General features: G+C 69.7%; 121 protein-coding genes, 6 tRNA genes and 1 pseudogene (2 of these 128 only partly in view). 56 read left to right on the top strand and 72 right to left on the bottom strand.

Features of this window, described 5'->3' with window-relative positions; genetic code table 11:
* The 3 genes from ACT4MF_RS03245 to moaA all read left to right on the top strand — a co-directional run.
* Positions 1 to 342, top strand: the 3' end of a protein-coding gene (locus ACT4MF_RS03245) for an MBL fold metallo-hydrolase (protein ID WP_444681716.1). It extends 438 nt beyond the left edge of the window; the window shows 342 of its 780 coding nt (coding positions 439–780); the start codon falls outside the window, past its left edge; the stop codon is at positions 340 to 342.
* A gap of 46 nt (positions 343 to 388) precedes the next feature.
* Positions 389 to 1,138: a thiaminase II gene (gene tenA, locus ACT4MF_RS03240; protein WP_444681715.1), complete on the top strand. Its 750-nt coding sequence runs from the start codon at positions 389 to 391 to the stop codon at positions 1,136 to 1,138.
* A gap of 68 nt (positions 1,139 to 1,206) precedes the next feature.
* Positions 1,207 to 2,211 carry a GTP 3',8-cyclase MoaA gene (gene moaA, locus ACT4MF_RS03235; protein ID WP_444681714.1) on the top strand — a complete coding sequence of 335 codons (1,005 nt, stop codon included), beginning with the start codon at positions 1,207 to 1,209 and terminating at the stop codon, positions 2,209 to 2,211.
* Between the two features lie 66 nt (positions 2,212 to 2,277).
* Here the strand turns inward: moaA and ACT4MF_RS03230 are convergent.
* Positions 2,278 to 2,352 (bottom strand) — tRNA-Arg (locus tag ACT4MF_RS03230).
* A 111-nt stretch (positions 2,353 to 2,463) separates the two neighbouring features.
* Between ACT4MF_RS03230 and ACT4MF_RS03225 the strand changes: the two genes are divergently transcribed.
* Together ACT4MF_RS03225 and ACT4MF_RS03220 are read left to right on the top strand one after the other, a co-directional pair.
* Complete coding sequence (locus ACT4MF_RS03225) at positions 2,464 to 3,078, top strand: AAA family ATPase (RefSeq protein WP_444681713.1); 615 nt, start codon at positions 2,464 to 2,466, stop codon at positions 3,076 to 3,078.
* Complete coding sequence (locus ACT4MF_RS03220; protein WP_099255480.1) at positions 3,075 to 3,527, top strand: RNA-binding domain-containing protein; 453 nt, start codon at positions 3,075 to 3,077, stop codon at positions 3,525 to 3,527. The genes ACT4MF_RS03225 and ACT4MF_RS03220 overlap by 4 nt, the downstream gene beginning before the upstream one ends.
* Positions 3,528 to 3,663: 136 nt before the next feature.
* Here ACT4MF_RS03220 and ACT4MF_RS03215 read toward each other — a convergent pair whose 3' ends face one another.
* The 4 genes from ACT4MF_RS03215 to ACT4MF_RS03200 all read right to left on the bottom strand — a co-directional run bounded on the left by ACT4MF_RS03215 (position 3,664) and on the right by ACT4MF_RS03200 (position 6,720).
* The gene (locus tag ACT4MF_RS03215; protein WP_444681712.1) at positions 3,664 to 4,242 is read right to left on the bottom strand and encodes a DUF7978 family protein; all 579 of its coding nucleotides are present in this window, start codon (positions 4,240 to 4,242) and stop codon (positions 3,664 to 3,666) included.
* A 109-nt stretch (positions 4,243 to 4,351) separates the two neighbouring features.
* Positions 4,352 to 4,945 carry a GNAT family N-acetyltransferase gene (locus tag ACT4MF_RS03210; protein ID WP_444681711.1) on the bottom strand — a complete coding sequence of 198 codons (594 nt, stop codon included), beginning with the start codon at positions 4,943 to 4,945 and terminating at the stop codon, positions 4,352 to 4,354.
* A gap of 94 nt (positions 4,946 to 5,039) precedes the next feature.
* Positions 5,040 to 5,960 (bottom strand): DMT family transporter, encoded by a 921-nt coding sequence (locus ACT4MF_RS03205; protein WP_099255477.1) that lies wholly within the window; start codon positions 5,958 to 5,960, stop codon positions 5,040 to 5,042.
* An 88-nt stretch (positions 5,961 to 6,048) separates the two neighbouring features.
* Positions 6,049 to 6,720: an ArsR/SmtB family transcription factor gene (locus ACT4MF_RS03200; protein ID WP_099255476.1), complete on the bottom strand. Its 672-nt coding sequence runs from the start codon at positions 6,718 to 6,720 to the stop codon at positions 6,049 to 6,051.
* 194 nt (positions 6,721 to 6,914) lie between these two features.
* Between ACT4MF_RS03200 and gpmI the strand changes: the two genes are divergently transcribed.
* A complete protein-coding gene (gene gpmI, locus ACT4MF_RS03195) occupies positions 6,915 to 8,480 on the top strand; it encodes a 2,3-bisphosphoglycerate-independent phosphoglycerate mutase (RefSeq protein WP_444681710.1) in 1,566 nt (521 codons plus the stop codon).
* 70 nt (positions 8,481 to 8,550) lie between these two features.
* Positions 8,551 to 9,693 carry a thiolase family protein gene (locus ACT4MF_RS03190; RefSeq protein ID WP_099255474.1) on the top strand — a complete coding sequence of 381 codons (1,143 nt, stop codon included), beginning with the start codon at positions 8,551 to 8,553 and terminating at the stop codon, positions 9,691 to 9,693.
* 83 nt (positions 9,694 to 9,776) lie between these two features.
* Here ACT4MF_RS03190 and eif1A read toward each other — a convergent pair whose 3' ends face one another.
* On the bottom strand, positions 9,777 to 10,061 hold the full coding sequence (gene eif1A, locus ACT4MF_RS03185; RefSeq protein ID WP_004046489.1) for a translation initiation factor eIF-1A: 285 nt from the start codon (positions 10,059 to 10,061) through the stop codon (positions 9,777 to 9,779).
* A 181-nt stretch (positions 10,062 to 10,242) separates the two neighbouring features.
* Positions 10,243 to 10,815, bottom strand: a complete 573-nt coding sequence (locus ACT4MF_RS03180; RefSeq protein WP_099255473.1) for a P-loop nucleotide/nucleoside kinase family protein — start codon at positions 10,813 to 10,815, stop codon at positions 10,243 to 10,245.
* 190 nt (positions 10,816 to 11,005) lie between these two features.
* On the opposite strand from ACT4MF_RS03180, the gene ACT4MF_RS03175 reads away from it, so the two are divergent.
* The 3 genes from ACT4MF_RS03175 (at position 11,006) to ACT4MF_RS03165 (ending at position 13,341) form a co-directional block, all read left to right on the top strand.
* Complete coding sequence (locus ACT4MF_RS03175) at positions 11,006 to 11,140, top strand: hypothetical protein (protein ID WP_275539520.1); 135 nt, start codon at positions 11,006 to 11,008, stop codon at positions 11,138 to 11,140.
* A 117-nt stretch (positions 11,141 to 11,257) separates the two neighbouring features.
* Entirely contained in the window at positions 11,258 to 11,962 is a 705-nt protein-coding gene (locus ACT4MF_RS03170) for a carbonic anhydrase (protein ID WP_444681709.1), read from the top strand.
* 152 nt (positions 11,963 to 12,114) lie between these two features.
* A complete protein-coding gene (locus ACT4MF_RS03165) occupies positions 12,115 to 13,341 on the top strand; it encodes a BamB-related PQQ repeat family beta-propellar protein (protein WP_099255471.1) in 1,227 nt (408 codons plus the stop codon).
* Positions 13,342 to 13,503: 162 nt separating this feature from the next.
* Here the strand turns inward: ACT4MF_RS03165 and ndk are convergent, their stop codons facing one another.
* The 4 genes from ndk to rpl7ae are packed head-to-tail and all read right to left on the bottom strand — an operon-like array spanning position 13,504 to position 14,769.
* Positions 13,504 to 13,983: a nucleoside-diphosphate kinase gene (ndk, locus tag ACT4MF_RS03160; RefSeq protein ID WP_099255470.1), complete on the bottom strand. Its 480-nt coding sequence runs from the start codon at positions 13,981 to 13,983 to the stop codon at positions 13,504 to 13,506.
* The gene (locus ACT4MF_RS03155; protein WP_004046480.1) at positions 13,984 to 14,172 is read right to left on the bottom strand and encodes a 50S ribosomal protein L24e; all 189 of its coding nucleotides are present in this window, start codon (positions 14,170 to 14,172) and stop codon (positions 13,984 to 13,986) included.
* A 3-nt stretch (positions 14,173 to 14,175) separates the two neighbouring features.
* Positions 14,176 to 14,400, bottom strand: a complete 225-nt coding sequence (locus ACT4MF_RS03150; RefSeq protein WP_004046478.1) for a 30S ribosomal protein S28e — start codon at positions 14,398 to 14,400, stop codon at positions 14,176 to 14,178.
* Positions 14,401 to 14,406: 6 nt separating this feature from the next.
* Entirely contained in the window at positions 14,407 to 14,769 is a 363-nt protein-coding gene (gene rpl7ae / locus ACT4MF_RS03145; protein WP_095637209.1) for a 50S ribosomal protein L7Ae, read from the bottom strand.
* A gap of 290 nt (positions 14,770 to 15,059) precedes the next feature.
* Here rpl7ae and ACT4MF_RS03140 point away from each other — a divergent pair, with 290 nt between their 5' ends.
* Positions 15,060 to 16,496, top strand: a complete 1,437-nt coding sequence (locus ACT4MF_RS03140; protein ID WP_444681708.1) for a bifunctional metallophosphatase/5'-nucleotidase — start codon at positions 15,060 to 15,062, stop codon at positions 16,494 to 16,496.
* 24 nt (positions 16,497 to 16,520) lie between these two features.
* Here ACT4MF_RS03140 and ACT4MF_RS03135 read toward each other — a convergent pair whose 3' ends face one another.
* Positions 16,521 to 16,838 carry a DUF5785 family protein gene (locus ACT4MF_RS03135; protein WP_099255468.1) on the bottom strand — a complete coding sequence of 106 codons (318 nt, stop codon included), beginning with the start codon at positions 16,836 to 16,838 and terminating at the stop codon, positions 16,521 to 16,523.
* A 221-nt stretch (positions 16,839 to 17,059) separates the two neighbouring features.
* On the opposite strand from ACT4MF_RS03135, the gene ACT4MF_RS03130 reads away from it, so the two are divergent.
* A complete protein-coding gene (locus ACT4MF_RS03130; protein WP_099255467.1) occupies positions 17,060 to 18,229 on the top strand; it encodes a glutathione-independent formaldehyde dehydrogenase in 1,170 nt (389 codons plus the stop codon).
* 48 nt (positions 18,230 to 18,277) lie between these two features.
* Here the strand turns inward: ACT4MF_RS03130 and ACT4MF_RS03125 are convergent, their stop codons facing one another.
* The gene (locus tag ACT4MF_RS03125; RefSeq protein ID WP_180271786.1) at positions 18,278 to 18,445 is read right to left on the bottom strand and encodes a hypothetical protein; all 168 of its coding nucleotides are present in this window, start codon (positions 18,443 to 18,445) and stop codon (positions 18,278 to 18,280) included.
* A 139-nt stretch (positions 18,446 to 18,584) separates the two neighbouring features.
* Between ACT4MF_RS03125 and ACT4MF_RS03120 the strand changes: the two genes are divergently transcribed.
* The gene (locus ACT4MF_RS03120; RefSeq protein ID WP_180271785.1) at positions 18,585 to 18,737 is read left to right on the top strand and encodes a hypothetical protein; all 153 of its coding nucleotides are present in this window, start codon (positions 18,585 to 18,587) and stop codon (positions 18,735 to 18,737) included.
* A 6-nt stretch (positions 18,738 to 18,743) separates the two neighbouring features.
* Here ACT4MF_RS03120 and ACT4MF_RS03115 read toward each other — a convergent pair whose 3' ends face one another.
* Entirely contained in the window at positions 18,744 to 19,859 is a 1,116-nt protein-coding gene (locus ACT4MF_RS03115; RefSeq protein ID WP_444681707.1) for a CobW family GTP-binding protein, read from the bottom strand.
* Positions 19,860 to 19,956: 97 nt separating this feature from the next.
* Here ACT4MF_RS03115 and ACT4MF_RS03110 point away from each other — a divergent pair, with 97 nt between their 5' ends.
* Complete coding sequence (locus tag ACT4MF_RS03110) at positions 19,957 to 20,100, top strand: hypothetical protein (RefSeq protein ID WP_444681706.1); 144 nt, start codon at positions 19,957 to 19,959, stop codon at positions 20,098 to 20,100.
* A 13-nt stretch (positions 20,101 to 20,113) separates the two neighbouring features.
* On the opposite strand, the gene ACT4MF_RS03105 is transcribed toward ACT4MF_RS03110, so the two are convergent.
* The 4 genes from ACT4MF_RS03105 to mvk are packed head-to-tail and all read right to left on the bottom strand — an operon-like array spanning position 20,114 to position 23,345.
* A complete protein-coding gene (locus ACT4MF_RS03105) occupies positions 20,114 to 20,443 on the bottom strand; it encodes a DUF7976 family protein (RefSeq protein WP_099255464.1) in 330 nt (109 codons plus the stop codon).
* Positions 20,440 to 21,489 (bottom strand): Mrp/NBP35 family ATP-binding protein, encoded by a 1,050-nt coding sequence (locus tag ACT4MF_RS03100; protein ID WP_099255463.1) that lies wholly within the window; start codon positions 21,487 to 21,489, stop codon positions 20,440 to 20,442. The genes ACT4MF_RS03105 and ACT4MF_RS03100 overlap by 4 nt, the downstream gene beginning before the upstream one ends.
* A 45-nt stretch (positions 21,490 to 21,534) precedes the next feature.
* Positions 21,535 to 22,332, bottom strand: coding sequence for an isopentenyl phosphate kinase (locus ACT4MF_RS03095; RefSeq protein WP_444681705.1), 798 nt, complete (start codon positions 22,330 to 22,332; stop codon positions 21,535 to 21,537).
* Positions 22,329 to 23,345, bottom strand: a complete 1,017-nt coding sequence (gene mvk, locus ACT4MF_RS03090) for a mevalonate kinase (RefSeq protein WP_444681704.1) — start codon at positions 23,343 to 23,345, stop codon at positions 22,329 to 22,331. Before mvk ends, ACT4MF_RS03095 begins: the two co-directional genes overlap by 4 nt.
* Before the next feature lie 127 nt (positions 23,346 to 23,472).
* Between mvk and ACT4MF_RS03085 the strand changes: the two genes are divergently transcribed.
* Both ACT4MF_RS03085 and ACT4MF_RS03080 read left to right on the top strand, forming a co-directional pair.
* Entirely contained in the window at positions 23,473 to 24,039 is a 567-nt protein-coding gene (locus ACT4MF_RS03085; protein WP_444681703.1) for a mechanosensitive ion channel domain-containing protein, read from the top strand.
* Between the two features lie 118 nt (positions 24,040 to 24,157).
* Positions 24,158 to 24,505 (top strand): DUF4870 domain-containing protein, encoded by a 348-nt coding sequence (locus ACT4MF_RS03080; RefSeq protein WP_099255459.1) that lies wholly within the window; start codon positions 24,158 to 24,160, stop codon positions 24,503 to 24,505.
* A 146-nt stretch (positions 24,506 to 24,651) separates the two neighbouring features.
* Here the strand turns inward: ACT4MF_RS03080 and rpsB are convergent, their stop codons facing one another.
* The 13 genes from rpsB to ACT4MF_RS03015 all read right to left on the bottom strand — a co-directional run bounded on the left by rpsB (position 24,652) and on the right by ACT4MF_RS03015 (position 30,909).
* A complete protein-coding gene (gene rpsB, locus ACT4MF_RS03075) occupies positions 24,652 to 25,479 on the bottom strand; it encodes a 30S ribosomal protein S2 (protein WP_099255458.1) in 828 nt (275 codons plus the stop codon).
* 16 nt (positions 25,480 to 25,495) lie between these two features.
* Positions 25,496 to 26,698, bottom strand: coding sequence for a phosphopyruvate hydratase (gene eno, locus ACT4MF_RS03070; RefSeq protein WP_444681702.1), 1,203 nt, complete (start codon positions 26,696 to 26,698; stop codon positions 25,496 to 25,498).
* Positions 26,698 to 26,877: a DNA-directed RNA polymerase subunit K gene (locus tag ACT4MF_RS03065; protein WP_008008427.1), complete on the bottom strand. Its 180-nt coding sequence runs from the start codon at positions 26,875 to 26,877 to the stop codon at positions 26,698 to 26,700. Before ACT4MF_RS03065 ends, eno begins: the two co-directional genes overlap by 1 nt.
* A gap of 3 nt (positions 26,878 to 26,880) precedes the next feature.
* Entirely contained in the window at positions 26,881 to 27,075 is a 195-nt protein-coding gene (locus ACT4MF_RS03060) for a DNA-directed RNA polymerase subunit N (protein ID WP_006628058.1), read from the bottom strand.
* 12 nt (positions 27,076 to 27,087) lie between these two features.
* Entirely contained in the window at positions 27,088 to 27,486 is a 399-nt protein-coding gene (locus ACT4MF_RS03055; RefSeq protein WP_015910536.1) for a 30S ribosomal protein S9, read from the bottom strand.
* The gene (locus ACT4MF_RS03050; protein ID WP_444681701.1) at positions 27,480 to 27,929 is read right to left on the bottom strand and encodes a 50S ribosomal protein L13; all 450 of its coding nucleotides are present in this window, start codon (positions 27,927 to 27,929) and stop codon (positions 27,480 to 27,482) included. Before ACT4MF_RS03050 ends, ACT4MF_RS03055 begins: the two co-directional genes overlap by 7 nt.
* Complete coding sequence (locus ACT4MF_RS03045) at positions 27,926 to 28,279, bottom strand: 50S ribosomal protein L18e (protein WP_099255455.1); 354 nt, start codon at positions 28,277 to 28,279, stop codon at positions 27,926 to 27,928. The genes ACT4MF_RS03050 and ACT4MF_RS03045 overlap by 4 nt, the downstream gene beginning before the upstream one ends.
* 39 nt (positions 28,280 to 28,318) lie before the next feature.
* A tRNA-Leu gene (locus ACT4MF_RS03040) sits at positions 28,319 to 28,403 on the bottom strand.
* Between the two features lie 167 nt (positions 28,404 to 28,570).
* The gene (locus ACT4MF_RS03035) at positions 28,571 to 29,323 is read right to left on the bottom strand and encodes a DNA-directed RNA polymerase subunit D (protein ID WP_099255454.1); all 753 of its coding nucleotides are present in this window, start codon (positions 29,321 to 29,323) and stop codon (positions 28,571 to 28,573) included.
* 1 nt (position 29,324) lies between these two features.
* Positions 29,325 to 29,714 carry a 30S ribosomal protein S11 gene (locus ACT4MF_RS03030; RefSeq protein ID WP_004046448.1) on the bottom strand — a complete coding sequence of 130 codons (390 nt, stop codon included), beginning with the start codon at positions 29,712 to 29,714 and terminating at the stop codon, positions 29,325 to 29,327.
* A 6-nt stretch (positions 29,715 to 29,720) separates the two neighbouring features.
* Positions 29,721 to 30,248, bottom strand: a complete 528-nt coding sequence (locus tag ACT4MF_RS03025) for a 30S ribosomal protein S4 (RefSeq protein WP_099255453.1) — start codon at positions 30,246 to 30,248, stop codon at positions 29,721 to 29,723.
* Positions 30,245 to 30,766, bottom strand: a complete 522-nt coding sequence (locus ACT4MF_RS03020) for a 30S ribosomal protein S13 (RefSeq protein WP_099255452.1) — start codon at positions 30,764 to 30,766, stop codon at positions 30,245 to 30,247. Before ACT4MF_RS03020 ends, ACT4MF_RS03025 begins: the two co-directional genes overlap by 4 nt.
* A 57-nt stretch (positions 30,767 to 30,823) precedes the next feature.
* Positions 30,824 to 30,909: transfer RNA gene (locus tag ACT4MF_RS03015), tRNA-Ser, on the bottom strand.
* Positions 30,910 to 31,152: 243 nt separating this feature from the next.
* On the opposite strand from ACT4MF_RS03015, the gene ACT4MF_RS03010 reads away from it, so the two are divergent.
* The 5 genes from ACT4MF_RS03010 to ACT4MF_RS02990 all read left to right on the top strand — a co-directional run bounded on the left by ACT4MF_RS03010 (position 31,153) and on the right by ACT4MF_RS02990 (position 34,382).
* Entirely contained in the window at positions 31,153 to 32,193 is a 1,041-nt protein-coding gene (locus ACT4MF_RS03010) for a zinc-binding dehydrogenase (protein ID WP_444681700.1), read from the top strand.
* Positions 32,183 to 32,518, top strand: a complete 336-nt coding sequence (locus ACT4MF_RS03005) for a DUF7977 family protein (protein ID WP_099255450.1) — start codon at positions 32,183 to 32,185, stop codon at positions 32,516 to 32,518. Before ACT4MF_RS03010 ends, ACT4MF_RS03005 begins: the two co-directional genes overlap by 11 nt.
* A gap of 85 nt (positions 32,519 to 32,603) precedes the next feature.
* Positions 32,604 to 33,182 (top strand): (d)CMP kinase, encoded by a 579-nt coding sequence (gene cmk, locus ACT4MF_RS03000; RefSeq protein ID WP_099255449.1) that lies wholly within the window; start codon positions 32,604 to 32,606, stop codon positions 33,180 to 33,182.
* 22 nt (positions 33,183 to 33,204) lie between these two features.
* Positions 33,205 to 34,236 carry an RNA-guided pseudouridylation complex pseudouridine synthase subunit Cbf5 gene (locus tag ACT4MF_RS02995; RefSeq protein ID WP_444681699.1) on the top strand — a complete coding sequence of 344 codons (1,032 nt, stop codon included), beginning with the start codon at positions 33,205 to 33,207 and terminating at the stop codon, positions 34,234 to 34,236.
* 75 nt (positions 34,237 to 34,311) lie between these two features.
* Positions 34,312 to 34,382, top strand: a tRNA-Pro gene (locus ACT4MF_RS02990).
* Positions 34,383 to 34,575: 193 nt separating this feature from the next.
* On the opposite strand, the gene ACT4MF_RS02985 is transcribed toward ACT4MF_RS02990, so the two are convergent.
* Complete coding sequence (locus tag ACT4MF_RS02985) at positions 34,576 to 35,355, bottom strand: inositol monophosphatase family protein (protein WP_444681698.1); 780 nt, start codon at positions 35,353 to 35,355, stop codon at positions 34,576 to 34,578.
* Between the two features lie 471 nt (positions 35,356 to 35,826).
* On the opposite strand from ACT4MF_RS02985, the gene ACT4MF_RS02980 reads away from it, so the two are divergent.
* Together ACT4MF_RS02980 and ACT4MF_RS02975 are read left to right on the top strand one after the other, a co-directional pair.
* A complete protein-coding gene (locus tag ACT4MF_RS02980) occupies positions 35,827 to 36,924 on the top strand; it encodes a DoxX family protein (RefSeq protein WP_444681697.1) in 1,098 nt (365 codons plus the stop codon).
* Positions 36,925 to 37,023: 99 nt separating this feature from the next.
* Complete coding sequence (locus ACT4MF_RS02975; protein ID WP_444681696.1) at positions 37,024 to 38,538, top strand: replication factor C large subunit; 1,515 nt, start codon at positions 37,024 to 37,026, stop codon at positions 38,536 to 38,538.
* A gap of 43 nt (positions 38,539 to 38,581) precedes the next feature.
* Here ACT4MF_RS02975 and ACT4MF_RS02970 read toward each other — a convergent pair whose 3' ends face one another.
* A complete protein-coding gene (locus ACT4MF_RS02970) occupies positions 38,582 to 39,643 on the bottom strand; it encodes a sensor histidine kinase (protein WP_444681826.1) in 1,062 nt (353 codons plus the stop codon).
* A gap of 248 nt (positions 39,644 to 39,891) precedes the next feature.
* On the opposite strand from ACT4MF_RS02970, the gene ACT4MF_RS02965 reads away from it, so the two are divergent.
* A complete protein-coding gene (locus ACT4MF_RS02965) occupies positions 39,892 to 40,974 on the top strand; it encodes a zinc-dependent alcohol dehydrogenase family protein (RefSeq protein WP_099255443.1) in 1,083 nt (360 codons plus the stop codon).
* 4 nt (positions 40,975 to 40,978) lie between these two features.
* Here ACT4MF_RS02965 and ACT4MF_RS02960 read toward each other — a convergent pair whose 3' ends face one another.
* The 6 genes from ACT4MF_RS02960 to ACT4MF_RS02935 all read right to left on the bottom strand — a co-directional run bounded on the left by ACT4MF_RS02960 (position 40,979) and on the right by ACT4MF_RS02935 (position 45,800).
* Positions 40,979 to 41,905, bottom strand: coding sequence for an amino acid ABC transporter permease (locus tag ACT4MF_RS02960; protein ID WP_444681695.1), 927 nt, complete (start codon positions 41,903 to 41,905; stop codon positions 40,979 to 40,981).
* A complete protein-coding gene (locus tag ACT4MF_RS02955) occupies positions 41,905 to 42,651 on the bottom strand; it encodes an amino acid ABC transporter ATP-binding protein (RefSeq protein ID WP_099255441.1) in 747 nt (248 codons plus the stop codon). The genes ACT4MF_RS02960 and ACT4MF_RS02955 overlap by 1 nt, the downstream gene beginning before the upstream one ends.
* A complete protein-coding gene (locus tag ACT4MF_RS02950; protein ID WP_444681694.1) occupies positions 42,648 to 43,433 on the bottom strand; it encodes an amino acid ABC transporter permease in 786 nt (261 codons plus the stop codon). Before ACT4MF_RS02950 ends, ACT4MF_RS02955 begins: the two co-directional genes overlap by 4 nt.
* Before the next feature lies 1 nt (position 43,434).
* Complete coding sequence (locus tag ACT4MF_RS02945) at positions 43,435 to 44,232, bottom strand: basic amino acid ABC transporter substrate-binding protein (protein WP_444681693.1); 798 nt, start codon at positions 44,230 to 44,232, stop codon at positions 43,435 to 43,437.
* 113 nt (positions 44,233 to 44,345) lie between these two features.
* Positions 44,346 to 45,239, bottom strand: a complete 894-nt coding sequence (locus ACT4MF_RS02940; RefSeq protein ID WP_444681692.1) for a COX15/CtaA family protein — start codon at positions 45,237 to 45,239, stop codon at positions 44,346 to 44,348.
* A gap of 105 nt (positions 45,240 to 45,344) precedes the next feature.
* Positions 45,345 to 45,800, bottom strand: a complete 456-nt coding sequence (locus ACT4MF_RS02935) for a DUF5814 domain-containing protein (protein ID WP_444681691.1) — start codon at positions 45,798 to 45,800, stop codon at positions 45,345 to 45,347.
* 159 nt (positions 45,801 to 45,959) lie between these two features.
* Between ACT4MF_RS02935 and ACT4MF_RS02930 the strand changes: the two genes are divergently transcribed.
* Positions 45,960 to 46,032 (top strand) — tRNA-His (locus ACT4MF_RS02930).
* A 62-nt stretch (positions 46,033 to 46,094) separates the two neighbouring features.
* Here the strand turns inward: ACT4MF_RS02930 and ACT4MF_RS02925 are convergent.
* The gene (locus ACT4MF_RS02925) at positions 46,095 to 47,297 is read right to left on the bottom strand and encodes a threonine synthase (protein ID WP_444681690.1); all 1,203 of its coding nucleotides are present in this window, start codon (positions 47,295 to 47,297) and stop codon (positions 46,095 to 46,097) included.
* A gap of 120 nt (positions 47,298 to 47,417) precedes the next feature.
* On the opposite strand from ACT4MF_RS02925, the gene ACT4MF_RS02920 reads away from it, so the two are divergent.
* The 7 genes and pseudogenes from ACT4MF_RS02920 (at position 47,418) to ACT4MF_RS02890 (ending at position 51,909) form a co-directional block, all read left to right on the top strand.
* The gene (locus tag ACT4MF_RS02920) at positions 47,418 to 48,230 is read left to right on the top strand and encodes a CPBP family glutamic-type intramembrane protease (RefSeq protein ID WP_444681689.1); all 813 of its coding nucleotides are present in this window, start codon (positions 47,418 to 47,420) and stop codon (positions 48,228 to 48,230) included.
* A 159-nt stretch (positions 48,231 to 48,389) separates the two neighbouring features.
* A complete protein-coding gene (locus ACT4MF_RS02915; protein ID WP_275539518.1) occupies positions 48,390 to 48,512 on the top strand; it encodes a hypothetical protein in 123 nt (40 codons plus the stop codon).
* Positions 48,509 to 49,621 (top strand): DUF7972 family membrane protein, encoded by a 1,113-nt coding sequence (locus tag ACT4MF_RS02910; RefSeq protein WP_444681688.1) that lies wholly within the window; start codon positions 48,509 to 48,511, stop codon positions 49,619 to 49,621. The genes ACT4MF_RS02915 and ACT4MF_RS02910 overlap by 4 nt, the downstream gene beginning before the upstream one ends.
* Before the next feature lie 91 nt (positions 49,622 to 49,712).
* Entirely contained in the window at positions 49,713 to 50,348 is a 636-nt protein-coding gene (locus tag ACT4MF_RS02905; protein WP_444681687.1) for a PH domain-containing protein, read from the top strand.
* Between the two features lie 4 nt (positions 50,349 to 50,352).
* Positions 50,353 to 51,024: a PH domain-containing protein gene (locus ACT4MF_RS02900; protein ID WP_444681686.1), complete on the top strand. Its 672-nt coding sequence runs from the start codon at positions 50,353 to 50,355 to the stop codon at positions 51,022 to 51,024.
* Positions 51,025 to 51,214: 190 nt separating this feature from the next.
* A complete protein-coding gene (locus ACT4MF_RS02895) occupies positions 51,215 to 51,574 on the top strand; it encodes a hypothetical protein (RefSeq protein ID WP_099256462.1) in 360 nt (119 codons plus the stop codon).
* Positions 51,575 to 51,577: 3 nt separating this feature from the next.
* A pseudogene (locus ACT4MF_RS02890) lies at positions 51,578 to 51,909 on the top strand (hypothetical protein).
* Positions 51,910 to 52,152: 243 nt separating this feature from the next.
* Here the strand turns inward: ACT4MF_RS02890 and ACT4MF_RS02885 are convergent.
* Positions 52,153 to 53,838, bottom strand: a complete 1,686-nt coding sequence (locus tag ACT4MF_RS02885; RefSeq protein WP_444681685.1) for a Na+/H+ antiporter NhaC family protein — start codon at positions 53,836 to 53,838, stop codon at positions 52,153 to 52,155.
* A gap of 242 nt (positions 53,839 to 54,080) precedes the next feature.
* On the opposite strand from ACT4MF_RS02885, the gene asd reads away from it, so the two are divergent.
* The 3 genes from asd (at position 54,081) to ACT4MF_RS02870 (ending at position 56,103) form a co-directional block, all read left to right on the top strand.
* A complete protein-coding gene (gene asd / locus ACT4MF_RS02880) occupies positions 54,081 to 55,127 on the top strand; it encodes an aspartate-semialdehyde dehydrogenase (RefSeq protein WP_099256460.1) in 1,047 nt (348 codons plus the stop codon).
* 70 nt (positions 55,128 to 55,197) lie between these two features.
* Positions 55,198 to 55,404 carry a hypothetical protein gene (locus ACT4MF_RS02875; RefSeq protein WP_099256459.1) on the top strand — a complete coding sequence of 69 codons (207 nt, stop codon included), beginning with the start codon at positions 55,198 to 55,200 and terminating at the stop codon, positions 55,402 to 55,404.
* Positions 55,405 to 55,476: 72 nt separating this feature from the next.
* The gene (locus tag ACT4MF_RS02870; RefSeq protein ID WP_444681684.1) at positions 55,477 to 56,103 is read left to right on the top strand and encodes a class I SAM-dependent methyltransferase; all 627 of its coding nucleotides are present in this window, start codon (positions 55,477 to 55,479) and stop codon (positions 56,101 to 56,103) included.
* Between the two features lie 22 nt (positions 56,104 to 56,125).
* Here the strand turns inward: ACT4MF_RS02870 and ACT4MF_RS02865 are convergent, their stop codons facing one another.
* Positions 56,126 to 58,108, bottom strand: coding sequence for a 3-hydroxyacyl-CoA dehydrogenase/enoyl-CoA hydratase family protein (locus tag ACT4MF_RS02865; protein ID WP_099256457.1), 1,983 nt, complete (start codon positions 58,106 to 58,108; stop codon positions 56,126 to 56,128).
* A gap of 126 nt (positions 58,109 to 58,234) precedes the next feature.
* Here ACT4MF_RS02865 and ACT4MF_RS02860 point away from each other — a divergent pair, with 126 nt between their 5' ends.
* Positions 58,235 to 58,831, top strand: coding sequence for a DNA-3-methyladenine glycosylase family protein (locus tag ACT4MF_RS02860; protein WP_099256456.1), 597 nt, complete (start codon positions 58,235 to 58,237; stop codon positions 58,829 to 58,831).
* Between the two features lie 15 nt (positions 58,832 to 58,846).
* Here ACT4MF_RS02860 and ACT4MF_RS02855 read toward each other — a convergent pair whose 3' ends face one another.
* The 7 genes from ACT4MF_RS02855 to ACT4MF_RS02825 all read right to left on the bottom strand — a co-directional run bounded on the left by ACT4MF_RS02855 (position 58,847) and on the right by ACT4MF_RS02825 (position 63,544).
* Positions 58,847 to 59,203: a nuclear transport factor 2 family protein gene (locus ACT4MF_RS02855; RefSeq protein ID WP_444681683.1), complete on the bottom strand. Its 357-nt coding sequence runs from the start codon at positions 59,201 to 59,203 to the stop codon at positions 58,847 to 58,849.
* The gene (locus tag ACT4MF_RS02850) at positions 59,200 to 60,405 is read right to left on the bottom strand and encodes a potassium channel family protein (RefSeq protein ID WP_099256454.1); all 1,206 of its coding nucleotides are present in this window, start codon (positions 60,403 to 60,405) and stop codon (positions 59,200 to 59,202) included. The genes ACT4MF_RS02855 and ACT4MF_RS02850 overlap by 4 nt, the downstream gene beginning before the upstream one ends.
* Before the next feature lie 68 nt (positions 60,406 to 60,473).
* The gene (locus ACT4MF_RS02845) at positions 60,474 to 61,007 is read right to left on the bottom strand and encodes a double winged helix-containing putative transcriptional regulator (protein ID WP_444681682.1); all 534 of its coding nucleotides are present in this window, start codon (positions 61,005 to 61,007) and stop codon (positions 60,474 to 60,476) included.
* A gap of 12 nt (positions 61,008 to 61,019) precedes the next feature.
* Positions 61,020 to 61,958, bottom strand: coding sequence for a methenyltetrahydromethanopterin cyclohydrolase (gene mch, locus ACT4MF_RS02840; protein ID WP_099256452.1), 939 nt, complete (start codon positions 61,956 to 61,958; stop codon positions 61,020 to 61,022).
* A gap of 35 nt (positions 61,959 to 61,993) precedes the next feature.
* Positions 61,994 to 62,338 carry a hypothetical protein gene (locus ACT4MF_RS02835; protein WP_099256451.1) on the bottom strand — a complete coding sequence of 115 codons (345 nt, stop codon included), beginning with the start codon at positions 62,336 to 62,338 and terminating at the stop codon, positions 61,994 to 61,996.
* Positions 62,339 to 62,392: 54 nt separating this feature from the next.
* Entirely contained in the window at positions 62,393 to 62,914 is a 522-nt protein-coding gene (locus ACT4MF_RS02830) for a DUF7969 family protein (RefSeq protein ID WP_099256450.1), read from the bottom strand.
* A gap of 78 nt (positions 62,915 to 62,992) precedes the next feature.
* Positions 62,993 to 63,544: a hypothetical protein gene (locus ACT4MF_RS02825; RefSeq protein ID WP_099256449.1), complete on the bottom strand. Its 552-nt coding sequence runs from the start codon at positions 63,542 to 63,544 to the stop codon at positions 62,993 to 62,995.
* Positions 63,545 to 63,655: 111 nt separating this feature from the next.
* On the opposite strand from ACT4MF_RS02825, the gene ACT4MF_RS02820 reads away from it, so the two are divergent.
* On the top strand, positions 63,656 to 66,352 hold the full coding sequence (locus ACT4MF_RS02820; protein WP_444681681.1) for an AAA domain-containing protein: 2,697 nt from the start codon (positions 63,656 to 63,658) through the stop codon (positions 66,350 to 66,352).
* A 12-nt stretch (positions 66,353 to 66,364) separates the two neighbouring features.
* Here the strand turns inward: ACT4MF_RS02820 and ACT4MF_RS02815 are convergent, their stop codons facing one another.
* Positions 66,365 to 67,081 (bottom strand): DUF47 domain-containing protein, encoded by a 717-nt coding sequence (locus ACT4MF_RS02815; protein WP_444681680.1) that lies wholly within the window; start codon positions 67,079 to 67,081, stop codon positions 66,365 to 66,367.
* A gap of 105 nt (positions 67,082 to 67,186) precedes the next feature.
* Positions 67,187 to 68,230 (bottom strand): phosphoribosylaminoimidazolesuccinocarboxamide synthase, encoded by a 1,044-nt coding sequence (locus ACT4MF_RS02810; protein ID WP_444681679.1) that lies wholly within the window; start codon positions 68,228 to 68,230, stop codon positions 67,187 to 67,189.
* 195 nt (positions 68,231 to 68,425) lie between these two features.
* Between ACT4MF_RS02810 and ACT4MF_RS02805 the strand changes: the two genes are divergently transcribed.
* The gene (locus ACT4MF_RS02805; protein ID WP_099256446.1) at positions 68,426 to 69,016 is read left to right on the top strand and encodes a tRNA (cytidine(56)-2'-O)-methyltransferase; all 591 of its coding nucleotides are present in this window, start codon (positions 68,426 to 68,428) and stop codon (positions 69,014 to 69,016) included.
* Positions 69,017 to 69,023: 7 nt separating this feature from the next.
* Here the strand turns inward: ACT4MF_RS02805 and ACT4MF_RS02800 are convergent, their stop codons facing one another.
* The gene (locus ACT4MF_RS02800; RefSeq protein WP_444681678.1) at positions 69,024 to 70,538 is read right to left on the bottom strand and encodes an ATPase domain-containing protein; all 1,515 of its coding nucleotides are present in this window, start codon (positions 70,536 to 70,538) and stop codon (positions 69,024 to 69,026) included.
* Positions 70,539 to 70,627: 89 nt separating this feature from the next.
* Between ACT4MF_RS02800 and ACT4MF_RS02795 the strand changes: the two genes are divergently transcribed.
* Positions 70,628 to 72,112: a PAS domain-containing protein gene (locus tag ACT4MF_RS02795; protein ID WP_444681677.1), complete on the top strand. Its 1,485-nt coding sequence runs from the start codon at positions 70,628 to 70,630 to the stop codon at positions 72,110 to 72,112.
* A gap of 23 nt (positions 72,113 to 72,135) precedes the next feature.
* On the opposite strand, the gene ACT4MF_RS02790 is transcribed toward ACT4MF_RS02795, so the two are convergent.
* Positions 72,136 to 73,197, bottom strand: a complete 1,062-nt coding sequence (locus tag ACT4MF_RS02790; protein ID WP_444681676.1) for a hypothetical protein — start codon at positions 73,195 to 73,197, stop codon at positions 72,136 to 72,138.
* Between the two features lie 138 nt (positions 73,198 to 73,335).
* Here ACT4MF_RS02790 and ACT4MF_RS02785 point away from each other — a divergent pair, with 138 nt between their 5' ends.
* The 8 genes from ACT4MF_RS02785 (at position 73,336) to ACT4MF_RS02750 (ending at position 80,855) form a co-directional block, all read left to right on the top strand.
* Positions 73,336 to 73,860 (top strand): transcription factor, encoded by a 525-nt coding sequence (locus tag ACT4MF_RS02785; protein ID WP_095637752.1) that lies wholly within the window; start codon positions 73,336 to 73,338, stop codon positions 73,858 to 73,860.
* Positions 73,860 to 74,555 (top strand): DUF2110 family protein, encoded by a 696-nt coding sequence (locus tag ACT4MF_RS02780; RefSeq protein WP_444681675.1) that lies wholly within the window; start codon positions 73,860 to 73,862, stop codon positions 74,553 to 74,555. Before ACT4MF_RS02785 ends, ACT4MF_RS02780 begins: the two co-directional genes overlap by 1 nt.
* Positions 74,556 to 74,558: 3 nt before the next feature.
* Positions 74,559 to 75,326 (top strand): DUF5803 family protein, encoded by a 768-nt coding sequence (locus tag ACT4MF_RS02775; protein ID WP_444681674.1) that lies wholly within the window; start codon positions 74,559 to 74,561, stop codon positions 75,324 to 75,326.
* 68 nt (positions 75,327 to 75,394) lie between these two features.
* Positions 75,395 to 76,090 (top strand): competence/damage-inducible protein A, encoded by a 696-nt coding sequence (locus ACT4MF_RS02770; protein ID WP_099256441.1) that lies wholly within the window; start codon positions 75,395 to 75,397, stop codon positions 76,088 to 76,090.
* Between the two features lie 221 nt (positions 76,091 to 76,311).
* Positions 76,312 to 77,454 (top strand): ATP-NAD kinase family protein, encoded by a 1,143-nt coding sequence (locus tag ACT4MF_RS02765; protein ID WP_444681673.1) that lies wholly within the window; start codon positions 76,312 to 76,314, stop codon positions 77,452 to 77,454.
* A 208-nt stretch (positions 77,455 to 77,662) separates the two neighbouring features.
* Positions 77,663 to 79,885 (top strand): CDC48 family AAA ATPase, encoded by a 2,223-nt coding sequence (locus ACT4MF_RS02760; RefSeq protein WP_444681672.1) that lies wholly within the window; start codon positions 77,663 to 77,665, stop codon positions 79,883 to 79,885.
* 77 nt (positions 79,886 to 79,962) lie between these two features.
* On the top strand, positions 79,963 to 80,496 hold the full coding sequence (locus tag ACT4MF_RS02755; protein ID WP_099256438.1) for a DUF5815 family protein: 534 nt from the start codon (positions 79,963 to 79,965) through the stop codon (positions 80,494 to 80,496).
* Positions 80,497 to 80,639: 143 nt separating this feature from the next.
* Positions 80,640 to 80,855, top strand: a complete 216-nt coding sequence (locus ACT4MF_RS02750) for a hypothetical protein (RefSeq protein WP_444681671.1) — start codon at positions 80,640 to 80,642, stop codon at positions 80,853 to 80,855.
* Positions 80,856 to 80,879: 24 nt separating this feature from the next.
* On the opposite strand, the gene ACT4MF_RS02745 is transcribed toward ACT4MF_RS02750, so the two are convergent.
* On the bottom strand, positions 80,880 to 81,917 hold the full coding sequence (locus tag ACT4MF_RS02745; RefSeq protein WP_444681670.1) for a S66 family peptidase: 1,038 nt from the start codon (positions 81,915 to 81,917) through the stop codon (positions 80,880 to 80,882).
* Positions 81,918 to 82,075: 158 nt separating this feature from the next.
* Between ACT4MF_RS02745 and carB the strand changes: the two genes are divergently transcribed.
* Complete coding sequence (gene carB / locus ACT4MF_RS02740) at positions 82,076 to 85,297, top strand: carbamoyl-phosphate synthase large subunit (protein ID WP_444681669.1); 3,222 nt, start codon at positions 82,076 to 82,078, stop codon at positions 85,295 to 85,297.
* Between the two features lie 33 nt (positions 85,298 to 85,330).
* On the opposite strand, the gene ACT4MF_RS02735 is transcribed toward carB, so the two are convergent.
* Positions 85,331 to 85,900, bottom strand: coding sequence for a nitrous oxide reductase accessory protein NosL (locus ACT4MF_RS02735; protein ID WP_099256434.1), 570 nt, complete (start codon positions 85,898 to 85,900; stop codon positions 85,331 to 85,333).
* A 105-nt stretch (positions 85,901 to 86,005) separates the two neighbouring features.
* Between ACT4MF_RS02735 and ACT4MF_RS02730 the strand changes: the two genes are divergently transcribed.
* The 3 genes from ACT4MF_RS02730 to ACT4MF_RS02720 are packed head-to-tail and all read left to right on the top strand — an operon-like array spanning position 86,006 to position 89,818.
* Positions 86,006 to 88,147, top strand: coding sequence for a NosD domain-containing protein (locus ACT4MF_RS02730; RefSeq protein ID WP_444681668.1), 2,142 nt, complete (start codon positions 86,006 to 86,008; stop codon positions 88,145 to 88,147).
* The gene (locus ACT4MF_RS02725; RefSeq protein ID WP_444681667.1) at positions 88,140 to 88,958 is read left to right on the top strand and encodes an ABC transporter ATP-binding protein; all 819 of its coding nucleotides are present in this window, start codon (positions 88,140 to 88,142) and stop codon (positions 88,956 to 88,958) included. Before ACT4MF_RS02730 ends, ACT4MF_RS02725 begins: the two co-directional genes overlap by 8 nt.
* The gene (locus ACT4MF_RS02720) at positions 88,955 to 89,818 is read left to right on the top strand and encodes a copper ABC transporter permease (RefSeq protein WP_444681666.1); all 864 of its coding nucleotides are present in this window, start codon (positions 88,955 to 88,957) and stop codon (positions 89,816 to 89,818) included. The genes ACT4MF_RS02725 and ACT4MF_RS02720 overlap by 4 nt, the downstream gene beginning before the upstream one ends.
* A gap of 134 nt (positions 89,819 to 89,952) precedes the next feature.
* Here ACT4MF_RS02720 and ACT4MF_RS02715 read toward each other — a convergent pair whose 3' ends face one another.
* Positions 89,953 to 90,300, bottom strand: a complete 348-nt coding sequence (locus ACT4MF_RS02715) for a DUF7471 family protein (RefSeq protein ID WP_444681665.1) — start codon at positions 90,298 to 90,300, stop codon at positions 89,953 to 89,955.
* A gap of 113 nt (positions 90,301 to 90,413) precedes the next feature.
* Between ACT4MF_RS02715 and ACT4MF_RS02710 the strand changes: the two genes are divergently transcribed.
* Together ACT4MF_RS02710 and ACT4MF_RS02705 are read left to right on the top strand one after the other, a co-directional pair.
* Positions 90,414 to 90,917: a winged helix-turn-helix transcriptional regulator gene (locus ACT4MF_RS02710; RefSeq protein ID WP_099256429.1), complete on the top strand. Its 504-nt coding sequence runs from the start codon at positions 90,414 to 90,416 to the stop codon at positions 90,915 to 90,917.
* Between the two features lie 104 nt (positions 90,918 to 91,021).
* Complete coding sequence (locus ACT4MF_RS02705; protein WP_444681664.1) at positions 91,022 to 91,684, top strand: DJ-1/PfpI family protein; 663 nt, start codon at positions 91,022 to 91,024, stop codon at positions 91,682 to 91,684.
* Between the two features lie 36 nt (positions 91,685 to 91,720).
* Here ACT4MF_RS02705 and ACT4MF_RS02700 read toward each other — a convergent pair whose 3' ends face one another.
* The 8 genes from ACT4MF_RS02700 to ACT4MF_RS02665 form a co-directional block, all read right to left on the bottom strand.
* Positions 91,721 to 92,194 (bottom strand): universal stress protein, encoded by a 474-nt coding sequence (locus ACT4MF_RS02700; protein WP_444681663.1) that lies wholly within the window; start codon positions 92,192 to 92,194, stop codon positions 91,721 to 91,723.
* 72 nt (positions 92,195 to 92,266) lie between these two features.
* Entirely contained in the window at positions 92,267 to 92,569 is a 303-nt protein-coding gene (locus ACT4MF_RS02695; protein ID WP_444681662.1) for a hypothetical protein, read from the bottom strand.
* Positions 92,566 to 93,867: a helix-hairpin-helix domain-containing protein gene (locus tag ACT4MF_RS02690; RefSeq protein WP_444681661.1), complete on the bottom strand. Its 1,302-nt coding sequence runs from the start codon at positions 93,865 to 93,867 to the stop codon at positions 92,566 to 92,568. The genes ACT4MF_RS02695 and ACT4MF_RS02690 overlap by 4 nt, the downstream gene beginning before the upstream one ends.
* Entirely contained in the window at positions 93,864 to 94,256 is a 393-nt protein-coding gene (locus ACT4MF_RS02685; RefSeq protein WP_099256425.1) for a hypothetical protein, read from the bottom strand. Before ACT4MF_RS02685 ends, ACT4MF_RS02690 begins: the two co-directional genes overlap by 4 nt.
* Positions 94,246 to 94,776: a hypothetical protein gene (locus tag ACT4MF_RS02680; RefSeq protein WP_444681660.1), complete on the bottom strand. Its 531-nt coding sequence runs from the start codon at positions 94,774 to 94,776 to the stop codon at positions 94,246 to 94,248. Before ACT4MF_RS02680 ends, ACT4MF_RS02685 begins: the two co-directional genes overlap by 11 nt.
* Positions 94,777 to 94,915: 139 nt before the next feature.
* Positions 94,916 to 95,443 carry a hypothetical protein gene (locus ACT4MF_RS02675; protein ID WP_099256423.1) on the bottom strand — a complete coding sequence of 176 codons (528 nt, stop codon included), beginning with the start codon at positions 95,441 to 95,443 and terminating at the stop codon, positions 94,916 to 94,918.
* Positions 95,444 to 95,468: 25 nt separating this feature from the next.
* Positions 95,469 to 95,609 (bottom strand): hypothetical protein, encoded by a 141-nt coding sequence (locus tag ACT4MF_RS02670; protein WP_444681659.1) that lies wholly within the window; start codon positions 95,607 to 95,609, stop codon positions 95,469 to 95,471.
* A gap of 173 nt (positions 95,610 to 95,782) precedes the next feature.
* Positions 95,783 to 95,856, bottom strand: a tRNA-Tyr gene (locus tag ACT4MF_RS02665).
* A gap of 140 nt (positions 95,857 to 95,996) precedes the next feature.
* On the opposite strand from ACT4MF_RS02665, the gene ACT4MF_RS02660 reads away from it, so the two are divergent.
* Together ACT4MF_RS02660 and ACT4MF_RS02655 are read left to right on the top strand one after the other, a co-directional pair.
* Positions 95,997 to 96,854, top strand: coding sequence for a hypothetical protein (locus ACT4MF_RS02660; RefSeq protein WP_444681658.1), 858 nt, complete (start codon positions 95,997 to 95,999; stop codon positions 96,852 to 96,854).
* A gap of 284 nt (positions 96,855 to 97,138) precedes the next feature.
* Complete coding sequence (locus tag ACT4MF_RS02655; RefSeq protein ID WP_444681657.1) at positions 97,139 to 97,723, top strand: NAD(P)/FAD-dependent oxidoreductase; 585 nt, start codon at positions 97,139 to 97,141, stop codon at positions 97,721 to 97,723.
* 44 nt (positions 97,724 to 97,767) lie between these two features.
* Here the strand turns inward: ACT4MF_RS02655 and ACT4MF_RS02650 are convergent, their stop codons facing one another.
* The 5 genes from ACT4MF_RS02650 to ACT4MF_RS02630 all read right to left on the bottom strand — a co-directional run bounded on the left by ACT4MF_RS02650 (position 97,768) and on the right by ACT4MF_RS02630 (position 101,835).
* Positions 97,768 to 99,000, bottom strand: coding sequence for an FAD-dependent oxidoreductase (locus tag ACT4MF_RS02650; protein WP_444681656.1), 1,233 nt, complete (start codon positions 98,998 to 99,000; stop codon positions 97,768 to 97,770).
* A 201-nt stretch (positions 99,001 to 99,201) separates the two neighbouring features.
* Positions 99,202 to 99,435, bottom strand: coding sequence for a YgaP family membrane protein (locus ACT4MF_RS02645; protein ID WP_099253750.1), 234 nt, complete (start codon positions 99,433 to 99,435; stop codon positions 99,202 to 99,204).
* A gap of 217 nt (positions 99,436 to 99,652) precedes the next feature.
* Entirely contained in the window at positions 99,653 to 100,525 is an 873-nt protein-coding gene (locus tag ACT4MF_RS02640) for a sulfurtransferase (protein WP_444681655.1), read from the bottom strand.
* A gap of 138 nt (positions 100,526 to 100,663) precedes the next feature.
* The gene (locus tag ACT4MF_RS02635; protein ID WP_099253748.1) at positions 100,664 to 101,089 is read right to left on the bottom strand and encodes a universal stress protein; all 426 of its coding nucleotides are present in this window, start codon (positions 101,087 to 101,089) and stop codon (positions 100,664 to 100,666) included.
* 71 nt (positions 101,090 to 101,160) lie between these two features.
* Entirely contained in the window at positions 101,161 to 101,835 is a 675-nt protein-coding gene (locus tag ACT4MF_RS02630) for an SdpI family protein (RefSeq protein WP_444681654.1), read from the bottom strand.
* Between the two features lie 99 nt (positions 101,836 to 101,934).
* On the opposite strand from ACT4MF_RS02630, the gene ACT4MF_RS02625 reads away from it, so the two are divergent.
* Entirely contained in the window at positions 101,935 to 103,395 is a 1,461-nt protein-coding gene (locus tag ACT4MF_RS02625; protein WP_444681653.1) for a DUF6498-containing protein, read from the top strand.
* Between the two features lie 24 nt (positions 103,396 to 103,419).
* On the opposite strand, the gene ACT4MF_RS02620 is transcribed toward ACT4MF_RS02625, so the two are convergent.
* From ACT4MF_RS02620 to ACT4MF_RS02610, 3 genes are all read right to left on the bottom strand, one after another.
* On the bottom strand, positions 103,420 to 103,938 hold the full coding sequence (locus tag ACT4MF_RS02620) for a GNAT family N-acetyltransferase (RefSeq protein ID WP_444681652.1): 519 nt from the start codon (positions 103,936 to 103,938) through the stop codon (positions 103,420 to 103,422).
* Entirely contained in the window at positions 103,935 to 105,200 is a 1,266-nt protein-coding gene (locus tag ACT4MF_RS02615) for an ornithine cyclodeaminase, nickel-pincer nucleotide-dependent (protein WP_444681651.1), read from the bottom strand. Before ACT4MF_RS02615 ends, ACT4MF_RS02620 begins: the two co-directional genes overlap by 4 nt.
* 136 nt (positions 105,201 to 105,336) lie before the next feature.
* Positions 105,337 to 106,472, bottom strand: the 3' portion of a protein-coding gene (locus ACT4MF_RS02610) for a site-2 protease family protein (protein WP_444681650.1). It continues 736 nt past the right edge of the window; only the last 1,136 of its 1,872 coding nucleotides appear in the window; its start codon lies beyond the right edge, outside the window; it ends in the stop codon at positions 105,337 to 105,339.

Here is a 106,472-nt window from a genome sequence, read left to right as displayed (position 1 = left end):
TCGCCGCCGAGCGCGTCCGTCGACCCCGCGGACGGCCCGCTGACGCTGTCGGGAGACACGGAGGCGTTCGCGGGCATGGCGTCGTTCGCGGACGGGACCGACCTGCTGGTCCACGACTGCTCGTTCCCCGACGGGACCGACGTGTCGAACCACCCGAACCCCACGACGCTCGGCGAGTCGCTCGCGGGCGTCGACGTCGACACCCTGCTGCTCTCGCACCTGTACCCCCACACCGGCGGTCGCGAGCGCGAGATGGCACAAAGCGTCCGCGACGCGGGGTTCGGCGGCGACGTCGAGGTCGCTACCGACGGGCATCGGATCGCGATAGCAGACAGGGATTAGTCAGTAATACCACAAAGTTATACCGCGGCGCATCGAGGGGTCGCCCATGGCGTTCAGCGACGAACTCCTGACAGCGGGGGCGGACATCTGGGCGGCCCAGTTCGAACACCCGTTCGTGCGCGAGCTGGCGGCCGGCGACCTCGACAAGGCGGCGTTCCGGCGGTGGCTCGAACAGGATTACCGGTATCTCTTCGACTACGCCCGGACGTACGCCGTCGCGGGGTCGAAGGCGCGGGACGAGACGGCGATGGCGACGCTCCTCGGCGGCGCCGACGCCGTGTTGAACGAGGAGCTCGAGCTCCACCGGTCGTTCGCCGGCGAGTACGGCGTCGCGCCCGAGGAGCTGGCCGCCGTGCGGAAGCGCCCGACGTGCGAGGCGTACACGAGCTTCCTCGTTCGCACGGCACACGAGCGCCCCGTCCCGGTCGCCGTCGCGGCGCTTTACCCCTGCATGCAGGGGTACCTCGACGTGGCGGACCACATGGCCGGCCTCGCCGACGAGACCCACCGGTACACCCCGTTCATCGAGACGTACACGAGCGAGGCGTTCCGCGCGGAGACCGACTCGATGCGCCGTCTCCTCGACGACTACGCGGAGGCGTACCCCGGCCACCGCGACGCGATGCGCGACGCGTTCCACAGGAGCGCCCGCCTCGAACTCGCATTCTGGGAGATGGCGTACGTGGGGGAGGAGTGGGTGTCCGAGAGCGCCGACGGAGCGGGACGGAGCGCCGGCATGGATGCGCCCGTCGAGGCGAATGTGACCGACGGGGCCAACGAGTCGGACGGGACGTAACCGCTCTACGTTACGCGCTCCGGCGATCGACCCAGATATTTAAGCGAACGCGGCGGCTCCGTTCGGGCATGGCCGGCCCACTCGCGGACGATTTCGGACGGGAGGTGACAGGGGTGCGGATCTCGCTCACCGACCGGTGTAACTTCGACTGCGTCTACTGCCACAACGAGGGGTTGGGCGACACGCGAGGGCCGATGGAGCCGAGCGACGACGAGATGAGCGCCGACGACGTGGTCCGCTTTCTGGAGGTCGTCGAGGGGTACGGCGTCGATTCGGTGAAGTTCACCGGCGGCGAGCCCATGCTCCGGCAGGATCTCGAGGAGATCGTCGAGCGCACGCCCGACTCGATGGAGGTGTCGCTGACGACGAACGGGACGTTCCTCCCCGGACGCGCCGCGGACCTGAAGGCGGCCGGGCTCGACCGCGTGAACGTCTCGCAGGACGCGCTCGACCCCGACGACTTCGCCGAGGTGACGAAATCCGGCGCCTACGAGCGCGTGCTGGAGGGAGTCAAAGCCGCCGTCGACGCCGGGCTCGACCCCGTGAAGCTCAACATGGTCGTGTTCACGCACACCGCGGGCTACGTCGAGGAGATGGTCGAACACGTCGCCGACAACGAGGGGCTCCAGCTCCAGCTCATCCAGTACATGCCGGAGTTGACCGGGAAGCCGGAGTGGAACGTCGACATCGAACGCGTCCACGACTGGCTCGCCGGAAAGGCCGACCGAGTCGAGCGCCGCGAGATGCACGACCGGAAGCGGTACTACGTGGGCGAGAGCGGCGACGGCGAGACGGGCGGTATGGTCGAAATCGTCGATCCCGTCGAGAACGAGGATTTCTGCGCCAACTGCGGCCGCGTCCGCGTCACCCACGAAGGGTACCTGAAGGGGTGTCTCAACCGCAACGACGACCTCCGATCGATGGGCGAGATGACCCGCGACGAGATCGCCGAGACGTTCGAGGCGGTCGTCGCGAACCGCGTCCCCTACTACGGCGAGTACCTGATCGAGAACGACGACGGCGAGTACGAGATCAACGAGTCGTATCTTGGGGCGCCGAGCGTGTCGGACTGAGGCGGGCTCGCTGCCCGTCCACGCTCCGACGTTGCGACGACAACTCCTGCCCACCAAGATGGTGAACGGGCACGGTGGGATTCGAACCCACGACCATCGGATTAGAAGTCCGACGCTCTATCCGGGCTGAGCTACGTGCCCTCACTCCGAAGTCTCTCACCCAGCGGCAAAAACGCCGACGGTTCGAAGCGGGCTCGGCAGCGCCGCCTCCCCAACAGCAGACCTAAGTCCGACACGGGATTAGCCCCGTCAATGAACGTTATCGGAACCGTCGGCCTCCCCGGCAGCGGCAAGGGGGAGGCGGCGAACGTAGCCGAGGAGGCGGGGATCCCGGTCGTCGTGATGGGCGACGTGATCCGGGCGGAGTGCCGCCGACGCGGGCTCGATCCGGCCGAACACCACGGCCGGATCGCCGGCGCGCTCCGCGAGGAGGAGGGCGACGACGCGATCGCCGCCCGGACGCTCCCGCGGATCCGGGAGGCGGCGGCCGAAAGCGAGCACGACACCGTCCTCGTCGACGGACTCCGATCGACCGTCGAACTGGAGCGCTTCCGGGAGGCGTTCGGCGACGACTTCACGCTGGTGGCGGTCCGCGCCCCGTTCGAGCTCCGCGCCGAGCGGCTCGACGACCGCGGGCGCGACGACTCCGACTCCGACATGGAGGCCCTCCGCGAGCGCGACGCCCGCGAGGTCGAACTCGGTCTCGGTGAGACGCTCGAACGGGCCGACATCGAGATCGACAACACCGGGACGCTGGCGGCGTTCCGACGCCGCGTCCGAGAGGTGCTCGGCGTGACCGACTCCGAGTCTGACTCGGATGCCGATGCGGGTCCCGCGACCGCGAACGCCGGAGGTGACGGCTCGTGATCTACAGCGTCGACGTCCGGATCGAAGCGCCCGTCCGAGACACCGAGGTGACAGACCGAGTCGCCGACGCGGTCCGGAACGTGTTCCCGGACGCGGAGCCGGTCCACGAGGACGGTCGGCTGGTCGCCGAGGCGCACACCCTCGACGCCTTCTCCGACGTGCTCCACGAGCAGGAGATCCTCGACACGGCCCGCCGGGTGTTCCTGCAGAACAGCACCGAGGAGGGGTTCGACTTCTCCCTCAAGAAGCAGGCGGCGTTCGAGGGCGTCGTCAACTTCGCCGTCGGGGAGCCGGACGAGCTCGGCGAGATCGACGTCGAGGTCCGCGTTCGGGAGCCTGACGTCGAGGCGTTCATCGACTACGTCGCGCCCGAGACGGACGAGGGGCGACCCGTCGATCCCGCCCGGGAGTACGGCGACCGGATCGACCCCGAAGACGCGGAGTACTGACGGTCGGTGGCGGTGCGGTCGATGCGGCCGGGGTCGATCCGGTTGATGTTGATCCGGCCGAGACCGGTTCAGTCGGGGTCGAAGCGCTCGGGACGCTCCCGAAACGAGAACAAAAAGCGGCCAGCCTTCTCCGGACTCAGTCGCTCAGCAGCGATGCGGCGGCCCCGCCGATCGCGCCGAAGACCGCCGGGTAGACGGCGCCGGCGAGCAACACGGCAGTGACGAGGTCGGGCGCCACGGTCCCGTCGCCGACGGCGTACCGGAACAGGAACGCCCCGATCACCGCGAGCGGGAGGTACCCGGCGAGGACGAACGCTCCGGCCTTCGCCCCGTCAGCCGGATCTGACGCTCCCGCAGCCCGACCGGCGACGACGCCCGCAACGACGAGCAGGAGCGGCGGGACGACGAAGAGCAGCGCCAGCGACCCGCCCTCCGCCTGCGAGATGAGGTTCGCTGACTGCGCGCCGCCGATCAGCGACGGGACGCTGATGTCGACGAAGTGGGCGTTGTAGAACATCCACCCCGTGGCCTGCCACGTGGAGATCGGGCCCCCGCCGAACAGGTCGGCGAAGAAGTTGATACCCGAGAGCCCCTCCTCGATCTGGTCGCCCTGCGTCACGTAGACGACCAGATAGCCGAGGACGTACGCGACGGCGCCGGCCGCCGCGCCGCCGACGATTCCGCTCGTTCGGTTCGATCGGTCGGGGACAGACATGTGCCCGGAGTCGTTTCGGCGATCATAAGTGTTTGTTGGGTCGGCGCGCTCAGCGCCGAACGTGTTCGGGGTTTCGGGCACCAGCCGGGTCGCATCTCCCCGCTTCCGGCTACTCGGTCGCCTCGCGCCACTCGTCCTGCGAGATCGAGTATCGGACCTCGTCGTGGACGCCGCCGTCAGCGAAGGTGATACTGTTCCGCAACAACCCCTCGCGGCGGCCGCCGAGACGGTCGACGTACTTCTCGATCGCCCGCTGCGACTGCTCGTTCTCGGGGAGGTGGCTGACGACGACGAGGTCGAGATCGAGGTCCTCGAAGGCGACCGCGACGAGCGCCGCGGCGCGCTCGCCGGAGTAGCCGCGGCCCCAGAACCGCTTGCGGAGCCACGTCCCGAGCAGGGCGGTCCGTTTCTCCCAGTCGACGGAGAAGCCGCCGAAGCCGGCGATCTCGCCCGCACCGTCCTCGCCCTCGCGCGGGCGGATGACGTAGTCGGCCGCCTCGTCGTCCTCCCATCGCTCGCGGCCGCGTTCGAGGAACTCGAGCGTCTCCTTTTTCGTCTCGTGAGGGTCCCACGTGACGTACTCGGTCACCTCCTCGATCCCGGGATCCGACGAACAGATGCGGTAACACTCGTCGAGATCGACGCGCTCGGGCCAGCGGGGCTCTAACCGCAACCGGTCCGTTTCGATCGTCTCGGGGAACATACGCGCACGTCTCGCGGATGCGTATAAAAACCACCCCGGACGTGTGCCGTGTTGACTCGGATCACATAGGCCGTGCCGACGCGAGACGGACCGGCTACCCGAGCACGTCGTACTCCCGGAGCGCGTCCTGGAACGCCTCCCGCTTCACCAGCGCGAACCCGGCGCAGATGATCAGGAAGCCGCCGACGGTGTTGAGCGTGATCGCCTCCCGGAGGAACACCCAGCCCGAGACCGCGGCGAACACCGGTGCGACGTACGAGACGAGGTTGATCTCGATCGGGCCGAGCCGGTCGAGGAGGTCGAAGTAGATGAGGAACCCGAGCCCGCTGGCGACGACCGAGAGGTAGCCGAGCGCGAGGACCGCTTCGGCGGTCCACGTCACGCCCGAGAGCGACTCGCCGAGCGCGAGCGACAGCAGGTGCATCAGCGCGGCGCCGAGGAGCATCGACCACGCCTCCATCGTCTCGATCGGGAGGTCGTCGTCGGACGCCCGGGTCAACACCGAGCCGAGCGCGAACGCCGCCGCCGCCAGCAACACGAGCAGTTTCGGGACCGTGCCGCCTCCGGCGAGATTGTTCGGGTCCGGCGCGGCCAGCACGACCGCCCCGACGAGCCCGACGAGGAGGCCGATCACGCCGACGACGGTCAGCCGCTCGGAGGGGAGGAACGCACGCGCGAAGACCGTCGTCAGGACGGGCGAGAGGCTCACGATCACCGCCGCGACCGCGCTCGTCACGGCCGGGTCGCTCTCGCCGATGAAGAGGAACGCGTGGTAGGCGGCGATGATCAGCGTCGCGCCGACCGCGACGACGGCCCACTCGTCGCGACCTCGCGGGATCGGGTCGTCGACGACGTACGCCGCGTACGCGATCATGACGACGGCCGCGAGGTCGTACCTGAGGGCGGCGAACAGCACGGGGGGGAAGTACGCCAGCCCGGCCTTGATCGCCATGAACGCGGAGCCCCAGACGGCGGCGAGGACGAGAAACAACGCGAGATTCCGTGCTCGGCTCACGCATCGACCTCTCCCGGGGGCGCGCCAAAAGGTTCCGGAAGCGGCCGGTCGTGCAGGGATCTGCTCTCCAGGGGGCGCTCTCGGTTCCCTATCGGATCCGGTAGCGGTCCACGTCGGCGGAGCCGTCGCGCGCGACGACCCCGACGTCGGCGAGCCGGCGGAGCGCGTCAGTCACCGTCTCCTCGCGGGCACCGACCTCGTCGGCGACCGCGGCCGGAGTGCCCTCGGTCTCGACCAGCGCGGCGAGGACCGCCGCGAAAAACCGACTGTCCGACTCCGTTCCGAGTCGTTCGTCGATCTCCGCCAGCGTGTCCTCCACGCGGCCCTGCACCCACCGCTGGGCCAGAGAGAGCTCCCGGTCGAGGTTCTGGAGTCGGCCGAACTCGCCGGCCAGATCGGCCAGGTTGCTCGACGAGCCGGAGCCGTCGGGGACCTCTATCGAGAGGTGCTGACACCGCGACGCCATGTCGAAGCTGTTCTTCGCCGGGTACGCGCTCTTCGCGCCGAAGCCGTACGGGGAGACGCTCACCTCCAGCCGGAGGCTCCGCGTGATGCGGAAGTACTTCCGGCGCTGGTCGTCGGTGGTCGACTCGATGAGACCGGCCTCCTCCAGCTTCCGCAGGTGGTCGATGACCGCCTTCGGGCTCACGTCGAGGTACTCCGAGATCTCCGTGACGTAACAGGGTTTGGTGGCGAGCAGCCGGAGGATGCGCCGCCGGTTCTCGTTGCCGAGGAGATCGAGCAGTACCGCGGAGTCCATTAACGTATGGTTAGCGTCGCAGAGGCAAAAGGCTGACTTACGTCGCCCGACCGAATCGCCCTCCCGCGGGTGGTCACCGAGGTCGCGTCCGGTGGCCACCGACGGGCGTCGATGTCGCGTCCGTGGTTGCGGAGGCCGCGCCCGCCGGTCGGTCGGAGCGAAGGGTAGTTACCCCGTCGCCGGGAACTGCCGGTATGGAAACGGCGCTCATCATTCTGGACGGATGGGGTCTCGGCGGCGGGACGGACGCGGGCGAGGACGGCGAGACGGTCGATCCCGCTGGTCGACCGGCGGGCCGCGACGCGGTCGCAGCGGCGGACACGCCGGCGTTCGACGCCGCGACCGAGCGCGGCGCGGACGGGCGGCTCGTCGTCCACGGGCGGCGCGTGGGACTCCCGGAGGGCCAGATGGGGAACTCCGAGGTCGGCCACCTGAACATCGGCGCGGGCCGGGTCGTCAAGCAGGCGTACACCCGGATCACGGACGCGCTCGCGGAGGGGTCGCTCTCCGATAACGACGCCATCGCGGGCGCGCTCGACCACGTCGAGTCGACCGGAGGCCGGGTCCACTTCATGGGGCTGGTCTCCGACGGCGGCGTCCACTCGGACGTGGAGCACCTGCTCGCGCTGATCGACGCCGCGGCGGACGCGGGCGTGCCGGCGACGAGCCACGCGTTCACGGACGGTCGGGACACCGCCCCGGAGATCGCCGACGAGTTCCTCGCGGACGTGACCGCGAAGACCGACGAGCGCGGGACCGGACACGTCGCGACCGTGATGGGCCGCTACCACGCGATGGACCGGGACGAGAACTGGGAGCGGACCAGGAAGGCGTACGACGCGATCGTCGAGCGCGAGGCGCCCCACGAGGCCGAGACGGCGGTCGGGGCCGCGACCGAGGCGCACGCCCGCGGCGAGACGGACGAGTTCATCGAGCCGACGCTGGTGGCCGATGAGCCCGCGCTCGCCGACGGCGACGCGGTCGTCTTCTTCAACTTCCGCGCGGACCGCGCCCGCCAGCTGGTCCGGATGCTCACCGACACCCGACCCGCGTGGAGGTTCGATCTGGACCAGCCGGAGATCCGCATGACCACGATGACCGAGTACGACGAGACGTTCGACTTCCCGGTGGCGTTCCCGCCGGAGATGCCCGAGAACACCATCGGCGAGGTCGTCGCCGACGCCGACCTGACCCAGCTCCGGATCGCCGAATCGGAGAAGTACCCGCACGTGACGTACTTCCTCAACGGCGGTCGCGAGGTGGAGTTCCCCGGCGAGCGGCGCGAGATCGTCGAGAGCCCGGACGTGCCGACGTACGACCTGCAGCCGGAGATGTCGGCTCCGGAGCTGACCGACGAGGCGGTCGGGATCATCGAGGCTGACGACCCGGACCTGCTGGTGTTGAACTACGCGAACCCCGACATGGTGGGCCACACCGGCGACTTCGACGCCGCGGTGGAGGCGGTCGAGGCGGTCGACGCCCAGCTCGATCGGCTCCTCGACGCGGTCGCCGACGCGGGCGGTCACGCGGTCGTGACGGCCGACCACGGCAACGCCGACGACATGGGCACCCTCGACAATCCTCACACCGCACACACGTTCAACCCGGTCCCGTTCGTCTACCTGACCCCCGACGGCGACGACGGCGGGCGCGCGGTCCGCGAGAACGGCTCCCTCTGTGACATCGCCCCCACGCTCGTCGACCTGATCGGTATCGACCGGCCCGCCGAGATGACCGGCGAGAATCTCCTGACGGAATAAACGGTGAACTCCGGTCGGATTGTTTCTGGTTCCACGCCCTTTTAAGTCCCCGACCGGCCAGTGATCGTTCATGACAGACGAAACGACGCCGGTTATCGCCGCCGCATATCGAACGCCGCAGGGACGAGACGGGGGCGTCTACGCGGACGTCCGCAGCGAGGACCTCTCGACGCGGCTCATCGACCACACGCTCGCGGAGACGGGGCTGACGAGCGACCACGTCGACGACCTGATGTGGGGAGTCGCCCAGCAGCGGACCGAACAGGACAACAACGTCGCGCGCGTCATCGCGCTGCTCTCCGACCTCGGCGAGTCGGTGCCGGCGACCTCGATCAACCGCTGGTGCGCCTCCTCGATGCAGGCGATCATCTCGGCGGCGGACGCGATCGCGGCCGGGAACCGCGACTGCATCGTCGCGGGCGGCGTCGAGAGCATGAGTCGCGTCCCGATGGACGGCGACTCCTACCAGCACCTCCACCCCGAGCTCTCGGAGCAGTACAACGTGTTCCAGCTCCAGATGGGAATGACCGCCGAGAAGGTGGCCGAGGAGTACGGCGTGAGCCGCGAGGCCCAAGACGAGTACGCCGCGCGGAGCCACCAGCGCGCCGCCGAGGCGACCGAGTCGGGGCGCTTCGACGACGAGATCGTCCCCGTGGAGACCGATGACGGGCTCGTCGAGGCTGACGAGGGGATCCGCCCGGACACGACCGCCGAGAAGCTCTCCGGACTCTCTCCCGCCTTCACCGGCGACGGAACGGTGACCGCGGGGAACTCCTCGCAGATCTCCGACGGCGCGTCGCTGACGCTCGTCACGAGCAAGGCGTTCGCGGAGGACCACGGCCTCGACGTGCTCGCGGAGGTCGGCACGAACGCGGTCGCCGGCGTCGACCCCACCGTGATGGGGATCGGTCCGGTTCCCGCGACCCGGAGCCTGCTCGACCGCGCCGGTCGGACCATCGACGACTACGACCTCGTGGAGCTCAACGAGGCTTTCGCCTCCCAGTGCGAGTACTCGCGGCGCGAGCTCGGCATCGACGAGGACATCTACAACGTCAACGGCGGCGCCATCGCCATCGGCCACCCGCTCGGCGCCTCCGGCGCGCGGCTCCCCGTCACCCTGATCCACGAGATGCAGAAGCGCGACGCCGACCGCGGGCTCGCGACGCTCTGCGTCGGCTTCGGACAGGGCGCGGCGATCGAGTTCAGCAGATAGGCGCTCGGCGCTGTCGCTCGCTCGGTTCGAACGGTGTTTCGTACGCGATACGGCCGCGACGGCCTGTGGTGCGGCGGCGGGCGTTACTGAATGTGGCCTTCGCGCCGGAGCTGGTCCGCGTCGTCGTCGTCGTACCGCCACTCGACGTTCGCTTTCTCGTCCTGCCAGTCCCACGGCTCCGCGAGGACCACGTCGCCCTCGCTGATCCAGGTCCGATACTTCATGCGACCGGGGATCCGGCCCATTCGCGTCTCGCCGTCGACGCAGCGCAGTCGCACGTGGTTCCCGCCGAGGTGTTCCGTCACCACGGCGAACACTTCGTCGTCGTTGGGCATTCGGAGGTTCCGTCGCCCGGATTCTTCGCTCATACAGGTAGTACGACGGTCGGCCGTATAAGTGATGGGAGACGCGTGTGCGCGTTTCTCGTGAGGGGCGTTAGCACGACCGGCGAGCGGTCAGGATCGCGCGACCCGCCGGCCGTCCTCACGGGCGCGGTTCGCCGCCGACGGCGCCCGGTCTCTCGCACTCAACGGCGCCCGACCTTCTCGCTCAGTCGCGGTCGCGCCCCGCCTCGCCGAACGCGGCGTCGATCTGCGCGAACGTCTCCGCCTGATCGCCGGAGTTGTCGACGACGACGTGGTCGGGTTCGATCCGGTCGAACAGCTCCTTGAAGTGGAGGTGGATCTCGAAGTCGGCGTCGCTGATCCCGTCGCGGCGCTCGATCCGGCGCTTGACGACCGGCTCGTCGCACGTCACCTCGACGAGCGCGAACTCGTCCGCGACCCGCTCGCCCACCTCGCGGGCGTCGGCGCGGAACCGGGCGTCAGCGAACGTCGCGTCGAGGACGACGGTGTCGCCGTCGGCGACGCGGTCGCGAGCGCGCTCGATCAGCTCCGCGTACACCGTCTCCGTCTCCGCGTCGGTGTACGCCGGCTCGTCGAACAGTCCCTTCCGAACCACGTCGGTCCGGAGGATCTCGCCGTCGACGTGGTCGGCGATCCGCTTTGCCACCGTCGACTTGCCGACCCCCGGCAGCCCGCAGACCACGATCAACGCGCCGCCCGACGGCTCGGTTGCGGTCGCCGACCCGGTCGCCGCGTTAGCGGCGTCACCGTTCGACATCGCCACCCCGTCCGGTCCCGACCGTCAGCCGTCCTCCGTCACTCATCCGTCCGCACGGTCCGTCGAGAGGTACATGAACCTTCTCCTCAGCGGCGGCGCAAGGAGGGTTTTCGGGCCGTTTCGTCGCCCCTCCGAACGGGACGCTCCGCCGAGCGAAGCGTTCAAATCCCGTCGCGACGACGGCTTTGGCATGAAAGATATGGAGTCGCTCGTGCTCGATCAGGACGACGAGATGCTCGCGCCCGCGGTGGTGGTGGCGACGATCGCTCTCCTCGCCGTCTTCGTCATCGGCTTCCTCGTGCAGATCGTCGGCCTGATCGCGTGATCCGCTCCGCTCCGATCGCCGCCGCCGTCCCGCCCCGATTCTGATCGCCGCAGTCCCCCCGTCCCGATTCTCGCCACGTCCGTCCCCCTTTTCAGACTCGGGAGCGAGTCGACGAGTATGGGACGCGACCTCCTGACCGACCTCCTCGACCGCAACGACGAGCACGTCGCGTCCCCCGGCGCGGACGCCCTCGCCGACCAGCGCGACGGCCAGCGTCCGCCGGTCGTCTCCGTCTGCTGTTCGGACTCCCGCGTGTCGCAAGAGGGGATGTGGGCGGTCGAGCGGCCGGGGTTCCTCTTCACCGCCGGAAACATCGGAAACCGCGTGAGCGACCGCGTCGACGGCGAGCGTGTGCTCGCCGGCAGCGTCGCGTACCCCCTCGCATACACCGGCACGAACGCGCTCGCGATCGTCGGACACACCGGGTGCGGCGCGGTCGGCGCGGCCCTCTCCGCGGTCCGGACCGGCGACCTTCCCGAAGACCCCGGCGTGCGGGCCGACGTGGCGGAGCTCGTTCCGATCGTCGAGTCCGGCCTCGACGCGCTCGCCGGCGACAGCGGAGCCGGGGGGCTCGACGGCGACGGCGCCAGCGTCCGGAATCGACTCGTCGAGTACAACGTCCACGAACAGGTCGCGCTCGCCCGCGAGATCGAACCAGCCGCCGACGCCGACGTGTACGGCTTCGTCTACGACTTCCACGGCGCGTACGGGAGCCGCGACGGGACGGTCTACCTCGTGAACGCCGACGGCGAGCGCGACCCCGACGCCCTCCGAGAGCGGGTGGGACCGGCGCACGCGGACCACGTCGACACATTGCTGTAAGCTCCATCGACTGCCGCGCCGCCGTCTCCTCGCGGTTCGTCGTCCGTCTGCCCCGTTGTCCGTTCCCCCATCTGTCCGGTCCGCCCTCCGGGCTCGCTCCTCACCCGCCGCATCCGACAGCGGTATCACCGCGACGACCGAACCAGTCGGTAATGGACCGCCGCGTTCTGTTCGCGAGCCTGATCCTGTTGGCCGGCGGCGCGACCGGCGTCGGCGTCGCGCTCTTCGCGTTCGTCGGCGTCGACGACGCGACGATCGATGCGCAGGTCGTCTGGGAGTCCGAGCCCGTCGGCGGCGACGACGGCAGCGGCGCGGTCGTCGCCACCATGGACGGCGACCCGCTCGTCCTCCAGCCGGCGATCGAGGACGGAAATCGAACGATACGCGCCACCGCCGCGGGCGGCGACGTGGAGTGGAGGACAACCGTCGGCGGCGCTGGCGCTGCGAACGACGCCGACGGCACCGATCCCCCCGCGACGAGCGGGCTCGTCACCGGCGAGCTCGGCGGCGACGAGGTCGCCGCGTTCACGACCGAACCGGGTTCCCTCGTCGTTCTCGACCCGACCGACGGCGCCGAGCGGCTCGCCGTCGACCTCGGCGGACCGGGCGGGCTCCGCCCGGCTATCGGCGACCTCGACGGCGACGGCGACGCCGAGATCGCCGCGGCGACGACCGACGGAACGGTTCGCGCGATCGATGCCGACGGCGACACCGTGTTCGAAACGGACCTCGGTGCGCCGGTTGAGCGCCGGCCGCTGGCCGTCGACTTCGCCGACTCCGATGGCAGCGCCGACCGCGGGGTCGCGGTCGCGACCGCCGTCGACGGCGAGCGCTCGATCAGTCTGCTCGACGCGACCGGCGAGCCCCGGTGGACGACGACGCCGTCGGTCACCCCCCTGAGCTGGAGCGCGGCCGACACCCGGAGCGGACCGGTGCTCGCGCTCGGCGGCGCGAACGGAAACCTGGAGACGATCGACGTCGCCGACGGCGGGAGTCGCTACGAGGTCGGGTTACAGGACCTCCCCGTCACCGTCGGCGACGCGGATCCCGGGCGGGTGTACGTCGGCGGGAGCGGGAGCGTCTGGGCGGTCGACCTGCTCGACGGCGAGGTCGTGTGGAAACAGCAGTACGGCGGCGACACGCGGCTGAACGCGCCCGGCGTCGCGGACGTCGACGGCGACGGCTCTCCGGGCCCGGTCGTGGTGAACCGCAACGGGAGGGCGCTCGCGCTCAACCAGAACGGCGAGGCGATCGCCCGCGGCGACATCGGCAACGCCGTCGTGTACGCGGGCCCGCTGTTCGCGGACGTGACCGGTGACGGGAGCGCCGAGGTGCTCGTCGTCGCCGAGGACGGTCGGATCGTGGCGCTGTCCGACTGAGAACGACCGGCCTCGGTTGGCCGGGTTTATCAGTCGATCTGTGCCGGATACGCGTCGCAGTCACCGATTTTTAGCCGTGATTTCACCGGAAACGAGGTGTGTCGGAATAGCTATCGCTCTCGGGACCGCGGCACCGGCAAAAACGAAAACGGCGTCGCCGTTTCAGTGCTGTTCGTCCTCGTACACCCAGGCGGCGGTGTCGAGGCCGTAGTCGACGAGCTCGTCGTCGTCGAAGAACAGGTCGATCTCGCGCTCGTTGGCGCCCTCGTCCTCGTGGTCCGACGCGTGGATCACGTTGTGGCCGAGGTCTAAGCCGAAGTCGCCGCGGATCGTGCCCGGGGCGGACTCGGCGGGGTCGGTCTCGCCGACCATCGCGCGGACCTGACGGGTCGCGTCCGCGCCCTCCCACACCATCGCGAAGACGGGGCCGGAGGTGATGAACTCGACGAGGCCGTCGAAGAACGGTTTCCCCTCGTGTTCACCGTAATGCTCGTGGGCGAGGTCCTCGTCGATCTGCATGAACTTGCCGCCGACGAGCTTCAGGCCGCGCTCCTCGAAGCGGGAGACGATCTCGCCGATGAGACCGCGCTGCACGCCGTCGGGCTTGACCATCACGAAGGTGCGCTCGTCGTGGTGGCTCATCTACTCGCCACCCTGATTGCGCCCTTCCTCGGTCCACTCGAGGTCGCGCGCCTCACGGCCGAGGAAGTAGTTCTTCTCCGCCTTCGAGTCGACGAAGTGGAGGATCTGTCCGTCCTTCTTGACGTACATCGTGCCCGTGCCGGGCTCGATCTCCTCGCCGGTGTAGTCGCAGGTTCGTGTCTCGACCATTGGTTATCGCCCTCCGATGGAGTCGGCGTCGCGCTGGGTCTCCCGGAGCTGGAGCACGTCGCCCATGCGGACGGGGCCCAGGACGTTCCGGGTGATGATCCGGCCCTGGTTCGATCCTTCCTGGATGCGGCACTTGACCTGCATGGCCTCGCCGTGCATCCCGGTCTTGCCGACGACCTCGATGACCTCCGCGGTCGTCGAGTCGCCGGTGCCCTCTTCTGCGCTCATGGGTGGTTATCGGAGCTCCGCGACCTTCTCGCCGATGTCCTCGACGTCGTCGTCGGCGTCGCCGGCGTCAACGACGGCGGCGGCGGCCGAACCGACTTCGAGGCCGGCGGCGTGGCCGACTTCGTCCTGCGTGTCGACGAAGACGACCGGGATGCCCTTCTCCTCGGCAAGTTCGGGGAGGTGCATCACGATCTCCTCGGGGGAGACGTCCTCGGCGACGATGACGAGATCCGCGTTGCCGCGCTCGACGGCCTTCGTGGTCTCGTTGGTTCCTTTCTTCACGGTACCGGTGTCTCGGGCGACCTCGAGCGCCTCAAGCGATCGCTCGGCGAGGTCGGCTGGGGTTTCGTAGTCTACGTAAACGGGCATATGTTGTTCACCTATCCCCCGCGCGGGCTCGCGTGTCCGTCCCGTGGTCGGTCCCTAACGGAACGGCACATCATCAACCCCGCAGAGGCTGTGAAGCGACGTAGTCCGGACATCCATAAAAGCGCTTTCAATGTCCTGCGCGTGTGCGAGCGGGGGTCACGGGGGGCGGACCGGCCTCACCCACGCTCTGGCGGCGGTCCTCACGGCGTGTCGTGTCGCGCCCCGACGGCGACGCGCCGCTCCGACTCCGCGATTTTTAAGCGTCGCTCGCCCCTCCGCCCGCACATCGAATGGTCCGTCTCGTTCACTACTCCGACATCGAGAACGTCTTCGACGTCCCCGAGCGGGCGGCCCGCCTCGCCGGCCGGATCCGGGAGCTCTCGGGCCCCGACGCCGCCGTCGTCGCCACGGGCGACACGACCGCCCCGGGCGTCCTCTCGCTGGTGGCGACCGGGCGGCAGGTGCTCGACTTCTACGCCGCGACCGACACGCTCCTCGACACGTTCGGCAACCACGAGTTCGACTACGGACCCGACCCGCTGCGCGGGCTCGTCGACGACGCCACCGCGACGTTCGTCTCCGCGAACGTCCGCGACGAGCGCGGCGAGCCCTTCGGCCGCGACGAGGGCGTCGTCCCGTGGGCGACCCGGCGGATCGGCGGCGCGACCGTCGGCTTCGTCGGCGTCACCGATCCCGCGACGGACTCGCTGAACCCCATGGCCGCCGAGCTCACGTTCGACGACCCCATTCCCGCCGCGCGGGACGCGCTCGCCGAGATGCGCGCCGCGGCGGCCGCGGACGGAGACGGCCTCGACCACGTCGTCGTCCTCTCGCACCTCGGCTCGGGTGACGAGGACCTGGCCCGCGAACTCGACGTCGACGCGATCCTCGGCGGTCACATCCACAGCCCGCGCATCGAGCGCGTGGCCGAGACCCTGCTGGTCCGTCCCGGTGTCAACGGCGAGGCGGTCGTCGAGGTCGACCTCGGCGAGACGGGAGGCGCCGGCGGCGACGCCGAGCGCGAGGCCCCCACCGCGACGCTCCGCGAGCCGGACGGCGCCGAGCCGATCGCCGCGCTCGAAGCCGCGCTGGTGGAGCGAATGGCCGCCGCCGACCTCGACGAGGTCGTCGGTCGGGTCGACGAGCCGATCGAGCGGACCGGCGACACCGTCCACGGCGGGGAGTGCCGCGTCGGCAACTTCGTCGCGGACGCGTTCCGGTGGGCGCTCGACGCCGACGTGGGGCTGTCGAACGCGGGCGGGCTCCGACAGGGCGACCCGTGGACGGGCGACGTGACGAAGGCCGACCTGATCAGCCTGATCCCGTTCGAAGAACCCGTGGCGCTCGCCTCCGTGACGGGCGCGGAGCTGCGCGACGTGCTCCGCGAGATGGCCGCGCCCGACGTGGACTTCGGCAAGGACGACTGGTGGCACGGCCACGTCTCGAACGCGCGGGTCGTCTGGGACGCCGACGCCGAGTTCGTTCTGGAGGCGACCGTCGGCGGCGACCCGATCGACCCCGAGGCGCGCTACACCGTCGCCGTCTCGGAGTATCTACTCCACTCCGACCACGAGTTTCCGACGCTCGCGCAGCGCCACCGGGTCGACGAGGGCGACATCCAGTACGAGGTGCTCGCCGACTACGCCCGCGAACACGGGATCGATCCCCGGATCGAAGGCCGGATCGAGATCCGGAACCGCGAGGCGATCGCCGGCGAACGTCAGTGAAGTGAGCGAACGACGACGCGCCGGCTACGCGCTGCTGTCGACGAACTGCTCGGCGCCCTCGTAGAACCAGTACCCGTTCTCGCGCATCGCGCGCCCGAGTTCCTGATGGAACTCGACGAAGTCCGCGAACTCCTCTTTCTCGACGTTCTCGAAGATGTCCTCGACGGAGACGACCGTCTCGTAGTCGATCCGGATCGGATGGTCGCCGTACTGTTCGACGTAGTCGGCGGCCGACAGCGGGAAGTCCTCCTCCTCGTCGATCTTCTTCGCGAGCACCGCGTGCCCGTACTGCCGCCTGCCCTCGCTCCCCTGTTCACCGTCGGGGTCGTGTGGCCAATCCATACGTCACGATTCATCGGGACCGGGCATAGTCATTACGGAAGGCCAGACCGGCCTCGGCCGCGTCGATCGCCGTGTGAGACCGGGACGACCGACTGCTTCCGTCACTGATGGGGGAGCGAGCGCCACGACGGCTAATTGAACTATACCTTAATTTATTAACAGTATATATAATGTAAAAACGTTTAGGATACTGGACGCTATTCGATCACACGGATCACACCATGAGAGCTGTTGTATACCAAGGCCCGTACGACGTTGCCGTTGAGGACGTAGACGACCCGGAGATCGAACACCCGAACGACGTCGTGGTCGACATCACGACCTCGTGTATCTGCGGCTCCGACCTCCACATGTACGAGGGGCGAACCGCCGCCGAGGAGGGGATCGTGTTCGGCCACGAGAACATGGGGATCGTCTCCGAGGTCGGTGACGCGGTCTCGACGTTAGCGGAGGGCGACCGCGTCGTGATGCCGTTCAACGTCTCCTGCGGATTCTGTCAGAACTGCGAGGAGGGGTACACCGGCTTCTGTACCAACGTCAACCCCGGCTTCGCCGGCGGGGCGTACGGCTACGTCGCGATGGGCCCGTATCCGGGCGGACAGGCCGAGAAACTTCGCGTCCCGTATGCGGACCACAACGCGCTGAAACTCCCCGAGGGACGCGAACACGAGGACGCGTTCTCGCTGCTCGCGGACATCTTCCCGACCGGCTGGCACGGCACCGAACTGGCGAACCTCCAGCCCGGTGAGTCCGTCGCCATCTTCGGCGCCGGCCCGGTCGGGCTGATGGCCGCGTACAGCGCGAAGATCAAGGGCGCCGCCGAGATCTACGTCGTCGATCAGGTGCCGAGTCGACTCGAACTGGCCGAGGAGCACTGCGACGCCCACGCCATCGACTTCTCCGAGGGAGACCCGGTCGACCAGATCATCGAGGAGCACGGCGGGATGGTCGACAAGGGTGTCGACGCGGTCGGGTATCAGGCGACCGACCCCGACAACGTCGACACCGACACCGAGGACTACTCCTACCAGCCGGCCAAGGAGAACCCGGCGGTCGTGATCAACAACCTCATCCGCGTTGTCCGACCGACCGGCGAGCTCGGTATCCCCGGGCTGTACGTGCCGGAGGACCCGGGCGCGCCCGACGACATGGCCGCGCAGGGGCGGCTCGGCATCGACTTCGGGAAGTTCTTCGAGAAGGGACTCAAATGCGGCACGGGCCAATGTAACGTGAAGGAGTACAACCGGTACCTCCGCGACATGATCATCGAGGGGCGAGCCGACCCGAGCTGGGTCGTCTCGCACCGCGTCAACCTCGACGAGGCGCCCGAGATGTACGAGGCGTTCGACGCCCGCGAGGAGGGCGTCACGAAGGTCCTGCTCGAACCCTAAGTCGGCGCGGCCGCTCGCCGCAGTTCCGATTTTTCACCGTCCCGAGCGTCAGACCCGGAGCCACGCCTTCGGGTGTTCGTCGCGGAGGTGCGACTGATACCGACCGACGAGCTCCGGATACCCGTCGGCGACGCAGTGCCAGCCGCAGTGCTCGCAGGTGCGTTCGACCGCGTCGTCCCCGCTCTGTACGTGTCCGCCGCGTCTGTACGTGACCATGGGCGTCTCGTCGCGGGTCGACCGCGTCGATAGCTAACGTACGCCGCGGGCGGGGTTCACTCTGTCGGCGCTCGCGAAGCGCGCTCGCTCCGACCGACCCGCCGAAACCGGTATGAGGGTCCCGTCCGTCCCGGTCGGTATGTGTAAGTACTGCAACTGGGCGTTCCACGACGGCTGGGGGGAGCTGCTGAAGTACGACGACGTGTACCAGTCGGCCGTCGGCGCCGAGACCGAGTCCACCCACGGGTTCCACGAGGACTGGGACGACCTGCAGGCCGAGTTGGGGCTCTGATTCCCCCTACAGCGGGAAGGCGTCCGCGCTCTCGACCGACTGCGGGTCAGACGCCGCCAGTCCGTCGAGCTCGCTGCGGATCCGCGATTCGTCCAGCTCGCTGCCGATGAACACGAGCCGCGTGCGTCGGTCGTCGGTCGGTCCCCACTCGCCGATCGGCCCCGCCTGCACCGAGGGGCCGGCCTGGCTCACGCCGATGACCTCGTCGGTGCCCGCGACGTTCGCAACGCCCTTGGCTCGGATGATATCGCCGTCCCAGTCGGCGAGCCAGTCGGCGAACGACCCCGGATCGAGGGCGTCGGCGGAGCGGTAGACGAACGAGTCCACCCCGTGGGCCGCGGCGGCGCCTTCGGCGTGGTCGTGACCCCGGTGCTCGCCCGTCGAGCCGTCCCCGCCCTCGCTTTCCGCGATCGCCCGCTTCCACCCCGGCGACCGCTTCGCCGTCTCGAAGTCGAACCGCCTCGTGTCGAGCACGTCGCCCGGGTCGACCTCGGAGTAGCTCGTCCGGATCCGCTTCGCCCGCGGGCCGAGCCGGTCGGCGACCGACTCGATCTCGTCGAGCACGTCGTCGGGAACCATGTCCGTCTTGTTCAACACGAGCACGTCGCAGAACTCGACCCCCTCGACAAGCACGTCCGCGAGGGGCCGGTCGGCCGCCGGCTCACCGTCATCCGGCAGGCTCTCGCCCGCGTCGAACTCCTTCCAGAACCCGTAGGTGTCGAGGACGGTGACCATCGTGTCGAGCCGGAAGCGCTCGGTCGGGTCGATCGCCGACTCCTCGGTCCCCTCCGTGAACGCCCGCGCCACCGGAATCGGCTCTGAGATGCCCGACGACTCCACGAGGAGGTAGTCGAACTCGCGGGACTCGGCGAGCGCCGCGGCCTCGCTCAGCAGGTCGTCCTGGAGCCGGCAGCAGATGCAGCCGTTCGAGAGATCGACGATCCCCTCCGACTCGTTCTCGCGAGCGACCAGGTCGGCGTCGACGTTCACCTCGCCCATGTCGTTCAGGATGACGGCGATCCGCCTGTCGCCGGGGTTCGCGAGCAGGTGGTTCACCATGGTCGTCTTCCCGGCACCGAGGTACCCGCTGAGAACGGTGACGGGAATCCGGTCGTCGCTCATGTGTGTTACCGTGAGACGTGCTACCAGTATGAAACGATCGATCGGTGAGGTTCCCGCGGCCGCAACGTTAACGCCCGCCGGCGTGCGCCCCTCACCCGTGCGCCGCAGAGCCCTCCTCTCGACGGCGGTCGCCGTTTCGACCGCCTCTATCGCCGGCTGTCCGACGCCGCCGTGGGGATCCGTTCCCGAGCGCGTCGAAGTCCGCCACGGTACCGAGACGGTGCTCGACGAGGCCGTCTGACCCGGCCGCCGGTTCAGCGCTCGATCCCACCCTGCGCCTTTATCCGCATGATGTGCCGGACGTTCAGGTAGATCTCTTCCGGCGAAGTCTGCTCGTCCGGGTCGTACAGGTCCGACACGCGGTAGAGGATCGCCGAGAGCTGCCGGCTCTCGGAGCTGTCGCCCCGCACGTCGGCGGCGATTTCGCGGAGGAACTCGCGGACCTCGTCGTCCTCGGCGAACGACTCGTCTGCCGCGTCCGCGGCCGCCTCCGGAACCACCGGGTCGATGCCGGCCGCGTCGAGGGGGTCCGCGTCGTCGCCGCTCGTATCGTCGCCGTCCGGTCCGCTCTTCTCCCCGCTCATCGCTCTCCGCTCGCTCCGCGGCGGCGCACCACCCCGGCGTTGTTCGCGACGTTCTCCACGATCACCCGGAACGCGTCCGCGGTCTCTCCCTCGTCGAGCACGACCGGCTCGCCGTCGTCGCCGCCGGTTCGGACCGCGGGATCCAGCGGGACGCCGCCGAGGAAGGGGAGTTCGTGCTCCTGTGCCAGCGCCTTCCCGCCGCCGGAGCCGAATATCTCGTGGAACCCGCCGCAGTCCGGACACCGGAAGCCGGCCATGTTCTCGGCGATCCCGAGCACGTTCGTGTCGTGTTTGCCGAACATCCGAAGCCCCTTCACCGCGTCGTCGAGCGCGACCTCCTGGGGCGTCGTGACGATCACGGCGCCCGTCAGCGGGAGCGTCTGGAGGATCGTGAGCTGGGTGTCGCCGGTTCCGGGCGGCAGGTCCATCACGAGGTAGTCGAGCTCGCCCCACTCCACGTCCTCGACGAGCTGGGTGATGATCTTGTGGACCATCGGTCCGCGCCAGATGACCGGGTCGTCCTCGCCGGTCAGGAAGTCCATGCTCATCAGTTTCACGCCGAAGCGCTCGGGCGGGACGATCGTCTCGCCGTCGGTCTGCGGGCGCTCCTCGGCCGACACCATCCGCGGGACGTTCGGGCCGTACACGTCGGCGTCGAACAGTCCGACGCGCGCGCCGAGCTCCGAGAGCCCCGCCGCGATGTTGACCGCCATCGTCGACTTGCCGACCCCGCCCTTCCCGGAGGCGACCGCGATCACGTTCTTCACCCCGGGAAGCACCTGTTCGTCCGCGTCGAGCTCGTCCGGGATCGACGCCGACAGCTCCACGTCGAGTCCGGTGTCCGCGAGCGCCGTCCGCACGTCGTCGGCGATCGCCGACTCGTGCGGGGAGAAGGGGGCGCCGAGCGCGAGCGAGACGCGGACCGTCCCCTCGCTCCCCTCCTCCGTCAGTGCAACGTCGTTCACCAGCCCGAGCGAGACGATGTCGTCGCCGAGGTCGGGGTCCCGCACGTCCGCGAGCCGCTCCCGTACGTCCGCTTCGTTCATGCCCGGAGGGAGGGTCGTGGGTCGAATAAGGGTTCTGTCACCCGATCAGTCGATCCGGGTTCCGGCGTCCTCGCCGCGCAGGAACCCCGCCAGCCCTGCCGCGCCGAACACGTGTGCCGGCGCGTCGAGCGCCAGCAGCTCCCGCACCTTCGCGGCCATCCCGCCGGACACGTCGGTCGCGTCGCTCGCGCCCAGCGCGTCGGCCGCCGCCTCGAACGAGCCGATCGACGCGATCACGTCGCCGTCGCCGTCGAGGACGCCCGGCACCGTCGAACAGACGCCGACCCGGCGCGCGCCGAGCCCGGCGGCGAGATCGACGACCAGCTCGTCCCCGGAGACGACGGTGACGCCCGCGCCCGCGGTCGCGACGGCGTCGCCGTGGAGCACCGGAACGAACCCCTCGCCGAGCAGCGTCGCCGTCGAGGAGAGCGGCAGGTCGAGGTCGCCGTCGGGTCCCGCTGGGCGGGCCGAAAGCGAGAGCGGACGGACCGGCACCGCGGGCACGTCTCGCTCGTGCAACCGGTCGAGGACGGCGTCGTTGAGCTCCGTCATCGCGCCGTGGATGTCCGTCACCGCGCCCGCGTCGTCGGTCCCGGCCGTCGTCGAGACGCCGTGTTCGCTGGCGTGGTGGTGGCCGAAGCTCCCGCCGCCGTGGACGACGACGAGGCGCTCGACCGCCCCGTCGGCGAGCGCGCCGGCGACCGCGTCGCAGGCCGCGGCGAGCGCCTCGTCGTCGATCGTCTCCGGACGGTCTTTCTCCGTGATCAGGCTCCCGCCGAGCTTGAGCACGACGGGGGGCGCCTCCCCGCCCCCCGTTCCCGACGGCCCTCGGTCCGCGCTCACGGCTCCACCACCCGGACGCCCTCGGGCGCCAGCTCGGCGCGGAACGCCTCCTCGCACCCCTGCGTGAACGAGAGCGCCGTCTCCGTCGCGTCGCTCGGGTCGAGCGCGACGATGCAGCCGCCGCCGCCCGCGCCGGTGAGCTTCGCGCCGTGGGCCCCGGCGTCGCGGGCGGCCCACACCATCGCGTCGAGCGAGCGCGCGGAGACCCCGAGCGCGGCGAGCAGCCCGTGGTTGAAGTCCATCAGCTCGCCCAGCTCCGCGAGCAGCTCGGGCGACGGGTCCCCCTCCGAGACGGCGTCGGCGAGCAGTTCCTCGCCGGTCCGGACGAGGTCGCCGATCGATTCGACGGTGTCCGCGGCGAAGCGGTACTCATCGCGGAGCGCGCCCACGCCGGCGACGAGCTCGCCGGTGTCGCCGGCGCCGCCGTCGAAGCCGACGACGAACGGGAGGTTCGGCGCCTCGATCGGCTCGCAGTCGTCGCCCTCGACGCGGACCGCCCCGCCCATCGTCGAGCAGAACGTGTCGGCGCGCGAGGCCTGCCCCTCCTGTACCTCGTACTCGGCGCGGTACGCCCGGTCGGCCAGCTCTCGGCGGTCGAGCGGCTCGCCGAGCGCGCGGGTCGCGGCGTCGATCCCGGCGACCACGACGGCGGCCGACGACCCGAGCCCGGCGCCGAGCGGGATGTCGCTCTCGACGGTGATGTCGAAGCCGGCGTCGGGGGCGTCGGCCGCGTCGCGCGCCTGTTCGACCGCGGCGTCGACGTACCCCATCGCGGCCTCGACCAGCGGGGTCGGCACGTCCACGTCGGGGCGGTCGCCGTTCCCGCCGGAGTACTCCACGGTGAACCCGTCGAGCGAGAGGTCCTCGGCCTCGACGCGGACGTGGTCGTCGGACCGGGGCTCGGCGGTCACCGTGGCGCGCCGCTCGATCGCCGCCGGCACAGCGGGCTCGCCGTAGACGACGGCGTGTTCGCCGAAGAGGTACACCTTCCCCGGCGCTTCACAGACGGTCATACGAACTCCCTCTCTCCGCGGGCTTACAGGCGTTGCGCTTGCGGGGCCGTCGCGGATGGCGCTCCGGTGCGGACGTGAACTCCCCCACCCCGCCACCTTTTCACCGACGGCCGCCGTCGCGTGGGCCATGACCCGGATACCGTCGCTGCTCGCGCGGTCGCTCACGAACTTCGTCGAGGGGCTGGCGGTCGCGATACCGCGGCTGCTCTCGGGGCTCGTCTTCCTCGCGCTGGCGTACGTGACGGTGCGGATCCTCCTCGCGCTCGTCCGGTCGTCGATCGGCCGAATCTACATCGGCGACCGCGAGCTGGTGGGTGATCTCATCGTCACGCTCGCGGCGATCTTCCTGTGGTTCGGCGTCGCGCTGACGTTTCTGAAGGTCGTCGGGATGGGCGACATCGCGGCGAGTCTGGGTACCGCCGTCGGCTTCATCGCGCTGGGCGTCTCGTACGCGCTCTCCGAGATGATCGAGGACACGGTGGCGGGCGTCTACCTCCTCCGGGACCCCGACTTCAACCCGGGCTACCGCGTCGAAGCGAAGGGGGTGACGGGGACGGTCGCCGCGATTGAGCTTCGGAAGACCCGGATCGACACGGACGCCGGCGACCGCGTCGTCTTGGCGAACCGGGAGATAGAGTCACGGTGGACCCACGACGTGCCGGACGGGGAGGGGTCATCGAACGCGGACGAGTGACGGCGTTTCTGCGACCGGCGTCCCGCCTCGTGAGCGGCCATCAACGGGGGCTAGTTGTCCGTATGCGGACAGGTTGAGCACCCAATACTTATCAGGTGACTCTGAGAGATACGTCAACATGTCCACGCAACCAGAGGCAACCACGGAAACCGTAGAGGGAGATACGACTCTCGCGGCGCTCTCACACGCGTCGGCGCTCGTCGCCTCCTTCCTGGGGCCGCTGCTGTTCCTGATACTCGCGGACGACGACGACGACCTCGTCGAGCGAAACGCGAAAAACTCGCTCAACTTCCAGCTGATCATCTTCATCGCGATGGTCGTCTCGGGGCTACTGACGGTCGTGCTCGTCGGCTTTCTGCTCCTCCCGCTCATCGGACTGCTCGACCTCGTGTTGGTCCTGATAGCCACCCTACGAGCCAACAACGGACAGGTCTACTCGTATCCGTACACCCCGGATATCCTCTGAGGACCCGGGCACGAGCCCGTTCGCGCTTTCGGCGGCGCTCGTGAATCGTCCCGTCGGGCCGTCGCTGCCGCAGTCGCGACGGAGACGGCAGCAGCTACGACGGCCGGGGACTGGCAGAAAAGTCGAACTCGACGTCGAAGACCGACTTACAGCTCGTCCTCGAAGTCGTCGAGGGCGAACACGGTGTCGGCGCCGCGGCGGTCGAGCGTCTCGTTGGCGAGGAGCCAGTAGACGACCGACAGCGCGCGTCGACCCTTGTTGTTCGTCGGGATGACGAGGTCGACGTTCGACAGCTGGTTGTTGGAGTCGCACATCGCGATGACCGGGATGCCGACGGTGATGGCCTCCTTGACGGCCTGCGCGTCGCCGATCGGGTCAGTGACCACGACGACGTCCGGCTCGATGTAGCCGGCGTAGTCGGGGTTCGTCAGCGTGCCGGGGATGAAGCGTCCCGTGCGTGCGCGGGCGCCGATGGCGTCCGCGAACTTCTCGGCCGGGAACCGACCGTACTGGCGCGACGACGTGACGAGGATCTGCTCGGGGTCGTAGTTCGCGAGGAAGTCCGCGGCGGTGCGGATCCGCTGGTCCGTCGTGCTCACGTCGAGCACGTACAGGCCGTCGTCGCGAACGCGGTGGATGAACCGCTCCATATCCTTCGTCTTCTGCTGGGTCCCGATGTGGACACCGGCGGAGAGATAGTCCTCGACGGGGATCAGCAGGTCGACGTCGTCGTCGGGCATGACGTCGTCGTCGAACGGGGAGGCGTCCTCCTCGTCCGCGGCGTCGTCGGCCTCGGCGGTTGCGTCCTCCGCGGCCGCGTCGGCGGCAGCGCTCTCGGCGTCGGCGGGTGCCTCCTCGGCAGCCGCGTCAGCGGTCGGTTCCTCGGTCGTGTCGGCCTCCTCCTCGACCGCCGCGTCGACCGCCTCGGTCTCCGCGTCGTCGTCGAGTTCGACCGCGTCGTTGTCTTCCGTCATGCGTGGTGTGGGCCCGTCATACCGCGTCGTCCGCGATGCGGACCAGTTCGTTCAGCTTGGCGGTGCGCTCGCCGCCGACCGTGCCGGTCTTGATGAACCCGGCATCGGTCGCCACGGCGAGGTGTGCGATGGTGGTGTCCTCGGTCTCGCCCGAACGGTGGGAGATGACCGTCTCGTAACCGTTGCGGGAGGCGAGTTCGACCGCGTCGAACGCGTCCGACAGCGTCCCGATCTGGTTCGGCTTGATCAGGATGCTGTTGGCCGCGCCCGTGTCGATCCCGTCTTGGAGCCGCTCGACGTTGGTGACGAACAGGTCGTCGCCGCAGATCAGCGTGCGGTCGCCGACTCGGTCGGTCAGCTCCGCGAACGCCTCGTAATCGTTCTCGTCGAGGGGGTCCTCGACGTACGCGAGGTCGTACTCGTCGACGAGGTCGGCGACGTAATCGATCTGCTCGCCGGTCGATTTGGTCTCGTCGCCGTACACGTACGCGCCCTCGTCGTCGTCGTACAGCTCTGCGGCCGCCATGTCGAGGCCGAAGCGGATCTCGAAGCCCACTTCCTCCTCGACGCGGTCGACCGCCTCCTCGACGACTTCGAACGCGTCGGCGTCCGAGATCGGGGGCGCCCACGCGCCCTCGTCGCCCTTGGCGGCCGGCACGCCGCGCTCGTCGAGCACGTCCGCGACCGCCGCGTGGACCGCGGCGTTCGCGAAGACGGCCTCCGAGACGCTGGGCGCGCCGACGGGCGCCGCGAGGAACTCCTGAATGTGGGTCGCCTCCTTGGCGTGCTCCCCGCCGCCGACGACGTTGCCGAGCGGGATCGGGAAGTTCTCGCCGCGGAACGCGCCCCCGAGGTGCTGGTACAGCGGCGCACCGAGCACGTCGGCGGCGGCCTTCGCGGCCGCCATCGAGATCGCGACCGCGCTGTTGGCGCCGATCGCGGAGAAGTCGTCGGTGCCGTCGGCCGCGCGCAGCGCGTTGTCGACGGCGCGCTGGTCGCCGGCGTAGACGCCTTCGAGACGGGGAACCGCGTGCTCGCGGGCCGCCGCGATGGACTCGTTTGCCGGGAGTTCGATCGCCTCGTACTCGCCGGTGGACGCCCCGCTGGGCGCCGCCCCGCGGCCGAAGCCGCCGGACTCGGTGAGCACGTCGGCCTCGACGGTGGCGTTTCCGCGCGAGTCGAGCACGCGGCGCAGCGAGATGCCGGTGATTCGAGTCATCAGTTGGACTCCCTCCGGACTGTGAAGGGGAGCGCACCCGCATCGTACTCCTCGGCGGCGACGAGGATGGGCTCCGTCTGGTCCGTCTCGATCAGCACGGGTGCCCCGTAGGACACCTGCAGCGCTCGCGCGCCGAGGATTCGTGCTTTCTCGTATCGATTGTATCGCTGTCCTGACATGGTTTACTGGTACGGCGAGACGACGTCGACGAGGTCGCGGTGGCTGACCAGCATGCGGCGACAGCAGTGCCGGTCGACGCCGAGGTCGTCGAGGACCTCGCCGGGGTCCTCGTCGCCCTCCCGGGCGCGCTCCTTAAACTCCTCCCAGTGTTCACCCACGACGTTGCCGCACGTGAAACACCGGACGGGGATCATCATGACTGGATCACCTCAGCGGTAGGACTTCTGGTAGCGAGCGCGCGCACCGGGTCCGCCCCACTTCTTGGGTTCGGACTGGCGCACGTCGTTGACCAGCAGCGTGCGGTCGAAGTTCATGTACGCGTCGCGCAGCTCGGCGTCGCTGAGGTGCTGGACGAGACCGCGCGCGATGGCGGTCCGCGTCGCGTCGGCCTGGCCGCTGAAGCCGCCGCCCTCGACGTTGACTTCGATGTCGACGTCGGCGCGGAGCTCCTCGCCCGCGATGCGGAACGGCTCCAGCATCTTGAGCCGCGCCTGCTCCGGTTCGACCAGCTCGACTGGCTGGGAGTTGATTCGAACGCGGCCCTCGCCGTCGCGCACGGTGGCGCGGGCGACGGCCGTCTTCTTCTTGCCTGAGGTGTTAGTTACCATGTGACGTTGGCTCCCAGTGACTCGGAGATCTCCCCGAGCGTCGTGAATTTGATGTTCGAGAGGCGGTCGAGCGAGGTGTCGTCGAGGACGACGCTCTCGGCGTCCTCGTCGCGCTCGTAGGGGTTCCCGACGTACACGCGCACGTTCGAGAACGCCTCGCGGCCGTCCTCCGTCTTGTACGGCAGCATGCCGCGGATGGCGCGCTTGAAGATCCGGTCGGGGCGCTTGGGGTAGTACGGCCCGCTGTCGGACCCGAGCTCCGCGCGCTTGTGGTAGGTCTCCATCGTCGCCTCCTCGTTGCCGGTGATGACCGCGTGCTCGGCGTTGACGACGGCGACCGTCTCGCCGTCGAGGACGCGCTGTGCGACCTTCGAGGAGACGCGACCGAGGATGCAGTCCCGTGCGTCGACGACGACGTCCGCGTCGATCTTTGCGAGACTCATCGGATCACCCGTACGTTGCTCCCTTCGGGATTCTGTTCGATGAACTGTTCGAGCGACACCGCTTCGCCGGCCTGGTCGATCTTCGTGCGGGCGGTTCCCGAGAAGTCGACGGCGGCGACGGTGACGTTCTTTTCGAGCACACCGCTGCCCAGCACCTTGCCGGGGACGACGACCGTCTCGTCTTCCTGCGCGTATCGTTCGATACGGCCCAGGTTGACCTCAGCGTGCGTGCGCCGTGGCTTCTCCAGTCGGTCGGCGACATCCTGCCACACGTTGGCGTTGGAGTCGCGCGAGACCGACTTCAGATCGGCGATGAGGTTCTGTAGTTTCGGATTCGTCTTGCTACTCATAGCTGTCCCTCCTGAAGTGGAGAGTTAGTGAAAACGGAGTGCAGGGAGCAGGATTTGAACCTGCGGACCTCTACAGGACAGCGCCCTGAACGCTGCGCCGTTGGCCTGACTTGGCTATCCCTGCGTGCACTCCTGCGTAATCCGGCTCCCTTCAAACCACTTTCGGTCCCGTCGTCGGGGCGATCCGACTCGGGCGCAAAGCGATCCGACGCGGCGTCGGACCGGAGCGCGGCGCCGCGGCTCCGTGCAGGGGCGAGCGCCGAGCGTGTGGTCTGAAGGTCCGTCATTACGTTAGACTGCGACTTTCGTCTGTAGTTCGTCCGCGCGCTCCTCGATGGAGTCGATCGCGCGGAGCAGCAGTTCCTCGACGTCGAACGAGCCGTCCGTCTCGATGTGGAACACGAACGCGCCGGGGACATCCTCGACGCTGACCTCCTTCCCGGGGAACCGCTCCGAGAGGTCGTTGTCGAACTCGTCGGTGAGCTCGATCTCGCCCTCCGGCGTCTCGATGACGCCGCGGAGGATCCGGGGCTCGTCGTCGTCGAACTCGCCGAGGTCGCCCTCGACGGAGACGCGCTGAAGGTGGCGGTAGCCGACGGAGACGCCGCCCTGATGTTTGGCGTGCTCCTTGCCGGTGTCGAGCACCGCGTCGGCCTCGAACTCCAACCGCTGTCCTTCCTTCAGCTCGATGATCGGGATGTTGTCGTCGGCGACCTCGACGAGCGGGTCCGCGCACTCGATGTCGCCGGAGTACGCCGTCGCCGGTCCTTCGACGTCGAGCGCGAGGGTGACCTCGTCGCCGATTTCGAAGTCGTCGAGCGGCGTCGTCAGGGGAACGAGCCCCAGCCGAAGCCCGATCATCTCGTCGAACATGACGGAGGAGTTCTCGACGAACCGAACGGTGTCGATCGAGAACGTCGGGACGTCGGCGATCATCGCGCGGCGGATGCCGTTGGCGAACGCCGGCGTGAGCCCGCGGATCAGCACCCGCGCGCTGCGTTCGTCCCGTTCGACGTACTGGACGTCGAATTCGTCTTCCGTCATGTCAGACTCGCTTGTTCTTGGGCGCCTTCGTCCCGTCGTGCGGGATGGGCGTGACGTCCTCGATCCGGCCGATCTCGACGCCCGCACGCGAGAGCGCGCGGATCGTCGCCTGCGCACCGGGACCGGTGGACTTGTTGAGGTTGCCGCCGGGGCCGCGCACGCGAACGTGCACGCCCTCCAGGCCGGCATCCTTGACGCGCTCGGCGACGACCTCCGCCATCTGCATGGCGGCGTACGGCGACGCCTCGTCGCGGTTCTGCTTCACCACGGTGCCGCCCGACGACTTGGCGATCGTCTCGGCGCCCGTCTCGTCGGTGACCGTGATGAGCGTGTTGTTGAACGACGCGTACACGTGGGCGATTCCCCACTTTCCGTCCTCGGATTCACTCATGGTTGGTTACTCCTGTGACTCCGCGCGCTCGGGGTGGAGATCATCCGCGAGCGGGCTGTTCTCGTCGAAGGCGATGGCGCCTTCGTCGTCCACGTCGACCTTCACCGACGGACGCGTGACGCGGGCGCCGTTGACGGTGATGTGGCCGTGAACGATGAACTGGCGGGCCTGCTGGGTCGAGGACGCGAACCCCTGTCGGTAGGCGACCGTCTGGAGACGGCGCTCGAGCAGGTCGGTCACGTCCAGCGAGAGGACCGCAGAGATGTCGTCGTTGTCGCCGAGGATGCCGATGCGGCGGAGTCGTGCGACGAACTCCGCGCCGGCCTCCTGGGCGGCGTCGACGTCGCCCTGTGCCTCGCCGAGCAGGCGACGCGCCTCGCGTCGCATGCTGCGCAGCTCGGACTGGGCGCGCCAGAACTCCTCTTTGTTCTTCAGACCGTACCGCGAGAGGAGATCGGACTCCTCGGCGATGCGCTCGCCCTGGTACGGGTGATTCGGCGTCTCGTAGCCTTTCGTGTTCTTGCCGGTGCTCATTCCTCGTCACCCGCTTCGTCTTCGGCCATCTCCTCGCGGATCTCCTCGACGTTGACCCCGATGGTCCCCTCCGAGCGACCCGTGGACTTCGTGCGCTGGCCGCGTACCTTCTGGCCGCGCTTGTGGCGAACGCCCTTGTACGATTCGATGATCTTCATCCGGTTGATGTCGTGACGACGCTTCTCGCTGACGTCGGTGCCGACGAGGTGGGTCGTCTCTCCGGTGAAGAAGTCGTTCTGTCTGTTCGTCATCCACGACGGGACGTGGTCTTCGAGGTTCTCGGCGATGTCGACCACCGCGTCGAGATCTTCCTCGTCGAGGAGCCCGAACGTGGCGTTTCGGTCCACGTCGGCCTTCTCGGCGACCAGCCGCGCCGTGCGCGTGCCGATGCCGTCGAGTTCGGACAGGCTTCGCTCGACCGTCTTCGTCCCGTCGAGGTCAGCGCCCCCGATCCGGACGAAGTACTGGAGGTCTTCCTCCTCCTCCGGCGAGTCGTCCTGTGATTCTTCCGTGCTCATGTGTTGGTTGTGGTGAGCCCTACCGGCGCGAATCCGGCGGTGCTCGGTCCGTTCGAGCGTTGCGGCGGGGATTCGAACCCCGGAGGCAGTGACGCCACAGAGTTAGCAACCCTGCGCCTTGGGCCAGGCTTGGCTACCGCAACTCGCGTCGTAACATCGCCCTCTCGGACTCGGGACCCGACGCCCCTGCAGTTCGTGCATCTGTACCGTCCGGCCTTCAGTACTTAAACATCACGAAAGTCGCGGGGGCTGTGCCCCGTTCACACGGGCTCTCGGCGGCTATCCGCGGCGCGTGTCTTCCGAGCGGCGTCGGCCCGCATCTGCGGGAACGAGCAGTGGGAGCCGTTTGGCGTACTGTTTAGTAGGTGCCGAGGGTGGATCCCCGTATGAAGGCCGTCCAGTTCGACACCCACGGCGACCGCGACGTGATCGAGTACGGCGAGTTCCCCGACCCCGAGCCCGACCGCGGCGAAGTCCTCGTCGACGTCAAGGCCGGTGCGCTGAACCACCTCGACATCTGGACGCGGCGCGGGATGCCCGGCATCGACCTGGAGATGCCCCACATCCCCGGCAGCGACGCGGCCGGCGTCGTCGACGCCGTCGGGGAGGACGTGACGCGCTTCGAGCCCGGCGACCGCGTCGCCGTGAGCGCCGGCGTCTCCTGTGGCGAGTGCGAGTTCTGCCGGCACGGCGAGGAGTCGCTGTGCCCGTCCTTCCACATCATCGGCGAGCACGTTCGGGGCGTCCACGCCGAGCTCGCGGCCGTGCCCGCGGAGAACCTCGTCCCGGTCCCCTCGGGCGTCGATTGGGAGGTCGCGGGCTCCGCCTCGCTCGTCTTCCAGACCGCGTGGCGGATGCTCCAGACGCGCGCCGACATCGAGGCCGGCGAGAAAGTGCTCGTCCTCGGCGCCTCCGGGGGCGTCGGCCACGCCGCGGTACAGATCGCGGACCACGCCGGCTGTGAGGTGTTCGCGACCGCCTCCTCCGAGGAGAAGCTCTCGCACGCCGAGGCGTGCGGCGCCGACCACGTCATCGACTACGAGACGAACGACTTCGCGGAGGAGATCGCCGAGCTGACCGGGCGGCGCGGCGTCGACGTCGTCGTCGACCACGTCGGCGAGGCGACCTATCCCGACTCGCTGAAGTCGATGGCGAACGGCGGCCGCCTCGTCACCTGCGGCGCGACGACCGGCCCGAACCCCGACGCCGGGCTCAACCGCATCTTCTGGAACCAGCTGTCCGTGATCGGCTCGACGATGGCGACCCCCGGCGAAGTCGACGACGTCTTGGAACTCGTCTGGGACGGCACGTTCGAACCGCACGTCCGCAAGACGCTCCCGATGAGCGAGGCCGCCCGCGCACACGAGATGATCGAGAACCGTGAGGGCTTTGGCAAAGTGGTCGTTAAACCAGATAGTGAGCTCTGAAGCCGACGGCGACGCGGGAGAGAGCCCGGACGGCGGATACGTCCACGTGCCCGACGAGGTCGGCGGAGACGGGGACGACGTCAGCGGGGGCGCCGGCGCGTCCGAACCCGAGGCCGACGGGTTCGGCCGAAAGGGCTGGGTGCTGACGGCGGTGCTTTTCACCTGCGTCCTCGTCATCCCCGGCATCATCTACGTGTACCCGTACGCGGCGGGAGCGCTCGGCTTCTCGTTTTTCGCGACGTATCTCGCCTTACCGCTCGTCCCGGCCCTCCTGCTCGGCGCGGTCGCGGTCTGGTCGATGACCGCGGCGACGCGGACCCAGTAGGGTCGTTCCGCCGTTCGGTGGCGCTCCGCGCCCCTTCCGCGGGCCGAACGACAACCGTTTTGAACGACACCCGCGCAGTAGCGATATGTTGATCACCGTCTCCGGCCCGCCGGGAAGCGGGAAGAGCACGAACGCCGCGGGGCTCGCCGATCGGCTCGGCCTCGATCACGTCTCCGGCGGCGACATCTTCCGGGAGATGGCGGCCGAACACGGTATGACGCCCGTCGAGTTCAACGAGTTCGCGGAGGAGGATCCGCAGATCGATCGGGACCTGGACCACCGGCTTCACGAGATCGCCACGGGCCGCGACGACCTCGTGTTGGAGTCCCGGCTCGCCGGGTGGCTCTCCGCGGACCACGCCGACTTCCGGTTCTGGTTCGACGCCCCCGTGTCGATCCGCGCCGAACGCATCGCCGAGCGCGAGGGGAAACCCGTCGACCGCGCGAAGGCGGAGACCGAGCGCCGCGAGGCCTCGGAGAAGAAGCGATACCGCGAGTACTACGACATCGATATCGACGACCTCTCGATCTACGACGCCGCGTACAATACCGCCCGGTGGGGCCCGGAGGCGTTCATCGACGTCCTCGCCGCGACCATCGACGCGTACGACCCCGTGAGCGACGAGGGGAAAGCGCCGATCGAGGACGTGAGCTACGACTTCTAACTGCTCCACTCACCATCCCCGCATGACCCGACACCCCGACGACGCCGATTCCGACGACGCCGACTCCAGCGACACCGACCCCGACGACGGCACCGCCGAGCGCGGTGCCGACGACCTCCTCCGATCGCCGCCGGACGAGCGGTCGGTCCCGGAACTGCTCCGGTTCGGCGTCGTCAACGTCGACAAGCCGGCCGGGCCCTCCTCCCACCAGCTCTCCGCGTGGGTGCGCGACGCGATCAACGAGACGCTCGCCGCGCTGGACCCCGACGGCGCCCCGATCGAGGGGGTCGCGCACGCCGGGACGCTCGACCCCAAGGTCACGGGCTGTCTCCCGACGCTGACCGGCGACGCCACCCGAGCCGCGCAGGTCTTCTTGGAGGGGAGCAAGGAGTACGTCTCGGTGCTGGAGCTGCACGGACCGCCGCCGGCGGACTTCCGCGACGTGGTCGCCGAGTTCGAGGCGGAGATCTACCAGAAGCCGCCGCGCAAGAGCGCGGTGACGCGTCGGCTCCGCACCCGCACCGTCCACGACCTCGACGTGTTGGAGGTGGACGACCGACAGGCCCTGCTCCGGATCCGGTGTGAGTCCGGGACGTACGTCCGGAAGCTGTGTCACGACATCGGCCTCGCGACGGGCGTCGGCGCGCATATGGGCCATCTCCGCCGGACTGCCACCGACCCGTTCGACGACCGCGATCTGCACCCCTTACAGGACCTCGTCGACGGGCTCGCGTGGGCCGAGGCGGGCGACGACGCGCTCCTCCGCGAGGTCGTCCGCCCCGCCGAGGACGCGCTGGTCCACCTCCCGTCGGTGACGATCGCGCCCTCCGCCGCGCGCAACGTGGCCACCGGCGCGCCCGTCTACGCCCCCGGCGTCATCGACGCGGACCCGATATCGGAACGCGAGGAGAGCGACGACGCCGCCGACGCAGACGAACCCCCGCTCGTCGCCTGTCACACGCCCGACGGCGCCGCGGTCTGTCTCGGGCGACTGGTCGGCGATCCGGACGCCGAGTCGGGCGTCGTCGTCTCGCTGGAACGCGTCCTCGTCTGAGGCGGTCGCGACCGACGAGCGCGGAGTGAAACGAAGTCCTTAATTACCGGACTCTCGTTTTTTCTGATGCAGACAGGGACCGTGGGGTAGTGGTATCCTATGCGGATGGGGTCCGTATGACCTGAGTTCGACTCTCAGCGGTCCCATACAAATTCTGACTGCTCCTCATTATCAGCAGTCTCAGCGCCATCTAACGCCCGCAAACCGCGTTCGGGGGTGCGCGCTATGACCCGCCTCGGCGGCGGTTCCGGCGACGAACACGACCGATCCCATCCTGTCTCGGGCGTGGTTTCTTCCGTCGTGTGAGCCGTGAGAGCGCCACCGGAAGCGAGCCCCTCCTCACGAGTCAGGACGGGCCGCCTCCCACAGCGCCGCCAGCGTCGGCTCGTCGACGGCCGCAACGTACAGCGGTCCCTCTCGGCGGGTCACGCCACCGGCCGCCGACGCGAACAGCTCCGTGACCGCCTGTTCTTCCTCGTCCGGGTGGAATTGCACGAGCCCCTGAACGCGTCCCCGAGCGAACAGCCCGGAGTGAACGGTCGGCGACCAGCTGGAGACCACCCGCTTGACTTGCTCCTCCAGCGACGTCCGGATCGACTTGGCCCGCCTCGTGAGGTCGGGATCGCGCGGCACGTCCCGCCCGACGATCGTGGCGACGGTGGCGGCCGCTATCTCCACGTCGTTCTCGGCGGTCGTCGGTTCGCCCCCGTACCGGACGCCGTCGCCGCGGCGGGCGACATAGGTCTCGCCGGTCGCGGGCTGGTGGACTGCCGCGACCAACGGCTCGCCGTCTCGGAGGACCGCGGCCGAGGAGGCGAACGTCGGCAGTCCCGCGGCGAAGTTGTTGGTCCCGTCCAGCGGGTCGATGATCCAGCGGTACGGCTCGCTGCCGGCGAACTCGCCGGCCTCTTCGGCGAACACGGCGTGGTCGGGAAACGCATGCTGAACAATCGGGAGCATCCGCGCCTCGGCCGCCTCGTCGGCCGCGGCCTTCACGTCATGGGCGCCGTAGGTGGCCTCGTCGTCGCCGTCCTGGTACCGCTCGTGGAGTTCTGCCCCGCCCGCGAGGACGGCCCCGCGGGCGACCGCCGCCAGGTCGTCAATGTCTGGCCTCGTCACGCTCCGCGGTTCGACGTGTGCTCGAAAAAGCGTACCGGTGGTACAGAGAGGTCCGCAACCGCGTGGTCAGAGCCGCGCGCATCTTCCCGGTCGGCGAGCCCCCCGTGCGCGTTTTAGGGCCAGCGCCCGAGCGGGCGCGTCGACGAGATGGACGTGCTGCGGCGCGACATCGCGGATCTCGGCCGAGCGCAGCCCGCGGCGCGCCGGGGCCGAACCCGAACTGTTCCCCGGTGTCGGCCGCGATCGCCTCGAGCTTCTCGCCGTACCTGTACGGGGGCGTCGGTCCCGTCGACCCCGGCTAGCTTCGTCGCTGGTACTGCGGATCTGAGTGACGAGACGACGCGGGCGTACTGTCCGTCGTTGGATCCCCGATCGTGAGCCGCCAGGTGCGGACGGGATCGGGGCTTTCAGGGTCGCTCCCGAACGTCCATGAGGAAACACCGTTAGGTGCGTTCGGCCCGTAGGGGGGCCATGTCCGTCCGCTCTCGGCCGGTCGCCGTCGCCGCGTTCGCCCTGATCGCGACGCTGGTCGCGCGACCGGTCGCGGCCCACGTGGACTACGTCACCGAAGACGCGGGGGACCCGATCGACGCGGCGACGTTCACCGCAGACGTGTTGTCGGACCCGCTGAACGCCGCGGTGTTCGCAGGTGGCGGGCTCGCCGCGGTCGCCGGGATCGCCGTGTATCTCTGGGTGCGGCCGACGATCACCGACGTGGTCGTCCTCCGCGAGAAGCTCGCCGGCTACGGCGACCTCGTCCCGTGGATGCTGCGGCTCGCCATCGGCCTCCCGCTCGTCGGCGCCGGGTTCCAGGGGTACCTCTTCGCCCCGACGCTCGCGTTCGACACCGGAGCAAGCCCGTTCCTGCGGGTGTTGTTCATCGGGCTCGGCTTCTTCGTCCTCTTCGGGCTCGCGACGCGGATCGCTGCGGCGGTCGGCCTGCTGACGTACGCGTGGGTCCTCCTCACGGTCGACGCCGCCGCCGTCATCGCGATGGAGTACGTCCCGGTGTTGACCGCGCTCGTGATCCTCGGCGGGGGGCGCCCGAGCGCCGACGACATGCTGCTGGCGGTCGCGAGCACACCGGGGTCGTACTACGGTCGGATCGACCCCGTCCACCACCTGAAGTCGTTCCTCGACGCGTCGACGGCCCCGCTGCGCCGGTACGTCCCGACCGTCCTCCGCGTCGGAATGGGGGTCACGTTCGTCTACCTCGGCCTCATCGAGAAGCTCGCCGACCCCGGACGGGCGCTGCTCGTCGTCGAGAAGTACGACCTCACGTCGGTCGTCCCCGTCGACCCGGGGCTGTGGGTCGTCGGCGCCGGCGTGACCGAAATCGCGGTGGGGGTGGCGCTCATCGCCGGGTTCTTCACCCGCGGCGCGGCCGCGCTCTCGTTCGTGTTGTTCACGACGACGCTGTTCGGCCTCCCGGACGACCCGGTTCTCGCTCACGTCGCGCTGTTCGGGATGGCGTCGGCCGTCTTCACGCTCGGGTCCGGCCCGCTTTCGTTCGACCGCGCGGTCGGCCGTCCGGCGCTCGACGACGGCGCGGGCATCGCGACCGAGTAGCGGCTTCACACCGAGGCGCGGACGCAGGCGGGGGAGCCGGACGGCCGCCGCGGGCGCCGCTCCGCAACCACTAAACGCGGCTCGCTCCTTGCCTCGGTAATGGCCGATTGGACGGAGAAGTACCGCCCGAGCATGCTCTCGGAGGTCCGCGGCAACGACAAGGCCCGCGACGCGTTCGCGGACTGGGCGCGCTCGTGGGACGACCACCGCGAGGCCGTCGTCCTCCACGGGAGCCCGGGCGTCGGGAAGACGAGCGCGGCGCACGCCCTCGCGAACGACATGGGGTGGGAAACCGTCGAACTGAACGCCTCCGACCAGCGCACCGCCGACGTCATCGAGCGGTTCGCGGGACGGGCCGCGCGCAACGCCACCCTCGGCGGGAGCGCGGCGGGCGGCGGCGCGGCGGGCGGCGACACCGCCTCCCGGCAGCTCGTCATCCTCGACGAGGCCGACAACATCCACGGCAACTACGACCGCGGGGGGGCCTCCGCGATCACGAAGCTGGTCAAGGAGTCGGGCCAGCCCATCGTCCTCATCGCCAACGACTACTACGACATGGCGCGCGGGCTCCGCAACGCCACGCAGGAGATCGAGTTCCGCGACGTCTCCGCGCGCTCCATCGTCCCCGTCCTCCGCGACGTGTGCCGGAAGGAGGGGATCGAGTTCGAGTCGGACGCGCTCGAACGGATCGCCGAGCGGAACCGCGGCGACCTCCGGGGCGCGGTGAACGACCTGCAGGCGGCCACGGAGGGGCGCGGTTCGATCACGGTCGACGACGTTGTCACCGGCGACCGGGACAAGGCGCTCGGGCTGTTCCCGTTCCTCGACGCGGTCCTCAAGGAGGAGTCGGCGGAGGAGGCGCTCCAGTCGGCGTACGCCGTCGACGAGACGCCGGACGACCTGACGAAGTGGATCGAGAACAACGTCCTCGACGTGTACGACCCGATGGAGGCGGTCCGCGCGTACGACTTCCTCGCGAACGCCGACGTGTGGCTGGGCCGCGTTCGGGCCACCCAGAACTACACCTACTGGCGGTACGCCACCGACAACGCGGCGGCGGGCGTCGCCGCCGCGCGCGACGGGACGAAGGGCGGGTGGACGCGCTACGGTCGCCCGCAGTTCTGGAGTTCCTCCGACGCGACCGCGGATGAAGTGGTCGGACAGATCGCGGCAGAGAGCGGGTGTAGCGTCGCGACCGCGCGCCGCGAGGTGCTCCCGTTTCTGCAGGCGGTCACCCACCACTGCAAGCCCCGCGAACTGACGGTCGCGATGGCGGCCGCGTACGACCTCGACGAGGCTGGCGTCGCCTTCGTCACCGGCTCCGGCGAGTCGACGAACAAGGTGGCGTCGATCGTCGAGGACGCGCAGGCGCTGCGCGAGGATCGGATGGAGGACCACGCCGAGGGCGCCTTCGCCGGCGGCCGCCGCCCGGCGGACCAGAGTGCTCCAGCGGACGACGACTCGGGCGCTGCCGCCGGCCACGACGGGGCGACGACCGGCGATCAACCTGGCGGCGGTGGCGGCGAAAGCGGTGAAAACGGCGACAGCGGTGACAGCGGCGATGACGCTGCCGACGATGACGACGGACAGGCGGGACTGAGCGACTTCGTCTAGCGAGAGCGCGCGCTCGGGGGCGCCCGTGCGGTCGGCGCGACGGTCACTCGTCCGGCGGCGTCCCGGATCCGGTCTCCGAACCGGCCCCGTCGGAGCGGGGCGCGACCCGCCTGTCCGGCGCGGCGTCGGGTGCGCCGCTCTCCTCGGGATCGGTGAGATCGACATCGGTAAACTCGAACCGGGCGCCCCCCGTCCGACTCTCGGCCACTGCCACCTCCCAGCCGTGGGCCTCCGCGATGCGCTCGACGATGGAGAGCCCGAATCCGGTCCCGTCTTTGTCGGCCGAGTGGCCGGGATCGAAGACGGTGTCGCGCTCCGACGGGTCGATCCCCGTCCCGTCGTCGGCGACGTAGAAGCCGTCCGACAACCCTCCCACGAACACCTGGATCGGGGATCCGTCCTCTGCCCCGTGTTCGATCGCGTTCCGGAACACGTTCTCTAACGCCTGACGGAGCCGGCTCTGGTCGCACTCGATCCACGGCAGCGGTTCGTCGACCGTGAGGGCGGCGTCCGACGGGGCGTCGATCGTCTTCCACGCCCGATCCACGACACACCGGAGGTCGGTCGTCGCGGTCTCCTCGACCGACTCCCCCTCGCGGGCGAGCGCGAGGAGGTCCGAGATGAGGCTGTCCATGTAATCGAGCGCGTCGTGGGCGCGGTCCAACCGCTCGCGGACCGCCTCGCCGTCGGCGTCGCCGGCGAGTTCGATGTTCCCGACCGCGACGGACAGCGGGTTTCGCAGGTCGTGAGAGACCACGCTGGCGAACTCCTCTAACCGCTCCCGCTGCTGTTCGAGCTGTTTGCGCCGCTGGACCCGCTCGTCGGCCGGGAAGAGATAACCCACCACGTCGCCGGTTTCGTCACGCGCGCCGCGCTCGTGGACCCACTCGCACTCGTCGCTCGCCGTGATCCGGTACGTCACGTCGACCGCGCCCTCGTCGAGCGCGTCGCGGAGCCGGCCCCTGTCGTCGGACGCGACGACCCGGAGCCAGTCGGACCGCGGCAGCGCCTCCGGGTTCAGATACGACTCGCCGGCGGCCTCGACGACGAGTCGGGTCGGGTCGCCGTCCGGTCGCCGATACGCGACCCCCGGCCGACGCTCCATTGGGTCCGTCACACGTGGTCCACTCATCTGTAGAATAATAAACCTTTCTCAAATATCAGTTATTTTGGGGGTCGTGTTGACACGATGCTAACATCATTCGTGCCTCAGAGACGTTGGTACATCGTTTTATGCCTGAAAACAACCGTTGGATCTAACATCTACCTAATTCGTATCATGTTCGGATCACGTGTCTGACGGCGGGCTGACCGGGAGATCGGTTTTAATCACCGTGGGATCGTGGTCCCGGTATGCGCGCGGCGATCCTTCGCGAATACGGCGAACCGCTGGCCATCCGCGACATCCCCGAGCCGGAGCCCGGCCCCGACGGCGCCGTGGTCCGCGTGGCGGCCTGCGGGGTCTGTCGGAGCGACTGGCACGCGTGGGCGGGGCACGGCGAGTGGGCCGACGACCGAGTCCCCCGCGGACAGGTGCTCGGCCACGAGCCCGCCGGCGAGGTGGTCGCCGTCGGCGACGCGGTGGATCGGTTTGCGCCGGGCGACCGCGTCGTCGTCCCCTTCTCGCTCGGTGACGGGACCTGTCCGCGCTGCCGGCGGGGGCACGGGAACGTCTGCGACGACGGGCGGGCGCTCGGGTTCGAGCCCGACGCCCCCGGAGCGTTCGCCGAGCGCGTCGCCGTCCCGGACGCCGACTACAACCTCGTCGAGCGCCCGCCGTGGCTCGACGCGACCGCGGCGGCCGCGCTCGGCTGCCGGTATATGACGGCCTACCACGCCCTCGCGGACCGAGCCGGGCTCGACGGCGGCGAGTGGCTGGCCGTCCACGGCTGCGGCGGCGTCGGGCTCTCGGCGATCCAGCTGGGCGACGCGCTCGGCGCGCGGATCGTCGCCGTCGACGTCGACGACGGCGCCCTCTCGCTCGCCCGCGACGTGGGCGCCGACGAGACCGTGAACCCGAGCACGCTCGGCGGTGAGGAGAGCGAACCCGTCCCCGAGCGCGTCAGGTCCCTCACCGACGGCGGCGCCGACGTGTCGGTCGACGCGCTGGGGATCGCCGAGACGTGCCGCAACTCGGTTCGGTCGGTGCGGCCGCGGGGGACCCACGTGCAGGTCGGGCTGACCACCGACGCCGAACGCGGCGAGGTGTCGCTCCCGACCGACTGGATGACCCGCTGGGAGGTGTCGTTCGTCGGCTCGCGCGGCATGTCCCCCACCAGCTACGACGACCTGTTCGCGCTGGTCGAGGCGACCGACGTGGATCCCGCCGCGCTGGTGAGCGACGAGCTCGCCCTCTCCGAGGTCTCGGCGCGGCTCGCCGGGATGAACGAGTACGACGCGCGCGGCGTCGAGGTCGTCACGGAGTTCGACGGGTAGCGCCTCACTCCTCGCGCTCGACGCCGAGTCCGGGGATCGCGACGCGCTCTTCGACGCGCTCCATCAGCTTCGACGCGGTGAGGACCAAGGCGAGGTACGTCACCCCGGTCACGACGAAGATGAGCGTGTACCGGAACGTCTCGGAGGCGACCTGGTCGGCCCGGTAGTACAGTTCGGGGACGGTGATGAAGGCCGCGAGCGACGAGTACTTGATCAGGTAGACGAACTCGTTCGTCCACGACGGGATCGCGTACCGGAGCCCCTGCGGGAGCACGACGTGGTATATCGTCTCCAGCTTCGAGAGCCCGATCGCGCGGCCGGCGGTGATCTGCCCCTCCTCGACGCTCTCTAAGGCGCCTCGGATGTACTCGGCCTGATAGGCCGCCCCGTTGAGCGTGAAGCCGAGGATCGCCACCCAGACCACGTCGCGAACGAAGACGCCGGAAAACGCGCCGGGCACGTAGCTCGCGAGGTTGAGCCCGTAGTAGAGCACGAACAGCTGCGCGAGGAGGGGCGTCCCGCGCAACAGCTCGGTGTACGCGAGCGAGAGCCACGCCGAGAACCGCCCGTACACGCGGGACACCGCCAGCGGCACGGCGATGAAGAAGCCGAACACGAGGCTCACGGCCGTTATCACGACCGTGAGCCACGTTCCCCGCGCCAGTTCCGGCGTGAGCTCGACAACGAAGGCGGCGTCGGCGGCGTACGCGGCGAGTCCGGGGACCGCCGCCACGGTCGCCTCGACCGCGCCCGGCGGGAGGAGCGGCTGGCCGACCGGAACGAGGACGCCGCCGAGCCACCGGTTGACCCAGCTGACGACGAGCCAGCTCCAGAACAGCGCGCCGACGGAGAGGAGGAGGAGCCGGCCGACCGAGCGGTCGGAGTCGGCCACGCGTTCCCGGACCGTCGCGGGTCTCGTCGCGCTCGCCATCAGTCGTGGCTCGCGATCCGTTCGAGGAACCGGCCGGTCCGGTCCTCCTCGGGGTTCTCGAAGAGCTGTTCCGGCGGTCCGCGCTCGATCACGTGGCCGTCGTCCAAGAACACGATCTCGTCGGCCACCTCCCGGGCGAAGCTCATCTCGTGGGTGACCACGAGCATCGTCATCCCCTCGTCGACGAGCCCGTGCATCACCTCCAACACCTCGCCGATGAGCTCCGGATCGAGCGCGCTCGTCGGCTCGTCGAACAGCATCAGCTTCGGCTGCATCGCCAGCGCGCGGGCGATGCCGACCCGCTGCTGTTGGCCCCCGGAGAGCTCCGCGGGGTAGGAGTCGAACTGCTCGCCGAGCCCGACGCGCTCCAGTTGGGCCTCGGCGCGGTCGCGGGCCTCCGCCTCCGAGAGCCCGAGCACGCGGCGCGGGCCGAGCGCGACGTTACCGACCGCGGTGAGGTGCGCGAACAGGTTGAACCCCTGGAACACCATCCCGACTTCGCGGCGGAGGGCGTTGACGTCGAGGTCGGGCGAGAGCACCTCTTCGCCGTCCAGTCGGATCGATCCCTCCTGCGCCTCCGCGAGCCGGTTGACACAGCGCAGCATGGTCGATTTCCCGGAACCGGACGGCCCGATCAGGACGGTCACGTCGCCCCGGTTCATCTCGAAGGAGACCTCGTTGAGCACCTGCTCGTCGCCGTACCACTTCGAGACGTCCGTCACGCGGAGGAAGTCGTCGTCACTCACGCCGACTCACCCTCCGGGATCGCGTAGTGGTCGCCGAGGTAATCGAGCGCGCGGTTCGTCGTGAACGTGAGGACGAAGTAGATTGCACTGATGAAGAGGATGACTTCGAGCACTGCGGTCGTCTGCTCCGAGAACAGGTCGTACCCCCGAGTGAGCAGCTCCGCGAGCCCGATTGCGAACACGATGCTCGTGTCCTTCAACACGATCGTGAACTCGTTTTGAAAGCCCGGGATCGACCGGCGCAGGGCCTGCGGCACGACGACGTACCGGACCGCCTCGAACCGGGACAGGCCGATCGAGCGCCCGGCCTCGAGTTGGCCGTCGTCGACGCTCGAGAGGGTCGCCCGGAAGATCTGCGACTGGTACGCGGCGCTGCGCAGGCCGAGTCCCAGTATCCCCGCCGTCATCGCCGAGGAGATCGAGACGACGCCCAGGTTGATCTGCGGAACGCCGACGACGAAGTACATCACGATGAGGATCACGACGATCGGCGTCCCGCGAAGCACGATGCCGACAATGCTGACGGCCCGTTCGAGGAGTCCGTCACTGTACACCTCGACCGCACCGGCGGGGAACCCGACGACGAAACCGAGGAGGATCGACGCGAACGTGATCCCGATCGTCAACAGGGCGCCGACACCGAGGTAGTCGGCGTTGCTGACGACGAACTCCCAGTCCGCGGCCTCGCCGATGAACGCGAGCGCCGCGAGCGCCTCTCCCGCCGGGAGATCGGCCGCGACGCTGGCGATCGCCGCGAGCGCGAGCGTCCCCGGGTCCGACATCCTACTCCTGCCCGAACCAGTTGTTCGTGATCTCGCTGTACGTCCCGTCGTCGCGGACGGTCGCGAGCCCGTCGTTCAGCGCCGACTGGAACTCCGACTCGCCCTGCCGGATACCGAAGCCGAACCGCTCGCCGGTCTCCTCGACGAACGCGACCGCCACGTCGCGGTTGGCCGCGAACGTCTCCGCGACCGGGAGGTCGATGACGACGGCGTCCACGTTCTCGTTCGCGAGGTCCTCGACCGCGAACACGTAGCTGTCGTACGAGGAGTAGTCGCCCTCGGCGATGATGCCCGGATCGATGAGATTCGCCGACACCTGGTCGGCGCCGGTCGTCCCGGACTGCGCGCCCACGGGGACGCCCTCGAAGTCCTCCCACGCCGACGGCTGGAAGTCGCCGCCCTCGCGCACGAGGATCGCCTGATCCGACTCCCAGTAGGGGTCGGAGAAGGCGATCGTCTCCTGCCGGTCCTCGGTGATCGTCATCGCGGCGGCGATCACGTCGATCTCCTCGTTCTGGGTGAGCGCGGGGATGAGCGAGTCGAACTCGAAGGTGGCCCACTCGCCCAGCTCGTAGTCGGTCTCTCCGACGACGGCCTCCAGCAGGTCGATGTCGAATCCGACCAGCTCGCCGTCCTGCTGCATCTCGAACGGCGGGAAGCCGGGCGCCGTACCCGGAGTGATCGTGGTGCTGTCGTCGCCGAGGCAGCCGGCGACGCCGGTGAGTCCGACGGCGCTGGCCCCGCCGGTCAGCTTCAGGTACGTGCGACGGCTCATGTCCGTCTCCGCGCGGTATGACATACCGGTGGGAGAACGGGAATCGTTTTTAACCTTTCCTCCTTGGGCGCGTGATTCGTGCCCGGACGCGCCGTTGCACGCGCTCAAGCGGGATTCTCACCCGATCGCTCCGCGCCTCAGTCGCCGCGGACGGGACCGGTCGTCGCCCCCTCCGACCCGACGTCTCTGACCGCCCACGCGGCGCCGAGCGCGAGGGCGGCCGCGACGCCGAGGGCGACGAGGTTGAGCTGCTGCCAGAACGCGGTGTACAACACCAGGTCCCGGCCGAGGAGCAGGGTCCCGACCAGCGCGGCCATCGACACGGCGGCGAGCAGGCGGACCGTCTTCGCGGTCGACCGGTCGAGCCCCGGGTAGCCGCTGCGGACGGCCTCCGTGGCGTACGCGACGGTCGCGACGAGCCCGAGGTGGCCGGCGAGCCCGGTCACGTAAAACCCCGCCTGCGCGCCCGGCGAGTAGGTGACGAAGGGGACCGCCCGCGAGAACACCGCGCTGGCGACGATCCCGACCGCGGCGACCGCGACCGCGGCCCTGAGCAGCCGGGGGGAGCCGCGGCCGCCGCCCCAGATGGTCGCCAGCCCGAGTAGCGTGAAGATCCCCAGCGCGACGATCAGGTGCGCCGCGTGCGTCGACACCGTGTAGCCGCCGGGAACGAGTCCGCCGAGGGTGACGGTGAGCGCGCCGACCGTGATCTGCAGCGGGAGGATCGCGACCGCGAGCGTCGCCGCCAGCCGGGTTCGACGGTCCCGACCGCCGAACCACGACCAGCCGGCGACGCCGATGATGAGGAACCCGGTGACCATCGCCCACACGCGGTGGAACCACTCGATGAAGTCCGGGTTGATAGTGAGCGTGGGGATGAACTGATCGGAGCAGAGCGGCCACTGGGCCTGACACGCTAGCCCTGAGCCGGTCGCCGCGGTGTACACGCCGAGCGCGAACAACACCAGCGTCATCCCGGTCGTCGTCGCCGCGTATCGCCTGAAGGTCAACCACGCGGGCCGAAGACTCATTGGTCGAGTTCGGGTTTGAGCGCACTTAGACCGTTCGGAGGCTCCACGCGGACGGGAACGCGGTGACCGGAGAACAGCGATCGAGGAGACAGCGACGGCCCGCCCTTACCCCGACAGTTCCCGCTTCGCGCGGCGGGCCCGGTCCGACATCTCCTCGTTCCCCTCGACGTCGGCGAGGGTCTCGAGCGCCTCCAGCTGCCGCACCGAGTCGTCGAGGAACGAGAGCACGTCGCCGGTGTAGGCGTACACCATGTAGTCGTCGCTCATCACGTCCACGATCGCCTGCGGCCCGAGCCCCTCCGCGCGGAGCTCCAACACGTACCGCATGAACTTCTCCTCCGGACAGCCGCAGTAGGGGTTCGCCTGACAGTCGCAGTCGAGGAAATCCTCCGCGAAGTCCAAGATCCGGTCCCGCGTCGTCGAGTCGAGCTTCGAGAGCCCGTCGCCGGTGAACAGCATGTCCAGCGTCGCGCCGGCGAACGCTCCCTTCGGGATGTTCGTCTCCAGCTGGGAGGCGAGCTGCCGGTGGTTCTTCACGTAGATCTTGTTGGTGAACGCCACGGTTACCCGCGAATACGCCGGCTGGGAGTAAAAGCGACGTGGTCGCGGTGGCAGTCGACGCGCCGGCGCCCGACGCCGCTCACCGGACGGCACCGCGTCACACGCCCGTCCGGGAGTCGTAACGGTTATTTATCAAAGCGGGATAGATATCGACGCGTGTCCGGGTTAGGGTAGTGGACTATCCTTCAGCCTTGTGGAGGCTGAGACGCGGGTTCGATTCTCGCACCCGGACCTTTTCGCGACGACCACCAAGAGGAGTGGTACCGCCGGGAGATACGGTCGGTGTTCCCCGCCCTACGCCGGGAGCATCGACGCGAGTCGGTCCGCGAGATCGTCCCGGTGGACCTTTTCGGTCGAGACGTCGGTCCCGCCGGCCCCCGACTCCTTGAACCCCGTTCCGGTCGGGACGAGGACGACGGACTCGTCGGCGTCGATCTCGCCCCGGTCCGCGAGACGCGACACGCCCGCGAGCGTCGTCGCGGACGACGGCTCGACGCAGAAGCCACCGTCAACCGCGAACTGGCGCGTCGCGGTGCGTATCTCGTCGTCGGTGACGGAGACGACGGCGCCGTCCGTGTCGCGAACTGCGGCGAGCGCACGAGCGCCGCTCGGCGGGTTCGGATTCCCGATCGAGTGAGCGATCGTCTCGCCGGTCTCGTCGGGCGACAGCGGCGTCGGATCCGTCGCGCCCGCCTCGAACGCCCGGGTCAGCGGGTCGCTGGCGGCGGTCTGGACGAGACACAGCCGGGGCGACTCGTCGATCAGCCCCGCGCGTTCGAGGTCCCGGATACCGAGCCAGACGCCCGAGGCGAACCCGCCGGAGCTCGCCGGCAGCGCGATCACGTCGGGCATCTCCGGGGCGAACGATTCGCAGATCTCGAACAGCGCGGTCTTGTACCCGCTGATGCGGGTCGGCGCGTCGCTCACGAGGACGTCGATCGGGAGCCGCTCGGACAGGTCGAGCGCGTCGCCGTACAGCTCCCCGTAGTCGCCGTCGACCTGCACGACGGTCGGCTCGTACCGAGCGATGTGCTCCAGCCGACCCGCCGGGATGTCCGCCGGGACGAACACGACGCACTCCCGGTCGAGGCTCGTCGCGTGCGCGGCGGTGCTGATCGCCATGTTGCCGTACGAAACCGTCCCCACGACGTCGTCGCCGGTCGCGATCGTGTGAGGAACCGCCACCGCGCTCCCGCGGTCCTTGTACGCGCCGGTCGGGCTCTCGCCCTCGTCCTTGACGAACACCCGAGCGCCGGCGACCTCGTCGAGCCCGGGGCTCCGAACGAGGGGCGTGCCGCCCGCGGCCCGCGAGACGCCCTCGGGGCGATCGATCGGCAACAGCGCCTCGTACCGCCACATTCCGTCCCAGCTTCGACAGTCGTCCCACGAGAACGCCGTCGGCCGCGCGTCGATCCAGAGCGGCTCACCGCAGGCACATCGGACGCGGTCGTCGTCGTAGCGCTCTCCGCAGCGGTAACAGCTCAACGAACGGGGCATACCGACGCTGCGACGGCCGGAAAGATAGGCGTTTTCTTGCGTTTCGGCGGGTGTCCGCTCGCCCGCCCCTGCCGCTCTCGCCAGCAGGTATATGTCGACCGGCGGCGATGGATGCTTCCGATGGCCGACATTCCCGATCGCCGGGCCCTCGTCCGCGGCGCGGGGGCGCTGTTCGCGTTCGGCACGCTCGGCGTGCTCGCCCTCGCGACGTACTCGGTGCCGTCGCTCCGCGAGACCCCCGAACTCGCGTCGCTGCCATACGCGGCGCTCGTGGCGATCGCGTCGGTCAATTCGCTGCTGCTGTTGGCGGTGTTCACCGGAGTGGGAACGCTGACCGCTCCGCGGCTCGGCCTCGACTCGCACGTGTTCTCGTGGGCGACCGGCGGCGATCCCGACTGGGGGGCCTTCCGAAAGTCGCTCCCGCTCGCGGCGGTCGCGGGCGTCGTTCTCTTCGCCGTCATCGCCGTGCTGGACGCCGCGTTCGCGCAGTTCACCCGGGCGTCTCTCGGGGAGCTGTCGGCCGGGAGCGGGGCGCTGAGCGACCTCTACGCGTCGGTCCCGATGCGACTGCTCTACGGCGGGGTGACGGAGGAGATACTCCTCCGCTGGGGCGTTATGGCCCCGGCCGCGTTCGTCGTCTGGTGGGTTCGGAACAGGATCGGCGAGCCCTCGGCGGCGCCGGGGGAGACGACGATGTGGATCGCCATTGTCGTCAGTGCAATCGCGTTCGGCGTCGGGCATCTGCCTGTGCTCGTCTCGACGGTCGGGTCCGCGCCCGCCCTGATCGTCCGCACCGTGCTCCTGAACGCGCTCGCGGGGATCGCGCTCGGCTGGCTGTTCTGGCGGCGGTCGCTCGAAACCGCCATGGCGGCACACGCCGCGTTCCACGTCGCGCTCGTCGGGGTGTCCGCGGTGCTGATCCGGGTCGCGTGATCGCGAACTGGACCGGCGCCCCTCACGGTGTCGTGAGTCGGTGGACGTTCTCGCAAGGCGGTGTTACCGGGGGGAACGTCCGACGCGCTCCGTCACGCACCGTGAACTTATGTGTCGGTCGGGCGTCGTGTCGCCCGTTATGAACGGACGTGGCGCGCCGTGAGAGGGCGGCGTCTGCCTCGGCGGAGCGCCGGGATCGGCGTCGCCGGCGCGGCGGTGATCCGGCAGGCCGACGCGACCCACTACGTCGACGACCGCCCGGAGCCCGTCGAACCGCAATGAGCGGGACGACGGATCCGGGGCCAGATGCCGACGACGACAGTACCGCGACCGACGACAGTCGCGCGGTCGACGGCGAGCGCGACGCAACTACCGCCGACACGATGCGCGAACGCGCCGACGAGAGTCGACTGAAGCTCTGGCTGCTGGTGCGCGCGAACCGGCTCGTCGTCGCCGGCGTCCTGACGGTCGTCGTCTTCCTCGCCTTCGTCGCCGTGGCGGCCGCGTTCTCCCCGTCTCTCGCGGGGAAGGTCGGGGCGAGCGACCCGATCGAGACGTTGTTCGCTTCGATGATCACGGCGATCGTCACCGGAGCGACGCTCGTCGTCACGATCGGCCAGCTCGTGCTCACGCAGGAGAACGGCCCCCTCGGCGACCAGCGGCAGCGGATGGACGACACGCTCGCGGTCAGAGACGACATCGCGGCGCTGACCGGTGCGCCGGCTCCCACGAACCCCGCCGCGTTCCTCGACGCGATCCTCGGCGCCGCGTCGGGGTGCGCGCGGGACCTCCGCGAGTCGGTCCGCAGTCGGGGGAACGGCGATGGCGGGCCGGCCGGGACTGCCCTCGAAGCCGATATCGACGACCTCACCGCGGATGTCGTCGAGAACGCCTCCGCCGTGCGCGGTCGGCTCGACGGCGCGACGTTCGGCTCCTTCGACGTCGTGTTCGCCGCGCTGGACTTCAACTACAGCCGAAAGATCGCTCGGATCGAGCATATCCTCGCCGACCACGACGAGGCGCTCACCGAGGCGGAGCGAGACCGCCTCGGGGAGCTAAGGGAGTCGCTGTCGCTGTTCGCCCCCGCCCGCGAGCACGTCAAGACGCTGTACTTCCAGTGGGCGCTGATCGACCTCTCGCGGCTGATCCTCTACGCCGCGGTGCCCGCGCTGCTCGCCGCGGGGTTCATGGTCGCGGTCGTCGACGCCGGGACGTTCCCGGGGCAGACGCTCGGGATCGACCACGTGACGCTCGTCGTCGGAGGCGCGTTCGCGGCCACGCTCCTGCCGTTCTCGCTGTTCGTTGCCTACGTGCTCCGGGTCCTCACGCTCGCGAAGCGGACGCTCGCGATCGGTCCGTTGGTGTTGCGGGACTCCGGGGAGTCGGGGTAGTCGAGCGCGACCGGTCTCGGAACGGCCGGTCTCACCGAGCCAGGTTTCTGATAGCCCTAATTTATATTTAGATCGATATTAATCGTGACATATGGTACCGTCACACGATTGGCTCTCGCTCGATGAGGGGGAGGACGTCGTCTGGAGTGGACAGCCGCGGCTGCGACGGATCGTCTCGAACGTCGTGACGTTCGTCGTCTGGTCGCTGGCGGCGTTCGCGGCGGCGTTCGTTCTCACCGCCGTGCTGAACGTCGATCTTCCCGTCCCGGATCGGGCGGTGTGGGCCGTCGCCGCCCTCTGGGCGCTGCTTCAAGCCGTCAGTCCCGTCCGGGCGTACCTGCGAACGAAGAACACCGACTACCTCCTCACCGACGAGAACGTGTATAAGAAGACCGGCGTCTGGTCGGAGAACGTCACCCGAATCGGCGTCGGCGACGTCCAGAACACGCAGTTGAAAAAGAGCTTCTTCGGGAACGTCTTCGACTACGGGACGATCCTCCTCAGCACGGCCGGCGGGAGCGGCGTCGAGATGTCGATCGAGGATCTCGACGACCCCGACGAACTCCGCACCGAACTCCGGTCGAGGATCTCCCGGACCAGCGACGGGAGCCGGGATGGACCCGGAGAGGGACACGGCGGCCTCGATCCCGAAACGGTCGGAACTCTCGTCGACGAGGCGACGGAACTGCGCAAAACCGCGGAAACCATCGAGCGACGCCTCCAATAGACCCATGGCAGACCCGACTACCCAATCCGACGCCCCCGCATCGACGCCGACCGACCAGCCGGTCCCCGAGTGGCTCTCGCTCGAGGAGGACGAGGAGATTCAGTGGATAGGCGAACCCGTTCCGGTCAGCATCGTCGGGACGGCCGTCTGGGGAGTGGTTCTCACAGTCGTCCTCATCGGCTTTCTCATCCTGCTCATGCTGCCGTTCTCGTGGCTCTCGCTGAAGAACACCGACTACGTGGTGACCAACAAGTCCCTGTACGTCAAGAAGGGAATTTTGGGAACGAACATCGAGAGCGTCGGCCTCGACAAGATTCAGAACACCGAGTACAGCCAGTCCTTCTGGGGGAAGCAGTTCGGCTTCGGCAGTATCGATATCAGCACCGCCGGAAGTTCCGGCGCCGAGATCAGTTTCCAGAACGTCGAGGACGCCCGCGGCGTCCGAGAGACTATCTCCGGGATGGTTAGCGAATACGGCGCGGAACACCGGCGGTCGAGTCCGACGGGCGACGAGACGACGGACCCGGCCGTCGCCGATACGGCCGACCGGATGGAGGAACTGGTGGAGGAGCTTCGCGGCACGCGGCGAGCCATGGAGCGGATAGAGCAGCACCTGAGCGAGGAAGGAGAAACGTCGGTCGACGACGCCCCTTCCGCCGAAGACGCCGGGGACTGAGCCTCCCGGCCGCGTTTCGGTGTGTCGGGGGCCTGTCAGGGGCCCGGGAGCGGCCGCTCGCGGATCGCGGAAATGTCGTCCGCGACACTACCGGGCGAGAATCTACTTGTGGGCGTGGTGAAAATGAACCGAAGATCAGCGACTTCGGCACAGCAGTACATTCATTACTTCAGCACACTAAGTACAGGATATGCCCGTTCGTATCGAGGAATTCGAAACAGGCGACCTACCAGACGGCCCGAGCGTCCCCGAGCAGATACTCGTCCACCTGTATGCGAATCAAGACAAAGCGTTCACCCGGTCGGAAATTGCGACCGGAATCGATGAAGACCCGAACACAGTCGGAACCGCTCTCTCCCGGTTGAAGCAGCGAGATCTCGTCAGACACAAAGGAGAATACTGGGCGATAACCGAGGATCTGAATCGTGTACAGGATGCGTACGATCTCCATACAATAACGGAACAATTCGACGACGAGGACGGGGGCATCAATCCGGACGAATGGGACGCCGTCGCTCCGGACGAACCACACCCGAGTGAACGGGATTAATAAATGCAACCGGAGCGAGGAGATGTCGTTCGGAGTTCCGATCCGTTCAAACTGGGCGAAGAGCGCCAGCGTCCGTGGTTGATCGTCAACAATGACTCCCACCCGTTCGGCGACGAGCAGTTCCTCGCGGTTGCCATCTCGACCAAGGAGTACGAAGACTCTCTCTCTCGTTGGAGTCCGACGTGTGGGAAGTCGGCAGTGTTCCGCGCGAGTCGTTCGTCTCTCCGTGGGCAGTCCACTCACCGCGAAGCGAAGACCTGGTAGCGTGGCAGGGCCGTGTTACTGACGAATTCGTCGATGCCGTCGTTGACGAGATCGAGACGTATCTCCGGTAGATACGGAGTGTCGCCCGCAACACTAACGACCGGTCTCATCTCCGGCGGCGTGCCGCGTCGACCGGGAAACCCTCGTGGCGGGCGGTCGCCTGCGCGGCGACGGGCGGGTCGCGTCAGCGACCGTATGTGACGCGCCTGGGTTCTCCGCGCGGTCATCGCTCCCATCGGGGAGTACTCGGGCGGGGACTGAGGGCGCGCGTCCCCGGATAGCCGCCGACCGTGGTTAAAAGGTCCGTTGCGCGGTCACTCCTCCTGTTCGGCCCCGCCGACGACCGGCCCGTCGCCGTCGTCCGCCTGCGGCTCCGAGACCGACACGGGATCGATCCCCCGCCGAGCGGCGTCGAACTCGGAGAGGAGGTAAACGAGCGCGACGAGTAGCAGGACGCCGATCGGGAGCAGCACGAACGGCGAGATCCCGAAGAATCCCCACACGAGCAGCAGCGCCACCGAGACCATCGCCACGGTGACCGCGTAGTAGATCTGGGTGCGGACGTGGTCGATGAGGTCCGCGCCCGTGAAGGTCGCTGACAGCACCGTCGTGTCAGAGATGGGTGAGCTGTGGTCGCCGAAGATCGCCCCCGAGAAGATGACGCCGACCATGACCGCGACGAGGGTGTGTCCCTCCGCGCCGCCCCCGGTGATCTCCCAGGCGATGGGGACGGCGATGGGCGTCATGATCCCCATCGTCCCCCAGGAGGTTCCCGTCGAGAAGGCGATGAAGCCGGCGACGATCAGCACGAGCGCGGGGAGGACGGGCTGCGGGACCGTTCCCACCGTCGCCTCGGCGACGTACTGCCCCGTCTCCAGCGCGGAGATGACCTCGCCGATCCCCCACGCGAGCACGAGGATGGACACCGCGGTGAGCATGATCCCGAAGCCGTCGACCGCGTACTCCGTCGCCTCGCCGAACCCGAAGATCCGGTAGGCCCTCCCGAGCACGAACCCGGACAGCACCATCCCGAACGCGCCGATCATCAGCGCGGTCGCGAAGTCGGCCCCGATGACCGCGCTCCACAGGCGGTCGCCCGCGCTCCCGAACTCGGCCGCGAGCAGGTCGGACAGAAAGCCGGTCGGCGCGAACCCGCCCGACCAGAACGCGGTCGCGACCGTGACGACGATCAGGACGGCGACCGGCGCGAAGAAGTTGATCAGCCGCGTCGTCGACGCCGGCGGCTCGCCCAGCTCGCCGGCCACGTCCTGCATCGGCACCGCCTCGTCGCGGGTGACCTTCCCGCTCGTCCACGACCGGTGTTCGGCCGTCAGCATCTCCCCGTAGTCGCGGCCCCACAGCACCACGATGGCGACCATCGCGACGGCGAGGATCGCGTACATGTTGAACGGGATCGAGGCGAGGAACACCTCGAAGGTGCTGGGTCGGTTCGCCTCGGCGACGCCCGCCTCCGCGTACCCCTCGTCGATCAGCGACAGCTGGAACGCGACCCACGAGGAGATGCCCAGCGTGGCGACGGGCGCGGCGGTGGAGTCGACGATGTACGAGAGCTTCTCGCGGGAGATGCGGAGCTGATCGGAGACGTCCTTCATCGCCGAGCCGGCGATGGCCGTGTTGGCGTAGTCGTCGAAGAAGAGGACCAGCCCGAGGACCCACGCCGCCAGCCCCGCCTTGCGCTGGGTGTCGAGGCGTTCGATCGCCCAGTCGCGGACGGCGTAGGTCCCCCCGAGGTTCCACACCATCGCCACGCCGGAGCCGAGCAGCAGCGTGAACACGAGAATCGTCGCCTGGAACCCGTCGTCGGCGATGATCGCCGCGACGATCCAGTCGAAGGTCTGGACGATTCCGAGACCGCCCGTGTAGATAACGGCTCCCGACCAGATTCCGAGGAACAGCGACAGGATCGCCTTGCGAGTGGCGACCGCCAGCGCGATGGCGAGCAGCGGCGGCAGGATCGAGAGCGCTCCAAACTCTGACATGGCGCGAAGATACCGTACACCCGTATTTAAAACGTGTTAACCAGCGGAGTCGGCCGCTCGCGGCCGACCGGAGCGCGGTGGCCGGCGACTGAACGGCGCCCATCGGTGGCGGTTCGTCGGGGACCCGGCGCCGTCGGCGACGGGTCGCGATCGAGTCGACAGGGAGGTGCTGTCGTTACCCCGCCCGGCGGAATCGGCGCGTATCCGAACGCACTTACGTCCCTGTGACCGACCCACGTGCAATGTCTGTACGAGTCGGCATCCTCGGTGCCACCGGCGCCGTGGGTCAGCGGTTCATCCAGTTGCTCGACGACCACCCGACCTTCGACCTCGCCGCGGTCACCGCCAGCGCGGACAGCGCGGGCAAGACCTACCGCGAGGCCGCCAAGTGGCGCGTCGACACCCCGATCCCGGACGACGTCGCCGAGATGGAGGTCACGGAGACGACGCCCGCTGGCGTCGCGGACGCCGACGTGGACCTGCTCTTCTCGTCGCTCCCCTCCGGCGTCGCGGCCGAGGTCGAGCCGGCGTTCTTGGAGGAGGGATACGTCGTCTCCTCGAACTCCTCGAACGACCGCATGGCGATGGACGTACCCCTCACCATCCCCGAGATCAACCCCGGACACCTCGACCTGATCGAGGTCCAGCGCGACGAGCGCGGCTGGGACGGCGCCCTCGTGAAGAACCCCAACTGCTCGACGATCACGATGGTTCCCACGCTCGCCGCCATCGACCGGTTCGGGCTGGAGAGCGTCCGCGTCTCCACCCTGCAGGCCGTCTCGGGCGCCGGCTACTCCGGCGTCACCTCGATGGAGATCATCGACAACGCCATCCCGCACATCGGCGGCGAGGAGGACAAGATGGAGACGGAGTCGCGCAAGCTCCTCGGCGAGTTCGACGGCGCGCAGGTCCGCCTCCACGGCGCCGACGTGGCGGCCTCCTGTAACCGGATCCCGACGCTCGACGGCCACCTGGAGAACGTCTTCGCCGAGTTCGCCGAGGACCCGTCGCCGGCGGACCTCCGCGAGGCGATGCGGTCGTTCGAGGGCGCCGGCGACCTCCCCAGCTCGCCCGACCAGCTGATCAAGGTGTTCGGCGAGGACGAGCCGGAGCGCCCGCAGCCCCGGCTCGACCGCACCTACGCCGACGGGATGGGGATCGTCGCCGGCGGCGTCCAGACGACCGACGCCGGCGCGAAGTACAACTGCCTCGCGCACAACACGATCCGCGGCGCCGCCGGCGCCTCGCTGCTCAACGGCGAGCTGCTCGTCGAGGAAGGCTACGTCTGAGGCGCGGCCCCGGCCGAGACGGACCGCGACCACCAACCACTTTCTCCTCCGCGTACCGGCTACGGCCGCTGTGTCGGAGACGACCCGATCCCTCCGCAGGGGCGTCGCTCTGCTTCTCGTCCCGCTGTCCGGGGCGACGGCGCTCCCCGAATTCGTCGAGCCCGCGCTGCCCGGGCTCTCTGACCTCCTCGGCAGCGCGCTGTTCGTCGCCGCCGTCTGCTATCTCGCCGGCAGCGTCGGCCGGCAGGTGGCCGCGGCGGCCGACACCGCGCTGTAGCCGGCGGAGCGTCAAAAACCCAGATCGCGACGACCGAAGGCTTCAACAGTCGCGTCCCGGTAGCCGGGAGTCATGGTCGACAAAAACGTCGTCCGTCGCGGGTACGACGAGCTGGCGGAGGCGTACGCCGCGGACCGGAACGAGGACGGGTGCGGGCGCGAGGTCCTCGCGCAGTTCCGCCGAGGGCTCCCCGAGTCGGCGCGCGTCCTCGACGCCGGCTGCGGACAGGGTACGCCGGTCCTCCGGGACCTGAGCGGGTCGACGACCGCGACGGGGGTAGACGTATCGCGCGCGCAGTTGGAGCTGGCCGCGGACCGGGTCCCCGACGCGGCGCTCGCGCAGGGAGATATGGCGGCGCTGCCCTTCGACGACGGCGCGTTCGACGCGGTGACGGCGTACCACTCGCTGATCCACGTGCCGCGCGACCAACACCAAGCGGTCGTCGACGAGTTCGCCCGCGTCCTCGCCGACGGCGGCCAACTGCTCTGCTCCGAGGGACCGGCCGAATGGCGCGGGACGAACCCGGACTGGCTCGACACGGGCGTCGAGATGCAGTGGCACATCGCGGGCGCCGAGGCGACGCGAGACCAGCTTCAGACCGCCGGCTTCGCGATCGAACGGGAGTGGGAAGTCGGCGACTCGCTCGACGAGGGAGAGGACGCCCGGTGGACGTTCTTCACGGCGCGAGTGGAGGGGTAAGGCGGCGGAGAGCGACGGACCCTTACTTGCCTTCGAACTCGGGCTCGCCGTCGCCCATGAACGCCGTGACCCCCTCCATGAGGTCGTCGGTGTTCATCACGTGGCCGAAGCCCATCGCCTCCACCTCGAGGCCGGCCTCGGCGTCGGTGCGGCCGGCGTGCATCGCGCGCTTCGTGTACGTCTGGGCGATCGGCGGGCCGGCGGCGAGCGACTCGACGAGCTCCCACGCGCGCTCGTCGAGCTCGTCGTCCGGGACCACGTCGTTGAGGAAGCCGTACTCCGCCATCGTCTCCGCCTCGTAGCGGTCGGCGGTGAAGATGATCTCCTTGGCGCGCCCTTCGCCGACGATGCGGGCGAGGCGCTGGGTGCCGCCCCACCCCGGGAGCAGCCCGAGGTTGTGCTCCGGCTGGCCGAGCTCCGAGCGCTCGGAGGCGATCCGGAGGTCGGCCGCAGTCGCGAACTCCATCCCGCCGCCGAGACAGTAGCCGTCGATGGCGGCGACCACGGGCTTGTCGGAGTCCTCCAGCTTCCCGAACGTCTGCTGGCCCTGTCGCGAGAGCTCGACCGCGCTGATCGGCTCAGCGCCCCCGGCGGCCATGCTCTGTACGTCGGCGCCCGCGGAGAACGCGCGGTCGCCGGCGCCGGAGAGGAGGATCGCCCGCACCTCGTCGTCGGCATCGAGCCGGTCGATCGCGTCGGCGAGGTCGTCGAGCAGCTCCCCGCTGATCGTGTTCATCCGGTGCGGGCGGTCGATCTCGACGTGCCCGACGCGGTCCTCGACGGTGACGTTGAGCGTGTCGTAGCCGGCGGGCGCGTCGCCGCCCTCGTCGTCGGCGTCGCCTCCGTCGTGGAAGCCGCCCGCCTCGGCGGCCTCGCGGAGGTAGTCGGTCGCCTCGTAGCGCTCCTCACCGGTCTCCTCGTGGAGGTCGTCGAGCACGTCGACGAGGTCGGCGAGTCCCTCGTTGTCGGCGAGCTTCGCGGGGCCGTCCGGGAAGCCGGCGCCGAGCATCACCGCGCGGTCGATCGCGGGCGCGTCGGCCACGTCGTTCCCGACGAGCCCGGCGACCTCGTTGGCCATCACGGCGAGCAGGCGCCTGCGAACGTCGGCGTCGATCGCGTCCGACGGGATCTCCGCGCCGCCGTTCTCGTAGTCGTAGAACCCCGACCCGGTCTTCTTCCCGAGCTCCTCGGCCTCGACCTTCTCGACCAGCAGCGGGCAGGGTCGGTACGCCTCGCCGAGCACCTCGTGCATGTACTCCAAGACGTGGTACCCCACGTCGATGCCGACCTGGTCGGCCAGCTCGAACGACCCCATCGGGAGCCCCATGTCGAACTTCGTCGTGGAGTCGACCGCCTCCATCGTCGCGTCGCCGGACTCGACGATCCACGCGGCCTCGTTCATTAGGGGGACCAGGATCCGGTTGACGATGAAGCCGGGACTGTCCTTCCGGACGCGGACGGGGGTCTTCCCCATCGACTCCGCGAGCCCCTCGATCAGTTCGAGGGTGTCCTCGGAGGTGTGTTTCCCGGAGATGACCTCGACGAGGTCCATCCGCACCGGCGGGTTGAAGAAGTGCATCCCGCAGAAGCGCTCGGGCCGGTCGGTGACCTCAGAGAGCTCCGTGATCGAGAGGCTGGAGGTGTTGGTGACGAAGACGGCCTCCTCGGGCGCGTACTCGACGACCTCGTCGTACACGTCCTTCTTGATCGGCATCTTCTCGGGGACGACCTCGATCACCACGTCGGCGTCCGCGAGCGACGCTTCGAGGTCGACGAAGGCCTCCACGCGGTCGAGCGCGGCCTCGGCCTCGTCGTCGCCGATCCGGTCCTTCTCGGCGAGCTTGTCGAGCGACCACTCGATCTGGTCGTAGCCGTCCTGTACGAACTCCTCTTCGATGTCCCGCAGCGCCACGTCGTAGCCGGCGAGCGCGGCCACCTCCGCGATGCCGTGCCCCATGTTTCCGGCGCCGAGAACCGTTACGCGCTGGACGTCTTCGAGCTGCATACCGTCACGGTCGGAACGATAATGGTTGAACGTTTCCATCTTCCAAACGGAAAACGTACTGTAAGTTTATCCCCGTGCGCCTCCCGGGAGAAACTGACTCCCGTCTCCGGGCCCGACTACCCCCGCATGAACGAGCGAGTCGCGGCGACCCTGCGCGAGGACCCGACGATGGCGCGGCTGATCGACCGGCACGGCCCGCTGCGGGTCGAGCCCGCCGGCGACGAGTTCGCGCGCCTCTGTACCTCGATCGTGAACCAGCAGCTCTCGACCGCCTCCGCGTCGGCCATCCACGAGCGGTTCCTCGACGCCCTCGGCGGCGACCCGACTCCGGAGGAGGTGCTCGCGGCCGACGAGGGCCGGCTCCGCGAGACCGGGCTCAGCGGCACGAAAGTCGAGTACCTGCGCGAGGTCGCCGCGGCCTTCCGCGACGGGGACCGCGATCTCACGCGGGAGGGGCTCGCCGACGCGAGCGACGAGGAGGTCGTCGCCGCGCTCACCGAGATCCACGGGGTCGGCGAGTGGACCGCGCGGATGTACCTCATCTTCGCCCTGGGCCGCGAGGACGTGCTCCCGCTCGGCGACCTCGCGGTGCGGAAGGGGATCGAACAGGTGTACAACGACGGCGGGGAGCTGACCCGCGCGGAGATGCGCGAGATCGGGGCCGCGTGGCGACCCTACCGCAGCTACGGGACGCGGTACGTCTGGGCCGAGTACGAGTCGTAGCCGGTCTGGCGCGTGCTACTCCCCGTCCGCCCCGGCGTACGTCTCCAGCGCCGCGAGCCGCCCCGCTTCGACCGAGAACACGTCCACGAACGCGAACACCTCGTCGCCGTCGGCGTCGAGCAGCCGACCCCGGACGGCGACGCCGGGGCCGGCGGGGTACACCGCGTCGACCGCGTGCGACGTGTCGGTCATCGGGCGCTCGTCGCGCATGAACGCGACGAACCGGTCGCGCCCCTCGAAGGTGCGGTCGGGGCGCCGCTGGACGAAGCCTGGGGCGAGCAGGCCGGCGAGGCGGTCGTACTCGCCGGCGTCGAGCGCGTCGTAGTACGCGCGGACGAGCCGAGCCGGGTCGTCGGTCTCGGGCCCCGTCACGCCGCGAGCGCCTCGAACTCCTCGGCCGAGGTCCGGGTCCCCTTCGCGAGCACCGCGTCGCCGGCCCGGAGCGTGGTGTCGATGTCGTGGCCGATGAGCCACCCCTCGTCGGGGCGCCGGATCGCGATGACGCTCGTCGAGATGTCCGTCGCGGGGATCCCCTCCTCCACGGCGGTGCCGTCGAGGGCGCTCCCCCCGCCGATCACGGTCCGGGTGATGATCTCGTCGGACTGCTGGACCGCCATCTCCACGACCGGGTGGACACCGATGTCGCGCATGACGCCCTCGGTGATCTCCAAGGCGGCGTCGGATATCTCCTCGGTCGCGACGCCGAGGTGGATCAGCCCGCGCAGCGAGACGGGGTCGTCGGCCTCGCGGGCGGCCCGCAGCGTCCACGCCTCGAACCGCGACTGGAGCGCGTCGACCTCGATCTCGAGGTTCGACACCTCCTCCGCGAGCGCCTCGTTGTCGAAGAGGACGGAGCCGTACGCCAGATCGACCGCCAGCTCGGAGAGGTTCTTCATCAGTACGATGGAGTCGACCGCGCGCTCCAGGTCGTCGATGGCGGGCTCCGGGGGCTCGCTCGGGTCGAACGGGTCGCCGGTCAGCGTCGGGTGCACGTCGGCGACGCCCGTCTCGGGGCCGCGGAGGAGCGTCACGTCGCCGGCCTCGATCCGCGTGGTCGGGCCGGGGTTCAGGATCCAGTCGTCGTCGCGCCGGATCGCGATGACGCGCACGCCGGTCACCGACTCCAGGTCGATGTCCTTCAGCGTCCGTCCCGCGTACGCCGAGTCGGGCGAGACGGTGGCGCGGACCAGCGTCTCGACGCCCTCGGTGAGCGCGCCGCGCATCGCCTCGGGGAGGCCGATCTCCTCGGTGACGATCTTGGCGATGTCGCCGGCGGCGTCGGAGATCTTGTCGGCCGCGCCGACCACGCCGAGCACCGGCGCGAGGGTCTCGGCCTCGTCCGGGCTCCGCGCCGCGAGCATGAGGCTCATGCGCGCGCGCATCTGGAGCACGTCCATCCGGTGTTCGAGCTCGACGACCTCGTGGGCGATCGTCGGGCTCCCGTGGAGGACCGCGGAGTACGACAGGTCGATCAACAGCTCGGCGGTGTCTTTCATCTCCACGAGCAGGTCCTTCACGCTCGTCGGCTCGTACCGGACCCGCAACGGCCCGTCCCGCCCGTCGAATCGTCCCATGGGGGTACCTCTCCGGCTCCGAGTAAAAGACTTGTTACGCTTCGCGTCAGCGCCGGAAACCCGTCGATTCAGGCGGCGTCGCCCGCGACGTAGGCGACCGACTCCGGCTCCGAATTCCCGCTGCTCCCCGGCTCGATCGCCTCGGCGAGGTCGACGAGGGCGAGCCACCGGAGGAGCCTGTCCGCCCGATCCCGCCACGTCGCCTCCCAGTTCGGGTCGCGGGCGCGGTCGTGGCGGGGCACCGACTCCCGGGTCGCCGCGAACAGGTCCGCGGGGGTGAGGGGCTCCTCGGGCGAGGCATCTCTGAGGGCGGCGAGCGCCTCGGGAACGAGAAGCACCCCTTCGCGGAGCCCCTCCCGAACGCGTTCGGGCGTCGGCTCCGCGTCGGCCCTGACGAACCCGCGGGGCGTCTCCCGAGCCAGCCCGAGCGCGCGCAGGAACGCCAGCCAGTCGTTCGCGGTCTGCCGGTCGGGGAGCCCCCGCCGCTCGCGGAGTCGGGCGCAGCAGTCGTCGGTGCTCCCCGGGACGAGCGGCACCGCCCGCTGGAGCGCGCGGAGCTCGTCGAGGGAGTCGGGGGGGTCGGGGACGGGTTTGAGACGCATCGCCGGGCCGTCTCAGCGGTAGCCGAACGACTCCGCCAGCAGCTCCTCGTCCGTCTCGCCGACCGTGTAGACGGGGCCGTCGACGACGTCGACGGTGACCGTCGCGGGGGCGAAGACGCGTTCGTCGACCTCGTAGAAGTCCCAGCCGGCGTCCTCGAACACCTCGACGAAGGGCGTCCCGTACTCCTCGCGGGCGGTCGAGACGATCTGGTCGAAGCGGTCGTCGTCGCGCGCGACCTGCAGGTGGACCTCCCCGCCGTACGCGAGGGCGTCGTTCGTCCGCCCCATCGCCAGATCCTCGTCGCGGGTGGCCGGGGCCATCGGCGCCGAGCCGGAGGCGTGGAGCACGTCGGTCGGCTCGTAGCCGAGCTCCAGCAGGCGGAAGACCGCGAGCTCCGCGGCGCGGGCCGCGGTGGCGACCGAGCCCGCGGTCGAGCCGGTCGCGTACGCCGGCAGGAACACGCCCTCGGCGTCGACCTCGGCGAGGTCGGCGACGTGCTCGGCGACCTCCTCGGTCGGGAGCGTCGTCGACTCGACGGCGAGCGTGGCGAACTCGGAGGAGTCGTAGTAGCCGACCCGCTCGAACTCGGCCTCCTGTCCGACGAGCGCTCGGGCCGGCCCCGAGCCGAGCCCCTCGAAGCCGGAGTCGAACTCGAGCTCCCAGCCCGCCTTCTGCGAGCAGAGCAGCGCGATCGCCGGGTGGTCGGTCGACAGTTCGACGTACTGGCGCGGCGCGCCCGCGACCTCGCCCATGCGGGTGCGGAGGTTCGCGAGGCCGGCGGTCTGAATCTCGGCGAGCAGCAGTCCCGCCTCGACGCCGCCCGCCGCGTCGACGCCGAAGTCGACGACGGTGGCGCCGTTGTCCAGCTCGTAGCCGACGACGTCGAGCTCGCCGGCGAAGTCGAGCGCCTCGTCGACGAGCTCGATCGCGGTCCGGTTGATGCTTTCCATGCCCGGTCCTTCTCGCTCCCGCAGTAAGTGGTTTGTCAGTCGTCCGCGTCGGCGTCGACGGCGTCGTCGCCGACCGGTTCGACGTGGAAGAGATACCCCTCGTACGCGGCCTCCACGTTCGCCGGCGACTCGTCGGCGGTGTGGTCCGCACAGAGGAACGCGGTCGCCTCCACGGCGCCCGCGCCGGTCTCCTCCTGATACCGCTCGGTGACCGAGAACGCCACCGGCTCGGAACAGCCCCGACGGTGGCATTCGGTCGGCGGGTCTGCGACCGGCTCCGGCTCGTCGCCGCGCTCTCTGGCCTCCGAGATATCTCGTCGAATTCGTCGGCGCTCCTCGTCCCGCGCCTGTTTGTCGCGTCCCGATTTGGTGTCCGCCATACCCCTCCGTCACGCCTCAGCGACATAATGCTACGGTCGCGGAGGGCGGTGGCCTTACCAGAAGCCGCCGTCCGAGCCGTCGGGCCCGGACGGCCCGCTCGGTCCGCGCGGCCCGCTCGGGCGCGGATCGGGGTCGATCTCCACCAACTCCGACTCGGATCGCGGCTCGACCTCGCGGCCCGCCTCGTAGCGCACGAACGAGAGGTAGAAGGGCTCGCCGCAGCCGACGCCGTCAGGGTTCGGCTCCCGGTACGGCTCGTCGCCGCCGACATCGCCGCCGCGCACCCCGTCGAGCGGGTCCCAGTCGACGCCGTCGCTCTCGCCGCAGACGAACCGGACGCCGTCGGCGTCACTCGCATCGTCGTCGCGTTCGTCGTCGCTCCCCGCGTCCCCCGCGGCGTCGGTGTCGCTCCCCGCGTCGCCCTCACCGTCACCGTCGAACGGGGCCGTCGGGTCGACGTACGACCACCCCTCGAGGGGGTACGGCGTCACCGACTTGTCCGCGAGGTACCCCTCGCGCGCAAGTTCGACGAGCGTCCCGCAGTGCGGACAGTAGTACGTGACCGGGTAGCTCATGCGGATCGTACGGTCGTCACTTATAAATGGCCGTCGGCGGACGAGTCCCCGATTTCGAGCCGGCGTTGTACGCCCGGATCAGTGGAACCCGCGGTCCACGTCGTCCTCGTCGATCAGGTCCTCGAGCTCGGACGAGAGGAGCTCCTCGGCCTCCTCGAAGGTGTCAGAGAGGTCGTCGAGCTCGTCGGGGCGGCCGTCGAACTCGTAGTCCATCGGGCCGAACGCCGGCGAGTCGACCGCCTCCATCACGTCTTCGAAGAGGTGATCGGGGCTCGTGGGCGCCTCCGCGTGGACCTTCAGCGTCTCGCGCAGCCGGGTCGCCACGTCCTCCGCCTGCGCCTCGTCCTCGGGCGGCGACTGCACCGCGAACCGCCCGGGCGACTCGTCGTTCGGGAGCAGGGGGTCGAGCTCGTCGTCGACCCGGCGGGCGACGCGGGTTCCCACGCCGCGGAGGTCGCGGGGGTTCTTCGCGTACGTCTTCAGGTGGTAGACGCCGACGCCCGGGTGGCCGAAGTAGAGGTCCTCGCCGAGCCCGCCGCGCCTGGAGCCGGCGACCGCGCGCCAGCCGTCGGGGTCGGTCGAGTCGCTCGCGACCTCGGCGAGGATGTCGTCCCAGTCTCGCACGCGCATGTCGGCGTCTGCTACGCGGCAGCGGCCCATGACGGTGTCGGTCCCGGTCAGCCGGAGCCGAGTCGGTCACCCCACCGACAGCGTTTTTCGAGGGCGTCGCCGATGACGGCCGTGAACGTTCGGGGGCCGATCCTCTCCGTCGGAGAGGCGCGGACGGTGTCGACGTCGTACGGCGACCGCGAGCTCCGCGAGATCCGGATCCGGCCCGACCGCGGTGCGGGCGACGCCGTCGACGTGACGCTGTGGGGGAAGTGGACCGAGACCGCCGAGCACGCCGAAGCCGGGATGGAACTGCTCGTCACCGACGCCGAGGAGGACGAGTTCGGCGGCGAGACGGGGTACGCCACCACCGGCGACTCGTGGGTCGTGCTCGAGCCCGACTTCCTCGTCGACGTGACCGGGATCCGGTCGTGGGTGCAGTGCCCGCGGATGTACTACCTGAACAAGCTCTCCGGGATCCCGCTGAACTACCCCGTCGTCAAGGGGACCGTCGTCCACGAGGTGTTCGGCGACCTGCTCCGCGGGATGGAGCTGGAGGCGTCCGTCGCCGACCGCGTCGACGAGGCGGGGCTCGAACTCGGGCTGTTGGGGTACGAGCCCGAGGAGGTCGCCGACGAGGTGCGCCGGAACGCCGCCGCGATCGAGGGGTGGCTCTCGCAGGGGACGCTGACCGACGAGGACACGTGGCGGTCGGAGTTCACCCTCATCTCGCCGACGTTCGGCCTGAAGGGACGCGCCGACGCGCTCCGTCGCGGGACCCCCGTCGAGCTGAAGACCGGGAAGAACACCAAGCGGGAGCCGCGCTTCCACGACAAGATTCAGGCGGCGTGTTACGCACTGATGCTCGAGGAGCGCGGCGTCGACCCGGACATCGGCACGCTGCTGTACACGAAGAACACCGCGCTCGACCGCAACGAGGCGACCGGCGATCTGGCGCCCGCCAAGGAGTTCTCGGTGGGCCGCGGCCTGCTGGAGTTCGTCGTCCGCGAGCGCAACGCCCTCGCGGCGATGGAGTGGCGGGCGCTCGGCGACCCCGGCGAGCGCCCCACCGTCCCGACGGGGTACGAGGCCGACGCCAACTGTGAGTACTGCTTCGAGCAGGACACCTGCATGGTCGTCTCCGGGCGGCTCGGTCAGGAGTCGAAGGCGGGATCGGTCGGGAGCCCGGTCCCCGACGAGGAGCGCGACTACTTCGACCGCTTTTACGTCGCCCTCGAAGAGGAGCGCCGCGAGACCCACGCCGAGTACCGCAAGCTGTGGGAGCAGACCCCCGAGGAGCGCGCCGCGGACGATCGGGCGCTGATCGACCTCGAACCGGTCTCCCAGACGGAGATCGACGACGCCCGGTGGGAGCTTCGCGCCCGCAAACCGGGCGACGCCGTCTCGAAGCTCCGCGAGGGCGACGTGGCGCTCGCGAGCGACGGCGACCCCGTGACCGGCCACGGCGAACTCGGTCGGATCACCGCGCTCGACGGCGACGAGGTCGTCGTCGAGACCGACGAGCCGGTCGCGCTCCGGCGGCTCGACGTGTACCCCTCCGAGATCTCGGTCGACCGCTCGCTCACCGCGCTCCACGACGCGATCTTAAAAGGGAGCGAGCGGCGCAAGGACGTGCTGTTCGGGCGGCGCGAGCCGGCGTTCCGGGACCCCGACGACCGCCCCGCGGACGCCCCCGACGCCTACATCGACAACAACGACGCGCAGAACGAGGCCGTCGAACTCGCCGTCGACGCCGAGGACTGCGCGCTGATCCACGGTCCGCCGGGCACCGGGAAGACGTACACCATCGCCCGGACGATCCGCGCGCTGGTCGCCGAGGGGAACCGGGTGTTGCTCTCGGCGTTCACCAACCGCGCGGTCGACAACGCCCTCGAGGCGCTCCGCGATCAGGGGTTCGACGACGTGCTCCGAGTCGGGACCGAGACCGGCGTCCGCGGCGACATGCAGGACGTGCGGCTCGTCCAGCGCGGCGACCCCGACGCGAAGGCCGCCGAACTACGCGACGCGCCGGTCGTCGCCGCCACCACCGCCGCCTGCGGCTCCCGCGTCCTCCGCGAGTGCGAGTTCGACGTGGCGCTCGTCGACGAGGCCTCCCAGCTCACGGAGCCGGGGACCCACGCCGCGATCAACCGCGCGGACCGGTTCGTGCTCGTCGGCGACCACGAGCAGCTCCCGCCGGTCGTGCGCGCGGAGAACGACCTCCAGACATCGCTGTTCCAGCGGCTCATCGAGACGTACCCCGACGCGAGCGTCATGCTCGACCGCCAGTACCGGATGAGCCAGCGCATTCAGGCGTTCGCCTCCGCGGAGTTCTACGACGGCGCGCTCCGCCCGGCGACGCCAGAGGTGGCCGGGCAGACCCTCGGCGATCTCGGCGTCGACCTCGACTCCCTCGCGCCCGAACTCGCCGGCGGCGTCGACTTCGTCGATCCCGGCGGGAGCCGCGACGGCAACCGGAACGTCCGGGAGGCGGAGCGCGTCGCGGCGATCGTCGACGCCTACGTCGCCGCCGGCGTCGACCCGGACGACATCGGCGTGATCGCCCCGTTCCGCGCGCAGGTCGCCGAGATCGGCCGGCGCACCGCGGTCACCGTCGACACGGTCGACCGCTTCCAGGGCTCCTCGAAGGAGGTGATCGTCGTCTCGCTGGTCGCGACCGGCGGCCTCGACGGGCCGATATTCGAGGACCACCGGCGCATGAACGTCGCGCTCACGCGGGCGAAAAAGCAGCTGACGCTGGTCGGCGACGCCGACGCGCTCGCCTCGGAGCCCTTCTACGAGCGCCTGCTCGACTGGGCGCGGCGGTGAGCGACCCCCCGGTCAGTTCTCGTCCGTTTCGGGGCTCCGCTCGGCGACGATCCCCGGCTCCTTGCTGGCGATCACGACGATCCGATCGGTGAGGTCCTCGATCGTGTTCGCGAGCTCGTCCAACAGGATCGCGATCTCGCGGTAGACGAGCGGCTGATCGACCGCGTCCTCCGCGAACGCGGACTCGATGGCGGCGTTGCGGAGCTCGTCGCACTCGCTCTCCAGCGCGCGGATCCGGGCTATCCCCTCGGTGAGCGTCGCGGTGGCGTCGCTCCGCGCGAGCCCGCGGACGAACCCCTCGACCACGTCGCCGAGGATCACCGTCATCTCGGCGATACGGGTGGCCATCTCGCGCATGTCCCGGAACGGGGGGACGGCGGCGTCGGGGCGCATCATCGCGATCTCCTGGGCGATCCGCTCGGTGTGGTTCGGAACCACGTCGAGCTCGTTGTAAAAGTCGAGCAGCGCCGACTCGTTGAAGTTGATTCGGGTGTTGAGCAGGCCGATATCGTCGGGGCCGGCGTCGGTGATCGTCCCCCTGATCTCCCGGACCCGGTCGTCGCACTCGCTTTCGAGCGCGGCGATTTCGTCGACCGTCTCGCGGAACTCGTCGTCGCTCGCGTACTCGTCGAGCGCCCGCGGAAGGAGGGCGACGCAGTCGTCGATCTGGTCGAGGTACGCGACCGTCTGGGTTTCGAGCCGTTCCCCGAAGCTTGCGTCGGTGGACATGTGGCGACCCACGCGCGTCGGCGGTAAAGAGTTTCTCTCGCGTTTCGTCGATCGTGAGGGTTCTCCCGGGCGTTCTCCGGGCGATCGGCGACCCTCTCGTCGGGACTACACTCCGTCGGCCGCGTCGAGCGCCGCGTCGATGTCGGGGGCGTCGAACCACTCACGGTCGGTGTACGCGTTCGTGCCGGCCGCGTACAGGTCGGCGACGGCGTCGACGACCGCCGGCGGAAGCGGGTCCGGGTCGGGCTCGCAGAGCTCGCGCCAGTCGTCGATGTCGCGGTCGGCGACCGCCGCTTTCGCCTCTTTCACGGCCTCGACCCACGCGGGGTCGTTGGTCTTGTACCACTGCCGGACGACCTCCTTCGAGATCCCTCGCCCGCCGTAGGAGAAGCGGTTCTCGTCGAAGGTGCCGACCACGTCGGCGACGCGGAGCTCCCCGTCGACGTACAGGCACTCGATCTTCCCGTCCTCGTGGACGAACCCCGCGTCGTCGGCGCGCTCGGTCACGATCCGGTTCACGTCGCGCGCGAGCGATTCGAGGGCGTCGATCTCGGCGACGCCGGCGATCCGGTCGGCCTCGTCTCGGGTGAGGTAGCGGTCCTGCTGCTCGTACTTCGTCGAGAACTCCACGACCGGCTCGGGGAGATCGACCGGCTCGTCGGGCCAGTCGTCGAGCCCGAGCGCCGCGTCGAGCCCGAAGTCGTCGGGATCGGTGCGCCGCCGCAGACTGGACCCCACCGGAACCCGGTTCCGGAAGACGACCTCCAGCGGGACGAGGTAGTTCTCGCCGCCCGCCGCGTGGAAGGCGTCGTAGTCGTACCCCGCGTCGGGCCCCTCGTACGGGAGGTCGGGGACCTGCGTCAGGTCGATCGCCATCTCCGCCGGCGCGGCGGACGCGTCGGGGAGCGAGACGATCTCGCCCGAGTCGGGATCCGCGACGCCGCGGTAGTGCGTCGGGACGCCCGCCGCCTCCAACAGTTCGAAGTTGAACGCGCCCATCGTACAGAGGCTCGCGCCCTTTCGCGGGATCGCGTCCGGCATCTGTCCCCAGTCGAACACCGAGTAGGCGTCGGTGAAGACGAACCGGCCGCGGCCGAGCGAGCCGGCGGTCGCGGGGTCGTCGACGCGGAACTCCTTGACGCTCGTCATACCTCATCCGGCGACCGCCTCCCCCATGAATCTTTCACTTACGTGGTCACCTCGATCGCGTTTCAGCAAAAACGATCCACGGTTGTGTTGTAGAACGTCCGCGAGTACGGTCGCGCTCGTCTCGGGTCGGCGTCGCCTCTCGGGCGCCGCGGTCGCATCGAAAGGACCACGCCGTTCGCGGGCGCACGACCGACCATGAACGATGCGCGCGAGGTCGTCGTCCTCCGGTACGGCCACCGTCCCGGACGCGACGACCGCATGACGACGCACGTCGGGCTCACGGCCCGGGCGCTCGGTGCCGACCGGGTGGTGTTTCCCGACAACGCCGGGCAGTCGGCGGAGACGGTGCGAGACATCACCGACCGGTTCGGCGGCCCGTTCGGGGTCGAACTGCGCGACGACCAGACGGCGATCGTTCGGAACTGGGAGGGGACGGTCGCGCACCTCACGATGTACGGCGAGCGCGTCCAGGACGTGGAGGGGGACGTTCGCGAGGCCGTCGCCGGCGGCGGCGACCTCCTCGTCGTGGTGGGCGGCGAGAAGGTGCCGTGGGAGCTGTACGAGCGCGCCGACTTCAACGTGGGCGTGACGAATCAGCCGCACTCCGAGGTCGCCGGGCTCGCGGTCTTCCTCGACCGGCTGTTCGAGGGCGCGGAGCTCGACCGCGAGTGGGAGGACGCCGACCGTCGGGTGATGCCGGAAGCGACCGGGAAGACGGTGGTCGACGCCGGAGACGACGGCTCGGAACCCGGGGACGGCGGTCCGACGACCGCGGACCGCGACTAACCGCCTCTCACTCGTCGGCGTCGCGCCGCCTCGACCGCCGCCCCGGTTCCCGCTCCGGCTCCCGCTCCGGCTCTCGATCGACGATCTCCGGCGTGCCGCTCAGGATACCGCGGAGCCGCGACATCGGCTCGCCGACGGTGATCCCGTGTTTCGTGATTCGGAACTCGCGGATCGTCCGCTCGAAGTCGCTCGTTCGCTTTTTCAACACCCCGATCGCCTTGCGGAGCTCGCCGCCGACCTCGAGGTGCCGGAGGAAGACGATGTTGTCGGCGAGGTAGCTGATGTTCTCCATCGTCGCGTGGAACTCCCCCGTCACGTTCCGCGTCTCGTCGACGAAGATGCCGGTGACGCCCGCGTTCTTGAGGTACCGACCGAGCGCGTGCATCTGCTGGAGCATCTGCTCCTCATCGCCGCGCAGCGTCAACCGGTACCCGGAGATGCCGTCGATCATGACGATGTCGGCCCCCTCCTCCTCGACCTCGTCGCGGACCATGCGGGCGAACTCCTGTGGCGACCGCTCTAACGCCTCCACCTCCGTCACCTGAAGCGTTCCCTTCGCCAGCATCTCGTCGACGGGGATGTTGACCGCCCGCGACCGGGCGAGGAACGTCTCCCTGTTCTCCTCGAACAGGTAGATGACCGAGCGCTCTCCCCGCCCCGCGGCCTCCTTCATGAACTGCGTGCTGAGGGTCGTCTTTCCGACCCCGGTCGGTCCGCTCACGATGGTGACGGTGCCGCGTTCGATCCCGCCGTGAAGCAGCTCGTCGACCTCCGGGATCCCCGACGATATCTGCTCGAACTCGAGGGTCCCGTCCCGCGTCCCGGGCTGGAGCGCGGGGTACACCTCGATCCCCGCGTCCGTGATCCGGTAGGCGTGGTCGCCGCTCTGCGTCGACGACCCGCGGAACTTCGGAACGCGGACCGTCTTGCCGTACTCCGCCGCGTCGAGCTGGATCGTCCCGTCGGTGATGAACTCGAGGTCGTCCGTCGGCAGCGACGCGGTGTTCTGGACGGTGAACAGCACCGTCACCTCCTGGTCTTTCAGGAACCGCATGAACCCGACCACCTGCTTTCGGAACTGGTAGTCGTCGGACAACAGGAAGCGGAGCTGCGTCAACGGGTCGACGACGACGCGGTCGGGATCGACCGCGGTCACGCCGTCGACGATCTTCTCGGTCAGCGGCTCCCGCTCGACCTCGGCGGCCTCGAACACCTCGTACGAGTCGTCGTCGACGAACACGTCCACGCTCGGACTCAGGTCCAGGAACTCGATCGCGTCGGTGTCGAAGCCGAGCGCCGCGGCGTTCTCCTTCAGGTCGCGGATGTCCTCTTCGAGGTTGATGAAGAGCGCCGTCTCCCCCTCGTCGATCCCCTGCTGAAGGTAGTGAAAGCCCAACATCGTCTTTCCGCTCCCGGCCTGCCCGCGGACCATGTAGCTCCGCTCCGGAACGAGGCCCCCCGACAGCACCTCGTCGAGCCCCGCGATACCGGTCGAGGCGCGCTCGGCGAGTGGCGTTGACATACGGCCCACTCCGGACGGAGGGTAGTTAATGGGTAGGAAGGCGTTCAATGGATACCTCTTAGTGGTCGCGTGGCGTCCCTCTAAGAGACATGCCCCCTGGCCCTGTGGGGACCGCCACCGGCGCCCCCTCCGGCGAACCGCTGGAACCGGACGAGGAGGTCCGGATCCTGCTGTTCATGCAACCGGGGCGCGACCGCGACCTGGTGGCCGATGCGCTCGGCGAACGCTATCAGATCGAGACGGGGGTCGAGCCGTCGGCGGTCGAGTCGGCGTTCGACTGCTGTATCTTCGACACCGAGACGTTCGTGCGGGTCGCCGAAGCGATCGAAGCGCGACGAGAGCGCGCGTCGCCCGCGTTTCTTCCGTTCGTGCTCTTGGCGAGCGGCGACACCGCCCGGGAAACGACGGAGGCCGCGTGGGACCGCGTCGACGACATCATCGAGCTCCCGGTGCGCAGGCGGGCGCTCCGAACCCGGATCGGGAATCTCATCGAGCGACGGTACACGACCCTCCAACTCGCCAACCGCGAACAGCGGCTGTCGGCCGCCATCGAGGAGCTCCGGAAGAAGGAGCAGGCGATGGACGAGGCGCCCATGGGCATTACCCTCGCGAATCCGGGGGAGGAGAACAACCCGCTGACCTACGTCAACGAGGAGTTTGAGCGGCTCACCGGCTACGGCCCGGAGATGCTCGGGAAGGACTGCCGATTCCTGCAGGGCGAGGAGACGAGCCCCGCGACGACGGCGGCGATCCACGAGGCGATCGACGACGAGCGCCCGATCTCCACCGACATCCTGAACTACCGCGCGAACGGCCAGAAGTTCTGGAACCGGCTCATCGTCGCGCCGATCCACGACGAGGACGGTGACGTGACCCGGTTCGTCGGCTTCCAAATGGACATCACGGACCGGAAGATCCGGGAGCGACGGCTGGAGGTGATGAGCCGGGTGCTCAACCACAACCTCCGGAACAAGATGAACCTCATCGAGGGGTACACGGATCTGTTGCGGGGCGACCCCGACGAGGAACAGCGACAGAAGTCGCTCGAGGTGATCAGGGAGACGACCGACGACCTGATGGGGATCGCGGAGGCGGTGCGGAAGATCGAACACACGTTCTCGGGATCCGAACTGGGCGAGGCGGAGGTCGATCTGCGCGACCGGTTCTCCGAGCTACTCAGCCAGATGGCCGACCAGTACCCGGACGCGACGTTCGAGCTCTCGCTCCCCGACGACGACTCCCTCTCCGTGAGCGTGGTGGGGCTCCAGACGGCCATCGAGGAGGCCGTGGAGAACGCGGTCAAGCACAACGACGGCCCGAACCCGACCGTCTGGATACGCGTCGAGCGCCGCGACGAGGAGTGGATCGAGATCGAGATCGAAGACGACGGACCGGGCATCCCGGAACACGAGACGCACGTCCTCGACCGGGGCGAGACCTCGCTGAAGCACGCGGACCGGCTCGGGATCTGGCTGATGTACTGGGTCGTGAACAAGGCGGGCGGGGAGTTCTGGGTGGAGTCGTCCGAGGGGAACGGAACGCTTCTCCGGATGACCGTCCCGGCGCATCCCTGACCGTGCGCGTCGCCGACCCCGGGCTACAGCGTCCGTTTCGACCGGAGCCGCGCGAGACGCACCCGCGCCTCCTGCCGGCTCGTTCCCCGCACGCGGCCCGTCTCGGCGTCCGCCATCGAGACGAGGGAGAGGCGATCGAGGAGCGGCGGCCAGTCGGCGGCGCCGGCGGCGTCGCTGGCGAACGCGACCGCGTTGCCGAGCCCGTCGCGCTGGGGCGCCCCGGCCCGCGCGACCGCGCCGTCGGCGTCCCGGCGCCCGCCCGCGACGTAGAGGCGGTCGCCGACGGCGGCCGGAATCCACGCCGGCAGGAGGAGGATCCAGAGCGCGACCCCCGCGATCGCGTACGCCCACGACGGGATCCGCTCTCGCTCCGGCTCGTACCCGTGGATCCGGTTGACCCGGCGGTCCGCCGCGGTCCGTTCGCCGCGCCGCCCGACGAGCAGGGTCGCGAGGAGGGCCATCGTCTCGACGGCTCCGAGCGCCGGGAGCAGCGCGGTCGCGACGAGCGCCTCTCGGGTCCGGAGTCGGACGAGCGCGTGGCGGAGGGCGGCGTCGCGGTCGGCTTTCGGCAGCGAGAGCAGCCGCGTCGAGACGACGAGCCGCGCCCCGCGATACCCGTCGGCGACGGCGACGTTGGCGGCGTCGGCGCGGACGACCGTCACGTCGGGGGCGTCGACGCCCACCTCGCCTGCCAGGGTCGCGACGCGGTCTGCGACGAAGTCGGCGGGGCGGTCGTCGAGCTCGGACTCGGGGAGCCGCGCGATCCGGCGGTCCACGACGATCGGACCGCAGAGCTCGGAGCCCCCGAGGCCGACGACGACGGCGGCGAGGAGCCCCCCGACCGCCCCCGGACCCGCGACGTTGAGCCCGGCGGGCCCGAGGAGGGCGGCGACGGGAACCAGCGGGACCGCGGCGAGAAGGACGGGAACCGAGAGGAGCGCGAGCGCGCCGACGGCCCGACGGATCCGCGTTTTCGGCGGCCGGGAGCCGGTCTCGTCCGGGGCGTTCGGGGCGGCCGGCTCGTCGGATCCCGACGACCCCGCCGGTGAGTCGGACTCGTCCCCCGTATCACCGGTCGCTGTCATACGACCGTGTCGTGTCACACGCGGGGTAAAGCTTTGCCGGAGGCGATAGCGCAATCCGGTTTCCACGGAGGCGATCGCGGACCCCGGTGACCGCACCTTTCGGAGCTTTTAACCCGGTTCCTCCATCAGATCCACGTAATGGCTTTTGAGGATCTACTGAACGACCCCGTCATCCAGAAGTACCTCCACGAGCTGGTGGGGCCGACGGGGATGCCGGTCGCGGCCGCGCCGCCCGACGGCGAGGTCACCGACGAGGAGCTGGCGGAGGAGCTCGGACTGGAGCTCAACGACGTCCGACGCGCGCTGTTCATCCTGTACGAGAACGACCTCGCCACCTACCGCCGGGTGCGCGACGAGGACTCGGGGTGGCTCACGTACCTCTGGACGTTCCACTACGACAACATCCCGGAGAACCTCGAGGAGGAGATGTACCGCCTGCTCGACGCCTTAGAGGAGCGCGAGGAGTACGAGCGCACCCACGAGTTCTACCTCTGTGAGGTGTGTTCGATCCGCTTCGAGTTCGGCGAGGCGATGGACTTCGGCTTCGAGTGTCCGGAGTGCGGCTCCCCGCTGGAGTCGATGGACAACGACCGGCTCCGCGAGGCGATGGGTCAGCGCGTCGAGGAGCTTCGTGACGAACTCAACGCGGACGTGACGGGCTGATGGTCGTCCTCGCAACAAAGTGCTACGTCGAGGGCGACGCCCGCGACCGAGCGCTCGACGGCATGCACTCGCTGGTCGCCAACGACATCGGCGAGCTCGACGTCGACTGGCACGTCGGCGTCCGCGACGACGACTTCGTGCAGGCGGACGTGAGCGGCGAGGACGCCGCGGTCGCCCGAAACGTCCTCGCGGAGACGTGGGGCGAGATCGTCGCCCACGACGAGGGACTGACGGCCGGTGAGGAGTACGTCGGCACCCTCGAATCGTGGGACGACGACGGGTTCGTCGTCGACGCCGGCGTCGACGTACGGATCCCCGCCGACGAGATCGGTCTCGGGCGGGGGTCGCCCGAACAGGTCGTCGAACGCTTCGGGCTGGTCCAACACCTCCCCGTGCGGTTCGTCTACGGCGGCGACGTTGGCGACCCCGACTCCGAGCCGAGTCGGCTGGCCGACGCCGAGCGCGACCGCCTGTACGACTGGCAGCGCGGCGACGGCCGCCTCAACGTCAACTCGGCGACGCGGGGCGAGGTCCGCGCGACCGTGAACCGCGCGGGCCACGCGCAGGACATCGTCACGGTCGAGCGGCTGGGGCTCTTGGAGCAGAGCGTCGTCTGCACCGAGAACACCGACCCGCCGGGGCTGTTGGCCGCGATCGGCTCGTACCTCCCGGCCGAGATGCGCTGCGTCGTCTGACCCGTGAACCGACGTTTCGCCCTCGCGATCGCGGTCGTCGCGCTGTTGGCCGTCAGCGCCGGCTGTCTCACTTACGTCAACGACGGCGGCGACGTCGCGAACGAGACGCTCGACGCCGAGCCGCCCCACGCGTACGACTTCCAGACCGACCGCGACGCGGCGATCAACCTGTCGACGGGGACGCAGTACACCGTCGTGTACAACGTCTCCGGCGTCGACGAGATCCGGTTCTATCGGCAGACCCCGTACGCGGGCGACCAGCCGTTCGAGTTCGAGGCGTTCCGGTACCAGTACGCCGACGGCGAGGTGGTCAACGGGACCGAGTTCCGCGCTCGCGGCGGCGAGATCGAGCGCACCCCCGACGAGACGTGGGTCCGGTTCGGCGAGGAGATGGAGGGCGGACGGATGGCCCTCTCGGCGACGGGGTCGCCCCGCCGGTTCTCCACGCTCACCTACGTCGAGGGGTCGTACGCGGTGACGCTGCCGCCCGGGTTCAGCACCGATATGCCGATCGTCGGGCACGTGTCGCCGCGCGCCCACGAGATCGAGACGGTCGACGGCCGCGACCGGATCACGTGGGACTCCGTCACGAGCGGGTCGGTCGTGGTCCAGTCGTACCGGGAGACCGACCTGCTCGTCTTCGGGGTGATCCTCGTGATCGCCGCGATCGCCGCGATCGTCGGGACCGCGTACTTCCGGCGACAGCTGGAGACGCTCCGCGAGCGACGCCGGCAGATGGGGTTGGGCGTGAACGAGGACGACGAGGAGTAAGCCGACCGCCGGCGGGGGCCGCCCCGTCGACTGACGCCCTTTTTCAGTGCGCGACGCCTTGTGCGGGTATGGACGCCGCAATCGTCACCGTCGGGGACGAGCTCCTCGTCGGCGATACCGAGAACACGAACGCGACGTGGCTCTGCGGCCGGCTCGCCGACCGCGGCGTGACGGTCCGTCGGGTGACGGTCGTCCCCGACGAGGTCGGCGAGATCGCGCGCGTCGTCAACGAGTACCACGCCGAGTACGACGCCGTGCTCGTCACCGGCGGGCTCGGACCGACACACGACGACGTGACGATGGAGGCGGTCGCGGCCGCCTTCGGACGCGACCTCGCCGCCAACGACCAGGCCGCCGACTGGCTCGCGGAACAGGGGTACAGCGCGGACGACCTCGTCGCCGAAACGACCCACCTTCCGACCGGCTGCCGGCCCCTCTCCAACGAGGCGGGGGTCGCGCCCGGCGCGGTCGTCGAGTCGGTGTACGTCCTGCCGGGCGTCCCGACCGAGATGAAGGCGATGTTCGAGTCGGTCGCCGAGGAGTTCGAGGGGACCCGGACCCACACCGTCGTCGTCGACGTCGACGAGCCGGAGAGCGCGCTGTTAGAGCGGTTCACGGAGCTACAGGAGGCGTTCGACGTGAGCGTCGGATCGTATCCCGGCGAGAGCGTCCGCGTGAAGATCACGGCGACGACCGCCGACGAGGCCGAGCGCGCCGCCGAGTGGGTGCGGGAGCGCTCCGTGTTGGTCGACGCGGAGAACTGAGCCCAGAACGCGGGGATCTAGCGGTAGAGGTACGCGAGCCACATCGCGGTGACGACGAGGCTCGCGACGAGCACGGCGGTGGCGGTCGCGTCGATCGGGAGCGGCTCGACTGGGGCGGCTTCCAGGATCATGGTTCGCGCTTGTTCTGGGGGCATCTTAAGTATTGATTGTCCCGCGGCGAGACGCGGCCCGCTTAAGGGCTCGCCGCCGAACGTCCGGACATGCACGTCGGATTCGTGGTGAACCCGGTCGCCGGGATGGGCGGTCGCGTCGGGCTCAAGGGCACCGACGGGAAGGTGGCGGAGGCGGTCGCCCGCGGCGCGGAACCCCGCGCCCCCGACCGCGCGCGTCGGGCGCTGGATCGGCTCGCGGCGATCGCGTCCGCGGGGCGCGTCACGACCGCCGCCGACCCCATGGGTGAGCGGCTGGTCCGCGACGCCGGCTTCGAGCCGGTCCGCGTGATCGACCCGTTCGACGGCGCGGCGCCCGACGCCACGGAGACGACGGCCGAACACACCGCGCGCGTCGTCGAGGGGTTCGTCGGCGGCGCCGGGTCAGACTCCACGGGCGAACCAGCGCCCGCGGACGCTCCAGAGCCCGTGGACCTGGTCCTGTTCGTCGGCGGCGACGGCACGGCGACCGACGTGGCGACGGCGTTGGAACGGACCGGATCCGCGGTCCCGATGCTCGGCGTCCCCGCCGGCGTGAAGGTGTACTCGTCCGTGTTCGCCGTCTCGCCCGAGGACGCCGCCGAGGTCGCGGCCTCCTTCTCCCGCACCGAGCGCCGCGAAGTGATGGACATCGACGAGGACGCCTACCGCGAGGGGGAGGTCCACCCGGAGCTCCGCGCGGTCGCGCGCGTCCCGGTCGCCGACGACCTCCAGTCGTCGAAACAGACCGCAAGCGGGACCGTCGAGTCGCTGGCGGAGGGGGTCGCGGACGACATCCGCGCCAGCGACGGAGCGAGTGTCACCTACGTGCTCGGTCCGGGGTCGACCGTCGGCGCGATCAAGGAGGAACTGGGCTTCGAGCCGTCGCCGATCGGCGTCGACGTGTGGCGCGACGGCGAGGTCCTCGTCCGGGACGGGACCGAGGCGGAGATTCTCGACGCGCTGGGCGAGGAGAACGTGATCGTCGTCTCGCCGATCGGCGGGCAGGGGTTCGTCTTCGGTCGCGGGAACCCGCAGCTGTCGCCGGCGGTGATCCGTCGGTGTGACCTGCGGATCGTCGCCTCGCGGACGAAGCTCGACGACGTGCGGGCGCTCCGGGTCGACACCGACGACCCCGACCTCGACGCCGAGCTCGCGGGGTGGGTGCGCGTCCGCGTCGGCAAGTTCGAGACGCGGATGATGAAGATCGCCTGAGGCAGAAACCCGGCGCCCCGGCGCGCTCGGCGAAGACGGCGAAAACCCGCCCATGCGACGGCGTTTTAAATACGGGTGTCATACCATGCTATATGATGGCACAGATCGCCGGGCCCCCCGCATCGCTCGGGGGAACCGGCGGCGTCGACAGGGGCAACAGGCTTATTCCCGAACCGGGTGCAGTTACGGATAACCCCCGCGAGGAACCATGAACGAAGTCCAACTCGAAGTGGCGAAGGCGTACCCGAACGACTCGGGGCGCGGCATCGCCCGACTCGACCCCGACACGCTGTTGCACCTCAAGCTCTCGCCCGGCGACATCATCGAGATCGAGGGCGCGGAGACCACCGCCGCGAAGGTCTGGCGCGCGGACCGCCAGGACTGGAACACCGACACCGTCCGCGTCGACGGGTTCACCCGCCAGAACGCGGACGTGGGCATCGGCGAGCGCGTGACGATACGGAAGGCGGAGGCCGAGAAGGCCGACAAGCTCGTGTTGGCCCCGCCCGAGGAGGCGTCGGTCCAGTTCGGCTCCGACGCCGCCGGCATGGTGAAACGCCAGATCCTCAAGCGGCCGGTCGTCGAGCGCGACATCGTCCCCGTGATGTCGTCAACGAACCACCCGTTCATGCGGTCGCCCGGACAGGCGATCCCGCTGATCGCGGTCGAGACCGAGCCCGACGGCGTCTGCCTGATCACCGAGGACACCGAGGTCGAGCTCCGCGAGGAGCCGATCTCCGGGTTCGAGAAGACGGGCGGCGGGATCACCTACGAGGACATCGGCGGCCTCCAGTCGGAGATCCAGCGCGTCCGCGAGATGGTCGAGCTGCCGATGAAACACCCGCAGATCTTCTCGAAGCTCGGGATCGAGCCGCCGCAGGGCGTCCTGCTCCACGGCCCGCCGGGCACGGGGAAGACCCTGCTCGCGAAGGCGGTCGCCAACGAGACCTCGGCGTCGTTCTTCTCGATCGCCGGGCCGGAGATCATCTCGAAGTACTACGGCGAGTCCGAACAGCAGCTCCGGGAGATCTTCGAGGACGCGAAGGAGGAGAGCCCGAGCATCATCTTCATCGACGAGCTCGACTCGATCGCGCCCAAGCGCGAGGACGTGACGGGCGAGGTCGAGCGCCGCGTCGTCGCGCAGCTCCTGACGATGATGGACGGGCTCGAAACCCGCGGTCAGGTGGTCGTCATCGGGGCGACCAACCGCGTCGACAGCGTCGACCCCGCGCTCCGCCGCCCCGGGCGGTTCGACCGCGAGATCGAGATCGGCGTCCCCGACGAGGTGGGCCGCAAGGAGATCCTCCAGATCCACACCCGCGGGATGCCGCTCTCGGACGACGTGAGCCTCGATCACCTCGCGGACGAGACCTACGGGTTCGTCGGCGCCGACATCGAGAGCCTCACCAAGGAGGCCGCGATGAAGGCGCTCCGGCGCTACCTCCCCGAGATCGACCTCGACGACGAGGAGGTCCCGCCGAGCCTGATCGACCGGATGATCGTCAAGCGCGACGACTTCTCCGGGGCGCTGACGGAGGTGGAGCCCTCCGCGATGCGCGAGGTGCTCGTCGAGCTCCCGAAGATCTCGTGGGACGACGTGGGCGGGCTCTCCAGCGCCAAAGAGCAGGTGCAGGAGTCGGTCGAGTGGCCGCTCACCTCGCCCGAGAAGTTCGATCGGATGGGCGTCGACGCGCCGAAGGGCGTGCTGCTGTACGGCCCACCCGGCACCGGGAAGACGCTGATGGCGAAGGCGGTCGCCAACGAGACGAACGCGAACTTCATCTCGGTCAGGGGGCCGCAGCTGCTCTCGAAGTGGGTCGGCGAGTCGGAGAAGGCGATCAGACAGACCTTCCGGAAGGCCCGGCAGGTGAGCCCGACCGTCATCTTCTTCGACGAGCTCGACAGCCTCGCGCCGTCGCGCGGCCAGGAGATGGGGAACAACGTCTCCGAGCGCGTCGTCAACCAGCTGCTCACCGAGCTCGACGGGTTAGAGGAGATGGGCGACGTGATGGTGATCGGCGCCACCAACCGCCCCGACATGATCGACCCCGCGCTGCTGCGCTCGGGCCGGTTCGACCGGCTCGTGATGATCGGGCAGCCGGATCAGGAGGGCCGCGAGCAGATCCTCGACATCCACACGCAGGACACGCCGCTCGCGCCCGACGTGAGCCTCCGCGAGATCGCCGAGATCACGGACGGCTACGTCGGCTCCGACCTGGAGGGCATCGCCCGCGAGGCCGCCATCGAGGCGCTGCGCGACGACGACGACGCCGAGGAGGTCGAGATGAAACACTTCCGGCGCGCGATGGAGTCGGTGCGCCCCACGATCACCGACGACATCCTCTCGTACTACGAGGAGGTCGAACAGCAGTTCAAGGGCGGCAGCGGCAACGCGATCCGCGACACCGGCGGCAAGATCGGGTTCCAGTAGATCGGGCCCGCGCGCGCAGCGACCCGCTCCCCGTCTCGTTCCGCGTCTTTTAACCCCGACAGCGACCAACGACGGGTATGTCCCAGCCGCGCGTCCCCGGCGGTGACGAGAACTCGCTGGAGCTGCCGTGCGGACAGACGATCGCGGCCGGCGAGCTGGACCTGGGGATGCGCGAGTTCGAGTGCGACTGCGGCGAGACGCACGCGGTCGTGATGGACGTGCATCCTCCGGAGCGGTTCCTCCCGGACTTCCTCGTCGAGGTGCTCCGCGAGGCGATCGAGACCACGAGCGAGGAGATGCCGGAGTTCGACACGCCCCACCTCCTCGGCGTCGTGTTAGAGGAGTTCCCGGAGGCCGTCGTCGCGTACGACGCCAGCGAGAACGCCGACGTGGGGTACGCGATGGCGTGGGTGACCGACTTCGACTCGCGCCGGCTCCACGAGATCGTCGTCGAGCTCGTCGTCGAGCTGATGGAACACGCCGTGAGCCACGCCGACGACGACGAGGCGCTCTCGGCGTTCGAAGCGGAGATGGTCGAGTTCGACGTGAGCGAGTTCGTCGAGCAGTACCGCGCCGAGCGCGACCTCGAGGCCGAGGACCCGTACGCCTGAGCGCGGCCCCCCGGCGCCGGTCGAACCCGGCTGCCGATCGGTGCTCAAACCGCCGAGAACGAGCCGCAGAGCGCTCCTGTCAGACGAATGTCCGACTCTTGTCTCACTGAACCCTATATGTCCGGGGACCGTACGTAAGACGTATGAGCACCGGTGAATACGACCGGTACGACCGAATCCGCGGCGTGCTCGCCGAGGCCGAGGAGCCGCTGACGGCGCGGGAGATTCTCGCGCTCGCCGGCGAGTGCGAGGAGATCGACAGTCCCCACCGCGTCGCCACGGTGCTTGGCCGGTGGGCCGAACGCGGCGACGTCGAGGTCATCGCGGACCGGCCCTACCGGTACCGACTGGAGACTTGAGGGCCGTTCGAGGGGTACGCGGGGTCACCCCGACTCGAACCGCAGGGCGCCGTCAGCCGGGTCGAGCGTCGCGACAGCGCCGAGGGGAAGCGGGAACGACGGGTCGGTGTGGCCGAAGTCGTAGCCGAAGCCGGCGGCCGCGTCCGGCGCGTACCGACTGAGCTCGCGAGTGACGACGCCCCTCAGTTCCGCGGGGTACTCGTCGGGGTCCGGGTCCCACGCCAGCGGCGGGGCGTTCGTCCGCGGCCGACCGACGAGGACGCCGTCGAACCGCGACAGGAGCCCGCGCTCGCCCATCGCGCGGAGCGTGTAGCCGACCTCGCGCGGCGGCGGGACGTCCTCGGACGTCTCCAGCGCGAGGACGGCGCCGTCGAGTCGCTCGGGGTCCGGGAGGTATCGATCCGTTTGGAGGTGCCACTTCAGTATCGCGAAGGAGCCGCCCCACACCCGACCGCCGACCGGTTCATCGGGGGCGGCGGCCGGACCGACCCACGTCGTCGGCCCGGAGTTTTCCCGCCACGTCCGCGGCTCCCGCGTCTCGAAGTCGAACCACTCGTCGGTCCACTCCGGGGCCGGTTCGACCGCTCCGATCGACTCCTCGAACAGCGCGCGCCTGAGGTACCGCTCGGTGTAGGGACTGAGCTCGGCGTCACAGACGAGGTCGGGGTGGACGCCGAGCCCATAGCTGACGATCCCGCGATTCCACAGGAACAGCCGGAGGTTGTCGCTGTCGCTGTAGCCGAAGAACCGGGTCGGGTTCGCGGCGAGGATTTCCCCGTCCAGATGCCGCAAGACCCGTATCTGGTCGTCGCCGCCGGTGTACGCCATGACGGCGCCGATCGATGGATCGGCGAACGCCTCCTCGATGTCGGCCGCCCGCGCCGCGGGTGACGCCGGCTCGTCGCGGTCGGGGTCCGCGGTCGGGAGCACGCGCGTCTCGACCCCGAGCGCGGCGAGTCGCTCGCGGCCGACGCGGAGCCGCGTCGCGTCGGCGGGTCGGGAGGGCGCCACGACCGCGAGGGCCTGGTCGTCGTCGAGCGCCGGTGGCGTGGTGAACTCCATCGCGGCGTACTGCGGCCGGCGCCCAGATAAATCGGCCGCGTTCGTGTCACGATGTATCACTCACCATGGGCAGGACTACCTTGCGAAAATCGCAAAGTCGCTGCGAGATTCGTATTCTATCGCCGACCTTATTACGATGAGCGCACTCGGTCGCGGTAATGAGCGAGGACCGGACCATACTACTCATCGGTAGCGGACCGATCCAGATCGGACAGGCGGCCGAGTTCGACTACTCCGGCGCGCAGGCGTGCCGCGCCCTCCAAGAGGAGGGAGCGCGGGTCGTCCTGGTGAACTCGAATCCGGCGACGATCATGACCGACCCGGAGACCGCGGACCGGGTGTACATCGAGCCGATCACGCCGGAGGCGATCTCGGAGGTCATCCGGATCGAGGAGCCCGACGGCGTCATCGCGGGGCTGGGCGGCCAGACCGGGCTCAACGTCACCGCCGAGCTCGCCGAGGAGGGCATTCTGGACGAGTTCGACGTGGAGGTCATGGGGACGCCGCTCGACACCATCTACGCGACCGAGGACCGGGACCTGTTCCGCCAGCGGATGGAGAACCTGGGCCAGCCGGTGCCGAAGTCGACCACCATCTCGCTGGACGAGGGCGAGTCGGTCACCGACTTCGACGAGGCGGCGCTCCGTGAGCGCGTCCAGGGGGCGGTCGACGCGGTCGGCGGGCTCCCCGTTATCGCCCGGACGACGTACACGCTCGGCGGCTCCGGCTCGGGCGTCGTCGACGAGTTCGAGGAGCTCGTCGAGCGCGTCCGCAAGGGCCTCCGGCTCTCGCGGAACAGCGAGGTGCTCATCACCGAGTCCATCGCGGGCTGGGTCGAGCTGGAGTACGAGGTGATGCGGGACGCCGACGACTCCTGTATCATCATCTGCAACATGGAGAACATCGACCCGATGGGGATCCACACCGGCGAGTCGACGGTCGTCACCCCCTCGCAGGTGATCCCCGACGACGGGCATCAGGAGATGCGCGACGCCGCGCTCGAAGTGATTCGGGACCTCGGCATTCAGGGCGGCTGTAACATCCAGTTCGCGTGGCACGACGACGGCACTCCCGGCGGCGAGTACCGCGTGGTGGAAGTGAACCCGCGCGTCTCCCGCTCCTCCGCGCTGGCTTCGAAGGCGACCGGCTACCCGATCGCCCGCGTGACGGCGAAGGTCGCGCTCGGCAAGCGGCTCCACGAGATCGACAACGAGATCACCGGGGAGACGACGGCCGCGTTCGAGCCCGCCATCGACTACGTGGTGACGAAGGTGCCGCGCTGGCCCATCGACAAGTTCGACGACGTGGACTTCGAGCTCGGGACCGCGATGAAGTCCACCGGCGAGGCGATGGCCATCGGCCGGAACTTCGAGGAGAGCCTGCTGAAGTCGCTCCGGTCGTCGGAGTACGACCCGGCGGTCGACTGGGAGGCGGTCGACGACGACGCCTTGGAGAGCGAGTACCTCGAGCGCCCCTCGCCGGACCGCCCGTACGCGATGTTCGAGGCGTTCGACCGCGGCTACACCGTCGCGGACATCGAGGAGCTGACCGGGATCAAGACGTGGTACCTCGAACGGTTCAAGCGCGTCAGCGACTCCGCGCAGACCGCCCAGAACGGCGAGTTCGCGCAGGCGGCCACCGCGGGACACACGAACGCCGACATCGCGGCGCTCGCCGGCGGCGGGACCGACGTCGACGCCGTGGAGGCCGACGTTCCCGGCCGGACGTACAAGCAGGTCGACACCTGCGCGGGCGAGTTCGCCGCCGAGACCCCGTACTACTACTCCGCGCGCCAGGCCGAGTTCGAGCGCGGGCCGCTGAAGGGGGACGCCGCGGCCGGTGAGCTGGTCGTCGACAAGAGCGTCGACAGCGTGGTCGTCGTGGGCGGCGGCCCGATCCGGATCGGGCAGGGCGTGGAGTTCGACTACTGTTCGGTTCACGCGATCCAGGCCCTCCGCGAGCTCGGCATCGAGGCGCACGTCGTCAACAACAACCCCGAGACGGTGTCGACCGACTACGACACCTCCGACGGGCTGTTCTTCGACCCGATCACCGCCGAGGAGGTCGCCGACGTGGCCGAGGCGACCGGCGCCGACGGCGTGATGGTCCAGTTCGGCGGGCAGACGTCGGTGAACATCGGCGAACCGCTGGAAGACGAGCTCCGGCGCCGCGGGCTCGACTGCGAGATCATGGGGACGAGCGTCGAGGCGATGGACCTCGCCGAGGACCGCGACCGCTTCAACGTCCTGATGGACGAGATGGGCGTCGCGCAGCCGAAGGGCGGAACCGCGACGAGCGAGGCGGAAGCGCTCGAGCTGGCCCACGACATCGGCTACCCGGTGCTCGTGCGACCCTCCTACGTCCTCGGCGGACGCGCGATGCGGGTCGTCGAGAGCGACGCGGAGCTCGAAGAGTACATCGAGGAGGCGGTCCGGGTTTCGCCGGACAAGCCGATCCTCGTCGACCAGTTCCTCGACGACGCGGTCGAACTGGACGTCGACGCCGTGGCGGACGGCGAGGACGTGCTGCTCGGCGGCGTGATGGAACACGTCGAGAGCGCGGGCGTCCACTCGGGCGACTCCGCCTGCATGATTCCGCCGCGCTCGCTCGACGACGAGACGCTCGGCCGGGTCCGCGAGGTCACCGAGGACATCGCCCGCGCGCTCGACACGGTCGGCCTGCTCAACGTCCAGCTCGCGGTGACGGGCGTCGGCGACGACGCCGAAAGCGAGGTGTACGTGCTGGAGGCGAACCCGCGCTCCTCGCGGACGGTCCCGTTCGTCTCGAAGGCGACGGGCGTTCCCATCGCGAAGCTCGCGGCGAAGGTGATGACCGACGACCTCTCGCTCTCCGACCTCGACGCCGACGAGCAGATCCCGGAGCACCGCAGCGTGAAGGAGGTCGTGCTCCCGTTCGACCGCCTGCCGGGCTCGGACCCGCGGCTCGGCCCGGAGATGAAGTCGACCGGCGAAGTGATGGGGACGGCCCGCTCGTTCGGCAAGGCGTACGACAAGGCGCAGGACGCGACGAACAAGCCGATCCCGGAGTCCGGCACCGCCGTCGTCGACCTCTCCGCCGACGAGTTCCCAGACCCGGACACCGAGGCCGGCGAGGCGCTCGTCGCGGGGTACGCCGAGCACTTCGAGCTGAGCGAGGCGACGGACCTGATCGAGGCCGCGAAGCGCGGCGAGATCGACCTCATCGTCTCGCGCCAGCGCGAGCTGCTCGAGGTCGCGGTGGAGGAGGAGATCACCTACTTCTCGACGCACGCCTCGGCGAAGGCGGCGCTCGAAGCCATCGAGCACAAGGCCGACGACCTCGACGTGATGGCCGTCTCCGACCGGCCGAAGCGCGTCGAGAAGTGGGGCGCCGCGGAGTAGTCCACGGACGACGTTCGCGATTCGCGGCGGGCCTTACAGCGCCTCGAGCGTCGAGCGCTCGACGTCTTCGGCCGGCATCGGTTCGCCGCCGTACTCGTCGACGAACGCGTCGACGTCGTCGTCGTCGCTGAACGGGATCAGCTCGGGCCCCATTGCGCCGACGACCTCGCTGCGCGCGACGACCGTCAGTTCGGTCGTCTGCGAGAACGCCTCGCTCTCGACGTGCGAGGAGAACATCGTGTCGGACCCCTCCTTGAACACCTCCTGATCGACGAGCGAGTAGTCGGTGAGGAACGTCGCCAGCGGGGTCCGTCCCGCGTCCTCGGCGTCGAACCGGTAGGTGTAGGTGCAGGTGCTGCTGCAGAACTGCCCCGGCCGCCCGCCCTCCGGCTCGTCGTCCTCGAAGTGGACCTGCCCGACCGGGCCGGGGTGGTCCTCGATGATCATGCCGCACTGGTCGCACGCGCGCTCCCCGTCGAGCGAGATCGGTGTGATAGACGCGCTCTCGTCGCCGAGACAGCCGGCGGCGGCGAGCGAGAGCCCCACACCGACTCCGGCGAGCAGCCGCCGACGCGACGCCGACGGGCGCTGGTGTTCAGTCATGCGTAATAGTTACGAAACAACCGTATTAGCTCCTCTGGACCGATTCAGGCTGCCGTTCGAGGAACAAACCAGATCGGCTAAACCCCAGTAGGTTGAACGTACGCCGTGGCAGTTTTCGACCCGTACGGCGATCCGCCTCGGGCGCTCTGGATCGCGCTCGGCGTCCTCCTCCTCGTCGCCGTCGTCGCGACGGCCGGGGCGTTCGCCGCCGACCCCGAGGCCGCCGCGCCCTCGCCGGTCCCCTACGACGACGTGGTCGAGCTCGGGCTCTCCTCCGAGACGGACGCGCTGATGACCGGCTCGGCGCGGATCCCGCGGACCCAAGTCTTCTACTCGCAGCTGCAGTACGTCGTCGGGTACAACGGCGTCGAGTCGTTCGCGGCGGCCCTCGAGGACGGCCAGACGGAACGGCAGTTCGGCTACCCGATCGCCGCCTACGTCGAGACGTTCGACGACGCGCGGCCCGAGACGACCGAGACCGGCCTGTTCGAGTCCGAGTCCGGCGGCGAGTGGACGCCGGCGGCGGCGGCGCTCTACGTCGTCGAGAGCGACGCCCGGAGCCCGGCGGGCGAGACGATCGTCCCCTTCCGCGAGCGGGGCGCCGCCGAGGCGTTCGCGGCCGACCACGGCGGGCGGGTGGTCGACTGGGAGACGGTCCGGCGCCTGTCGTTCGACACAGACTCGGCGGCGACGGTGCGGGCGATGGCTCCCGCGCGGTGGGACGCCGCCGACGGGCGGATCGCGGCCGCCGAGCGCCGCGCCGACCGACCGGTCTCGGTCGTCGTCGGTGAGGACGCACCGACGATCGGGGCGGCGGTCGCCGCCGCGCCGCCGAACACGACGGTCGTCGTCCCCGCGGGCACCTACGACGAGACCCTGACGGTGAACGAGTCGGTGACGATCGCCGGCGAAGACGCGCGGATACGCGGCGACGGCAACGGCTCGGTGATCACGGTGCGGGCGCCCGACGTGGCGATCACCGGGATCACGGTCGCCGGAAGCGGGGGGGAGACGCGCGACCCGGAGGCGGCGCGCGCGGGTCGCGAGAGGGAGGGTGAAAGCGAGGTGTGGGACACCAACATCCAGCTCGGCTACGGCCACGGAGACGCCGGGATCCGCGCGATCGGCGCGCCGGGACTCGTCGTCGACGACGTGACGGTCGAGGCGAACGCGAGCGGGATACTCCTCCGCGAGGGCTCCCACGCGGTGATCCGGGATCTCCGCGTGAACGGGACGGAGGAGTGGCAAGACGGATTTATGGGGATCACGGGGATGCAGTCGCGGGTGACGGTGACGGACAGCAGGTTCGAGGGTGGCCGCGACGGCATCTACCTCCACCGCGCCGACGGCTCGGTCGTCCGGAACTCCACGTTCACGGACAACCGCTACGGGGTGCACCTCATGTACACGAGCGACGCGCTGCTCGCCGACAACGCGTTCCGCGACGAGCTGTACGCCGGTATCACGGTGATGACGCGGCCGTCGGGCAACGCGATCGTCGGCAACGACGTTCGGAACTCCAGCGCGGGGGTCCAAGCCTCGGGGACCCGGGCGTACATCGGGTACAACACCCTCGTCGGCAACGAACTCGGCTTCTCGACCAGCTCGCGAGGGTCGCTGTACGAGCGCAACGTGGCCGCGAACAACGACCTCGGGGCGCGCGCGACCACGGTGGTCCCGTCGAGCCGGGTCGTCGCGAACGACTTCGTCGGGAACGCGGAGCACGCGACCGCCGGCGCGGGCGCGCTCCGCGTCTGGGCCGACGGCGACCGCGGGAACTACTGGGAGGGGGCGAACGTCGGTCCCCACGACCCCGGCGAGCGCGCGTATCGCCCCACCTCTCCGGTCGACGGCGCGCTCCACCGGCACGTCGCCGCCGTCGCGGTGCGCGAGTCGCCCGCGGTCGCCCTCCTCGACCGCCTCCGCGGGACCGTCCCCGGCGCGCGCTCGGGAAGCATCATCGACCCGGCGCCGGCGGCGGCGCCGTACTCGCCGGAGAGGCTCGACGCCGCGCTCGCCCCGAATGCGGGCCCGGCCCGCGCCGACTGGCGCACGGAACTGGCCGACCAGCGGGGGGACAGAGACGAGGACGCAGCCATGAACGCACGCCATCGCAACGCGACGGGCGGGGGTATCGGGCCGGAAACGAAGCGCGTCGCCGCCGAGACCGCATCGGCAGGCGCCGGCGCGCGCACGTCGGTTATCGACGCTCACACCGCGGCGACGGAGGGGGCCGCCGATGCCTGACGAGCCCGTCTCGACCCTCTCGGATGTCACCCGGACGTACGGGGGCGTGCCGGTGCTGGACTCGATCTCGCTCGCGATCGATCCCGGCGTTACCGCCGTGATCGGCCCGAACGGCTCCGGGAAATCGACCCTGCTCCGGCTGCTGGTCGGCGCGACGGCGCCGACCACCGGCGAGGTCCGGCACCCCGGCGCGACCGGCCCGAAGCCGATCGGCTACCTGCCACAGCGGGTGCCGTTCCGCGACGGGTTTACGGCTCGCGAGACGCTCGCGTTCTACGCCCGACTCGTCGGCGACGACCCGGACGCGGCGCTGGAGCAGGTCGGGCTCGCCGACGCCGGCGACAGGCGCGTCGAGGCGCTCTCGGGCGGGATGCGACGCCTGCTGGGGATCGCGCAGGCGGTCCTGGGCGACCCGACCCTCGTCGCCCTCGACGAGCCGGCGAGCGGTCTCGATCCGGGGATGCGCGAACGCGCCTTCCGCGCGGCGGCCGAGCGGGCCGACCGCGACACGGCCGTCGTGATCTCGTCGCACGCGCTCGACCTCGTCGACGACCACGCCGACCGCGTCGTGCTTCTCCGCCGCGGGGGCGTCGCCGCCGCCGGGGCGGTGGACCGCCTGCTCGACGACCACGCTGTCGACGACGTGAGCGGTTTGTACCGCGCCGTGACGGCGGCGGAAGCGCGGACCGGCGCCGAGCGATCCGACGAGGAGGGCGGTGACGGCGACGGGGACACGAGGAGCGACGAGGAGGAGCGTGACGGCGACGATGCGGAGCCGGACGTTCACGTCACGGGGGTGTCGGAGCGATGACCGGACCGCTCATCGGGGTCGCAACGGTGTTCCGGCGCGAACTCGCGACGGTGGTCCGGACCCCCGGCTACGGCGTGCTGGCGGTGGGGCTGCTCGCCGCCGTCGGCGGCCTCCTCGCGGCGGGCGGCGGGGGCGCCACGGGATTCGTGCCGGCGATCGTCGACCTGCTCCTCCCGACGGAGGCGCTCGTCCCGCTCGCCGCGGTGGTGTTGGGCTACCGCTCGCTGCTCGCCGACGGCGCGAGCGGGGAGCTCGCGGTGATCCGGACGTATCCGGTGCGCGTCGGCGAGTACGTCGCGGGAGTGTTGCTGGCGCGGACGGTCGCGCTCGTCGGGGTCGTCGGCGCTCCGTACGCCGCGGTCGGCGTCGGGGTCTGGCTGACCGCGGCGCCGGACACGGGCATCTTCGCGACCCACACCGGTATCGACTCGCCGCTGCTGTACCTCCGGTTCCTCGCGTTCGTCCTCCTGTTGGGCGCGGCGTACGTGTCGCTCGCGGCCGCGGTCTCCGCGCTCGCCGCGAACCGCCGGAGCGCGATCGCGCTCGGGGTCCTCGCGCTGGTCGCGGGGGTGCTCGGCGGCGACCTCCTCCTGCTCCGCTCGCTCGGTGCCGGAGCGTCTCCGGCGACGATCCCGGGATCGCTCGCGCTCACGCCGAACGGGGCGTTCCGTGGGCTCGTCTTCGAACACGTGATCGGCGTCGCCTTCGCGCCGGAGGGCGAGTTCATCGAGACGGGCCGCGCGGTCGGCTCGCTCGTCGGCTGGACGCTCCTCGGCGCCGTCGTCGCGGGTACAGCGTTGGCGTACGGGAGCCAGGTCGATGCGGCCATCGAGCGCGTTCGCAGCGGGATCGGGGACTGAGAGCGACCCTCCCGGCTTCTCTCGGTCGTCTCGGCCTCCCCCGATCGCTTCGGCTACCCTCGATCGCTCCGACTACCCTCGATCGTCCCGATTCCACCGGCCCTCCGATCACTCCGATCCCACCGCCTTCCTACTCACTTTGAGGCGGCGTCGTCGCCGACGGAGCCCGGAGCGTGCGCGTACACCGCGTAGAGGACGACCGCGGCGATCAGGAAGTCGAGGCTGTGTTCGAGGAAGTGATGAACCGGCATCGGCACGACGCCGAGAACGGTGCCCGCGCCGACGACCGACCGGCCGAGCAGCGCGCCGACGGCGACGCTGATGAGCGCGTACTGCCCGCTCCGACGGCGGTGGTACGCGACGAGGCTCACGAGAAAGAGGACCCCGGTGCCGAGGCCGGCGACGGCCACGACGGCGAGCAGCGGTAGCGACCCCTCTACGCCCCACCCTCCGGCGGTCGCGCTCGCAAGGATCGGATTCACGCTGTCGACTCGTAAGGCAGCGAGCGATAAGAATACATCCCCGGACGCTCCCGCTCGAAGAGAACGCGCGCGGCGGTTTTAAACAGCGCCCCGGTAGATCGGGGTGAGCACCCATGCCGGACACCAGATCCCGGGTCCGCCGACACGTCCGCGACACGCCGGGCGTCCACTTCAACCGGGTGAGCCGCGACCTCGACATCGCCACCGGACAGGCGCAGTACCACCTCCGACGGCTCGTCCGGGACGACGAGGTCGCGGTCGAGCGGATCGGCGGGCGCGCTCACTACTTCGACCCGTCCTTCGACCCGTGGGAGCGGCGGGCGCTCGCCTTCCTCCGGCGGGAGACCGCTCGCGGGATCCTCGTCCGCCTCCACGCCGGCGGCCCGACGCGGCCGGCGACGCTCGCCGACGACCTCGACCTCGCGCGCAGCACCGTCTCGTGGCACGTCTCGAACATGGTCGAACGCGGGATCATCGAGAAGTCGGATGACCGACCCATGCGGCTCTCGCTCGCGCGGCCCGAGCAGACCGCGGCGCTGCTCGACGAGGTGTCGTCGTCGCTCCCGGATCGGATCGTCGACCGGTTCATCCGGACCGTCGACAGCCTGTTCGAGTGATCGGGTCGCCCTCGGTTGCCGACGGGGGCGATCGCACGGCTTCCGCCGGGAGCGACGGAATCCGGGGAAACGCCCATGACGACGGGGCGCGTAGGTCGGCGACAGTGCACATCGACATTCTGCTGTACGACGGGTTCGACGAGCTCGACGGAATCGGCCCGTACGAGGTGTTCGACTACGCGCTCGGCTACGCCGCGGAGGCGGCGAGCGGCGATGCGGACGGCGCGACCGCCGCCGAGCGACCCGGGCGCGTCCGGTACGTCACCCTCGACGAGCGCGAGTGGGTCACCGCGAGCCACGGGACGCGGGTCGGCGTCGACGGGGTACTCCCGGATCCGGACGGCGGCGACGCACCCGACCTGCTCGTCGTCCCCGGCGGTGGCTGGTCCGCGCGCAACGAGGACGCGAGCGCCTGGGCGGAGGCGCAGAAGGGCGACGTACCGCGCGCGCTCGACGAGTACCACGCCGCCGGCGTCCGCACCGCAGCCGTCTGTACCGGCGCGATGCTGCTCGCGGAGGCGGGCGTCACCGACGGCCGGCGTGCGGTCACTCACGCCTCGGCCGTCGACGAACTCCGCGAGTCGGGTGCCGCGGTGGTGGACGCGCGCGTCGTCGACGACGGCGACCTGCTCACCGCCGGCGGGGTGACCTCGGGGATCGACCTGGCGCTGTACCTCGTCGAGCGGGAGTTCGGCGAAGCGATCGCCGACCGCGTCGCGACCGTCATGGAGTACGAGCGCCGCTACGAGATCGCCGACACGGAGTGAGCCGGAGCGGAGCGCGGGCCGCGCCGGCGGGGCCGGTCAGTCGCCGCCGTCCTCGGGGAGCGGCGGGTCGTCGGCGCCGTCGCCGGCCTCGTTTGTCGTGGTGTCGCCGTCTGCGTCGACCGTGATGACGGTGCAGTCGAGCTCGTCGCGGAGGTACGCGTCGATGTCGGGGTCGGAGAGGAGTTTCTGCACCATGCGCCGCCACCGACCGGCCTGCTTCGAGCCGATGACGACCACGTCGGCGCCCTCGGCGACGACCTCTTCGAGGATGGTCTCCTCGACGAGGAACCCCCGGCGGACGACGTACCGCGCGCGGTCGAGCCGGCCGATCCGCTCTTCGACGGCCCGTTTCAGGTCGCTTCGGGAGACCCCACCGGAGTTCTGGTAGAGGTCAACGTGGAGGATCGTCAAGTCGGCGTCGCGCTCCTCGGCGACGCGAACGGCCTCCCGCAGCGTCGCCTCCGAGTGTGACGACGGCGGGAACCGGACCGGCACCACGACGAGAGTCATGTCCGGAGGGTTGCGGACGGAGGATGAATACGCTGTCGGTGCGACTGACGCGACTGAGAATCGGAGGCGCCGTCACCCCATCGGGGCGCCCGTGACCGCCGCGAACTGCTCCGGATCGAACCGGATGCCGCCGACGGTGTCGATCCACGGGAGCCGACCGAGTCGCCGGGCGCGGCCGTGCGGGAGGCGAACGATGGCGAACCCCGACAGATGGTGGAGCACGAGCCGACCCGCCGTGCCGACCAGCCCGAGCAGTCCGGTAACGAACGCCTCGTGGGCGACCCCGTCCCGCCGCTTCACGAAGAAGAACCCCTCCGACTCGGGGTCCGGTCCGGCGACCTCGATGGACGCACCGAACCGCTCCGCGACGCTCATCGGTCACCCGCCATCCGGGTCGCTTCCTCGATCCACCCCTCGGTCCGGCTCGTCGACGCACGGGTGATGTCGGCGACGACCTCCGGGTCGAGTGCGGCCAGCTGGGCGACGTTTCTGACGCCCTCCTCGCGGAGTCGGTCCGCGTACGTCGGCCCGATCCCGGACACCTCTTCGAGCGCGACCGACTCGCCGCGGGCGCCGAGCCGCTTTTGGAGCGCGGCGATCTGCTCGACCGGTAGCGACAGCTCCGCCGCGATCGCCTCCGGATCGAGCGAGACCAGCGATTCGAGGTCGGTCACGCCCGCGCGGCGGAGTCGCTCGACCACCGCGGCGCCGTTCTCCGGGGCGACGTCGATGATCGCCCGTCTGAACGCCTCCATGCGGGCCCGCTCGTCTTCCGGCTCGGGCGACTCCGCGGGGGCGGTGTCGTCGTCCGGGTCCGGGGTCGGCGCCGCGTCGGACTCGTTCGGAGAGTCGGGGTCGCTCGGTGACTCCGATTCACCGGATGAATCCGGTTCGCCCGATGCGCCTGTCTCCCCGTCCGATGTTCCTGCCTCCTCGCTCGACGCCGCGGAGAGCACGAGATCGACCGGCGCTCCGGGCTCGGCGACCGCGTAGGGGTCGGGGAACTGCTCGACGACGGTGCCCGGTGGGGTCGCCGGCTCGACGACGCGCTCGACCACGCCGACGGACAGATTGGCCGCGGCGAGCCGGCGCGCCGCGGTCTCGTGCGACAGCCCCCCGAGGTCCGGCACGTCGCCGTACGTCGTCGCGGCGTCCTCGGGCTCCCCCCGCGGCGCACGCAGTCGGAAGGAGACCTCGCTGAGATTCGCCGACGCCGACGACTCGTCCAGCGACGGCAGGTGCATCCGGATCCCCTCGTCGGTCTGGATCACGTTCGTCTTGAGCGTGAAGTCCACGTCGTCGACGCGGTAGCGCTCGCTCTGCAGGTCGTCGTCCACCTCTTGGAGCGCCGCGCCGAGGTTCGAGAAGACCTGCTTCGGCTCCATCGCCGGGCGCTGCGCCTCCAGCTCACCGACGCGTTCTCGGAGTGCCTCCCGCTGTGCCTCGACCTTCGAGAGCCGGCGCTCCAGGGCGGTCCGCTCGCTTTGAACCGCTAACACGTCGGTCTGCAGGCGAACGAGCGACTCCTGTTGGTCCGTGACCAGTCGCTCGACCGCCGCCCGCTCGACCGTCTCGAACTTGGCGGCGTCGACCTGCGGTAGCTCTTCGAGCTGGAACGTCTCCGCGAATCGCGCCGTGTCGGCGTTGAACGCGGAGCGGTCGCGATCGCTCATGGGTTACGGGACTCCGGCGGGACGGGGGCGATGCGGAGCCGCACCTCGCTGGCGATCTCGGCGTCCACGTCGTACTCGTCGCTGACGCGGTGGTTCAGCGGAACGGCGGTCACGGTCGGCTTGTACGCGCGGACCTCGTTGGTCTCCGGATCGCGGACCTCCTGCCCCTCGATCGACAGCGTCATCTCCAGGTCGGCTTCCACGTCGGCGAACCTGAGCCACGACGCGTCGAGGTCGTACGCGAGGCTCCCGTCTTCGATGTCGCGTTCGATCGACCGCTGGACGGCCATCGACCGGCGGTCGAGCTCCTCTTGCCCCTCGGCGACCGAGAACGCGACCGTCCGGATGAACTCCTTGAGCGGTCGCGCAAGCCACTCGTCAGTCGGCACGTTCGCCTCCGTCGGCCCCGTCGGTCGCTGACCCCGTCTCCGCGGATCCGGTCGCCGCCGGCATCGGGGTGGGTTCGAGCCGCGTTGTGAGGCGGGCGTTCGCGCCGGCCTCGCGGTCGACGGTCCGGCGATCGATCACGGACTGCGTGCCCGCTCTGAGACCGAATCCCCCCGCGGCACGCTCGAATTCCGGTTCGGTTCGGTCCGACTGACTGCGTTCGGTGGTGCGAACGTCGACCTCGACTTCGATCGTCGCGTCGCTGAACTGGTACCGGGCAGGCGTCAGTCCGACGTCGAGCAGGGATCGCCGCTCCGCCGTCGCGGTGTCCGGCGTGACGGTTCCGTCCGGCGTGACCGTTCCGTCCGGCGCGACGGTGCGAGTCAGCGTCGGCGCGACGTCGACCTCCGTCTCTGCGAGCGTCGTGAGCGTCTCCGCGGCGTGGGCGTCGAGCGCGGTCTGGGCGTCGGCGACGCCCTCCGCGAGCAGGTAGACGAGGTCGTCGAACGGGAGGTCGGCCACCTCCCGTCGGCCCGACCGAGCGGGGGCGATACTGCGCGGTGGTAGGTGATGTGCTCGTAATGGCATGGGTCTGGGTGCCGCACTCCGTCCGCCGTGCGGATGCGTGCGGAGACGCACGCGCGGAGCGCGGCGGGTCCGATCACTCCGTCTCCTCGTCGTCGGTCTGTCGCTGGTCGACGGTCTCGACCTCCGGGAAGAGGTACGGCGGCTCCGGGACCGGAACCAACGTGGTCTTCAGCTTGCTCGTCCCGTGGACCTCCTTGCCGAACTTCCGGTTGTGGCTCACGTCGGTCTGGATGCTCCCGCCCCACAGGCCGAACCCCGCGTGCGCCTCGGCGCTGACGTCGATGTTCGTCTCGCGCTCGCTCGTCGTCTTGATGTCCATCTCGACCTCGATGATCGCCTCCGAGAACTGGTAGAAGGTCGGGAACAGCCCGGCCTGCAGCAGCGAGACGTCGATCGGTGTCGCGGAGGAGTAGGTGACCTCGCCCTGCGAGTCGATCGTGCGCGTGATCGCCGGCACGACCTCGATCTCCGTCTCGGCGAGGATTTTCGCCACCTCGACCGAGTTCATGTCCAACTGGTTCTGTGCGTCCGCGATACCCTGACCCATACTCGCGATCATCTCAGGGAACGGTACGTCGAGTAGCTCCTGTCCTACAGACATTCTTAACTAATTAACGTAATAGATATTAAATAGGTATGTAAGAAATTGGAGAACATGTTGCCGGTTTTGCAGAGCAATCGATCCGCTCGCGCTCGATCTCGACCGAGTCGCCTTCCACGTCGACAGCGATCGCGATCTCCTCGTCGCTGTCGCGCTCGGCACTCATGCCGCACCTCCTTGCACTACAAAATTCGCATGACTGCGAAGGGGGCCGTTACGAACCTCGTTGCACTCCGATTTTTCGGGGCGTCTTCTGAAAACGCAGACTCCCGTCTCACGTCTTCTGAAGTCTAAGAACGCTAATTCCGGTGTACACCCGGAATCAACGGTTAATTTCAGTCCGCCCTCCCCGAATTGAACGGGGGACAAGTCGATCTACAGTCGACTGCTCTACCAAGCTGAGCTAAGGGCGGTTACCGTATTCTACCCGCCGGATTCGACTTAAGGGTTCCCTTTCAAACCGAGTGTGATCCGCAGTACCGCGGACGGCTCGGTGCCCCGCGCCACCCCCGTCTCGCGCGGTTTTTAAGTCGTTCGCGGCGGGAGCGAGGGTATGGCTGACGGCGACGACAGACAGGCGACGTTCGGGTCGGACGGGAGCTTGGAGACCGACACGACGCCGGACGCGACCGGCGAGAACGACTTCGGCGAGGAGAAGGCGGCCAACGAGACCGACGGCGGCTACAGCCGGTACGTCGTCTCCAGCCTCCTCCAGAAGGCGGTGCGCCGCTCCGACGAGGAGGTCGCCGCGTGGGCCGCGTGGGAGCTGGCCCGCTCCGGCTACGCGTGGAACCTCTGGGACCGCCTGAACCTCTACGTCGTCGAGGACCTCCGCGCGGGCAGCGACGTGGCGCTCACGATCGAGCGCTACGAGGAGCTCGCCACCGAGCGCTGGGAGCCCGCCGAGTGGAAGGGGCGGCTCTGCGCGATCCACGCCGCGCTGGCGGCCGCCCGCGCTCGCTCGACGCGGGAGGCCTCGAACGCGGACGCCTACTTCTCCGCCGTCGCCGAGGTCCGCGCCGAGGCCCGCGAGCGCGGCGAAGCGCCCGCCCACGACTTCCCGGTCGGGGATCTCCAACCGGAGGGCCGGTTCGACGCGGTGTTCGACGGCCACACCGGCGAGGGGGCGCGGCGCGACCGCGGGACGCACTTCTTCAAGACCCACGGCGCTCGGGTCGGTCCGGAGGGCGAAGACGACCAGAGCGCGCGCTGGCAGCGCCTCGCGATGCTCCTCGACGACGAGACGGGCTACTCGCCCGACGATCTCGACCGCGCCGTCGAGCCGGTGGACCCCGAGAACCCGTGGGACGGCGGCGGCGAGGAGCCCGAACCGGACGCGTCCGATGCGGACGATTCGAACGAAGACTCCGGATCGGACGCGTCCGGTTCGCTGTCCGACTTCTCCGAGTAACGCCGCCGCCTCGTGGCCTCTCGACCCCGCTACGGTCGTCCCGCGCTCCGCGCCGACAGTCCCGCGGCGGCGACGAGCGCGAGCACGCCGGCGGCGACACGGCAGAGACGCAGCGACCGGGCGCGCCGGGAGGCCCGAGCGGCGCCGGTCGCAGTGCGCCCCGACGCACGGACGGGGGTCGGACGCACACCATCGGTGAGGCGTGCAAACACCTTCGGCTCGGCGTGTCCGTGCCGATGACCGCTTTCACCGGTCCTTATCACCGTGGGCACGTTAGACGCTGTATGGCAGATGTCGCAATCGTCGGCGGCGGACCGGCCGGGCTCAGCGCGGGACTGTTCGCGGGCAAAAACGGGCTCGACGCGGTCCTGTTCGACACCGACGACACGTGGATGCATAAGGCGCACCTGTTCAACTACCCCGGAATCGGCTCGGTCGGCGGCAGCGAGTTCCTCGCGACCGCCCGACAGCAGGCCGACGACTTCGGGGTCGATCGGAAGCAAGACGAGAAAGTGACCGGGGTCGAAGCGGACGGCGACGGCTTCCGCGTGACGACCGAGGCGGGCGAGTACGAGGCCGACTACGTCGTGCTGGCGACGGGCGCGAGCCGCGACCTCGCCGAGTCGCTCGGCTGCGAGTTCGACGGCGACCTCGTCGACGTCGGCGTCTCGATGGAGACGAGCGTCGAGGGCGCGTACGCGACCGGCGCGATGGTCCGCGCCGAGGAGTGGCAGGCGGTCATCTCGGCCGGCGACGGCGCCGCCGCGGCGCTCAACATCCTCTCGAACGAGAAGGGCGAGCACTACCACGACTTCGACGTGCCCGACACCGCGACATCGGTGTTCGGCGGCCTGATCGACGACGAGTAGCCGGGAGCGACCCCGCTGTTCCTCCGGAACCTCCGTTCCGTTTTTCAATCGTCAGCCGCGGCGTCGACGACCCCGGAATCGGTCGGGTTCGCTCCGCCGTACCGCTCGACGAGCGCGTCGAGTTCGGCCGGGTCCGCGGCGCCCGGCAGCCGCTCGTTCGCGGTCCGGCACCGCTCGTCGACGCCGAGCCGCTCGCAGACGGCGTCGCTCGTCGCTTCGGCCATCTCTCGGTAGGTCGTCAACTTCCCTCCGACCACAGTGTGAAGGTTTCGTACGCCCTCGTCGGCGTGGTCGATGACGCTGAACCCGCGAGAGATGCCCCGCCGGTCCGAACCGGCCTCGTCGGGCGCGTACAGCGGGCGGACGCCCCACCAGGTCCTGACCGTCGGCGCGTCGGCGACGGCGGGGAGCATCGCCGCGCACTCCTCGACCGACCGCTCCACCTCCCAGTCGGCCCGCTCGTACTCGTCGGGGTCGTCGACCGAAACGCTCGTCGTGCCGAGCACGGCCTCCCCCTCGTGGGGGACGACGATGTCGCCGTCGCCGGGGTCGCGACACCGGTTCAACACCGGGTCGAGCCCGTCGTACTCGACGGAGATCATCACGCCGCGGCTCGGCGCCATCCCGACTTCGACGCCGGCCATCTCCGCGATCCGGTCGGCCCACGCCCCCGTGGCGTTGACGACGTGGTCCGGTCGGAGCACGGTGTCGACCTCGCCGCCGAGACGGACCGCCGACACCGCGCCGTCGCTCGCCTCGATGCCCTCGACGGGCGCGTCGACGTGGACGGTGGCCCCGTGTCGCTCGGCGTCGGCCGCGTTGGCGGCGACCAGCCTGGACGGGTAGATGACGCCGTCGGGCACCCGAAACGCCGCTTCGGCGTCCTCGGACAGGCCGGGGACGAGCGCTCGCGCCTCGTCGGCGTCGAGCCGCTCGGTCTCGATCCCGATCTCCTCGCAGGCGGCAAGTTTCTCCTCGAAGTAGTCCGGATCGTCGCCAGCGAGGCGGACGAACAGCCCGCCGGTCTCGCGGACGCACGCCCCGGCGATCGCACGGAGCGTCCGGTTCTCGCGGAGACACTCCTCGGCGCCGGGCGCGTCGGCCTCCGCGTAGCGGGCGCCGCTGTGGAGGAGTCCGTGCGACCGGCCGGAGGTCCCGCTCGCGAGTCCGCCGCGGTCGACGAGCGTCACGTCGACGCCGCGGAGCGCGAGGTCCCGGGCGACGCCCGCCCCGGTCGCCCCGCCGCCGATAACGAGGACCGCTGGGTCGTCGCTCACGGCCGATCACCCGCGAGCGAGCCCTCGTCGTGCGGACGGTCGACGCCGGCTAATGTCCCTCGTTGTCTCATGACAGAGGTTGCGGCTACGCACACTTGAGGCTGCCGTCGGCGCAGAACGGAAAGCGGCGAGAAGCGACTGTTTGAGCCTTACTACGGCGTTATCTGCTGTCGATAGACGGTAGGAAAGAGGCGGGTAGCGTTACCGCGATTCACTGGGAGACACGGAACACGTGTCCACGCCCAGCAGTGAATAGAGCGCGCACGTTCCGGTCGCTGCGGTCCCGAGCATGAGCAGGGACGCAACGCCGAGAACGGGCGCGGCCAGCGCCGGGAGCGGTACTGCTCCGGCGAGCGTTGCGAGCGATGCGATGCCGACGACCGCACCGAGGGCCGTTCTAACGCGTTTGTCCGTGGGGCCGACGTTCTGGTCCATGATTCACAATACGGCACACGAGAGTAAATACGTTCGCACCACGCGACCGGTCGATCGCCTCGCACGCGCCCCCGCCGTTGAGCGTTGCTAACCGCTCCCCCGCCGCCGCTCACGGGTGTTCAAACACCGATGACTACCGGAACACGGCGACACGCACGCCCGCCGTCGAGCGGCAGACGGCGTTCGAAGCGGCGAAACTCCGGTGCGGTGTGGACGCTTATTCGCCCGTCTCGATCGGCGCGCCGACGAGGTTCCCCCACTCGGTCCACGAGCCGTCGTAGTTGCGAACGTCGTCGTAGCCGAGCAGTTCGTGCAGGAGGAACCACTCGATCGACGAGCGCTCGCCGACGCGGCAGTAGGTGATCGTCGACTCGTTGCCGTCGACGCCGGCGTCCGCGTACAGCTCGCGGAGCTCGTCGGCGCTCTTGAACGTGCCGTCCTCGTTCAGGGTGGTCCCGATCGGGACGCTGCTCGCGCCGGGGATGTGGCCGCCGCGCTGGGCCGTCTCGTTGAGCCCTTCGGGGGCGATGACCTCGCCGGAGAACTCCTCGGGGGAGCGCACGTCGACCATCGGGATCCCCTCGTCGATCGCCTTGTCGATGTCGTCCTTGTAGGCGCGGACGCTCTCGAAGGGGCCGCGGGCCTCGTACTCGCGGGGCGTGAAGTCGGGCTCCTCGGTCGTGAGGGGGTAGTCGTTGGCGACCCAGTACCCCTTCCCGCCGTCGATCACGCGCACGTCGTCGTGGCCGTAGTACTTGTAGATCCAGTAGCCGAACAGCGCGAACCAGTTGGGGACGCGCCCGCCGCCGTACACCACGACCGTGGTGTCGGCCTCGATGCCGCCCTCCCCGTTGCGGGCCGCGAAGTCCTCCTTCGAGACGATGTCGCGTTCCGTCTCGTCGGTGAACACTTCGTCCCACTCGAAGTTCAGCGCGCCGGGGATGTGACCCTCCTCGTAGGGCGTGTACTCCGACTCGTCGGTGACGGTCGGATTGTTGATCTCGACGAGCCGGTACGCCGGGTCGTCGCTCTCGAACGCGTCGAGATTCGATTCCACCCAGTCCGCCGTGACGAGCGCGTCTTCGGGCATCACACGTATTAGGACGCAACGCGGCTTTGAAGGACCGATAATGGCGGTTCTTTCCGGCGCCTGTGACGCCGGCTGGTCCGGCCCGGACGGCGAGAACGGCGGGGACGGGCCGCCGCAGTCGGGTCTGACGGACGACAGCTACCGAATCACTGTCACGGGCACGTCGGCCTTGTCGACGACGCTCTTCGCGACGCTGCCGACGACCTGCTCGCGCTCCTCGGAGAGGCCGCGGTGACCGACGTAGATGGCGTCGACGGCCTGATCGGTCGCGTAATCCGTGATCGCGTCGGCGGGACGCCCGGTGAGCAGTTGGGTTTCCACGTCGATCGGCTCGTCGCCGACCGCCTCCTCGGCGACGGTGCGCGCGTTCTCCAGCACCCCTTGGCCGGCGTCGACGGCGGCCTCCTCCCCCGGGAGGATGATCGTCCCGTCGACCAGCTCCGAGTCCGGCGTCAACACGTGGGCGATCTCCAGCGTCTCGTAGAACGCGACCGCCTGTCTCGCGGCGTACCGGACCGCTTCGTCGCTCTCGGTCGAGCCGTCGGTTGCAACGAGATAGCTCATACCCGGAGATGGCGCCGGCATCCACATAACTCCTGTCCGACGTTCTCGGGTCCTGAAGGCGCGGGTCGGTGTTACGTCCCGGCGCCCGGATCGGCCGTCCCGTCGTCTTCCCCCAACCGGACGTAGAGGACGTAGGAGTACGCCGCCGAAGCGACCGCGGCCGTCACCACGGGGGCCACGAGGAGGAACACCGCGTACTCGCCGGACGCCAACCCTGCGACGCCGACGACGCCGGCGAGCCTGAACAGCCGCCCGGCGAGTCGATGGGTCCTGTCCCACACCGCGTCGCTGTCGAGCGTCCACGGCGTGCGGATCCCCATGAACCAGTTGCGCTCGGTCCGCGGGAGCACCGCGCCGATATAGTAGACGAGCAGCGAGGCGCCAGCTAGGATGAGCGAGGTGAACGGGAACTCGTAGCCGAGGTTGAACGCGAGAATACCCCCGTGAACGACGAGCAGGAACGCCGAGAGCGCGACGACGAACCAGTCGTACGTCGGACGGAACGCGGCGACGTTCTCGCGGAGCGGGTCGATCCGCGGCAGTGCGGCCAGAAGCGCGACCAGTACGGCCATGAGCGCCGGGAACAGCCAGACCGCCGTCGCTCGCGGGAGGGTGCCGGCCGGCCGCCCGGCGGCGTCCCAGTTCGTCACCACGCGCTCGGGGAGGGACGGCGCCGCGACCGCGCTCGTGCCGACCGCGACGAGCACGAGCCCCGCCGCCACGGCGAGCCGCTGAACGCTTCGCATACGACACCGAACGCGAGCCAAACGTATGAACGTGTCCGCGGTATCGTCTCCGTTCACCGGTGTTATCACCTCGGACGAGCGTTGTGAAGACGACGACCGATGCGCTCCATCGCTCACCGCGACCGCCGGAGCTCTCTCGGAGCGGCCGGCTTCCTCCCAGTCCTGTTCGCCAACCTGATCCCGCTCGTCGGCGTGATCCGCCTCGGGTGGGACCCCGCGACGCTCGCCGCTGTGTACGCGGTCGAGGCGGTGCTGTCGATCCCGCTGGCGGGCGCGAAGGCGCTGTTCGCGGCTCGCCCGCCCCCCGACGACCGCGAGTCGGGCGTCATCAGCGTCACGGAGACGCCGCTGGCGAGCAAACGCGGCGCGGTCCGTCCGGTCTCGTGGGTGCCCCCCGTCTACCCCCGGAACGTCCCGTTCGCGGCGGCCGTCTGCGGCGCGACCGCGTGGATCGCGCTGTTCGTCGGCGTCGCGTTCTCGCAGGTGTTCGACGTGCCGGCCCTGCTTGCGAGTCCGCCCGTGCTCGCGTCGGCGCTCGCGCTGGTCGGGGGGCAGGCGATCGACACCGCTCGGGAGTACGTCGGCCGGCGGCGGTACGCCGAGACCTCGCCGTACGCGGTCGTGGAGACGCCGGCGCGACGCGCGTTCTTCCTGGTGTTCGCCCTGTTCGCGCTCCCGCCCCTCCACGCCGCCGGCGGCGGCGTCGCCGTGCTCGCCGTGTTCGTCGCCGTGAAGCTGGTCGTCGAGTGGTCGGCGTTCCGGGCGACTCACGGCGATGACGGCTCCGGCGGCGGTCGGATCTCCGACTGGCTCTCCGGTCCGACCGAATCGCCCGACGAACCGGAGCCGATCGCGACTCCCGACGCCGAGCCCGACGCCCGGGTTCCGGTCCATCGCCGGGCCGCGGTCGCGACCGGCGTGCTGAAGACGCTCGGCGGCGTCGCTCCGGCCTACGCGACCGGCTTCTTCATTATGTGGATCGCCGCGTTCGGGCTGTTCGTCGGCGGCGACCCCTCCGGAGCCGTCGTCGCCTGGTCCGCGGCCGTCTTCGCCGCGCTGTACCTCGGCGCGGTCGCCGTGAACGCCGCAGGGTTCGCCCTCGCGTACGCGCCGGTCGAGTACCGCCGGTACGGGGACCGGCTGGTCGCGTACGATCCGTGGCTGGACGAGCCGCAGTGGGCGGCTTCGGTCGAGCGCCTCCGCGACGCGAGCCTCGTCCACACCCGACTCCCGGACCGCGTCTTCGACGCGCAGACCGTCGAACTGACGACCGGGTTCGGCGACGACGAGACGGAGCGGTTCGTGGGGCCGGTCTCCGACGGCGACGCGCTCGTCTCGGCGTTCGACCTCCCCGTCCGCTCGACCGACCTGCCGCCGATGGATCGTCGGATCGCCACGGTCGCGGTCGCGGTCGGGCTCGCGGTTGCCGCCGGCGCAGTCGGGTTGATCGTCGGTCCGTGGGGCGATTCGGCGGACACCGTTCGGATCGTCTTCCTGCTGCCGTTCCTCGTCTGGCCGACGCGCTGGCTGTGGCGGCAGGCGTACGCCGAGCCGGAGTAGGCGCGACCCCCGCCGCTCCGAGCGTCAGCCGTCGAGCGACCGCGCCACCATCTCGCCCCACGGCTCGAAGCCGTGGCGGTCGTAGAAGGCTCTCGCGCGCTCGTTCGCGGGATCGACGTCGAGCACGATTCGGTCGAGCGGCAGGTCCTGATCGGCGGCGAGCGCGGCGGCGGCGTCCAGCAGCTCGTCGGCGACGCCGGTCCCGCGGTGCTCGGGGGCGACGTATATCTCGTTGATCACGGCGGCGTCCCAGATCATCGCGAGGCGCTCGGGGAGGACGAAGACGTAGCCGGCGAGCCCTCCGTCGCGTGCTCCGTCGCCCCCGTCGACCGCGACCGTCACGCATCGCTCGTCGTCGTCGACGCATCGGTCCACCCACGCGAGCCACCGGTCGCGGTAGTCGTCGGTGAGCTTCCCCTCGTAGGCGACCGCCTTCTCCTCGCCGCCGGTCGACGCGCCGAGCCCGCGCTCGAAGGCGACCTTCAGCTCGGACAGCGCGTCGGCGTCCGTCTCGGGATCGTAGGGGCGGAGGTGGGTGGTCATTCCCCGTCGGCGACGTGCTCTTCGTCGCCCTCCAGCACGAACTCCGCGAGCGTCGGGACGAACGTCCCGATGTCGGTGACCATTCCGACGGCCTGCGCCGAGCCGCGGTCGAGCAGCTGGGTGACGGTGGCGGGGTTGATGTCGACGCAGACCGTCTTCGTCGTCGACGGCAGGCAGTTGCCGACCGCGACCGAGTGGAGCAGCGTCGCGAGCATCAGCACGATGTCGGCGTCGTGGGCCTGCTCGCGGATGGCGTCCTGTGCCTCCACGGCGTCGGTGATCGTGTCGGGGAGCGGGCCGTCGTCGCGGATCGAGCCCGCGAGCACTGTGTCCACGTCGTTTCGCACGCACTGGTACATCACGCCCTCGGTGACGATCCCGTCCTCGACGGCCGCCTCGATCCCGCCCGCGCGGATGATCTCCGAGATGGTCCAGATGTGGTGTTTGTGCCCCTTCCGCGGGTGTTCGAGCGTCTCCACGTCCATCCCGAGCGAGGTGCCGTACAGCGAGCGCTCCAGGTCGTGGGTGGCGAAACCGTTGCCCGCCGAGAGCGAGTCGACGTAGCCCGCTTCGACCAGTTCTGCGAGCGCGTCCCCGGCCCCCGAGTGGATCACGGCGGGGCCGGCGACGACCATCACGTTCCCGCCGTCCTCGGTCACCTCGCGGAGCTCCTCGGCGACCTCTCGGATCGTCGACTCGGAGGGTCGCTCCGAGGAGACGCCGCCCTGCATGAACCCGAAGGCGCCGCCGCCGCTTCGCGGACGCTCGGGAGGGTTCACGCGGATCCCGGACTGGTCGGTCGCGACGAGGTCGCCCTCCTCGACCGCGTTGAGCACCTTCGTGTACGCCCGGGGGCCGCCGTCCGGCCCTCCCTCGGGATCGACGATCAGCGCGCAGTCCATCTCGATCCGCTCGACGTCGATCCACTCGCCGTCGTACAGCACCTCGGTCGGGTGGTTCGTCGTCGAGTAGAAGTCCGGCGGGACGACCTTGTCCGCGGGCGCGGCCACGAGCTCCACGTCGCTCGGGTTCTCGAGCACCGCGCCGTTCTGGTGCAGCTCGTGGAGGATCGCTTGGAGCGTCTCCGGGTCGTCGGCCGAGACCGCCATCCGACAGTACGACTCCGCCTCCTCGTGGGTCCCCACGTCGAACTGCTCGACGTCGAAGGAGCCGCCGAGGTCCATCACCGCACCGAAGCAGCGCTGCATCGTCCCGCTGTCGATGATGTGGCCCTCGATCTCGACAGTGCGTGAGTGGCTCATGGGTTACGCTTTCGCCCCGCGGAGAAACCCGTTTCCCATTCGGCGAACGTCGCGGGGCCCCTCGCCTGCCGACCCGCGGCATCATCCCGGAGCAGAGCGCCCCGGAACAGAACGCCCCGGGTCGGAGCGTCCCGAATCAGAGCAGCCCGAGCGCGGAGAGGATCTGATTCCCGAAGATCATCATGATCAGCCCGGCGAGCATGACGAGCCCGGACGAAACCGTGATCGTCCGGACCGCGGCGTGGCGGTCGGAGACGGGAACCCGGCTGACCACCGCTTCGGCGACCATCCGGAGGATGCGGCCGCCGTCGAGCGGAAACGCCGGCAGGCAGTTGAACAGCGCGAGCTGGATGTTGATCCACCCGGTCCAGAAGAGGAGGTTCGCGAACAGGAACGTCCCGCCGCCAAAGGCCGCGAATGCGCCCTCGACCACGTAGAAGTTGGTCATCTCGCCCGTGAACCCCGCGAAGTTGAACGGGAGCCCGAACAGGCTGCCGAGCGGGAGGATGAGCGACGCGAAGACGAGCCCGAGCGGGGAGTCCGTGAGCCCGCCGAGCGCGGCCCCGTCGGTCGCGCCCTCGCCGCCGTCGCCGCCGAGCAGTTCGAGGTACACGCCGGCGGGGTACTCCGAGACGCCGAAGTCGTCGAGCGCGAGCCCGCTGGAGCCCGGGAAGACGCTCACGCCGACGAACCCGCCCTCGCGGTTCGGGTGCGGGTCGAGCTCCACGTCGTAGGGCACGCGCTCGTCGTCGGGGCCGTACGCGACGACCTCGACGGTCGTGCCGGGCTCTCGCTCGCCGAGCACGGTCGAGAGCTCGTCGTTGTTCCGGACGCGCTCCCCGTCGACCGAGACGATCGTCATGGGGTCGCCGAGGGGAGCGCCCGCCGCGTGGAGGGGGCCGTCCTCCTGCACGCCGAGGGCGTACGCGCCGATCGGGATCTCGGCGGTCTCGGCGTCGACCGTGGCGTTGGCCGCGCCGTCGGCGTCGACGGTCACCGTCGCGCGCTCGGCGTCCCCGACGGCGGCGAGGAACTGTCGCTCGGTCGCCACCGGCTCACCGTTGACCTCGGTGATCGCAACCGGCTCCGACTCGATCGTCACGCCGAGCGGGTTCCCGCCCGCGGAGCCGATCACCTGGAGCCGGCGGGTCACCTCGACGGTCCGCTCTCCGTCGCCGTCGTCGGCGGTGACGCTCACCGTCTCGCCGGCGTCGGCGAGGGCGGCTTCGAACTCCTCGGCGGTGTCGACCGGCGTGCCGCCGACGGCGACCA

Source organism: Halorubrum sp. FL23 (assembly GCF_052439115.2).
Classification (GTDB): domain Archaea; phylum Halobacteriota; class Halobacteria; order Halobacteriales; family Haloferacaceae; genus Halorubrum; species Halorubrum persicum.
This window is presented reverse-complemented; position numbering and strand designations above follow the sequence as displayed.

Excerpts from the sequence above, each read along its gene's own strand:
- ndk (WP_099255470.1), bottom strand. The coding sequence starts at position 13,983 with ATGAGCCACCACGACGAGCGCACCTTCGTGATGGTCAAGCCCGACGGC.
- ACT4MF_RS03030 (WP_004046448.1), bottom strand. The coding sequence starts at position 29,714 with ATGAGTGAATCCGAGGACGGAAAGTGGGGAATCGCCCACGTGTACGCG.
- ACT4MF_RS02700 (WP_444681663.1), bottom strand. The coding sequence starts at position 92,194 with ATGACTCTCGTCGTGGTGCCGGTCCGGTTCCCGCCGTCGTCACACTCG.
- ACT4MF_RS02690 (WP_444681661.1), bottom strand. The coding sequence starts at position 93,867 with ATGAGCGATCGCGACCGCTCCGCGTTCAACGCCGACACGGCGCGATTC.
- ACT4MF_RS03170 (WP_444681709.1), top strand. The coding sequence starts at position 11,258 with ATGGGACGCGACCTCCTGACCGACCTCCTCGACCGCAACGACGAGCAC.
- ACT4MF_RS02800 (WP_444681678.1), bottom strand. The coding sequence starts at position 70,538 with ATGTCAACGCCACTCGCCGAGCGCGCCTCGACCGGTATCGCGGGGCTC.
- ACT4MF_RS03165 (WP_099255471.1), top strand. The coding sequence starts at position 12,115 with ATGGACCGCCGCGTTCTGTTCGCGAGCCTGATCCTGTTGGCCGGCGGC.
- tenA (WP_444681715.1), top strand. The coding sequence starts at position 389 with ATGGCGTTCAGCGACGAACTCCTGACAGCGGGGGCGGACATCTGGGCG.
- ACT4MF_RS02940 (WP_444681692.1), bottom strand. The coding sequence starts at position 45,239 with ATGAGTCTTCGGCCCGCGTGGTTGACCTTCAGGCGATACGCGGCGACG.
- ACT4MF_RS02920 (WP_444681689.1), top strand. The coding sequence starts at position 47,418 with ATGGCCGACATTCCCGATCGCCGGGCCCTCGTCCGCGGCGCGGGGGCG.
- ACT4MF_RS03055 (WP_015910536.1), bottom strand. The coding sequence starts at position 27,486 with ATGGTAACTAACACCTCAGGCAAGAAGAAGACGGCCGTCGCCCGCGCC.
- eif1A (WP_004046489.1), bottom strand. The coding sequence starts at position 10,061 with ATGAGCGAAGAATCCGGGCGACGGAACCTCCGAATGCCCAACGACGAC.
- ACT4MF_RS02900 (WP_444681686.1), top strand. The coding sequence starts at position 50,353 with ATGGCAGACCCGACTACCCAATCCGACGCCCCCGCATCGACGCCGACC.
- ACT4MF_RS02615 (WP_444681651.1), bottom strand. The coding sequence starts at position 105,200 with ATGAGCCACTCACGCACTGTCGAGATCGAGGGCCACATCATCGACAGC.
- ACT4MF_RS02695 (WP_444681662.1), bottom strand. The coding sequence starts at position 92,569 with ATGAGCGTCGCGGAGCGGTTCGGTGCGTCCATCGAGGTCGCCGGACCG.
- ACT4MF_RS03025 (WP_099255453.1), bottom strand. The coding sequence starts at position 30,248 with ATGAGCACCGGCAAGAACACGAAAGGCTACGAGACGCCGAATCACCCG.
- ACT4MF_RS02625 (WP_444681653.1), top strand. The coding sequence starts at position 101,935 with ATGCGCTCCATCGCTCACCGCGACCGCCGGAGCTCTCTCGGAGCGGCC.
- ACT4MF_RS02655 (WP_444681657.1), top strand. The coding sequence starts at position 97,139 with ATGGCAGATGTCGCAATCGTCGGCGGCGGACCGGCCGGGCTCAGCGCG.
- ACT4MF_RS02825 (WP_099256449.1), bottom strand. The coding sequence starts at position 63,544 with ATGCGCGTGCGAGACTGGGACGACATCCTCGCCGAGGTCGCGAGCGAC.
- ACT4MF_RS02630 (WP_444681654.1), bottom strand. The coding sequence starts at position 101,835 with ATGCGAAGCGTTCAGCGGCTCGCCGTGGCGGCGGGGCTCGTGCTCGTC.
- ACT4MF_RS02870 (WP_444681684.1), top strand. The coding sequence starts at position 55,477 with ATGGTCGACAAAAACGTCGTCCGTCGCGGGTACGACGAGCTGGCGGAG.
- ACT4MF_RS02845 (WP_444681682.1), bottom strand. The coding sequence starts at position 61,007 with ATGCGTCTCAAACCCGTCCCCGACCCCCCCGACTCCCTCGACGAGCTC.
- ACT4MF_RS03200 (WP_099255476.1), bottom strand. The coding sequence starts at position 6,720 with ATGGACTCCGCGGTACTGCTCGATCTCCTCGGCAACGAGAACCGGCGG.
- ACT4MF_RS03210 (WP_444681711.1), bottom strand. The coding sequence starts at position 4,945 with ATGTTCCCCGAGACGATCGAAACGGACCGGTTGCGGTTAGAGCCCCGC.
- ACT4MF_RS02790 (WP_444681676.1), bottom strand. The coding sequence starts at position 73,197 with ATGACAGCGACCGGTGATACGGGGGACGAGTCCGACTCACCGGCGGGG.
- ACT4MF_RS02785 (WP_095637752.1), top strand. The coding sequence starts at position 73,336 with ATGGCTTTTGAGGATCTACTGAACGACCCCGTCATCCAGAAGTACCTC.
- ACT4MF_RS02795 (WP_444681677.1), top strand. The coding sequence starts at position 70,628 with ATGCCCCCTGGCCCTGTGGGGACCGCCACCGGCGCCCCCTCCGGCGAA.
- ACT4MF_RS03020 (WP_099255452.1), bottom strand. The coding sequence starts at position 30,766 with ATGAGCACGGAAGAATCACAGGACGACTCGCCGGAGGAGGAGGAAGAC.
- ACT4MF_RS03045 (WP_099255455.1), bottom strand. The coding sequence starts at position 28,279 with ATGAGTAGCAAGACGAATCCGAAACTACAGAACCTCATCGCCGATCTG.
- ACT4MF_RS03035 (WP_099255454.1), bottom strand. The coding sequence starts at position 29,323 with ATGACGGAAGACGAATTCGACGTCCAGTACGTCGAACGGGACGAACGC.
- ACT4MF_RS02805 (WP_099256446.1), top strand. The coding sequence starts at position 68,426 with ATGAACGATGCGCGCGAGGTCGTCGTCCTCCGGTACGGCCACCGTCCC.
- ACT4MF_RS02905 (WP_444681687.1), top strand. The coding sequence starts at position 49,713 with ATGGTACCGTCACACGATTGGCTCTCGCTCGATGAGGGGGAGGACGTC.
- ACT4MF_RS03065 (WP_008008427.1), bottom strand. The coding sequence starts at position 26,877 with ATGTCAGGACAGCGATACAATCGATACGAGAAAGCACGAATCCTCGGC.
- ACT4MF_RS02710 (WP_099256429.1), top strand. The coding sequence starts at position 90,414 with ATGCCGGACACCAGATCCCGGGTCCGCCGACACGTCCGCGACACGCCG.
- ACT4MF_RS03125 (WP_180271786.1), bottom strand. The coding sequence starts at position 18,445 with ATGGTCACGTACAGACGCGGCGGACACGTACAGAGCGGGGACGACGCG.
- ACT4MF_RS02670 (WP_444681659.1), bottom strand. The coding sequence starts at position 95,609 with ATGAGTGCCGAGCGCGACAGCGACGAGGAGATCGCGATCGCTGTCGAC.
- rpsB (WP_099255458.1), bottom strand. The coding sequence starts at position 25,479 with ATGACGGAAGACAACGACGCGGTCGAACTCGACGACGACGCGGAGACC.
- ACT4MF_RS02835 (WP_099256451.1), bottom strand. The coding sequence starts at position 62,338 with ATGGCGGACACCAAATCGGGACGCGACAAACAGGCGCGGGACGAGGAG.
- ACT4MF_RS02850 (WP_099256454.1), bottom strand. The coding sequence starts at position 60,405 with ATGGGACGATTCGACGGGCGGGACGGGCCGTTGCGGGTCCGGTACGAG.
- mvk (WP_444681704.1), bottom strand. The coding sequence starts at position 23,345 with ATGACCGTCTGTGAAGCGCCGGGGAAGGTGTACCTCTTCGGCGAACAC.
- ACT4MF_RS03120 (WP_180271785.1), top strand. The coding sequence starts at position 18,585 with ATGTGTAAGTACTGCAACTGGGCGTTCCACGACGGCTGGGGGGAGCTG.
- ACT4MF_RS03225 (WP_444681713.1), top strand. The coding sequence starts at position 2,464 with ATGAACGTTATCGGAACCGTCGGCCTCCCCGGCAGCGGCAAGGGGGAG.
- asd (WP_099256460.1), top strand. The coding sequence starts at position 54,081 with ATGTCTGTACGAGTCGGCATCCTCGGTGCCACCGGCGCCGTGGGTCAG.
- ACT4MF_RS02635 (WP_099253748.1), bottom strand. The coding sequence starts at position 101,089 with ATGAGCTATCTCGTTGCAACCGACGGCTCGACCGAGAGCGACGAAGCG.
- ACT4MF_RS02765 (WP_444681673.1), top strand. The coding sequence starts at position 76,312 with ATGCACGTCGGATTCGTGGTGAACCCGGTCGCCGGGATGGGCGGTCGC.
- ACT4MF_RS02750 (WP_444681671.1), top strand. The coding sequence starts at position 80,640 with ATGAGCACCGGTGAATACGACCGGTACGACCGAATCCGCGGCGTGCTC.
- ACT4MF_RS02640 (WP_444681655.1), bottom strand. The coding sequence starts at position 100,525 with ATGCCCGAAGACGCGCTCGTCACGGCGGACTGGGTGGAATCGAATCTC.
- mch (WP_099256452.1), bottom strand. The coding sequence starts at position 61,958 with ATGGAAAGCATCAACCGGACCGCGATCGAGCTCGTCGACGAGGCGCTC.
- ACT4MF_RS02980 (WP_444681697.1), top strand. The coding sequence starts at position 35,827 with ATGTCCGTCCGCTCTCGGCCGGTCGCCGTCGCCGCGTTCGCCCTGATC.
- ACT4MF_RS03085 (WP_444681703.1), top strand. The coding sequence starts at position 23,473 with ATGACCCGGATACCGTCGCTGCTCGCGCGGTCGCTCACGAACTTCGTC.
- ACT4MF_RS03050 (WP_444681701.1), bottom strand. The coding sequence starts at position 27,929 with ATGAGTCTCGCAAAGATCGACGCGGACGTCGTCGTCGACGCACGGGAC.
- ACT4MF_RS03175 (WP_275539520.1), top strand. The coding sequence starts at position 11,006 with ATGAAAGATATGGAGTCGCTCGTGCTCGATCAGGACGACGAGATGCTC.
- ACT4MF_RS03150 (WP_004046478.1), bottom strand. The coding sequence starts at position 14,400 with ATGAGCGCAGAAGAGGGCACCGGCGACTCGACGACCGCGGAGGTCATC.
- moaA (WP_444681714.1), top strand. The coding sequence starts at position 1,207 with ATGGCCGGCCCACTCGCGGACGATTTCGGACGGGAGGTGACAGGGGTG.
- ACT4MF_RS03100 (WP_099255463.1), bottom strand. The coding sequence starts at position 21,489 with ATGAACGAAGCGGACGTACGGGAGCGGCTCGCGGACGTGCGGGACCCC.
- ACT4MF_RS02780 (WP_444681675.1), top strand. The coding sequence starts at position 73,860 with ATGGTCGTCCTCGCAACAAAGTGCTACGTCGAGGGCGACGCCCGCGAC.
- ACT4MF_RS02810 (WP_444681679.1), bottom strand. The coding sequence starts at position 68,230 with ATGACGAGCGTCAAGGAGTTCCGCGTCGACGACCCCGCGACCGCCGGC.
- ACT4MF_RS03010 (WP_444681700.1), top strand. The coding sequence starts at position 31,153 with ATGAAGGCCGTCCAGTTCGACACCCACGGCGACCGCGACGTGATCGAG.
- ACT4MF_RS03080 (WP_099255459.1), top strand. The coding sequence starts at position 24,158 with ATGTCCACGCAACCAGAGGCAACCACGGAAACCGTAGAGGGAGATACG.
- cmk (WP_099255449.1), top strand. The coding sequence starts at position 32,604 with ATGTTGATCACCGTCTCCGGCCCGCCGGGAAGCGGGAAGAGCACGAAC.
- ACT4MF_RS03060 (WP_006628058.1), bottom strand. The coding sequence starts at position 27,075 with ATGATGATCCCCGTCCGGTGTTTCACGTGCGGCAACGTCGTGGGTGAA.
- ACT4MF_RS03135 (WP_099255468.1), bottom strand. The coding sequence starts at position 16,838 with ATGGATTGGCCACACGACCCCGACGGTGAACAGGGGAGCGAGGGCAGG.
- ACT4MF_RS02770 (WP_099256441.1), top strand. The coding sequence starts at position 75,395 with ATGGACGCCGCAATCGTCACCGTCGGGGACGAGCTCCTCGTCGGCGAT.
- ACT4MF_RS03140 (WP_444681708.1), top strand. The coding sequence starts at position 15,060 with ATGGTCCGTCTCGTTCACTACTCCGACATCGAGAACGTCTTCGACGTC.
- carB (WP_444681669.1), top strand. The coding sequence starts at position 82,076 with ATGAGCGAGGACCGGACCATACTACTCATCGGTAGCGGACCGATCCAG.
- ACT4MF_RS02965 (WP_099255443.1), top strand. The coding sequence starts at position 39,892 with ATGCGCGCGGCGATCCTTCGCGAATACGGCGAACCGCTGGCCATCCGC.
- ACT4MF_RS02865 (WP_099256457.1), bottom strand. The coding sequence starts at position 58,108 with ATGCAGCTCGAAGACGTCCAGCGCGTAACGGTTCTCGGCGCCGGAAAC.
- ACT4MF_RS02960 (WP_444681695.1), bottom strand. The coding sequence starts at position 41,905 with ATGGCGAGCGCGACGAGACCCGCGACGGTCCGGGAACGCGTGGCCGAC.
- ACT4MF_RS02830 (WP_099256450.1), bottom strand. The coding sequence starts at position 62,914 with ATGAGCTACCCGGTCACGTACTACTGTCCGCACTGCGGGACGCTCGTC.
- ACT4MF_RS02675 (WP_099256423.1), bottom strand. The coding sequence starts at position 95,443 with ATGTCTGTAGGACAGGAGCTACTCGACGTACCGTTCCCTGAGATGATC.
- gpmI (WP_444681710.1), top strand. The coding sequence starts at position 6,915 with ATGGAAACGGCGCTCATCATTCTGGACGGATGGGGTCTCGGCGGCGGG.
- ACT4MF_RS02720 (WP_444681666.1), top strand. The coding sequence starts at position 88,955 with ATGACCGGACCGCTCATCGGGGTCGCAACGGTGTTCCGGCGCGAACTC.
- ACT4MF_RS02725 (WP_444681667.1), top strand. The coding sequence starts at position 88,140 with ATGCCTGACGAGCCCGTCTCGACCCTCTCGGATGTCACCCGGACGTAC.
- ACT4MF_RS02815 (WP_444681680.1), bottom strand. The coding sequence starts at position 67,081 with ATGTCCACCGACGCAAGCTTCGGGGAACGGCTCGAAACCCAGACGGTC.
- ACT4MF_RS02910 (WP_444681688.1), top strand. The coding sequence starts at position 48,509 with ATGAGCGGGACGACGGATCCGGGGCCAGATGCCGACGACGACAGTACC.
- ACT4MF_RS02945 (WP_444681693.1), bottom strand. The coding sequence starts at position 44,232 with ATGTCATACCGCGCGGAGACGGACATGAGCCGTCGCACGTACCTGAAG.
- ACT4MF_RS02745 (WP_444681670.1), bottom strand. The coding sequence starts at position 81,917 with ATGGAGTTCACCACGCCACCGGCGCTCGACGACGACCAGGCCCTCGCG.
- ACT4MF_RS02620 (WP_444681652.1), bottom strand. The coding sequence starts at position 103,938 with ATGACCACCCACCTCCGCCCCTACGATCCCGAGACGGACGCCGACGCG.
- ACT4MF_RS02645 (WP_099253750.1), bottom strand. The coding sequence starts at position 99,435 with ATGGACCAGAACGTCGGCCCCACGGACAAACGCGTTAGAACGGCCCTC.
- ACT4MF_RS03130 (WP_099255467.1), top strand. The coding sequence starts at position 17,060 with ATGAGAGCTGTTGTATACCAAGGCCCGTACGACGTTGCCGTTGAGGAC.
- ACT4MF_RS02995 (WP_444681699.1), top strand. The coding sequence starts at position 33,205 with ATGACCCGACACCCCGACGACGCCGATTCCGACGACGCCGACTCCAGC.
- ACT4MF_RS02660 (WP_444681658.1), top strand. The coding sequence starts at position 95,997 with ATGGCTGACGGCGACGACAGACAGGCGACGTTCGGGTCGGACGGGAGC.
- ACT4MF_RS03155 (WP_004046480.1), bottom strand. The coding sequence starts at position 14,172 with ATGGTCGAGACACGAACCTGCGACTACACCGGCGAGGAGATCGAGCCC.
- ACT4MF_RS02970 (WP_444681826.1), bottom strand. The coding sequence starts at position 39,643 with ATGGAGCGTCGGCCGGGGGTCGCGTATCGGCGACCGGACGGCGACCCG.
- ACT4MF_RS02760 (WP_444681672.1), top strand. The coding sequence starts at position 77,663 with ATGAACGAAGTCCAACTCGAAGTGGCGAAGGCGTACCCGAACGACTCG.
- ACT4MF_RS02950 (WP_444681694.1), bottom strand. The coding sequence starts at position 43,433 with ATGTCGGACCCGGGGACGCTCGCGCTCGCGGCGATCGCCAGCGTCGCG.
- rpl7ae (WP_095637209.1), bottom strand. The coding sequence starts at position 14,769 with ATGCCCGTTTACGTAGACTACGAAACCCCAGCCGACCTCGCCGAGCGA.
- ACT4MF_RS03215 (WP_444681712.1), bottom strand. The coding sequence starts at position 4,242 with ATGTCTGTCCCCGACCGATCGAACCGAACGAGCGGAATCGTCGGCGGC.
- ACT4MF_RS03105 (WP_099255464.1), bottom strand. The coding sequence starts at position 20,443 with ATGAGCGGGGAGAAGAGCGGACCGGACGGCGACGATACGAGCGGCGAC.
- ACT4MF_RS03190 (WP_099255474.1), top strand. The coding sequence starts at position 8,551 with ATGACAGACGAAACGACGCCGGTTATCGCCGCCGCATATCGAACGCCG.
- ACT4MF_RS02975 (WP_444681696.1), top strand. The coding sequence starts at position 37,024 with ATGGCCGATTGGACGGAGAAGTACCGCCCGAGCATGCTCTCGGAGGTC.
- ACT4MF_RS03115 (WP_444681707.1), bottom strand. The coding sequence starts at position 19,859 with ATGAGCGACGACCGGATTCCCGTCACCGTTCTCAGCGGGTACCTCGGT.
- ACT4MF_RS02925 (WP_444681690.1), bottom strand. The coding sequence starts at position 47,297 with ATGCCCCGTTCGTTGAGCTGTTACCGCTGCGGAGAGCGCTACGACGAC.
- eno (WP_444681702.1), bottom strand. The coding sequence starts at position 26,698 with ATGACTCGAATCACCGGCATCTCGCTGCGCCGCGTGCTCGACTCGCGC.
- ACT4MF_RS02755 (WP_099256438.1), top strand. The coding sequence starts at position 79,963 with ATGTCCCAGCCGCGCGTCCCCGGCGGTGACGAGAACTCGCTGGAGCTG.
- ACT4MF_RS03180 (WP_099255473.1), bottom strand. The coding sequence starts at position 10,815 with ATGTCGAACGGTGACGCCGCTAACGCGGCGACCGGGTCGGCGACCGCA.
- ACT4MF_RS02860 (WP_099256456.1), top strand. The coding sequence starts at position 58,235 with ATGAACGAGCGAGTCGCGGCGACCCTGCGCGAGGACCCGACGATGGCG.
- ACT4MF_RS02735 (WP_099256434.1), bottom strand. The coding sequence starts at position 85,900 with ATGACTGAACACCAGCGCCCGTCGGCGTCGCGTCGGCGGCTGCTCGCC.
- ACT4MF_RS02895 (WP_099256462.1), top strand. The coding sequence starts at position 51,215 with ATGCCCGTTCGTATCGAGGAATTCGAAACAGGCGACCTACCAGACGGC.
- ACT4MF_RS02885 (WP_444681685.1), bottom strand. The coding sequence starts at position 53,838 with ATGTCAGAGTTTGGAGCGCTCTCGATCCTGCCGCCGCTGCTCGCCATC.